The sequence below is a fragment of the Brevibacillus panacihumi genome (genome assembly GCF_003710985.1).
In the GTDB taxonomy this organism is placed as follows: domain Bacteria; phylum Bacillota; class Bacilli; order Brevibacillales; family Brevibacillaceae; genus Brevibacillus; species Brevibacillus panacihumi.
On the sequence record NZ_RHHT01000002.1, the window covers coordinates 402,685 to 516,398 of the forward strand.

Annotated in this window: 114 protein-coding genes, 7 tRNA genes and 1 other RNA gene (2 of these 122 only partly in view); 93 read left to right on the forward strand and 29 right to left on the reverse strand. The window is 52.3% G+C overall.

Annotation, left to right across the window (positions count from 1 at the left end):
• From dnaK to EDM58_RS02000, 9 genes are all read left to right on the forward strand, one after another.
• On the forward strand, positions 1 to 80 hold the end of the coding sequence (gene dnaK / locus EDM58_RS01960; protein ID WP_122911826.1) for a molecular chaperone DnaK. The gene continues 1,756 nt to the left of window position 1, outside the view; 80 of the gene's 1,836 nt are visible here — the last part of the coding sequence; the start codon falls outside the window, past its left edge; the stop codon is at positions 78 to 80.
• A gap of 127 nt (positions 81 to 207) precedes the next feature.
• The gene (gene dnaJ, locus EDM58_RS01965; protein ID WP_122911827.1) at positions 208 to 1,341 is read left to right on the forward strand and encodes a molecular chaperone DnaJ; all 1,134 of its coding nucleotides are present in this window, start codon (positions 208 to 210) and stop codon (positions 1,339 to 1,341) included.
• 68 nt (positions 1,342 to 1,409) lie between these two features.
• The gene (gene prmA, locus EDM58_RS01970) at positions 1,410 to 2,351 is read left to right on the forward strand and encodes a 50S ribosomal protein L11 methyltransferase (protein ID WP_122911828.1); all 942 of its coding nucleotides are present in this window, start codon (positions 1,410 to 1,412) and stop codon (positions 2,349 to 2,351) included.
• A gap of 18 nt (positions 2,352 to 2,369) precedes the next feature.
• A complete protein-coding gene (locus EDM58_RS01975; RefSeq protein WP_122911829.1) occupies positions 2,370 to 3,122 on the forward strand; it encodes a 16S rRNA (uracil(1498)-N(3))-methyltransferase in 753 nt (250 codons plus the stop codon).
• A gap of 33 nt (positions 3,123 to 3,155) precedes the next feature.
• On the forward strand, positions 3,156 to 4,514 hold the full coding sequence (gene mtaB / locus EDM58_RS01980) for a tRNA (N(6)-L-threonylcarbamoyladenosine(37)-C(2))-methylthiotransferase MtaB (RefSeq protein ID WP_122911830.1): 1,359 nt from the start codon (positions 3,156 to 3,158) through the stop codon (positions 4,512 to 4,514).
• The gene (locus EDM58_RS01985) at positions 4,511 to 4,939 is read left to right on the forward strand and encodes an NUDIX hydrolase (protein WP_122911831.1); all 429 of its coding nucleotides are present in this window, start codon (positions 4,511 to 4,513) and stop codon (positions 4,937 to 4,939) included. Before mtaB ends, EDM58_RS01985 begins: the two co-directional genes overlap by 4 nt.
• A 3-nt stretch (positions 4,940 to 4,942) precedes the next feature.
• The gene (gene deoC, locus EDM58_RS01990; RefSeq protein ID WP_122911832.1) at positions 4,943 to 5,617 is read left to right on the forward strand and encodes a deoxyribose-phosphate aldolase; all 675 of its coding nucleotides are present in this window, start codon (positions 4,943 to 4,945) and stop codon (positions 5,615 to 5,617) included.
• A 103-nt stretch (positions 5,618 to 5,720) separates the two neighbouring features.
• Positions 5,721 to 6,116: a CidA/LrgA family protein gene (locus tag EDM58_RS01995; RefSeq protein ID WP_122911833.1), complete on the forward strand. Its 396-nt coding sequence runs from the start codon at positions 5,721 to 5,723 to the stop codon at positions 6,114 to 6,116.
• Complete coding sequence (locus EDM58_RS02000) at positions 6,109 to 6,774, forward strand: LrgB family protein (protein WP_122911834.1); 666 nt, start codon at positions 6,109 to 6,111, stop codon at positions 6,772 to 6,774. The genes EDM58_RS01995 and EDM58_RS02000 overlap by 8 nt, the downstream gene beginning before the upstream one ends.
• Before the next feature lie 16 nt (positions 6,775 to 6,790).
• On the opposite strand, the gene EDM58_RS02005 is transcribed toward EDM58_RS02000, so the two are convergent.
• A complete protein-coding gene (locus EDM58_RS02005; RefSeq protein WP_122911835.1) occupies positions 6,791 to 7,726 on the reverse strand; it encodes a Na/Pi cotransporter family protein in 936 nt (311 codons plus the stop codon).
• A 100-nt stretch (positions 7,727 to 7,826) separates the two neighbouring features.
• Here EDM58_RS02005 and EDM58_RS02010 point away from each other — a divergent pair, with 100 nt between their 5' ends.
• On the forward strand, positions 7,827 to 9,122 hold the full coding sequence (locus EDM58_RS02010) for a class I SAM-dependent rRNA methyltransferase (protein ID WP_122911836.1): 1,296 nt from the start codon (positions 7,827 to 7,829) through the stop codon (positions 9,120 to 9,122).
• A gap of 177 nt (positions 9,123 to 9,299) precedes the next feature.
• Positions 9,300 to 10,424, forward strand: coding sequence for a D-alanine--D-alanine ligase (locus EDM58_RS02015; RefSeq protein WP_122911837.1), 1,125 nt, complete (start codon positions 9,300 to 9,302; stop codon positions 10,422 to 10,424).
• 126 nt (positions 10,425 to 10,550) lie between these two features.
• Here EDM58_RS02015 and EDM58_RS02020 read toward each other — a convergent pair whose 3' ends face one another.
• Complete coding sequence (locus EDM58_RS02020; protein WP_122911977.1) at positions 10,551 to 11,933, reverse strand: UDP-N-acetylmuramoyl-tripeptide--D-alanyl-D-alanine ligase; 1,383 nt, start codon at positions 11,931 to 11,933, stop codon at positions 10,551 to 10,553.
• Positions 11,934 to 12,129: 196 nt separating this feature from the next.
• Between EDM58_RS02020 and EDM58_RS02025 the strand changes: the two genes are divergently transcribed.
• The 31 genes from EDM58_RS02025 to EDM58_RS02165 all read left to right on the forward strand — a co-directional run bounded on the left by EDM58_RS02025 (position 12,130) and on the right by EDM58_RS02165 (position 40,512).
• Positions 12,130 to 12,453, forward strand: a complete 324-nt coding sequence (locus EDM58_RS02025) for a histidine triad nucleotide-binding protein (protein ID WP_122911838.1) — start codon at positions 12,130 to 12,132, stop codon at positions 12,451 to 12,453.
• A gap of 117 nt (positions 12,454 to 12,570) precedes the next feature.
• Positions 12,571 to 12,744, forward strand: coding sequence for a 30S ribosomal protein S21 (gene rpsU / locus EDM58_RS02030; protein ID WP_003390641.1), 174 nt, complete (start codon positions 12,571 to 12,573; stop codon positions 12,742 to 12,744).
• A gap of 17 nt (positions 12,745 to 12,761) precedes the next feature.
• Complete coding sequence (locus EDM58_RS02035; RefSeq protein ID WP_023554783.1) at positions 12,762 to 13,208, forward strand: GatB/YqeY domain-containing protein; 447 nt, start codon at positions 12,762 to 12,764, stop codon at positions 13,206 to 13,208.
• 154 nt (positions 13,209 to 13,362) lie between these two features.
• Positions 13,363 to 14,721, forward strand: coding sequence for an NfeD family protein (locus EDM58_RS02040; protein ID WP_122911839.1), 1,359 nt, complete (start codon positions 13,363 to 13,365; stop codon positions 14,719 to 14,721).
• Between the two features lie 68 nt (positions 14,722 to 14,789).
• Complete coding sequence (gene floA / locus EDM58_RS02045; protein ID WP_122911840.1) at positions 14,790 to 15,794, forward strand: flotillin-like protein FloA; 1,005 nt, start codon at positions 14,790 to 14,792, stop codon at positions 15,792 to 15,794.
• An 11-nt stretch (positions 15,795 to 15,805) separates the two neighbouring features.
• Complete coding sequence (locus EDM58_RS02050) at positions 15,806 to 16,291, forward strand: hypothetical protein (protein ID WP_122911841.1); 486 nt, start codon at positions 15,806 to 15,808, stop codon at positions 16,289 to 16,291.
• Positions 16,292 to 16,472: 181 nt separating this feature from the next.
• On the forward strand, positions 16,473 to 16,670 hold the full coding sequence (locus tag EDM58_RS02055) for a sigma-70 family RNA polymerase sigma factor (RefSeq protein ID WP_122911842.1): 198 nt from the start codon (positions 16,473 to 16,475) through the stop codon (positions 16,668 to 16,670).
• Between the two features lie 223 nt (positions 16,671 to 16,893).
• Positions 16,894 to 17,169: a sporulation protein YqfC gene (gene yqfC, locus EDM58_RS02060; protein WP_023554778.1), complete on the forward strand. Its 276-nt coding sequence runs from the start codon at positions 16,894 to 16,896 to the stop codon at positions 17,167 to 17,169.
• Between the two features lie 27 nt (positions 17,170 to 17,196).
• Positions 17,197 to 18,411 (forward strand): sporulation protein YqfD, encoded by a 1,215-nt coding sequence (gene yqfD, locus EDM58_RS02065; RefSeq protein ID WP_122911843.1) that lies wholly within the window; start codon positions 17,197 to 17,199, stop codon positions 18,409 to 18,411.
• 27 nt (positions 18,412 to 18,438) lie between these two features.
• Entirely contained in the window at positions 18,439 to 19,413 is a 975-nt protein-coding gene (locus EDM58_RS02070) for a PhoH family protein (protein WP_122911844.1), read from the forward strand.
• Position 19,414: 1 nt separating this feature from the next.
• Positions 19,415 to 19,921: an rRNA maturation RNase YbeY gene (ybeY, locus tag EDM58_RS02075; RefSeq protein ID WP_425455594.1), complete on the forward strand. Its 507-nt coding sequence runs from the start codon at positions 19,415 to 19,417 to the stop codon at positions 19,919 to 19,921.
• Positions 19,922 to 19,930: 9 nt separating this feature from the next.
• Complete coding sequence (locus EDM58_RS02080; protein WP_122911845.1) at positions 19,931 to 20,302, forward strand: diacylglycerol kinase family protein; 372 nt, start codon at positions 19,931 to 19,933, stop codon at positions 20,300 to 20,302.
• Between the two features lie 108 nt (positions 20,303 to 20,410).
• Positions 20,411 to 20,809, forward strand: coding sequence for a cytidine deaminase (locus tag EDM58_RS02085; RefSeq protein WP_122911846.1), 399 nt, complete (start codon positions 20,411 to 20,413; stop codon positions 20,807 to 20,809).
• Positions 20,802 to 21,719 (forward strand): GTPase Era, encoded by a 918-nt coding sequence (era, locus tag EDM58_RS02090; RefSeq protein WP_122911847.1) that lies wholly within the window; start codon positions 20,802 to 20,804, stop codon positions 21,717 to 21,719. Before EDM58_RS02085 ends, era begins: the two co-directional genes overlap by 8 nt.
• A 95-nt stretch (positions 21,720 to 21,814) precedes the next feature.
• Positions 21,815 to 21,970, forward strand: a complete 156-nt coding sequence (locus EDM58_RS02095) for a YqzL family protein (protein WP_122911848.1) — start codon at positions 21,815 to 21,817, stop codon at positions 21,968 to 21,970.
• The gene (recO, locus tag EDM58_RS02100; RefSeq protein ID WP_122911849.1) at positions 21,961 to 22,725 is read left to right on the forward strand and encodes a DNA repair protein RecO; all 765 of its coding nucleotides are present in this window, start codon (positions 21,961 to 21,963) and stop codon (positions 22,723 to 22,725) included. The genes EDM58_RS02095 and recO overlap by 10 nt, the downstream gene beginning before the upstream one ends.
• A 58-nt stretch (positions 22,726 to 22,783) precedes the next feature.
• Positions 22,784 to 22,918 carry a hypothetical protein gene (locus tag EDM58_RS26360; RefSeq protein WP_281275076.1) on the forward strand — a complete coding sequence of 45 codons (135 nt, stop codon included), beginning with the start codon at positions 22,784 to 22,786 and terminating at the stop codon, positions 22,916 to 22,918.
• 92 nt (positions 22,919 to 23,010) lie between these two features.
• Positions 23,011 to 23,931 (forward strand): glycine--tRNA ligase subunit alpha, encoded by a 921-nt coding sequence (gene glyQ / locus EDM58_RS02105; protein WP_122911850.1) that lies wholly within the window; start codon positions 23,011 to 23,013, stop codon positions 23,929 to 23,931.
• A complete protein-coding gene (glyS, locus tag EDM58_RS02110; RefSeq protein ID WP_122911851.1) occupies positions 23,924 to 25,993 on the forward strand; it encodes a glycine--tRNA ligase subunit beta in 2,070 nt (689 codons plus the stop codon). Before glyQ ends, glyS begins: the two co-directional genes overlap by 8 nt.
• A 166-nt stretch (positions 25,994 to 26,159) precedes the next feature.
• Entirely contained in the window at positions 26,160 to 26,798 is a 639-nt protein-coding gene (ccpN, locus tag EDM58_RS02115) for a transcriptional regulator CcpN (RefSeq protein WP_031305375.1), read from the forward strand.
• 11 nt (positions 26,799 to 26,809) lie between these two features.
• Positions 26,810 to 27,646: a pyruvate, water dikinase regulatory protein gene (locus tag EDM58_RS02120; RefSeq protein ID WP_122911852.1), complete on the forward strand. Its 837-nt coding sequence runs from the start codon at positions 26,810 to 26,812 to the stop codon at positions 27,644 to 27,646.
• A 196-nt stretch (positions 27,647 to 27,842) separates the two neighbouring features.
• A complete protein-coding gene (gene dnaG / locus EDM58_RS02125; protein ID WP_122911853.1) occupies positions 27,843 to 29,711 on the forward strand; it encodes a DNA primase in 1,869 nt (622 codons plus the stop codon).
• Positions 29,712 to 29,745: 34 nt separating this feature from the next.
• Positions 29,746 to 30,870: an RNA polymerase sigma factor RpoD gene (gene rpoD, locus EDM58_RS02130; RefSeq protein WP_122911854.1), complete on the forward strand. Its 1,125-nt coding sequence runs from the start codon at positions 29,746 to 29,748 to the stop codon at positions 30,868 to 30,870.
• Between the two features lie 93 nt (positions 30,871 to 30,963).
• Complete coding sequence (locus EDM58_RS02135; RefSeq protein WP_122911855.1) at positions 30,964 to 31,890, forward strand: hypothetical protein; 927 nt, start codon at positions 30,964 to 30,966, stop codon at positions 31,888 to 31,890.
• A 26-nt stretch (positions 31,891 to 31,916) separates the two neighbouring features.
• Positions 31,917 to 32,081, forward strand: coding sequence for a hypothetical protein (locus EDM58_RS25600; RefSeq protein ID WP_183187380.1), 165 nt, complete (start codon positions 31,917 to 31,919; stop codon positions 32,079 to 32,081).
• 143 nt (positions 32,082 to 32,224) lie between these two features.
• Positions 32,225 to 33,367: an acyl-CoA dehydrogenase gene (locus tag EDM58_RS02140; RefSeq protein ID WP_122911856.1), complete on the forward strand. Its 1,143-nt coding sequence runs from the start codon at positions 32,225 to 32,227 to the stop codon at positions 33,365 to 33,367.
• A 135-nt stretch (positions 33,368 to 33,502) separates the two neighbouring features.
• Positions 33,503 to 34,237 (forward strand): tRNA (adenine(22)-N(1))-methyltransferase, encoded by a 735-nt coding sequence (locus EDM58_RS02145; RefSeq protein WP_122911857.1) that lies wholly within the window; start codon positions 33,503 to 33,505, stop codon positions 34,235 to 34,237.
• The gene (locus EDM58_RS02150; protein WP_122911858.1) at positions 34,213 to 35,328 is read left to right on the forward strand and encodes a Nif3-like dinuclear metal center hexameric protein; all 1,116 of its coding nucleotides are present in this window, start codon (positions 34,213 to 34,215) and stop codon (positions 35,326 to 35,328) included. The genes EDM58_RS02145 and EDM58_RS02150 overlap by 25 nt, the downstream gene beginning before the upstream one ends.
• Before the next feature lie 55 nt (positions 35,329 to 35,383).
• Positions 35,384 to 37,393 carry an S-layer homology domain-containing protein gene (locus EDM58_RS02155; protein WP_122911859.1) on the forward strand — a complete coding sequence of 670 codons (2,010 nt, stop codon included), beginning with the start codon at positions 35,384 to 35,386 and terminating at the stop codon, positions 37,391 to 37,393.
• Positions 37,390 to 38,889, forward strand: coding sequence for a S41 family peptidase (locus EDM58_RS02160; RefSeq protein ID WP_122911860.1), 1,500 nt, complete (start codon positions 37,390 to 37,392; stop codon positions 38,887 to 38,889). Before EDM58_RS02155 ends, EDM58_RS02160 begins: the two co-directional genes overlap by 4 nt.
• 138 nt (positions 38,890 to 39,027) lie before the next feature.
• Positions 39,028 to 40,512, forward strand: coding sequence for an alkaline phosphatase family protein (locus tag EDM58_RS02165; RefSeq protein WP_246000505.1), 1,485 nt, complete (start codon positions 39,028 to 39,030; stop codon positions 40,510 to 40,512).
• Here the strand turns inward: EDM58_RS02165 and EDM58_RS02170 are convergent.
• Positions 40,460 to 41,149 (reverse strand): endonuclease/exonuclease/phosphatase family protein, encoded by a 690-nt coding sequence (locus EDM58_RS02170; protein ID WP_342768957.1) that lies wholly within the window; start codon positions 41,147 to 41,149, stop codon positions 40,460 to 40,462. The two genes, EDM58_RS02165 and EDM58_RS02170, sit on opposite strands and share 53 nt — an antisense overlap.
• A 159-nt stretch (positions 41,150 to 41,308) precedes the next feature.
• On the opposite strand from EDM58_RS02170, the gene EDM58_RS02175 reads away from it, so the two are divergent.
• The 9 genes from EDM58_RS02175 (at position 41,309) to mnmL (ending at position 45,084) form a co-directional block, all read left to right on the forward strand.
• Positions 41,309 to 41,399 (forward strand) — tRNA-Ser (locus tag EDM58_RS02175).
• Between the two features lie 44 nt (positions 41,400 to 41,443).
• Positions 41,444 to 41,520 (forward strand) — tRNA-Met (locus tag EDM58_RS02180).
• 1 nt (position 41,521) lies between these two features.
• A tRNA-Trp gene (locus tag EDM58_RS02185) sits at positions 41,522 to 41,595 on the forward strand.
• A gap of 24 nt (positions 41,596 to 41,619) precedes the next feature.
• Positions 41,620 to 41,695: transfer RNA gene (locus tag EDM58_RS02190), tRNA-His, on the forward strand.
• Between the two features lie 6 nt (positions 41,696 to 41,701).
• A tRNA-Cys gene (locus EDM58_RS02195) sits at positions 41,702 to 41,775 on the forward strand.
• Positions 41,776 to 41,779: 4 nt separating this feature from the next.
• Positions 41,780 to 41,856, forward strand: a tRNA-Arg gene (locus tag EDM58_RS02200).
• Positions 41,857 to 42,052: 196 nt separating this feature from the next.
• Positions 42,053 to 42,796 carry a hypothetical protein gene (locus tag EDM58_RS02205; RefSeq protein ID WP_122911862.1) on the forward strand — a complete coding sequence of 248 codons (744 nt, stop codon included), beginning with the start codon at positions 42,053 to 42,055 and terminating at the stop codon, positions 42,794 to 42,796.
• Between the two features lie 257 nt (positions 42,797 to 43,053).
• The gene (locus EDM58_RS02210) at positions 43,054 to 43,821 is read left to right on the forward strand and encodes a tetratricopeptide repeat protein (protein WP_122911863.1); all 768 of its coding nucleotides are present in this window, start codon (positions 43,054 to 43,056) and stop codon (positions 43,819 to 43,821) included.
• Positions 43,822 to 44,112: 291 nt separating this feature from the next.
• Positions 44,113 to 45,084, forward strand: a complete 972-nt coding sequence (gene mnmL, locus EDM58_RS02215) for a tRNA modification radical SAM protein MnmL/YtqA (protein ID WP_122911864.1) — start codon at positions 44,113 to 44,115, stop codon at positions 45,082 to 45,084.
• Positions 45,085 to 45,131: 47 nt separating this feature from the next.
• Here the strand turns inward: mnmL and EDM58_RS02220 are convergent, their stop codons facing one another.
• Both EDM58_RS02220 and yjcZ read right to left on the reverse strand, forming a co-directional pair.
• Complete coding sequence (locus tag EDM58_RS02220; protein ID WP_122911865.1) at positions 45,132 to 45,875, reverse strand: glycerophosphodiester phosphodiesterase; 744 nt, start codon at positions 45,873 to 45,875, stop codon at positions 45,132 to 45,134.
• Between the two features lie 94 nt (positions 45,876 to 45,969).
• Complete coding sequence (gene yjcZ / locus EDM58_RS26510) at positions 45,970 to 46,053, reverse strand: sporulation protein YjcZ (protein WP_122911866.1); 84 nt, start codon at positions 46,051 to 46,053, stop codon at positions 45,970 to 45,972.
• Positions 46,054 to 46,230: 177 nt separating this feature from the next.
• On the opposite strand from yjcZ, the gene ablB reads away from it, so the two are divergent.
• Entirely contained in the window at positions 46,231 to 47,079 is an 849-nt protein-coding gene (gene ablB, locus EDM58_RS02230; protein WP_246000484.1) for a putative beta-lysine N-acetyltransferase, read from the forward strand.
• 16 nt (positions 47,080 to 47,095) lie between these two features.
• Here the strand turns inward: ablB and EDM58_RS02235 are convergent, their stop codons facing one another.
• Complete coding sequence (locus EDM58_RS02235) at positions 47,096 to 48,637, reverse strand: PucR family transcriptional regulator (RefSeq protein ID WP_122911867.1); 1,542 nt, start codon at positions 48,635 to 48,637, stop codon at positions 47,096 to 47,098.
• 139 nt (positions 48,638 to 48,776) lie between these two features.
• Here EDM58_RS02235 and EDM58_RS02240 point away from each other — a divergent pair, with 139 nt between their 5' ends.
• The 7 genes from EDM58_RS02240 (at position 48,777) to EDM58_RS02270 (ending at position 56,365) form a co-directional block, all read left to right on the forward strand.
• Positions 48,777 to 50,129, forward strand: coding sequence for an aspartate aminotransferase family protein (locus tag EDM58_RS02240; RefSeq protein WP_122911868.1), 1,353 nt, complete (start codon positions 48,777 to 48,779; stop codon positions 50,127 to 50,129).
• Between the two features lie 11 nt (positions 50,130 to 50,140).
• Entirely contained in the window at positions 50,141 to 50,833 is a 693-nt protein-coding gene (locus tag EDM58_RS02245; protein ID WP_122911869.1) for a 3-oxoacid CoA-transferase subunit A, read from the forward strand.
• Positions 50,815 to 51,492, forward strand: coding sequence for a 3-oxoacid CoA-transferase subunit B (locus EDM58_RS02250; RefSeq protein ID WP_122911870.1), 678 nt, complete (start codon positions 50,815 to 50,817; stop codon positions 51,490 to 51,492). The genes EDM58_RS02245 and EDM58_RS02250 overlap by 19 nt, the downstream gene beginning before the upstream one ends.
• Positions 51,493 to 51,535: 43 nt before the next feature.
• Positions 51,536 to 52,807 (forward strand): peptidase, encoded by a 1,272-nt coding sequence (locus EDM58_RS02255; protein WP_122911871.1) that lies wholly within the window; start codon positions 51,536 to 51,538, stop codon positions 52,805 to 52,807.
• Positions 52,808 to 52,824: 17 nt separating this feature from the next.
• Entirely contained in the window at positions 52,825 to 54,243 is a 1,419-nt protein-coding gene (locus tag EDM58_RS02260; protein ID WP_246000486.1) for an aldehyde dehydrogenase family protein, read from the forward strand.
• An 86-nt stretch (positions 54,244 to 54,329) separates the two neighbouring features.
• A tRNA-Ser gene (locus EDM58_RS02265) sits at positions 54,330 to 54,418 on the forward strand.
• A gap of 378 nt (positions 54,419 to 54,796) precedes the next feature.
• Positions 54,797 to 56,365: an acyl-CoA synthetase gene (locus tag EDM58_RS02270; protein ID WP_122911873.1), complete on the forward strand. Its 1,569-nt coding sequence runs from the start codon at positions 54,797 to 54,799 to the stop codon at positions 56,363 to 56,365.
• Between the two features lie 80 nt (positions 56,366 to 56,445).
• Here the strand turns inward: EDM58_RS02270 and EDM58_RS02275 are convergent, their stop codons facing one another.
• Positions 56,446 to 58,497 (reverse strand): exo-beta-N-acetylmuramidase NamZ domain-containing protein, encoded by a 2,052-nt coding sequence (locus EDM58_RS02275; RefSeq protein ID WP_122911874.1) that lies wholly within the window; start codon positions 58,495 to 58,497, stop codon positions 56,446 to 56,448.
• A gap of 222 nt (positions 58,498 to 58,719) precedes the next feature.
• Here EDM58_RS02275 and EDM58_RS02280 point away from each other — a divergent pair, with 222 nt between their 5' ends.
• The 7 genes from EDM58_RS02280 to EDM58_RS02310 all read left to right on the forward strand — a co-directional run bounded on the left by EDM58_RS02280 (position 58,720) and on the right by EDM58_RS02310 (position 67,310).
• A complete protein-coding gene (locus EDM58_RS02280) occupies positions 58,720 to 59,529 on the forward strand; it encodes a copper amine oxidase N-terminal domain-containing protein (RefSeq protein WP_183187381.1) in 810 nt (269 codons plus the stop codon).
• A 72-nt stretch (positions 59,530 to 59,601) separates the two neighbouring features.
• On the forward strand, positions 59,602 to 60,228 hold the full coding sequence (locus EDM58_RS02285; RefSeq protein WP_246000488.1) for a YhcN/YlaJ family sporulation lipoprotein: 627 nt from the start codon (positions 59,602 to 59,604) through the stop codon (positions 60,226 to 60,228).
• A gap of 121 nt (positions 60,229 to 60,349) precedes the next feature.
• Positions 60,350 to 63,550, forward strand: a complete 3,201-nt coding sequence (locus tag EDM58_RS02290) for an AfsR/SARP family transcriptional regulator (RefSeq protein ID WP_122911876.1) — start codon at positions 60,350 to 60,352, stop codon at positions 63,548 to 63,550.
• Between the two features lie 154 nt (positions 63,551 to 63,704).
• Positions 63,705 to 64,280: a TetR/AcrR family transcriptional regulator gene (locus EDM58_RS02295; protein WP_122911877.1), complete on the forward strand. Its 576-nt coding sequence runs from the start codon at positions 63,705 to 63,707 to the stop codon at positions 64,278 to 64,280.
• 66 nt (positions 64,281 to 64,346) lie between these two features.
• On the forward strand, positions 64,347 to 65,540 hold the full coding sequence (locus tag EDM58_RS02300) for an HlyD family secretion protein (protein WP_122911878.1): 1,194 nt from the start codon (positions 64,347 to 64,349) through the stop codon (positions 65,538 to 65,540).
• On the forward strand, positions 65,533 to 66,708 hold the full coding sequence (locus EDM58_RS02305) for an ABC transporter permease (protein ID WP_122911879.1): 1,176 nt from the start codon (positions 65,533 to 65,535) through the stop codon (positions 66,706 to 66,708). The genes EDM58_RS02300 and EDM58_RS02305 overlap by 8 nt, the downstream gene beginning before the upstream one ends.
• Before the next feature lie 95 nt (positions 66,709 to 66,803).
• Complete coding sequence (locus tag EDM58_RS02310) at positions 66,804 to 67,310, forward strand: DUF3907 family protein (RefSeq protein WP_122911880.1); 507 nt, start codon at positions 66,804 to 66,806, stop codon at positions 67,308 to 67,310.
• 29 nt (positions 67,311 to 67,339) lie between these two features.
• Here EDM58_RS02310 and EDM58_RS02315 read toward each other — a convergent pair whose 3' ends face one another.
• From EDM58_RS02315 to EDM58_RS02345, 7 genes are all read right to left on the reverse strand, one after another.
• Positions 67,340 to 67,933: an NAD(P)H-dependent oxidoreductase gene (locus EDM58_RS02315; RefSeq protein WP_122911881.1), complete on the reverse strand. Its 594-nt coding sequence runs from the start codon at positions 67,931 to 67,933 to the stop codon at positions 67,340 to 67,342.
• A gap of 33 nt (positions 67,934 to 67,966) precedes the next feature.
• Complete coding sequence (locus EDM58_RS02320) at positions 67,967 to 69,355, reverse strand: S8 family peptidase (RefSeq protein WP_122911982.1); 1,389 nt, start codon at positions 69,353 to 69,355, stop codon at positions 67,967 to 67,969.
• Between the two features lie 68 nt (positions 69,356 to 69,423).
• On the reverse strand, positions 69,424 to 70,056 hold the full coding sequence (locus EDM58_RS02325; protein ID WP_122911882.1) for a trimeric intracellular cation channel family protein: 633 nt from the start codon (positions 70,054 to 70,056) through the stop codon (positions 69,424 to 69,426).
• Positions 70,057 to 70,083: 27 nt separating this feature from the next.
• Positions 70,084 to 70,857 carry a Cof-type HAD-IIB family hydrolase gene (locus EDM58_RS02330; RefSeq protein ID WP_122911883.1) on the reverse strand — a complete coding sequence of 258 codons (774 nt, stop codon included), beginning with the start codon at positions 70,855 to 70,857 and terminating at the stop codon, positions 70,084 to 70,086.
• A gap of 99 nt (positions 70,858 to 70,956) precedes the next feature.
• Positions 70,957 to 72,072 carry an ABC transporter ATP-binding protein gene (locus EDM58_RS02335; protein ID WP_122911884.1) on the reverse strand — a complete coding sequence of 372 codons (1,116 nt, stop codon included), beginning with the start codon at positions 72,070 to 72,072 and terminating at the stop codon, positions 70,957 to 70,959.
• Positions 72,073 to 72,187: 115 nt separating this feature from the next.
• Positions 72,188 to 73,198 (reverse strand): PucR family transcriptional regulator, encoded by a 1,011-nt coding sequence (locus EDM58_RS02340; RefSeq protein WP_122911885.1) that lies wholly within the window; start codon positions 73,196 to 73,198, stop codon positions 72,188 to 72,190.
• Positions 73,199 to 73,295: 97 nt separating this feature from the next.
• Complete coding sequence (locus EDM58_RS02345) at positions 73,296 to 74,201, reverse strand: metallophosphoesterase (RefSeq protein WP_122911886.1); 906 nt, start codon at positions 74,199 to 74,201, stop codon at positions 73,296 to 73,298.
• A gap of 162 nt (positions 74,202 to 74,363) precedes the next feature.
• On the opposite strand from EDM58_RS02345, the gene acsA reads away from it, so the two are divergent.
• The 4 genes from acsA (at position 74,364) to EDM58_RS02365 (ending at position 80,550) form a co-directional block, all read left to right on the forward strand.
• The gene (gene acsA, locus EDM58_RS02350; protein WP_122911887.1) at positions 74,364 to 76,079 is read left to right on the forward strand and encodes an acetate--CoA ligase; all 1,716 of its coding nucleotides are present in this window, start codon (positions 74,364 to 74,366) and stop codon (positions 76,077 to 76,079) included.
• 81 nt (positions 76,080 to 76,160) lie between these two features.
• Positions 76,161 to 77,561, forward strand: a complete 1,401-nt coding sequence (locus EDM58_RS02355) for a sigma-54 interaction domain-containing protein (protein ID WP_122911888.1) — start codon at positions 76,161 to 76,163, stop codon at positions 77,559 to 77,561.
• 190 nt (positions 77,562 to 77,751) lie between these two features.
• Positions 77,752 to 79,101: a 4-aminobutyrate--2-oxoglutarate transaminase gene (gene gabT / locus EDM58_RS02360; protein ID WP_122911889.1), complete on the forward strand. Its 1,350-nt coding sequence runs from the start codon at positions 77,752 to 77,754 to the stop codon at positions 79,099 to 79,101.
• A 24-nt stretch (positions 79,102 to 79,125) separates the two neighbouring features.
• Positions 79,126 to 80,550, forward strand: a complete 1,425-nt coding sequence (locus EDM58_RS02365; protein WP_122911890.1) for an aldehyde dehydrogenase family protein — start codon at positions 79,126 to 79,128, stop codon at positions 80,548 to 80,550.
• 79 nt (positions 80,551 to 80,629) lie between these two features.
• Here EDM58_RS02365 and EDM58_RS02370 read toward each other — a convergent pair whose 3' ends face one another.
• The gene (locus EDM58_RS02370) at positions 80,630 to 81,679 is read right to left on the reverse strand and encodes a flavin-containing monooxygenase (protein WP_122911891.1); all 1,050 of its coding nucleotides are present in this window, start codon (positions 81,677 to 81,679) and stop codon (positions 80,630 to 80,632) included.
• Positions 81,680 to 81,951: 272 nt separating this feature from the next.
• Here EDM58_RS02370 and EDM58_RS02375 point away from each other — a divergent pair, with 272 nt between their 5' ends.
• Complete coding sequence (locus EDM58_RS02375) at positions 81,952 to 82,845, forward strand: permease (RefSeq protein WP_425455595.1); 894 nt, start codon at positions 81,952 to 81,954, stop codon at positions 82,843 to 82,845.
• Positions 82,846 to 82,858: 13 nt separating this feature from the next.
• On the forward strand, positions 82,859 to 83,872 hold the full coding sequence (locus tag EDM58_RS02380; RefSeq protein ID WP_122911893.1) for a TIGR03943 family putative permease subunit: 1,014 nt from the start codon (positions 82,859 to 82,861) through the stop codon (positions 83,870 to 83,872).
• A 28-nt stretch (positions 83,873 to 83,900) separates the two neighbouring features.
• On the opposite strand, the gene EDM58_RS02385 is transcribed toward EDM58_RS02380, so the two are convergent.
• Complete coding sequence (locus EDM58_RS02385; protein WP_122911894.1) at positions 83,901 to 84,548, reverse strand: response regulator; 648 nt, start codon at positions 84,546 to 84,548, stop codon at positions 83,901 to 83,903.
• Positions 84,545 to 85,351 carry a sensor histidine kinase gene (locus EDM58_RS02390; RefSeq protein WP_122911895.1) on the reverse strand — a complete coding sequence of 269 codons (807 nt, stop codon included), beginning with the start codon at positions 85,349 to 85,351 and terminating at the stop codon, positions 84,545 to 84,547. Before EDM58_RS02390 ends, EDM58_RS02385 begins: the two co-directional genes overlap by 4 nt.
• A 112-nt stretch (positions 85,352 to 85,463) precedes the next feature.
• Between EDM58_RS02390 and thiD the strand changes: the two genes are divergently transcribed.
• Positions 85,464 to 86,258 (forward strand): bifunctional hydroxymethylpyrimidine kinase/phosphomethylpyrimidine kinase, encoded by a 795-nt coding sequence (gene thiD, locus EDM58_RS02395; RefSeq protein ID WP_122911896.1) that lies wholly within the window; start codon positions 85,464 to 85,466, stop codon positions 86,256 to 86,258.
• A gap of 40 nt (positions 86,259 to 86,298) precedes the next feature.
• Here the strand turns inward: thiD and EDM58_RS02400 are convergent, their stop codons facing one another.
• Together EDM58_RS02400 and EDM58_RS02405 are read right to left on the reverse strand one after the other, a co-directional pair.
• Positions 86,299 to 87,657, reverse strand: a complete 1,359-nt coding sequence (locus EDM58_RS02400) for a DUF4179 domain-containing protein (RefSeq protein WP_246000490.1) — start codon at positions 87,655 to 87,657, stop codon at positions 86,299 to 86,301.
• Between the two features lie 6 nt (positions 87,658 to 87,663).
• Complete coding sequence (locus tag EDM58_RS02405) at positions 87,664 to 88,176, reverse strand: sigma-70 family RNA polymerase sigma factor (protein WP_122911897.1); 513 nt, start codon at positions 88,174 to 88,176, stop codon at positions 87,664 to 87,666.
• 116 nt (positions 88,177 to 88,292) lie between these two features.
• Here EDM58_RS02405 and EDM58_RS02410 point away from each other — a divergent pair, with 116 nt between their 5' ends.
• The 10 genes from EDM58_RS02410 (at position 88,293) to EDM58_RS02455 (ending at position 95,111) form a co-directional block, all read left to right on the forward strand.
• Entirely contained in the window at positions 88,293 to 88,502 is a 210-nt protein-coding gene (locus EDM58_RS02410; RefSeq protein WP_122911898.1) for a hypothetical protein, read from the forward strand.
• Between the two features lie 74 nt (positions 88,503 to 88,576).
• Positions 88,577 to 89,641: a spore photoproduct lyase gene (gene splB, locus EDM58_RS02415; RefSeq protein WP_122911899.1), complete on the forward strand. Its 1,065-nt coding sequence runs from the start codon at positions 88,577 to 88,579 to the stop codon at positions 89,639 to 89,641.
• Between the two features lie 139 nt (positions 89,642 to 89,780).
• Entirely contained in the window at positions 89,781 to 90,416 is a 636-nt protein-coding gene (locus EDM58_RS02420) for a deoxynucleoside kinase (RefSeq protein ID WP_122911900.1), read from the forward strand.
• A gap of 31 nt (positions 90,417 to 90,447) precedes the next feature.
• Positions 90,448 to 91,143, forward strand: a complete 696-nt coding sequence (locus EDM58_RS02425) for a deoxynucleoside kinase (protein WP_122911901.1) — start codon at positions 90,448 to 90,450, stop codon at positions 91,141 to 91,143.
• Between the two features lie 104 nt (positions 91,144 to 91,247).
• Positions 91,248 to 91,985, forward strand: coding sequence for a class I SAM-dependent methyltransferase (locus EDM58_RS02430; RefSeq protein ID WP_122911902.1), 738 nt, complete (start codon positions 91,248 to 91,250; stop codon positions 91,983 to 91,985).
• A gap of 90 nt (positions 91,986 to 92,075) precedes the next feature.
• The gene (locus EDM58_RS02435) at positions 92,076 to 92,360 is read left to right on the forward strand and encodes a 4a-hydroxytetrahydrobiopterin dehydratase (protein WP_122911903.1); all 285 of its coding nucleotides are present in this window, start codon (positions 92,076 to 92,078) and stop codon (positions 92,358 to 92,360) included.
• 148 nt (positions 92,361 to 92,508) lie between these two features.
• A complete protein-coding gene (locus EDM58_RS02440) occupies positions 92,509 to 92,829 on the forward strand; it encodes a hypothetical protein (protein ID WP_122911904.1) in 321 nt (106 codons plus the stop codon).
• Positions 92,826 to 93,599 (forward strand): DUF3109 family protein, encoded by a 774-nt coding sequence (locus tag EDM58_RS02445; protein ID WP_122911905.1) that lies wholly within the window; start codon positions 92,826 to 92,828, stop codon positions 93,597 to 93,599. The genes EDM58_RS02440 and EDM58_RS02445 overlap by 4 nt, the downstream gene beginning before the upstream one ends.
• Before the next feature lie 39 nt (positions 93,600 to 93,638).
• Positions 93,639 to 94,148: an acyl-CoA thioesterase gene (locus tag EDM58_RS02450; protein ID WP_023554708.1), complete on the forward strand. Its 510-nt coding sequence runs from the start codon at positions 93,639 to 93,641 to the stop codon at positions 94,146 to 94,148.
• Between the two features lie 42 nt (positions 94,149 to 94,190).
• A complete protein-coding gene (locus tag EDM58_RS02455) occupies positions 94,191 to 95,111 on the forward strand; it encodes an aldo/keto reductase (RefSeq protein ID WP_122911906.1) in 921 nt (306 codons plus the stop codon).
• Positions 95,112 to 95,117: 6 nt separating this feature from the next.
• Here the strand turns inward: EDM58_RS02455 and EDM58_RS02460 are convergent, their stop codons facing one another.
• The 4 genes from EDM58_RS02460 to uvsE form a co-directional block, all read right to left on the reverse strand.
• Complete coding sequence (locus tag EDM58_RS02460) at positions 95,118 to 95,528, reverse strand: thiol-disulfide oxidoreductase DCC family protein (protein WP_183187382.1); 411 nt, start codon at positions 95,526 to 95,528, stop codon at positions 95,118 to 95,120.
• Positions 95,529 to 95,597: 69 nt separating this feature from the next.
• Positions 95,598 to 97,118: a histidine ammonia-lyase gene (hutH, locus tag EDM58_RS02465; protein WP_122911908.1), complete on the reverse strand. Its 1,521-nt coding sequence runs from the start codon at positions 97,116 to 97,118 to the stop codon at positions 95,598 to 95,600.
• 326 nt (positions 97,119 to 97,444) lie between these two features.
• The gene (locus EDM58_RS26110; protein WP_246000491.1) at positions 97,445 to 97,942 is read right to left on the reverse strand and encodes a hypothetical protein; all 498 of its coding nucleotides are present in this window, start codon (positions 97,940 to 97,942) and stop codon (positions 97,445 to 97,447) included.
• A gap of 394 nt (positions 97,943 to 98,336) precedes the next feature.
• The gene (gene uvsE / locus EDM58_RS02490; RefSeq protein ID WP_122911911.1) at positions 98,337 to 99,257 is read right to left on the reverse strand and encodes a UV DNA damage repair endonuclease UvsE; all 921 of its coding nucleotides are present in this window, start codon (positions 99,255 to 99,257) and stop codon (positions 98,337 to 98,339) included.
• 148 nt (positions 99,258 to 99,405) lie between these two features.
• Here uvsE and EDM58_RS02495 point away from each other — a divergent pair, with 148 nt between their 5' ends.
• The 3 genes from EDM58_RS02495 (at position 99,406) to EDM58_RS02505 (ending at position 101,515) form a co-directional block, all read left to right on the forward strand.
• Complete coding sequence (locus EDM58_RS02495) at positions 99,406 to 99,750, forward strand: carboxymuconolactone decarboxylase family protein (RefSeq protein ID WP_122911912.1); 345 nt, start codon at positions 99,406 to 99,408, stop codon at positions 99,748 to 99,750.
• Positions 99,751 to 99,945: 195 nt separating this feature from the next.
• Positions 99,946 to 100,737 (forward strand): ABC transporter ATP-binding protein, encoded by a 792-nt coding sequence (locus EDM58_RS02500; protein ID WP_122911913.1) that lies wholly within the window; start codon positions 99,946 to 99,948, stop codon positions 100,735 to 100,737.
• A gap of 85 nt (positions 100,738 to 100,822) precedes the next feature.
• Positions 100,823 to 101,515, forward strand: a complete 693-nt coding sequence (locus EDM58_RS02505; protein WP_122911914.1) for an MBL fold metallo-hydrolase — start codon at positions 100,823 to 100,825, stop codon at positions 101,513 to 101,515.
• A 78-nt stretch (positions 101,516 to 101,593) separates the two neighbouring features.
• Here the strand turns inward: EDM58_RS02505 and EDM58_RS02510 are convergent, their stop codons facing one another.
• Together EDM58_RS02510 and EDM58_RS02515 are read right to left on the reverse strand one after the other, a co-directional pair.
• The gene (locus EDM58_RS02510) at positions 101,594 to 102,280 is read right to left on the reverse strand and encodes a tetratricopeptide repeat protein (RefSeq protein WP_122911915.1); all 687 of its coding nucleotides are present in this window, start codon (positions 102,278 to 102,280) and stop codon (positions 101,594 to 101,596) included.
• An 80-nt stretch (positions 102,281 to 102,360) separates the two neighbouring features.
• A complete protein-coding gene (locus EDM58_RS02515; RefSeq protein WP_122911916.1) occupies positions 102,361 to 104,373 on the reverse strand; it encodes a beta-propeller domain-containing protein in 2,013 nt (670 codons plus the stop codon).
• Between the two features lie 183 nt (positions 104,374 to 104,556).
• On the opposite strand from EDM58_RS02515, the gene EDM58_RS02520 reads away from it, so the two are divergent.
• The 4 genes from EDM58_RS02520 (at position 104,557) to EDM58_RS02535 (ending at position 107,901) form a co-directional block, all read left to right on the forward strand.
• Entirely contained in the window at positions 104,557 to 106,095 is a 1,539-nt protein-coding gene (locus EDM58_RS02520; protein WP_122911917.1) for a fumarate hydratase, read from the forward strand.
• Positions 106,096 to 106,285: 190 nt separating this feature from the next.
• Positions 106,286 to 106,672 carry a LysM peptidoglycan-binding domain-containing protein gene (locus EDM58_RS02525; protein WP_122911918.1) on the forward strand — a complete coding sequence of 129 codons (387 nt, stop codon included), beginning with the start codon at positions 106,286 to 106,288 and terminating at the stop codon, positions 106,670 to 106,672.
• Positions 106,673 to 106,815: 143 nt separating this feature from the next.
• Positions 106,816 to 107,607, forward strand: coding sequence for a carbon-nitrogen family hydrolase (locus EDM58_RS02530; protein ID WP_122911919.1), 792 nt, complete (start codon positions 106,816 to 106,818; stop codon positions 107,605 to 107,607).
• 105 nt (positions 107,608 to 107,712) lie between these two features.
• A complete protein-coding gene (locus EDM58_RS02535; RefSeq protein ID WP_122911920.1) occupies positions 107,713 to 107,901 on the forward strand; it encodes a hypothetical protein in 189 nt (62 codons plus the stop codon).
• A gap of 65 nt (positions 107,902 to 107,966) precedes the next feature.
• On the opposite strand, the gene EDM58_RS02540 is transcribed toward EDM58_RS02535, so the two are convergent.
• Entirely contained in the window at positions 107,967 to 108,227 is a 261-nt protein-coding gene (locus EDM58_RS02540; protein ID WP_122911921.1) for an alpha/beta-type small acid-soluble spore protein, read from the reverse strand.
• A 32-nt stretch (positions 108,228 to 108,259) separates the two neighbouring features.
• The gene (yfkAB, locus tag EDM58_RS02545; RefSeq protein WP_122911922.1) at positions 108,260 to 109,375 is read right to left on the reverse strand and encodes a radical SAM/CxCxxxxC motif protein YfkAB; all 1,116 of its coding nucleotides are present in this window, start codon (positions 109,373 to 109,375) and stop codon (positions 108,260 to 108,262) included.
• Positions 109,376 to 109,451: 76 nt separating this feature from the next.
• Between yfkAB and EDM58_RS02550 the strand changes: the two genes are divergently transcribed.
• The gene (locus tag EDM58_RS02550) at positions 109,452 to 110,132 is read left to right on the forward strand and encodes a DUF1385 domain-containing protein (protein WP_122911923.1); all 681 of its coding nucleotides are present in this window, start codon (positions 109,452 to 109,454) and stop codon (positions 110,130 to 110,132) included.
• A gap of 73 nt (positions 110,133 to 110,205) precedes the next feature.
• On the opposite strand, the gene EDM58_RS02555 is transcribed toward EDM58_RS02550, so the two are convergent.
• Positions 110,206 to 110,739: a gamma carbonic anhydrase gene (locus EDM58_RS02555; protein ID WP_122911924.1), complete on the reverse strand. Its 534-nt coding sequence runs from the start codon at positions 110,737 to 110,739 to the stop codon at positions 110,206 to 110,208.
• Positions 110,740 to 110,751: 12 nt separating this feature from the next.
• Positions 110,752 to 111,057: an iron-sulfur cluster biosynthesis family protein gene (locus tag EDM58_RS02560; RefSeq protein WP_122911925.1), complete on the reverse strand. Its 306-nt coding sequence runs from the start codon at positions 111,055 to 111,057 to the stop codon at positions 110,752 to 110,754.
• Between the two features lie 140 nt (positions 111,058 to 111,197).
• On the opposite strand from EDM58_RS02560, the gene rnpB reads away from it, so the two are divergent.
• Together rnpB and EDM58_RS02570 are read left to right on the forward strand one after the other, a co-directional pair.
• Positions 111,198 to 111,585: RNase P RNA component class B (gene rnpB / locus EDM58_RS02565), an RNA gene on the forward strand.
• Positions 111,586 to 111,791: 206 nt separating this feature from the next.
• Positions 111,792 to 113,714, forward strand: the 5' portion of a protein-coding gene (locus EDM58_RS02570) for an S-layer homology domain-containing protein (protein ID WP_246000492.1). The gene runs 423 nt beyond the window's last position; only the first 1,923 of its 2,346 coding nucleotides appear in the window; the start codon lies at positions 111,792 to 111,794; its stop codon lies off the right edge, out of view.

A 113,714-nucleotide genomic window follows, 5' to 3' on the forward strand; every position in this document is an offset into this window, starting at 1 on the left:
CTGGAGCAGGTGCAGAAGGGGAAACGAAGAAAGACAACGTGGTTGATGCCGACTACGAAGTGGTAGACGACAAAAAATAGTCACGTTGGCACATTCTTCACCATGTGACCCACTTAGAAGTCAAAGTCACGCGTTGTGACTTTGACTTTTTTTCAAGTCTGTCACATGCTATGATAACAGTTGACTGTCATGGGAGTGATGTAGGAGATGAAGCGTGATTACTACGAGGTGTTGGGCGTAGCCAAGGATGCGAGCGCGGACGAGATCAAGAAAGCGTATCGTCGGTTGGCACGCCAGTATCACCCGGATGTGAATAAAGAGGCGAATGCCGAAGAGAAGTTTAAAGAAGTAAAGGAAGCCTATGATGTGCTCTCCGAACCGCAAAAGCGGGCGCAATATGACCGTTTTGGCCATCAGGATCCGAATCAGGGCTTTGGCGGCGGCGGATTTGACGCATCGGGAATGGGCGGCTTTGGCGATATTTTTGATATGTTTTTCGGCGGCGGTGCGAGAAGGGCGAATCCGAATGCGCCACGGAAAGGTGCCGATTTACAATTTGGCTTGAGCATCGAATTTACAGATGCGGTGTTCGGCAAGGAAACAGACGTGGAAATCCCGAAAGAGGCGGAGTGCGATACTTGTCACGGCTCGGGTGCCAAGCCTGGCACGGGAGTAGAGACATGTAAGACATGTAGCGGTACAGGACAACAGGAAGTCGCTGCAAACACGCCGTTTGGCCGGATTGTAAATCGACGCGTTTGTACCACATGTGAAGGAAAAGGGAAGGTCTTCAAGGAAAAGTGCTCCTCCTGCCGCGGCAGCGGTCGGGTCAAGGTGCGCCGCAAAATTCACCTCAACATTCCTGCCGGTGTGGACGATGGCGCTCAGCTTCGCGTCTCAGGCGAGGGAGAGCCGGGAGCAAACGGCGGACCGCCGGGCGACCTGTATGTGGTTTTGCGCGTAAAGCAGCATGAGTTCTTTGAGCGTGAGGGCAATGACATCTACTGTGAAGTTCCCCTGACTTACGCACAGGCAGCTCTCGGCGACGAGATCGAGGTTCCGACAGTAGACGGACGCGTGAAGCTGAAGATCCCAGCAGGGACGCAGACCGAGACATTTTTCCGCCTGCGCGGCAAAGGAGTTCCGCATTTGCGCGGCAGCGGCCGTGGCGACCAGCATGTCAAGGTGCGGGTGATTACGCCAACCAGACTGAGCGACAGGCAAAAAGAGCTCTTGCGCGAACTGGCTGAATTGTCGGGGGAGAAGCCGGGCCAACATGGCGGCGGGGTAGAGGATGAGAGCTTTTTTGAAAAAATGAAACGGGCGTTCCGCGGCGAATAAGGCCGCGGATACGTCTACATGCAAACATCTAAGGCAGGCAATAGGAACACACGGGGAGTGGTAGATTCATGAATTGGTCGGAAATTAGTATCCATACTACAGCAGAAGCTACAGAGGCGGTGTCCAGTCTTTTGTATGAATTGGGTGCCAACGGCGTCGTGATTGAAGATCCGGAGGTTCTGTATCGCGAATGGGATACGCCATTTGGTGAGATCTACCAGCTCTCCCCGGATGATTTTCCGGCCGAGGGCGTATTCGTCAAGGCGTATCTGCCGGTTGAAAGCCGCGATCTCCTCGAAGTGGTCGAAACATTGAGAGGACAGTTGGCAGAGCTGATCGAGTACGGTTTGGATATCGGCAAGGCAACGATCGCTGTCAACGATGTTCACGAGGACGAGTGGGCCCACGCCTGGAAAAAGTACTACAAGCCGATTCACGTGACGGATCGGATGACGATCAAGCCTGTATGGGAAGAGTACGAGCTGAAGTCGCCAGATGAAATCATCATCGAGATGGACCCCGGGATGGCATTCGGAACCGGGACACACCCGACGACGATTCTTTGCCTGCGTGCTATTGAGAAGTACATGTCCCCGGGCGATCGCATCTACGATGTCGGGACAGGCACTGCCATTCTCAGTATCGCAGCGGTCAAGCTCGGTGCAGAACACGTCCTCGCGATGGATCTAGACGAGGTGGCCGTTCGTTCTGCGCAAGCCAATACGGAACTGAACGGTGTGCATGAAAGTATTACGGTAAGGCAAAACAATTTGCTTGACGGCATCGAGGAGCAGGTAGAGATGGTAATCGCCAACATTTTGGCGGAAGTGATCGTCCGTTTTACTGACGATGTGTACCGGGTGTTGAAGCCGGGAGGAACCTTCATCGCATCAGGGATTATTGAAGCGCGGGAGGCAGATGTGAAACAAGCACTGACCGCGTCAGGACTCACCATCGTGGAAACCATTTTCATCGATGACTGGGTAGCAATTGTTTCAAAAAAACGATAGAATAGTGAGGTTGGCGAGATGCAACGATATTTTGTCGAGCCAGATCTCTTTTCCGAGAATGAGATTACCATTGTCGGCGACGACGTTCACCATATCGTAAATGTGATGCGGGCCAAGGAAGGCGACGAGATTTATGTCTCAGATGGTGAAGGGCGCTCTGCCAGGGCTGCGCTCGTCGTCTTGTCTGCCAAAGAAGTGAAGGCGCGTGTGCTTGAATGGCTGGATGAGCGGTCTGAGCTTCCGATCCGCATCACGATTGGACAAGGGCTGCCAAAAGGCGAGAAGATGGAGTGGATCTTGCAAAAGGGGACGGAACTGGGAGCGTACTCCTTTTTGCCGTTTTCTTCCGAGCGCACCATCGTCAAGCTGGACGCCAAAAAAGAAGCAAAAAAATTAGAACGCTGGCGCAAAATCGTGAAAGAGGCTGCTGAACAGTCGCATCGCGCAGTTTTGCCGCAATTGCTGCCACCTTCCTCGTTTCGCGAGGTCCTGAAGACAGCAGGGAATTACACTCGCTGTGCCATTGCTTATGAAAAAGAGGGCACAACGACACTGCATGAGGTATTTGGCGAGATGAAAGCAGAAGATACGCTGCTCGTTCTCATTGGACCAGAAGGAGGTTTTTCTCCCGAAGAAGTAGCGCTGGCAGAAGCGAATGGCTTTTTGCCGATCTCGCTTGGCTCACGCATCCTGCGGACAGAGACGGCAAGTCAGTATGTGCTGGCTTGCGCATCCTACCAGTTTGAGCGAATGAATGACACCGATGAGTGAAGGTGGAGGAGCAGGAAAAAAGGAGGTATAGCCATGTCTACTGTTGCTTTTCATACATTGGGTTGCAAAGTGAACAGCTATGAAACAGAGGCGATCTGGCAACTGTTCAAGGCAGACGGCTACGAACGGGTTGACTTTGAGCAAGATGAAGCCGATGTCTATGTGATCAATACATGTACCGTTACCAATACAGGGGACAAAAAAAGCCGGCAGGTGATCCGCCGCGCGATTCGTCGCAATCCGGAAGCAATCGTCGCTGTGACGGGATGCTATGCGCAGACGTCACCGAGTGAAATTGCCCAAATCCCGGGTGTGGATATTGTCGTCGGGACACAGGGCCGCGAGAAGCTGCTTGAATACGTGGAGCAGATTCGCCGCGAGCGTACCCCGATCAATGCCGTTGGAAATATTATGAAAGCACGCGAGTTCGAGGAGCTGGACGTGCCCAATTTCACAGACCGTACACGAGCCTCCCTCAAAATTCAGGAGGGCTGCAATAATTTCTGCACCTTCTGCATCATCCCCTGGGCACGCGGCCTGATGCGCTCCCGCCAGCCAGAGAGCGTCGTAGAGCAAGCCAAAAAGCTGGTGGAAGCAGGCTATCTGGAGATTGTCCTGACCGGGATTCATACCGGGGGCTACGGCGAGGATCTGGAGGATTACAACCTGGCCAAGCTGTTGGTCGACCTGCATCAGGTGGAAGGGTTGAAGCGCATCCGCATCAGCTCGATTGAGGCAAGCCAAATCACGGACGAAGTGATTCAGGTCATCAATGATTCGGATCGCGTCGTGCGCCATTTGCATGTTCCCTTGCAGGCAGGCGATGATGATGTGTTGAAACGGATGCGCCGCAAGTACACAACGGCTGAATTCTACGAAAAAATGGTCAAAGTTCGCCAGGCGTTGCCAGGTGTGGCGTTGACGACGGATGTGATCGTCGGCTTCCCGGGAGAGACAGAAGAACAATTCCAGAATGGCTACGATTATATTCGCAAGATCGGATTTGCTGAGCTGCACGTATTCCCGTACTCGATGCGTACAGGGACGCCTGCTGCCCGCATGACCGACCAGATCCCGGAGGAAGTGAAGCATGAGCGCGTCACCAAGCTTCTGGAGCTGAACCGCGAACTGCAGCTGGCGTATTCGCAGCAATTCGTCGGGGATGTCCTGGAAGTGATTCCTGAACGCCCGTACAAGGAGGCGCCGGACAGCGGCCTTCTGATGGGCTACTCCGACAACTACCTGAATGTCGTTTTCGCCGGGGATGAAAGCATGATTGGAAAAATCTGCAAGGTTCGTCTTGATGCTCCTGGTACGGAATACTGCAAAGGAACCTTTGTCCGCGTGCTGGAAGACGAACAGCTACCACTGTTGAAGGAGCGAGCCATATGAAGGAGATCTCGGCAGGAGGCGTTGTTTACCGTCAGCAGGACGGAGAGTACATGCTGCTTCTGATCGAAGACCGCTATGGCAAGGTGACGTTGGCAAAAGGCAAGCAGGAGCTGGGAGAAACCATTCAGGAGACAGCCTTGCGCGAAGTGCTGGAAGAGACCGGAGTTGCCGGACGTTTGGGTGAAAAGCTGGATACGATCAGTTACGAGTACACCCATCCCGCAACGGGAGATGTGGTGGACAAGGAAGTCCATTACTATTTGGTAGAGGCGTACAACACCGAGATTACCGTTCAGCTGGAGGAGATCAATGACGTGCATTGGCATCCGGCTGGTGAAGCGTGGGCCTTGCAGTTGGAGCGCGGATACCGCAATAATGATCAGATCTTTCGTTTGGCTTTTCAACATTTAGGGATTGAGGTGTAACCGATGACGGTTCATTTGAATGCTTATATTGACCATACCTTGCTGAAGCCTGAAGCGACTCAAGCCATGATTGACAAGCTGTGTGAAGAAGCGAAAACCCATTCGTTTGCTTCCGTGTGCGTGAATCCGTATTGGGTTGCACGGGCTGCGGAATTGTTGAAAGGCACGTCGGTCAAGGTTTGTACCGTGATCGGTTTTCCTCTGGGAGCGTCGACCTCAGCAGTAAAAGCAGCCGAGACGCGTGACGCGATTGCCAATGGAGCGACAGAAGTCGATATGGTGCTGAATGTAGGCGCACTCAAATCGGGTGATCTGGAGCAGGTTCGCTCCGATGTGGCGGCTGTCAAGCAAGCAGCTGGAGACATTTTGCTCAAGGTGATCCTCGAGACAGGTCTGTTGACAGACGAAGAAAAAGAGATTGCTTGCAAGCTGTGCGTGGAAGCAGGGGCTGATTATGTCAAAACCTCTACAGGCTTTGGTCCGGGTGGAGCGACTGTTGCTGACATCGCGCTGATGCGGCGGGCGGTTGGCAAAGATGTCGGAGTGAAAGCTTCCGGCGGTGTTCGAGACCGTGAAACCGCATTGGCGATGGTAGAGGCAGGGGCTACCCGAATCGGCACCAGCTCGGGCATTTCCATTGTTTCCGGAGACGCACAGGCAACAAATGGAGGATACTAGTCGAATCGTGAAGGAGCCTGGCCGGTTGTAGGTCGGGCTTCTTCCGTTTCCGTTTGCAAAAAGAAAAAAGAGAGAGCAGAGACAAGGAAGAGGGGTAAGAGAAATGAAAATCGTCAATGGCATACTGATCCTGCTCGTTTTTTATGGAGTCGGAACGTTGGCGAGCAAATGGCTTCACATTCCATTGCCGGGCAATTTGATTGGCATGCTGCTTCTGACCCTGGCCCTGTACAAGGGGTGGATTCGCATGGACTGGGTGGAGCAGGCAAGCAATCTCTTGATCCGCCACATGCTGTTGTTTTTTGTACCCATCATTGCGGGTGTCGCTTCGTATCTCGGATTTTTTGCGGATGATCCGTTGCCGATTTTGCTTGCGCTCATTTCCGGCCCGTTCCTGGTTATGATCGTGACAGGAAAAGTCGTGCAATGGTACGTAAATAGGCAGCAGAACACAAAAAAACCAGTCCTGCCGCAAGAGGGGAGATCACTCGATGCTTAAGGAACTGTTGGCGATCCTGCTGATTGTGGCAGGCTATAAAGTGGCGATGATGATTGCAGCACGCAAGCCGATCTTTCAACCATTGATCGTATCCGTGGTACTTGTCTGGGTAAGCTGGTGGCTTCTGAGCAATGACTGGGAAGCCTTCTCGGCTGGAGGTGCTTGGATCTCCTACTGGCTCGGTCCCGCGACAGTAGCACTGGCCGTCCCGTTGGCGAAACAAATCAAGGAATTCGCCCATATCTGGCGCGGCCTCTTTCTGGGAATAGCAGCAGGATGCGGGGTGTCGATTCTTTCCGTCCTGCTGATTCACGCCTGCTTTGGCTTTGACAACTCCGTGATGTACAGCATGCTTAGCAAATCTGTCACCACCCCGATCGCCCTGGAATTAGCGCATTCCGTAGGAGGAATTCCAGCGCTGGCTGCTTTGTTTACAGCCTTGACGGGCTTCATCGGCACCATGTTTGCCCAGCCTCTCCTTGCCTGGGCTGGAGTGACCGACGATCGGGCCATCGGAGTGGCTGTGGGAACGAGCACTCATGCCATCGGTACAGCAAGTTTGAACCGCATCTCCCAAGCACAGATGGCTGCCTCTTCCGTAGCGATGATCGTCGCCGGGGTCATGACGTCGCTGTATCTGATTCCGTTTTCCCTATGAGCTTGCCTTTGGCGATTCAGCGCTTCTTGTCGGGGATCAGCCATTGAATGAAGCCAGCTATCTGTGCAGTGAATGGCAGCGCCACCAGCGAGCAGATCAGGTTGAAGATCGTTTGGGAATGCGCAATCTGCATGGAGACATTATCCGTTAAGAAGGCGCTGACGAGGGCAAGCTGAGATAAGAAAGGCAAAAAGATCAAGGCCCCTGCTACGTTGAACAAGGTATGGCACCAGGCTACCTGTTTGGATGCCGTATTGGTGCCGATACTGGCGATCACGGCGGTAAAACAGGTGCCGATGTTGGCTCCCAGCACGATCGCCAAGGCAGTCTCCATCGTAAGAATCTGGTTGCTCATCAGTCCCATCGTGATCACGGTCGTAGCCGTACCGCTGTGAATCAAGGCAGTGAAAATGATCCCGGTGACGAGGCCGATCCAGATCGAATGTCGACTTTCCAGAAAAAGGGAACGAAAGGTGTCCGATTGTTCCAAAGGGGCAGCCATGACTTTCATGGTGTCAATCCCGAGGAAAATCAAGCCGAATCCTGCGACCACAAGCCCGATGCAGCGAATGCTTTTTTTAGGCATCAGCCACAGAGCGGCGCCGATCAATAGCATCGGTACTGCGAACGACTCCAGCTTGAGCGCCACCAGCTCTGTGGTGACGGTGGTGCCCAGATTGGTCCCGAGAATAATGCCTACGGTCTGGGTAAACGGAATCATTCCGGCATTCGTCAAACCAATTGTCAAGACCGTAACCGCACTGGAGCTTTGCAGGATAAAGGTCGTGATCAAGCCCATCCAGAAGCTGTGGGCAGGTGTACGGGTGACCTTGTACATCCACTGCTCCATTTTTTTGCCGGCCAGGTTTTGAAATCCCGAACGCATGGCATACAGGCCAAATAGAAAAAAACTTAATCCGATCGAAAACGGTGCGAGAACAGAGAGAAACACGAAACGATCCTCCTTCCAGCGATTCTTTGAGCTGGGGGTGGGAATGACGCATAATATACGCTATGCTTGTACGCAGACAGGCATGACTAGGAGGACATACATGGCACGAATTCACTTGCATCAGCATCGGAAAAAAAGACTGGAAGCAGGACATCCATGGATTTACCAGTCGGAGGTTGCGCAAATCGAAGGGGAAGTGATTCCTGGCGAGATCGTCGAGGTCGTCAACCACAAAGGGCATTTTCTCGCGAAGGGATATATCAATCCAGCCTCACAGATTTTGGTCCGCATCCTCAGCTACGATCCAGAGGAAAAGATCGACTACACCTTCTTTTTACGCAAAATTCGCGAGGCGTCCGAGTTCCGGACCCGATTTGTCGACAATCCTCGGGCATGCAGGGTGCTTTACGGCGAGGCTGATTTCTTGCCGGGCTTGATCGTAGACCGGTATGAGGATGTGCTGGTTGCCCAAGTGCTGTCGCTCGGCATGGAGATGCGCCTGGATTGGATCCGGGACGCTTTGGTAGAGGTCTACCAGCCGCAGGGGATCTATCTGCGCAACGATGTGCCTGTGCGCGAGCGAGAGGGATTGGAGCAGGGCAAAGGGGTTCTGTATGGGGAATGCCCGCGAGAAGTGACGATTGAGGAAAACGGCTTGAAGTACATCGTCGACATCATGGAAGGCCAAAAGACAGGCTTTTTTTACGATCAGCGGGAGAATCGCGCTGCCATCCAGCCCTTGATGAAAGGCTGGGGAGAAAAGCACGGAATTACCTTGCAGCAGGTCGAATCCATGCCGGAACAAAAGCTGGTCCCTGTAGACAAGCGCGGCAAGGTGATCAAAAACCCGTTCTGGGACGGTGCAGAGGTCCTGGAATGCTTTACGCATACGGGATCATTTACGCTGAATGCCTGCAAACACGGCGCAAAAAAAGTAACGGCACTGGATATTTCCGAGCATGCAATCGAGACGGCGAAGCGAAATATTACTCTGAATGGTTACTTGCATCGGGTTGATTTTGTCGTTGCCAATGCATTTGACTATTTGCGCCAGCAGGTGGAAGCGGAAAGCTCCTGGGACGTCGTCATTCTCGATCCGCCTGCCTTCGCCAAATCGCGCTCAGCAGTGAAAGGAGCGATCCGCGGCTACAAGGACATCAACCTCAACGGCATGAAGCTCGTCAGACCCGGTGGTTATCTGGTGACCGCTTCCTGCTCGTACCACATGTCGCCTGAACTGTTCCTGGAGACGATCCAGGAGGCGGCAATGGATGCGAAAAAAATCCTGCGCCTGATCGAATGGCGCGGGGCCGGGAAGGATCACCCGCAAATCAGCGGAGCTGACGAAGGACACTACCTGAAATTCGCTATCTTTGAAGTGCGAAACCGCCGTTAGGACCAACACCAGACATACCTGATCCGTCCGTCGTACCTTGTTTTTGCAAAAGGGTTTGTTGTATCCTGTAGGATGGATTCTGCCGGGATAGAGCAGTTGCCCTTCTTTTGCATAGGATAGAAGGGATGATACGGGTTAGGCTCTCTGTCAGCCAGAGAGGAAAGGAGCATGACAATCATGAGTAGGGAGAAAATTCGTCTCGGTATCATTTATGGAGGGAAATCCTCAGAGCATGAGGTTTCATTGCGTACAGCCCTGTCCATCATGAAAGCGGTGGATGCAAATAAATACGAGATCACGCCGATCTATGTCTCACTGGACGGCACTTGGACGATGGGGGACGCTGTAACCGGCCAACTACCTGACAAGATTGCTTCCTTGCGTTTGCAAGACCAAGATGCTGCAGGAATTGCAGAACGCAAGGATTCCCAGCTCGTCAGTACGACCCGGAAAGCATCCCCTTTTGCCATTGGAGAACAAGTAGATGTCATTTTTCCAGTCGTGCACGGTCCCAACGGGGAGGACGGTACCATACAAGGTCTGCTGGAGCTGGCCAATCTCCCCTACGTGGGGGCTGGCGTGATGGCATCTGCTGTCGGGATGGACAAATGGATGATGAAGACCGTCTTCGCCCAAGTCGGATTGCCGCAAGTGAAATATGTAGGTCTTCTGCGCTCGCAATGGGAGCGGAATCGGGAAGGCAGCATGGATCGGATCGAGGAGGAGCTCGGTTTTCCTTGCTTCGTGAAGCCTGCCAACATGGGCTCCAGCGTCGGGGTCAATAAAGCGAAAAACAGGGATGAACTGGCGCGCGCTCTCGATATTGCCGCAAAATTTGACCGTCGCCTAATTGTCGAAGAATACGTAAATGCCCGTGAACTGGAAATCGGCGTGCTGGGAAATGAAGAGTTGATCACCTCGGTGGTCGGAGAAGTGATCGCCTCGAAGGAATTTTACGATTACGAAGCCAAGTACAAGGGCGCGGGGACTGAATTGTCCATTCCTGCCATCGTTCCTGAGCATGTCACGGAGCAGATCGCAGAGATCGCCAAGACCGCTTTTCTGGCTTTGGACGCCTCCGGTCTGTCACGTGTCGATTTCTTCTGGGACGAGAAGAACGACAAGCTCTACATCAATGAGGTCAACACCATGCCGGGCTTTACGCCGTTCAGCATGTATCCGATGCTGTTTCAGGCAGCGGGAATCAGCTACAGCGAGTTAATCGACAGGCTCGTCCAATTGGGGCTCGAGCGCCACGAAGACAAGCAGCGCAATATCGTGGACGCGGAAGAATTGGAATAAGAACAAACGTGCAACAAAATCCATAGAAGATAAAGAAGGATGCCCATGACAGGCATCCTTCTTTGCATTCTCCCGGCATTCAGCATCCCGCCGGAAGTTGTATTGCGTGGGCATTGCGGAGTCGATTTACTTCCGTTGTTCCAGATCAGAGATGACTGTCCACAGCTCCATGCCTCGGGATGCTTTGAACAAAAAGGCATGATCGCTGTCGCGCATGGGAAGCAGTGCGGCAACCGCCTCCTCTTTGGTGGCAACGTGGAGCTTGGTGCCTTCATAGGCATCGCTGATGTGGCGGGAGTGTTGACCCACGGTCACGAGCATGGAAAAGCGGTCGCGCAACGTGTTGGCGTATGCTCCCACTTGCCTGTGCAGAGCATCGCTTTCCATCCCCAGTTCATACATGTCGCCGAGGACGAGCACCTTTTTGCGCTCGGGAAAAAGTTCGGCAAAGGTTCCAATCGCGCCTTGCATCGAGGTCGGGCTAGCGTTGTATGCATCGCTGACATAGACAGGGCCATGGGGGGAGTCGATTTGCTCAAAGCGCATGGCGGAGAGCTGTACAGTGGCCAAAGCTGCGGCGATCTCGTCATGCGACATTCCCATCCGCTTGGCAATCGCGATCGCAGGCAAGGCGTTCAGGACGCTATGCTTGCCGTAGAGTGGGAGGAATGCCTTCATGCGATCTCCGCTGGCAAAGCATGCGGTGAAGCGCATGCCGCCTTCTGTGGTCTCTATGTCTTCCGCCCACAAATCTGCTTTGCCATTGATCGAATAATAGAGGATTTCTCCCGGGTACAGATGGGCGATCTGGCGCAGATATTCGGAATCTCCATTCAGAATTGCCAGCCCATCTGCAGCGGTGTGGGGCAGGAGCTCCGCTTTCGCCAGGGCAATTTTTTCCTTGGAGCCGAAATGCTCGATATGTGATTCTCCTATGTAGGTGATCACGCTGATTTCAGGCCGGACCAGCGAAGCGAGCAGATCGATCTCCCCGGCATGATTCATCCCCAGCTCAAGGACGACAGCTTGATGCGCTGGCTCCACCTGCAGCAAGGAGTAAGGGACTCCGAGGTGGTTGTTGAAGTTCTTGTACGTCTTATAAAGGGGAAAACGGCTTTCCAGGACATGGGACACGATATCCTTGGTCGTGGTCTTGCCGATGCTTCCGGTAATTGCGATGTAGGGAATGGTAAAATCTCTACGATAGCCTGCAGCCAGTTTTTGAAAAGCTCGCAAGGTGTCGTTGACCAGGATCAGGCCAAATCCATCAGGCAATTGCGCCGGAATTTTCGTCTGGTCGCTGACGATGGCGGCAGCGGCTCCTTTTTCAGCAGCCTGCAGAAGGAATTCATGTCCATCTCTTGCGCCGCTTGTGATCGCGACGAACAATGCGCCTTCGGTTAATTGACGGGTGTCGAAGTGGACGGAGGTTACTTGCGCTTCAGGAACTCCTGTGAGCAATATACCTTCCGCCAGCAAGGCTGCCTGTTTCAGGGCGACTGGTTTCATATGGAAAAACTCCTTTGTCATGATATCCTCCAAACCTCGAGGTCATGCTAACACGCGATCCTGCTGGCCGCAAGGGAAAATTCCTGTGAAGCCGGGATTGATTCGCTTCCCTGGCTTCGCTATCATGGTAGGTATCATTACATACATACGAAGCAATCCTCTCAGGGATGTATAGGCGAAAGGAGTTTCCCCCATCATGGAAAAGAGCATATTTACACGCATCATGGAAAATGAGATCCCGGCGCGCATCGAGTACGAGGACGACAAGGTCATCGTCATTCACGATATCGCACCGAAAGCGAAGGTGCATCTGTTGATCATTCCGCGCAAGCCGATCCCTACTTTAATGGACGTCACGGAAGAAGACCTTCCGCTGATTGGCCATATCCATCAGGTTGCCCAAAAGCTGGCACAAAAATTGGAATTAAAAGGGTTCCGCTTGATCAATAACTGTGGTAAAGAGGGCGGTCAGGAAGTCTTTCATATCCATTTCCATCTGCTCTCCGGATTTCATGAATAAAAGTGAACTAAAGGTTGACCTCCTTTAGTCGAATATCCTATAATGAAGTGTGACAGTCTGTTCGTATGAAAAGTCGATTCAGGCGTCCCACGGTTTTAGCGGAGGGAGGGAAGACAAATGGCAGAAATTCGAGTCAAGAAAAACGAGTCTTTGGATAGCGCACTTCGCCGCTTCAAGCGTGAAAGCGCAAAATCTGGGGTGATGGCAGAACTGCGTAAACGTCGTCACTTTGAGAAGCCTAGCATTAAACGGAAGAAAAAATCCGAAGCTGCTCGCAAGCGCAAGTACTAATTGACGGAGGGCTCATCATGAGTGTAATGGAGCGACTCGATCAAGATATGAAGCAGGCAATGAGAGACAGAGCTGCTCTAAAACTCTCTGTTATCCGCATGGTGAAAGCCGCGTTAAAGAACGAAGAGATAAATAAAGGCAGACTTTTGTCTGACGATGAAGTGCTGACCATCTTGACTCGTGAGTTAAAACAACGCCGTGAATCCCTCCACGAATTTGAGAAGGCAGGCCGTGAGGAACTTGCCTCGAAAGCGCGCGAAGAGATCGACGTGCTGTCCGCTTACTTACCCGCTCAGCTTAGCGAAGATGAGATTCGTGAAATCGTTCGGGAAGCAATTGCCTCCACCAATGCCACCTCCAAAAAGGAGATGGGCAAGGTGATGGGCGCGATCATGCCGAAAGTAAAAGGGAAAGCAGACGGAAACCTCGTGCAGAAGATTGTATCTGAGGAATTACCGATGTGATGAGTAACCCCCTCATAATAGATACGACAGAAAAACTCAACCGCATGCCGGTTGGGTTTTTCTTTATATATGAAAAAAATGAAACGATTGTCGAATTCCTCCGTATACCATAGTAACCATTCGTGAAATGATTCTTGGAAAGGAGGTAGAAACGATGAGTGGAACCCGAACGGTTTGGGGACGCACGCGATTACTCCTGTCGATGTTTTGTATACTGGCTTCTATGATCCTTTCGCTCATACCTGCGCAGTCTCACGCACAAACCTATCAAAAAGCAGTCTGGATTCCCGTGGAAAAAGAAATTGAACGCGGTCTGGAAAGCTTTTTGCGCAGAGCGTTTGCAGAAGCCGAGGCACAGCAGGCTGATTTGGTTATCCTGGAGATAAACACACCAGGTGGCAGAATCGATTCGGCCGGGGCAATCGGGCAACTGATACGTCAATCTCCGCTCCATGTCGTCGCCTACATTGACAATCAGGCATTCTCGGCAGGGACGTACATCGCATTGAACGCGAATGAGATCGTAATGACGCCCGGTAGCAGCATGGGAGCAGCCACTCCGATTGATTTGGCGGGGAATGCAGCGGAGGTCAAATTAATCTCAGGCTGGTCCAACCAGATGAAGGCAGCCGCCGACCTGAATAACCGCAATCCTGATGTCGCCAGGGCGATGGTGGAGATCGACACCGAATTCCCTGGACTGAAGCCAAAAGGAACCGTTCTCTCGCTTGATTCGAAACGGGCAAAAGATCTTGGCTATGCCGACCGCATCGTGAACAACAAGAATGAATTGCTTAGTCTGTACGGTATTTCAGCAGACACGATGCAGACCATCGAGCCGACGGTTGGAGAAAACGTGGCGCGCTGGGTGACGAGTCCCGTCGTGATGAGCATGCTCTTGGTCATCGGTCTGGTGGGGATCGTGGTCGAGCTGTTTGCCCCGGGATTTGGCGTCGCCGGAACCATTTCTCTCTGCGCATTCAGTCTCTATTTCTTCGGCCATTACGTAGCTGGATTTGCCAACTGGCTGCACATCGGACTATTTCTACTCGGTATCTTGCTCATGATCCTGGAGATATTTCTGCCAGGAGGTATTGTCGGAGCGATCGGCTTTATCAGTATCGTCAGCGGGCTGGTAATGGCAGCCTACGATACAGAGCAAGGACTTGCCTCGCTGGGAATCGCAGTGCTGATCACCGCAATTGTTGCCTTCCTGCTAATCAAGAAGTATGGATTGAAAGGGCTGCTCAACCGATTTATCTTGGGGGATGAGCAGAGCAATGAACGCGGGTATGTCGCGCCGAAGGATCAGCGCGATCTGGTAGGCAAGAAAGGGATCGCTCTGACACCGTTCCGTCCAGCAGGAGTAGCCAAAATCGAGGGTACGCGCGTCGATGCAGTCTCTGCCGGCGGATTTATCCAGGCAGGTATGCCCGTCGTAGTCGTACTGGTAGAAGGCACCCGTGTCGTCGTGCAAGAAGAAGAACCAAACAGTCAGGGCCGATCTGTTTGACCGCAAGTTGCCCCATCACTTTCTGAAAAGCGTCGAGACGTTTTTCACAGTAAAGGAGTAGGATATTCATGCTAGAAGGCGGATTGATTCCTCTTATTTTCATGGTCGCAGTCGCGATCGTCGTTCTCTCCATTTTCTTTTCGTTCGTTCCGGTCATGCTCTGGATTTCTGCGCTCGCTTCCGGCGTGCGCATCGGAATTATTACCCTGGTAGCGATGCGTTTGCGTCGTGTCATTCCATCCCGGATCGTGAATCCGCTGATCAAAGCGCGCAAAGCCGGTTTGGAGCTGGATACAAACCAATTGGAGAGCCACTATCTTGCAGGCGGTAATGTAGACCGCGTCGTCGATGCTCTCGTAGCAGCACAGCGCGCAGACATTCCACTCGGATTCGAGCGTGCCGCAGCGATTGACTTGGCTGGCCGTGACGTACTGGAAGCGGTACAAATGAGTGTAAACCCGAAAGTAATCGAGACTCCGTTGGTAGCCGCGATGGCGAAAGACGGGATCGAGCTGCGGACGAAAGCCAAGGTTACGGTTCGCGCCAATATTGACAGACTGGTCGGGGGTGCCGGTGAAGAAACGATCATCGCCCGCGTCGGGGAAGGGATCGTCTCGACCATCGGTTCGTCCAACAGCCACAAGGACGTGTTGGAAAACCCCGATATGATCTCGAAGACTGTACTGAACAAAGGGCTGGATGCTGGAACTGCTTTTGAAATTCTCTCGATTGATATTGCCGACGTCGATGTGGGTAAAAACATCGGTGCAGAGCTCCAGACTGATCAAGCCGAAGCGGATAAGCGCATCGCACAGGCGAAAGCCGAGGAGCGCCGCGCAATGGCGGTAGCGACCGAGCAAGAGATGAAAGCGCGCGTCCAAGAGATGAAGGCAAAGGTCGTCGAAGCCGAGGCGCAAGTCCCGCTGGCTCTCTCCGAAGCGCTGAAATCCGGAAAGCTCGGCGTCATGGACTACTACAACATGCAAAATATAGCGGCAGATACACAGATGCGTCAATCGTTTGGATTGCCGGGTGACAAGCAGAAACCAGCCGAAACAGATCAGAAGGAATAAGGGAAACCAACATGGATGACCTGTTTGATCTGCTTTTCGACCTCTTCGGATGGGTCCTGCCGCTGATCGGCAAGTTCTGGTTCCTGATCCTCGGATACCTGGGCTATAAATTGTTCGGTCAGGCTGCAAAGAAGTCTGCCCAGGATCAAAGGAGACGAACGCTCACTCCTGTAGAAAGCGGAGGATTTCCGTCCCCCTCCCAGAAGGTGGAAAGGAAAACCGTACGCGCCTCCTCCCGTTATGAACCTGTACAGGTAGAGCAACGCGATGATGAGGAATGGGATCGTCCGTATGAGCCAGAGGCAGAGCCTGAGAAGAGAAGTCTCGAGGGCATTGACCGAACTCCCGACAAGGGATTGCCAGACAGGCCAGAGGCAGAGGCAAAGCCTGCGATAAACCTGGACCCTCGAGAAGGGATGAAATGGGCGCTGATTTTTGGCGAACCCCGCTCCAAACGGCCGTATGCTTCTCCTACCACCCGGGGGAGAAGCGAGTAGCCGAATACAAGCATTGCCAATAGGCAGATTCCGCATGCAGAGATTTCGCTTGCGGGATCTGCCTTTTTGTTGTATTTGTCGAATTTGCTCGAAATTCCAGGCTTGTCTTGTCGGAAAAGGTTCACTACTATTTATTCATAGAAATATTTTCCATATCTGGTCCTGGGAGTTGGTCTAAATCATGGAGCCAAAAGAAATGGTACAGATGGGACGTTTTCGCCAAAAAGTGATTCAACTCGCCATCGTTGAAAAAAAGTCAATTTACGAAACGGCGATTGCGTGTGGATGCACGGCAGAAAAGGTAAAGCGCGTGATTAAAAAGTGGAAAGCTCTTTCCCGCAATCAAGTCTTAAGCAACCCTTCTCCAAAAAAAGAATAGTACGTGATGTAACGGCTGACCTAAGGGTAGATGTACTGCTCGAGGGTCAGCTTTTTTTCGGAAAACTCCTCCGCACTGCTGTATTCCGACGAATCACTTCCCGTCTCGGCGCATAAAGATGGGTAAGAATGGTTTCGCAAGCCCGATGGAAGCCAGGGAAGGTGTGGCGAAGCAACAGAAACGGAATCGGCGTTGGAGCGCCAGTAGGAGAGGGGGCTTTTCCATGAGGCGTTGGAGCCGCCGTCTGCGTCATCTGGCCGGAGGGGTTTTGGACCTGCCGCAAGATGTAGTTCTGGAAGTCCCGCGGATCACGATGATCGGCCATTTGCAGATGTACATAGAAAATCACCGCGGAGTTCTGCACTTCAGTGAAAAAGAGCTCCGCTTATTGTTAACCAATGGGCAGTTGATTGTCTCGGGAGAACAGCTCGTCATTCGCGCGATCCTGCCAGAGGAAGTATTGCTGGAGGGCAGAATCGGCGGAGTGAAGTTCGTGTAAATTCACAAAAAGGTGGGAAGATCTCTTATGCGTTATGGGCTGAAGGAATGGGCAGAAGGATACGTCACCATCACCGTCCGAGGAAAGCGTTTTGAACGCTTCCTCAACATGGTGGTGCGGGAAGGGCTGCGGGTCTGGAATATCCGGCGGGTGGGAGCGGAGACATGCCGTTGCGATATCCTGATCGCAGATTATTTTCGTCTTCGTCCATTCTTGCGGGAGACAGGCTGTCGAAGCCATGTGGAGCAGCGGGAGGGCTTGCCATTTTGGATGGTTCGACTGCGCCGTCGATCGGGCTTAGGGATAGGGGCTGTTTTATTTTTTGTCGGATTGTACATGCTCTCCTCGTTTGTGTGGACAGTAGAGGTGACCGGGACCAAGCAGATGAGTCCCCAAAAAGTACTGCAGGCCGCTGAGCAAATCGGGATTAAAGAAGGGGCCTGGAAGGTCAAACTAAAAGAACCCCTATTGCTGCGGAAGGAATTAATGACTCTATTGCCGGAAGCAAGTTGGATCGGGGTTACGATACAAGGCACAAAGGTAACGCTGAACGTAGTGGAAAAAGACGATCCCGTCAAGCCGATCGTCTTGGGACCGCGCCATCTTGTCGCAAAAAAACGCGCAGTGATCCATACGATACTCCCCGAAGCCGGGCGCAGCCAGGTGAAGGTGAATCAATTCGTGGAGAAGGGACAAGTGCTCGTCTCCGGCATCATTGGCAGCGAGGAGCGCCAACGGGCAGTCGCCGCACGCGGCACAGTTAAGGGAGAGGTCTGGTATACCAGCGATGCTTCCGTTCCGCTCAAGCAAACCCAATACCGTCTGACCGGAGAAAAGCTGGGGCAGCAGTACCTCATTGTGGGGCCGTATGCTGTGCAAGTCTGGCCCTGGAACAAGCAAAGCTTCGCCCTGTACGAGAGCAAGGAGGCGCGGTTTATGCCGAGCTATGCGGGATACACCTCGCCGGTCGGCTGGAAGCAGGTGGAGCAGTCGGAGGTTGTGGAAAGCCAGGTGGAACTGAGCACGGAGGAGGCCGTCGCGTATGCCAAACGCTTTGCCCGCGAGGATATTTTGCGCAAGGCGGGAAAGGATGCCGTCATCCGGGAGGAAAAAGTTTTGCACGCCACCACAGAGAATGGTAAAGTTTACGTAAGCATTCATTTTTCAGTCATCGAAGACATCGCTGTTGAACAGCCGATTGTGGGAATTCCCCAATCTCCTGAGCCCGACAGCACCCCATGATAACCGTTCCGAGGAGATGGAAGCCTGTTGCACGTACAAGAAGAGGTAAAAATCCCATTTTCAGACGCATCAGAGGCCTTGCTGCTGTTTGGACCGCATGACGCGTATCTCAAATTGATCGAGGCAAAAAGCAACGCCAAGATCGTGACCAGAGAAGGAGAACTGGCGATTAGCGGTGATAAGGCAGAAGTGGATAAGCTGGCAGAACTGATTGACATCCTGCTGCAATTGATTCGCCGCGGCATTGCCCTATCCGAGAGAGATATTTCCTATGCGATGATGTTGATCGAACGCGGAGAAGGAGCGGATTTGCTGGACGTGTATGACGAAGAAGTCGCACGTACCCAACGAGGCAAGCCGATCCGGGCCAAAACTTTGGGGCAGCGGCATTATCTGTCTGCCATCAAACGACATGATATTGCCTTTGGGATTGGACCTGCGGGTACAGGGAAGACCTATTTGGCTGTCGTCATGGCAGTCAGTGCCTTAAAAATGGGACGAGTCAAGCGCATCGTACTGACACGCCCTGCAGTGGAAGCCGGAGAGAGTCTCGGCTTTTTGCCAGGTGATCTGCAGGAAAAGGTCGATCCATACCTGCGGCCGCTCTACGATGCACTGTATGATATGCTCGGGACCGAACAGGTAGCCAAGATGATGGAAAGAGGCTTGATCGAAGTGGCACCGCTCGCATACATGCGCGGACGGACTTTGGAAGACTCCTTTGTCATTTTGGACGAAGCACAAAATACCACGCCCGAACAGATGAAAATGTTCCTGACCCGCCTTGGCTTCGGCTCCAAGATGGTGATTACCGGCGACGTGACCCAGGTCGACCTGCCAAAAGGCAAGAAATCGGGTCTGCGCGAGGCAGAGCGCATTTTAAGTCCGATCTCTGATGTTGCGTTCATTCGCTTCCAAGAAGGAGACGTCGTCCGTCACAGACTGGTGCAAAAAATCATTGAAGCCTACGCCAAGGAAGAGGCAGATCAGAATAGCCGTTAAAATGCTGGAAGCTAAAGGAGATCACATCGTGCTAGCGGTAGAGATTTTGCATGAAGAAGTAGAGCCTATTGCAGAAAGTCTGCAAGACCTGATTATCCGCTGCCTGCAAAAAGCCGCAGCCAAGGAAGAGGTCAGCGGCGAGGTAGTTGTAACACTGGTCAACAACGAGCGCATTCACGAGCTGAACCGCGATTACCGCGGAGTGGACCGTCCCACAGATGTCCTTTCCTTTGCCATGAATGAAGAAGGCGAAGGAGAGATGGAGATTTTCATCGACGAAAGTGAAATCGATGAGTATCCCAATATGTTAGGAGACATCATCATCTCCTTGCCGAAAACACGCGAGCAGGCCGAAGAATACGGTCACTCCTTTGAACGGGAGCTTGGTTTTCTCGCTGTTCATGGATTTTTGCACCTGCTTGGCTACGACCATGGCACGGAGGCAGAGGAGAAGGAGATGTTTTCCCGTCAAGAAGAGGTTCTGCAGGAAATCGGCTTGACGAGGTAGGAGATCGCTTTGAAGGAATGGAGACGTTTGGGGCGCAGCTTTGCCTGCGCGATGGAAGGAATCGTCCATACCGTCAAGACACAGCGAAATATGCAAATCCATCTGGTCGCCGCCGTCCTTGCATTGGCGGCTGCCTGGTGGCTGGAGATTGATCGTACCGAAGTGATCTGGGTCCTGATCGCCATCACACTGGTGCTGGTATTGGAACTGGTCAATACCGCAATCGAATCAGTCGTGGATCTCGTCACCTCCGATTGGCATGCCAAGGCAAAAGTCGCCAAGGATGCTGCGGCGGGGGCAGTGCTGGTCGGAGCGATTTTGTCCGTTGCGATCGGGATGGCGGTGTTCGGCCCTCCTTTGTACGAGAAATTTCTGGGATAAGCCAATCTAAGAGGTACCAGACGAACTGGCGGGAGGCCAGATGTCTGGTTTCTTGGTGTCTGCGAAGAAAAGGCGTCATCGATACGCGACCGAGGAGGAAGGAAGAGTATGGATCAACAAGCTTTGCTGGCGCAAGCGCTGGAAGCTAGAAAAAGGGCGTACGTCCCTTATTCCCGCTTTGCGGTGGGAGCGGCCCTGCTGACAGAAGACGGAAAGGTCTATCTGGGCGGCAATATCGAAAACGCTGCTTATTCCTTGTGCAATTGTGCCGAGCGCACGACGATTTTCAAGGCGTATTCCGAGGGTGACCGCCGATATGCGGCGTTGGCTGTAGCTGCTGACACGCCGGGCCCTGTCTCCCCATGCGGTGCTTGCCGGCAGGTAATGGCTGAGCTGTGCCCGCCGGACATGCCAGTCTATTTGACGAATCTGAAGGGAGAAGTTCTGGAGACGACTGTATCAGCCCTGTTGCCAGGGGCTTTCACCAAGGAGGATTTACGTGGATAACCGCAAGACCAAACAATCATTCAAATCTGGCTTCGTCACCATCGTCGGAAGACCCAATGTGGGCAAGTCTACGCTGATCAATCACATGGTCGGACAAAAGATCGCGATCATGTCAAACAAGCCGCAAACAACCCGCAACAAGATCACGGCTGTCCATACAACGGAGAATGGTCAGATCGTCTTCATCGATACGCCGGGCATTCACAAGCCCAAGTCCAAGCTGGGAGACTATATGGTCTCAGTAGCCGAGAATACCTTGAATGAGGTGGACCTGGTGCTGTTCGTGGTGGATGCGACCGAAAAGCGGGGAGCCGGTGATGAGTATATCATCGAGCGGCTCAAGCAGGTCAAAACCCCTGTCTTTTTGGTCATCAACAAAATCGACAAGGTCCATCCCGAGGCGCTGCTGCCCATCATCGACGACTATCGCCAGCTATATGATTTCAAGCAAATCATTCCGATCTCGGCTCTCGAGGGAAACAATACGGGTTCCTTGTCCGAAGCGATATTTGGCGAGATGGAAGAAGGACCGATGTATTACCCGGCCGACCAGGTGACGGATCATCCGGAGCGCTTCGTCGTCGCCGAGCTGATCCGGGAAAAGGTCTTGCATTTGACCCGGGAAGAGGTGCCTCACTCCATCGCTGTCGTCGTGGAAGAGATGAAGCGCGGCGATAATGGGAAAACCCTGTACATCTACGCCGCGATCTACGTGGAGCGGGATTCGCAAAAAGGAATTCTGATCGGCGAGAAGGGGCAGATGCTCAAAGAAATCGGCCGCCGCGCCCGCCAGGATATCGAACGTCTGCTGGGGGACAAGGTCTTTTTGGAGATCTGGATCAAGGTGAAAAAAGACTGGCGCAATCAGGAACGGATGCTGCGCAACTTCGGTTTTTACGACGAAGAGTAGAGGTCAGGTGAAATTTTTCCAAGGGATAGAAATACGGGCATAGGTGATTCTAAGAAAGAAGTGGATCCAGCCGAAACAGGAAAGGATGATGCTCCATGCTTCGTGACTTTTCTTGGAGAGTTTTCGCTTCAACCGGTGACATCCAGGCATACCTTCTTTACTGTGATCACCATCAAACCGCCGTGCCGGATGAGGAGGACGCGTTTGATCTCGCCCATGACGAATTGGGTGACTCGCAGGCATGCTTGTAAAGTGGGAAGGGATTGTGATCCGTAGCGTAGACTACGGAGAGTCCAGCAAGGTAGTAACGTTGTTTACCCGGGAGCACGGCAAGCTGGCCATCATGGTGCGCGGGGCCAAAAAGGCTAAGAGCCGTCTGGCCGCCGTCTCCCAGCTATTCACGCACGGATATTATCTGTGCAAGGCAGGGCCCGGTACGGGCATGCCTGATCTTTCCCAAGGGGATATCGTGAACTCGTTTCGCGAGTTGCGCCAAAGCCTGAATGAGACGGCTTATGCCGCATACATAGCGGAACTATTGGACCGGTTGACGCACGAACGTGAAGCAAATCCCTTTTTATTCCAGTTTTTGCTTCATACCTTTCGTTATCTGGACGAGGGGCGGGATGCAGAGATTCTCTGCCGGATTTTCGAGACGAAAATGCTGCAGGTAGCAGGGATATCTCCGCAGCTTTCCTGCTGCACGAACTGTGGCGAACAAAGAGAGCCTTACGCGATCAGCATTACGCAGGGAGGACTGCTGTGTCCGGTGTGCCTCCCTTCCGACCCCTATGCGGTTGCTGTGACACCCTCTACCTGGAAGCTTTTGCGGCTGTTCCAGGTATTTGATTTGGAGCGGCTTGGCGAGATTGAAGTAAAGCCCGCGACGCGCAGTCAACTCAAGCACGTTCTGCGAGGCTTCATGGACGAACATCTCGACCTTCGCTTGAAAAGCCGCTCGTTTTTGGAACAGCTGGAACGCATGCAGATGCCGCGACAGGACTGATTGACATCTTTTTTTCTTTCCGTTATCATATATATCTAATTGGATATTTGATATTGCCATGAAGGAAAAGAGTAGTCGGCCGCTGGTCGTTGTAGCGAATCGGGGAGAGTGGAAGCCCGGTCGCCATGCTGATGAAGGGCGTTCCGGAGCAATGGATACGAAAGTGGGCGGAGCTTTCAGCTTCGTCAAGTAGGGTGGAACCGCGAGAATCCTCTCGTCCCTACACGGTCTAGTACAGACGGTGTAGGAGACGGGAGGTTTTTTTACTTTGAGGAGGACGAAAGCATGAAGATGACGTTTCAAGACATCATTTTGACGCTGCAAAATTTTTGGGCCAAGCAAAACTGTTTGATCGTGCAGCCGTACGACGTAGAAAAGGGAGCGGGGACCTTGAACCCGATGACGTTTCTGCGTTCGATCGGCCCAGAGCCGTGGAATGTGGCCTATGTAGAGCCTTCCCGTCGACCGGCGGACGGCCGTTACGGGGAAAACCCCAACCGCCTGTACCAGCATCACCAATTCCAGGTAATCATGAAGCCTTCGCCTGACAATATCCAGGAGCTGTATCTGGACAGCTTGCGCGAGCTGGGCATCGACCCGCTCGAGCATGACATCCGCTTCGTAGAGGACAACTGGGAGCATCCGGGACTCGGTGCTTGGGGACTCGGCTGGGAGGTTTGGCTGGATGGCATGGAGATCACCCAGTTTACCTACTTCCAGCAGGTCGGTGGGCTGGAGTGCAAGCCTGTGGCGGTCGAGCTGACCTATGGACTGGAGCGGCTGGCTTCCTACATTCAGGAGAAAGAAAATGTATTCGAGCTGGAGTGGGTGAACGGCTATACCTATGGCGATGTTTTCCTCCAGCCGGAGTACGAGCATTCCAAGTACACCTTCGAGCTGTCCGACGTGGACATGCTGTTCAATCTGTACAACACCTATGAGGCGGAAGCGAAGCGCCTGATGAAAGAGCGTCTCGTTTACCCCGCTTACGATTATGTGCTGAAATGCTCCCATACCTTCAACCTGCTGGATGCTCGCGGAGCGATCAGCGTGACGGAGCGCACCGGCTATATCGCCCGTGTCCGCAATCTGTCCCGCGAAATAGCGCAAACCTATTATGCAGAGCGTGAGCGGCTTGGGTTCCCGCTTTTGGAAAAAGGAAAAGCAAGCCAGGCTGTGGCGAAAGGAGAGGGTACGCATGAGTAAGCGTGATTTGCTGTTGGAGATTGGTTTGGAAGAGATGCCTGCCCGGTTCGTCGCCGGGGCAGCCGAGCAGTTCAAGGAGAAAGTAGAGAAATGGCTGGCGCAGGAGCGGCTGCCTTATGAGCAGATTACTTCCTACGAGACGCCTCGCCGTTTTGCTGTACTGGTCAGCGGACTCGCAGAAAAGCAGCCGGACCGCAATGAGGAGGCGAAAGGGCCGGCGCGCAAAATCGCCCAGGACGAAGCAGGCAACTGGTCCAAGGCTGCACAAGGCTTCGCGCGCAGCAACGGAGTTGCAGTAGAAGAGCTTTACTATAAAGAGGTAAACGGCGTCGAATACGTCCATGCACGCAAATCAGAGGCAGGGAAAGCAACACAGGAGCTTTTGCCACAACTGAGCGACACTATCGCCGGAATGACCTTCCCGAAAAACATGCGCTGGGGGGCAAATGACCTGAAGTACCTCCGTCCGATTCGCTGGATGGTGGCCTTGTTTGGGGAAGAGCTGATCGATCTGGAGATCGCGGGTGTGTACAGCGGCCGCGTCACACGGGGACATCGATTTTTGGGTAAAGAAGTGGAGCTTGCCCATCCAGGCGAATATGTGAGCAAGCTGGCTCAGCAGTACGTCGTCGTCAATCCTGATGAGCGCCGCGCCACCATTGTTGAGCAGATTCGCCGCATGGAAGAGGAGCAGGGCTGGAAGATTCCGATGGACGAAGGACTCCTGGATGAGGTTGTGCATCTCGTCGAGTACCCGACTGCCTTGTACGGGACTTTCGAAGAAGAATTCCTGTCGATTCCGCGTGAAGTTCTGGTTACCTCCATGCGCGAGCACCAACGCTACTTTCCTGTGGAAGACTCGAGCGGGCAACTACTCAATCATTTTGTGACCGTTCGCAACGGTGACAGCCGTGCGCTGGAAAATGTGGCAAAAGGGAATGAGAAAGTGCTTCGCGCCCGTCTCTCCGATGCCCGCTTCTTCTATGAAGAAGACCAGAAGCTGACGATTGAAAGCTGCCTGAAACGGCTGGAGTCCATCGTCTTCCATGAAGAGCTGGGAACCATCGGGGACAAGGTGCGCCGCGTCCGCAAGACTGCCTCACAGATCGGGGCGAAGCTGCAGATCAGCCCGGCGGAAGCACAGCAGGTCGACCGGATCGCCGAGATCGCGAAGTTTGACCTCGTGACCAACATGGTCGGAGAATTTCCTGAGCTGCAAGGGATCATGGGAGAGGATTATGCCCGCAAAGCCAATGAGAGTGAAGTTGTGGCACGGGGTGTATTCGAGCATTATCTGCCGCGTTTTGCCGGCGACCAGAGTCCTAAGTCTGCGCAAGGCGCCATCGTAAGCATTTCCGACAAGCTCGACACCATCGTGGGCTGCTTCGCAATCGGAATCGTGCCGACAGGCTCTCAGGACCCGTACGGACTGCGCCGCATGGCAGCAGGCATTGTCTCTATCCTGATCGAGCGCGATTGGGCTTTGTCCCTCGATCAGCTCTGGGATGCTGCTCTGGCGACCTATGCCGAGCAGGGAGTCAACAAGCGCACAGCAGATGAAGTGAAAAAAGATCTGGTCGACTTCTTCGCCTTGCGCCTGAAGAACGTCTTGCAGGAAAACGAGGTTCGCTATGACGTGGTGGATGCCGTTCTTTCCGCCGATCTGACGCTGGTTCCTGTCGTGCTGGCAAAAGCGAAGGCTTTGATGGCCGCTGTCGCTGCGGAGGATTTCAAGCTGATCGTCGAACAATTCAATCGCGTCAACAATCTGGCGCAAAAAGCGACTGCCGACGAAGTGAAGGAAGATCTGTTTGCCGAGCAGGTAGAACGCGATTTGTTCCAGGCGTACCGCGCTGTTCTGCAGGAAACGGAAGGCCTGGATGATCAGGAGAAAGTGCTGGTGGCTCTGGGCACACTGCGCGAGCCGATCAAGAATTTCTTTGACCAAGTGATGGTAATGGCGGAGGATCAGGCTGTTCGCGCCAACCGCTTGGGCTTGCTGCTTCGCCTCTCCAGACTGATCTTTGGCTACGCGGATTTTGCCAAACTTGTTTTTGCTTAATAACAAAGGATCTCAAATTCCACGGTCAAGTGGAAGGCGAGGTCCTTTTTGCAGGCATCTAAAAAAGTATGTCGAAATCAAGTTTTCTAACAGCGAAAGAAGGAAAACCTGCACGAATAGAGTAATACTAGGAGAAGGTAACAGGACAGAACCGGGGTGATTAACCATCGAGCTTACCAAGCGACAAGAGCATATCTTACAGATCGTAAAGGATGACGGACCGATCACCGGAGAGCAAATTGCGGATCGGCTCAACCTGACCCGAGCCACCCTGCGTCCTGATCTTTCTATCCTGACGATGTCCGGGTATTTGGAAGCCAGGCCGCGGGTCGGGTATTTTTATGCCGGCAGACCTGCAAGCTCGATCATTAGTGAACGGCTTCACAAGCTTTACGTCAAGGACTATAAAGCGGTGCCGATCGTGGTTTCCGAATCGGCTTCCGCTTATGATGCCATCGTCACTCTTTTTCTCGAGGATGTTGGCACATTGTTTGTAGTCAACCAGAAGGGGTATCTCGCGGGAGTAGTCTCGCGCAAGGATTTGCTTCGAGCCTCGCTCGGAAACAAGACGCTGGAGGATGTGCCAGTCAGCATCATCATGTCGCGAATGCCTAATATCATTACCTGTGGACCGGAGGAAACATTGTTCGCTGCTGCCAAGAAGCTGATCGATTTTCAGATTGACTCCTTGCCGGTCGTCAATCCCAGCGCGGAGGACCCGCGAATGATGGAATTGACGGGACGGGTGACGAAAACCACGATAGCCAAAGCATTCGTGGAATTGGGCAGCGAACCGAAAGTGTAGGAGGAGAAGCGATGCAAGAAAATCAACAGGGACAACTCATCTATGTGGTCTCGGACTCCATCGGCGAGACAGCCGAACTCGTTGTTCGCGCAGGTGCCAGTCAGTTTGACCGATTCGTGATCGACATACAGAAGTATCCGTACATTGAAGATAAAGAATCCATCGACGAGATTATCGCGTCAGCCAAAGAGTCCAAGGCAATGATTGTCTTCACGATCGTCGTACCGGAACTCAACTCCTACATTATCGAACAGGCTGCCCGTTACGGGATTCCGGCCATCGATGTCATGGGACCGGTCATGCAGACGTTGCAGAACATGCTGCAAGAACCTCCGACGGGGAAACCGGGATTGGTCCGCAGGCTGGACGAAGAGTATTTTCGCAAGGTGGACGCGATTGAGTTCGCTGTCAAATACGATGATGGGCGCGATCCGCGGGGACTGCTGCGGGCTGATGTTGTGCTGATCGGCGTCTCGCGCACCTCCAAGACACCGCTGTCCATGTATTTGGCAAACAAAAGGCTGAAAGTGGCCAATGTACCCCTCGTACCCGAGGTGGAGCCGCCCGAGGAGTTGTTCGCGCTGCCTCCGGAACGATGTATCGGACTGACGATCAATCCGGAGCAGTTGAATGGAATTCGCACAGAGAGACTAAAAGCCCTAGGACTTACCGCTCAGGCGAACTATGCGAATCTGGAGCGCATCGAGGAAGAATTGGCCTACTCCAAGCGGATTATCGAGCGACTCGGCTGCCCGGTCATTGACGTTTCCAACAAGGCAGTGGAGGAGACGGCCAATATCATTCTGGAGATCATACGGAAAAATAAACTGCGCAAAGATCGAAAATAGGTCAAAGGAAGGAATTTGACGTTTTTTGTAGAAAATGAGTATGAGCATACGCGAAATGGGGATGGCGGCAAGCGTTTACCGTTCGCAGAAATGTGGCAAAGTAGAAATGTAAAAAGAAGTGTGCGCCTAAGAAGGAAATTGACGAATTTTGACGAATAACTTATTCTGCGATTCTCCTTTAAGAGGTGAATGAAAGATGGCTGGTCACACTTCGGATGAATGGATCAATCAAGTGCGTACCGCTGTCGACATCATTGACGTCGTAGGAGAGTACGTGCAACTGAAAAAAAGCGGACGTGCCTATTTAGGCTTGTGCCCGTTTCACTCAGAAAAGAGCCCTTCCTTCAACGTCAATGCTGAAAGACAGTTTTATCATTGCTTTGGTTGTGGAGCAGGTGGGGATGTCTTTTCCTTTTTAATGAATATCGAGCAGCTGACGTTCCCCGAAGCCCTGCACAAGCTGGCGGAGCGTGCAGGCATCGAGGTGCCAAGGCTCCAAAGTCATGAAGGAGAGGATTCACCGGAGAAAAGACTGAGACAGGTCATGCTGGAGGCGCATCAATTCGCCGCCAATCTGTATCAGTACGTCTTGAAGGAGACCCCCTACGGGGCAGAGGCGTTGAAGTATCTCACCCGACGCGGAATGTCTGCTGAGACCTTGGCTGAATTTCAAATTGGCTTCGCTCCGGACTCCTGGGATTTCCTTACCCAATTCCTGTCCAAGAGAGATTTTTCGCTGGATGTGATGGTAGAAGCGGGACTGTTGGCCAAAAGCGATTCAGGCAAGATCTTTGATCGCTTCCGCGGCCGTGTCATGTTCCCCATCCATGATACCCAGGGAAATGTCATTGGATTCGGCGGAAGGCTGCTGGATACCTCGCAAGCCAAATCACAACCGAAGTATCTGAACAGCCCGGAAAGTCCACTGTTCAACAAAAGCGCCACCCTTTTCAATTTGCACCGTGCCCGCCCAAACATAAGAAAAAAAAAGCAGGCATTGTTGTTTGAAGGATATGTAGACGTGGTGTCTGCTTGGCAGGCGGGTTTTCCTCTGGGAATTGCCACATTGGGGACAGCATTGACCGAACAGCAGGCCCGGATCATCCGGCGCAATGTGGATTCCATCGTTCTGTGTTACGACGGTGATGCAGCAGGTCAGGAAGCGACCAGCAAGGCAATTCACATCTTGCAAAAAGTCGGTCTGAAAGTGCGGGTAGCCCCCTTGCCACAAGGGACGGACCCGGACGACTACATCCGGCAGCATGGAGCGGAGGCCTTCTCCCAGCAGGTTTTGCTGCAGGCGATGCCGATTACCGCGTTTCGACTGAAACATTTGCGAAGCCAGTACGTAATACACGATGAGACAGACAAGGCCGGTTTGATTGCCAAGGCGCTGGAGATCATCAACGAGCTGGACAGCCCGGTCGAACGGGATTTGTATCAACGCCAATTGGCGGAAGAGTACTCTCTCTCCCTGAATGATTTGAAATGGGAGTCCAAACGGGTTTACAGGCAACAAAAAAGTGAACAGCAAAGGGATAAAGTAGCGTCAGCATGGAATAATAGTATAAATAATGGCAAAGTTACGCTCGCGAAAACATTGCAGCCTGCATACATCACAGCGGAGCGCATGCTGCTTTACTACATGATGCGCAACGAAGAGATCGCTACTCGCGTCCAACAAGAGTGTAACGCCCATTTTCAGGTGGACGAACACGATGCGTTGGCCGCGTACTTGTACGCCTATTACGCAGAGGGAAACCCTGAGGACCCCGGAAAGTTTATACATTATGTGCAGGACGATTCATTAAAGCAATTAGCCTCGGGATTGGCCATGATGGAGTGCAAGGAAGACGTATCTGATCAGGAGATCGGCGACTACATCAAACAAGTGAATAACTACCCGAAGCGTGCCGAGTTGGAACGATTGCGCGAAGAGCAGCGGAGCTTACACCTCCAAGCAACCGCAGCGGACAGCGAGGATGCGCGCAAACAACTGGAAATTCAAGCAGCCGTTACAGGGATGAAGATTCTTGCATTGGAAAATGCTTTAAAAGAAGGGTAGCTTCCGATCATTCCCGGGGAAGGAGGGATAGTAGATGAACAAGCAAAACATCACTTCTGACATGGAAGCAATGTCCATCGAACAAGTGAAGGAACAATTGGTCGAATTAGGCAAGAAAAGAGGCGCGTTGTCGTACAAGGAAATTACTGATCGCCTAGCAGGATTTGAACAAGATTCAGATCAGATGGATGAGTTTTTTGAATATCTGGGCGACCAGGGGATTGAGATAAGCAACGAAAGCGATGACGATGATGAACCGCATGAAATGCAGATGAAAGACGAAGACAACGAAGAATTCGACTTCGATGATCTCTCCGTTCCACCCGGAATCAAGATCAATGACCCTGTACGCATGTATCTGAAGGAAATTGGTCGCGTTCCTCTGCTTTCCGCTGAAGAAGAGATTAAATTGGCACTGCGTATTGAGCAGGGTGACGAGGAAGCGAAACGCCGACTGGCAGAAGCCAACCTGCGTCTCGTCGTCTCCATCGCCAAGCGTTATGTCGGCCGCGGCATGCTGTTCCTGGATCTCATTCAGGAAGGGAACATGGGCTTGATCAAGGCGGTCGAGAAATTCGATTATCGAAAAGGCTTCAAATTCAGTACGTACGCCACATGGTGGATTCGTCAGGCAATCACGCGTGCTATTGCCGATCAGGCACGGACGATCCGCATTCCGGTGCATATGGTGGAAACGATCAACAAGCTCATTCGGGTATCACGACAGCTTTTGCAGGAATTGGGCAGAGAACCGATGCCGGAAGAGATTGCGGAAAAAATGGATTTAACGCCGGAAAAAGTTCGCGAAATCATGAAAATCGCGCAGGAGCCTGTCTCGTTGGAAACACCGATCGGAGAAGAAGACGATTCCCATCTGGGAGACTTTATCGAAGATCAGGATGCATTGGAGCCATCCGATGCGGCAGCCTATGAGTTGTTGAAAGAGCAACTGGAAGATGTGCTGGATACGTTGACAGATCGAGAAGAGAATGTTCTGCGCTTGCGTTTTGGTCTGGATGACGGTCGTACACGAACGCTGGAAGAAGTGGGGAAAGTGTTTGGCGTAACCCGTGAGCGGATTCGTCAAATTGAAGCGAAAGCCCTGCGAAAACTTCGTCATCCAAGTAGAAGCAAACGCTTAAAAGATTTCCTCGAATAACCGATATATGTTATGTGGCCTACGTATAGCCGACGTAGGCTTTACTTTTTTCTTGACCCGGATGAAAGCGGGTCATAAAAAGGAGGGGCAGCGTTGGACGACCAGCGCAAGCGAACCATTATAGCCGAGATCGAAAATTGGCGGCGAAATCACCTGCTGCCTGAACATTACTGCATTTTCCTCTTGAATCTCTATACGGAAGGGGAACGACCTGCCTCTCCCTCATCTCCCGTAAAGCAAGGGAAAAGTGGAAAAGAAGCGGTGATGACGCAGTCAGGATCAGCATGGGGCAAAGGAAACGCTGCAGATACGGGATATGCCTATGTAAGGCGGGAGGTATCGCCTGTCACCGGAAAAATGGTGATGGCCTGGCTTCTCGGTGCCCTCGTCATCGCTGGTTTGATCTTGCTTGCTTTTCATTTTAACCGTTTTCAAACCCCAATGCAAATTGCCATCTTTGCCTGTTTCGCACTGGTTTTCTATATATTGGCATTCGCTCTTCGCCGTTCTGCGCCGCCACTGACGCACCTTTTCCTGGGTTTATGTTTTGTGATTCTCGTCGCAGGCGGAATCTATATCATCCAGAAACTGGATGGTTCTGTTGCCTTGATCCTCATGTACCTGGGATTGCTTTGCGTGCTGTTATGCGCCAGCGCGTTTGTTTTTGGATTTACGTACCTGCTGTATTGCGGTATGCTTGGATTGGCTCTGATATACGGAGTTGCAACGACAGAGCGGGTAGGCGAAGCGTATAGCTGGTGGAAAGCCGAGCTGTACTGGGTGCCTATGGCTTGCATGCTGACAGGGGTCGGCTTTATGATGCATCAGGCAAATCCGAAATGGGCGGGCGTTTTTGCGATGTGCGGTCTGCTCTGCTTTTTTGGAGCGGAAATCCAGTCTCTTTACATACCGGAGGCACAGCGGGATTTGATTCAGCTTTTGCTGTTCATCAAGGTGTTTTTGGCATCCGCGTTCTTTTTCCTCACCCGGGGATACTGGTATGCCTGGCTGAGATTGTAACGAGAATGATACTAGAGGTGACAGAAGTGGATAGCAAGTGGTGGGTATTGCTCGGGGTTGTCCTTACCGGTATTCTGCTGGCAGCAGAAACGGTGTTGAAGGTCTTGTCGGTCCCGACCTACAATGCAGGATATATATTGGCAGCGGTCTCCTTTTTGGGAGCGATGATTATCGGAACACGTCGAAAATAAAGACGTGTTTTTTCTTTTGGAAAATACAACACATCTGGCAAACGATGGTGTATAATGGTTTTTAGAATTCTGAACAAACGCTCAGTCGAAATGACCAACATCATGTCCAGCAAGCTGTAAAGCGTTTACATGGAGGGGTGAAGATGAACTTCGATTTGACATCCGAACAACAAATGTTGAAAAAGGTCATGCGAGAGTTCGCCGACGAAGTCGTGGCACCGGGAGCGGATGAGCGGGACAAAACCAAGCAGTTCCCTGTCGAAATTTTTCGTCAACTGGCGGACTTGAATGTGATGGGCCTTCCTTTTCCTGAGGAATACGGGGGTGCTGGCGCTGATGCGATCAGCTTTGCCATTGTGGTGGAGGAATTAAGCCGGGCGTGCGGCTCGACTGGCATTACCTATTCAGCCCACATTTCGCTTGGAGGCGCGCCGATTCACCTGTTTGGGACAGAGGAGCAAAAGCGAAAATACTTGACGAAAATCTGCAGCGGGGAGAGCATGGGAGCGTTTGGATTGACGGAGCCCAATGCAGGGTCGGATGCAGGAGGAACGAAAACAACGGCTGTACGCCATGATCAGGAATGGGTGATCAACGGTTCCAAATGCTTTATTACCAACGCCTCGTATGCTTCCTTCCTGGCCTTGACGGCGGTGACAGAAAAAGAAAAAGGGTCGCGCGGCATCACAGCGTTTATCGTGCCGACTGACGCCCCTGGCTTTACGGTACTGGCGAATTACGAGAAGCTGGGCCTGCACAGCTCCAACACAACGGAGCTTGTCCTGGAAAATGTGCGGGTACCGGAGGAAAATATCCTCGGCGTTCAGGGAGAGGGTTTCAAGCAGTTCCTGATCACGCTGGATGGAGGCAGGATCGGGATTGGGGCGATGGCTGTCGGAATTGCTCAGGCAGCTTACGAGAAAGCGCTGCAATACGCCAAGCAACGGACTGCTTTTGGCAATACGCTAAGCCACTTCCAGGCGATACAGCACAAGCTTGCCGACATGGCGATGCAAATCGAGCTTGCCCGCAGCATGGTCTACAAGGCGGCATGGCTGAAAGAGCAGGGCAGGAGCTTTACGAAGGAGGCGGCAATGGCCAAGCTATACGCTTCCGAGGTTGCGATGTCGGCGACGCACCAGGCCATTCAGATCCATGGGGGTTACGGGTATATGCGCGAATACCAGGTAGAGCGCTTTTTCCGTGACGCCAGGCTGCTGGAAATCGGCGAGGGTACGTCCGAGATCCTGCGCAATGTGATTGCGAGAGAAATCGGCTGTTCCTAAAAGACACACAAACAAGTCCCTGCCATGAATTGGCGGGGATTTTGTCGTATGTTGATGATGAAAAGAGGGGATTTAGCGTTGGGCAATTTCGGGCAAATAGAGTAAAATAGTGGCTATGGAAGGTGGAAATTGAAGATGACATTTACAGCCATTTCAGAGCGTTTGAAAACGATAGCCAGCTATTGTCCGAGAGGAGCCCGCGTGGCCGACATCGGGTCGGATCATGCGTTGTTGGCTTCTTATTTGCTTGTGGAGGACATTGCGAGCTATGTGATTGCCAGTGAATTAAACGAGGGGCCTTATCAGGCGGCCTTGAAGCAAATACATACCCTGCAGGCGCGGGACCGGGCTACAGTCAGAAAAGGAGACGGACTTTCGGTTGTCCAACCCGGCGAGGTCGATGCCGTTTGTATCGCCGGCATGGGGGGACAGTTGATCGTTTCGATTTTGGAAAACGGCAAAGAGCGGCTACAAGGTGTAAAAAGGCTCATCCTTCAGCCCAACGTCGGAGAGGAGCTGGTCCGCCGCTGGTTTGTAGAGAACGGCTGGGAGCTGGTTGCCGAGTCGATATTGAAGGAAGACGGCATCCTTTACGAAATCCTCGTAGCCGAACCCGGCGAGACACACGCGCCGTATGCGAACAAGGACAGATCGATGGAGGAGCTGCTGAGAATCGGACCGCTCCTCTGGGAGCGAAAAGAGCCTCTATTACGCGAGAAATGGGGGCAAGAGCGGGAAAAATGGCAGAAGGTGCGCACACAGCTGGAGCGCTCCGACAAGCCGCAGGCCCAGGAGCGGATCAAGCAGATTGAAAGTGAAATCGATTGGATAGATGGGGTGTTGACATGCTTGCACATGGACAAACAGTAATTCAATACGTTGAAGGTTTGGCTCCGAAAGCCATGGCGATGGAAGGAGACAAGATCGGCTTGCACGTAGGGACGCTGCAAAAAAAGGTTAAAAAAGTCATGGTAGCGCTCGATGTGCTGGAATCGGTAGTAGATGAAGCGATTGCCGAGGGCGTCGACTTGATCGTAGCTCACCATGCTGTGATTTATCGCCCTTTGAAAAACATCCGGACGGATCTTGCCGCTGGACGTGTTTTTGAAAAGCTGCTCAAGCATGATATCGCGGTATACACGGCGCACACCAATCTGGATGTAGCGGTCGGCGGGATGAACGATTGGCTGGCAGAAGCGATCGGGCTCGTCGATGTGGAAGTGCTGGATGTGCTTTATCGCGATGCGTGGAAAAAGTTGGTTGTCTATGTCCCGAAAAGCCATCGCGAGTCTGTCTTTCAGGCGGTATGCCAAGCTGGAGCAGGCTCCGTAGGCAATTATGGACATTGTTCATTTCAGGTAGAAGGAATCGGCACCTTTATGCCTGGCGAAGGGACACAGCCCTTTATCGGCGCCGAGGGCAAGCTGGAGCGAGTCGAGGAGGTTCGCATGGAGCTGGTCCTGCCCGCATCGCGTCAATCTGCGGTTGTAAAGGCGATGATGGCTGCTCACCCCTACGAGGAAGTGGCATATGACCTGATTCCACTCGATCTGCCGGGTACAGGCTACGGAATCGGGCGGATCGGCCATCTGCCGCAGCCGCTGACTTTGCGAGAATTGGCAGAGCTGGTCAAGGAACGTTTTTCGCTGCAAGGCGTTCGCGTAGTGGGAGACCTGGATGGCACGATCAAAAAAGTGGCAGTTGTCGGCGGCGATGGGAGTTCCTTTGCTTCCAAGGCGATCTTCCGCGGAGCTGATGCCTATCTGACGGGTGATATCGGCTACCATACCGCCCACGATGCCCAGGCAGAGGGATTGTCCATCATCGATGCCGGTCACAACATCGAAAAAGTCATGAAGGAAAAGCTCGCTGCTTACCTGCTGGAACGATTGAAAGAGAACGGCTATGAGACTGAAGTCATCGCCTCCCGTGTTCACACAGATCCATTCCAATTTGTCTAAGGATCGGGAAGGCGGTAGAAATTTTTGTCTCCACCTGAAAGTAGGAGGATTGCAAGTGCGAAAACAAATCAAGAGGTCCCTATGCGGCTTACTGGTGACAAGCATGCTGATGATCACCCCCGGCTTCGCTTCGGCTGCTGGGGGCTTTCTTCCCTACGATGATATCAGCAAGCACTGGGCTCGCGGTTCGATTGTTCGCGGCGTTGAGGCAGGCCTGTTTGCCGCTGGAACCAATGTCCCGCATTTTTATCCCAATCGGGAAATGACGCGTGCCGAATTTTTGGCCATGCTTGATCGGCTGTACAACAATGGCGGGCAGTATACGATCTATCCCCTGACCTTCCTGTCCGAACACGCGCAGCTATCCAAAGGAGAAGGCTTTGACGAGCCTTATCTGCCATACAAGGATGTGGATCGCCTGACATGGTGGTACCGTCCGATTTTGCGCGTGTCCTATCTGTTGGACCGATTGTACGGGCCTGGCGCGATTCAGGAGGTTTTTCCAGGGGAGAAGATGAACCCGACTCAAGCGATCAGCCAGGAAGAGGCCGCTAAGCTGTTGGCCCTTTACACGGCGGCAACAGACAGCGCCAAGGCATGGGACGAAGTCAAGGCATGGGGCTGGCTGGAGGGAGAGAAGAACGACAAGCTGAAGCGCGGTGAAGCTGCTGCGGCAGCGGACCGCCTGATCGACTTTTTGCTCCAGGACCAGATCTTGCCCTTGTTGGATTACGACAGCCAGAAGTTTCCGATGGTTCCAGAGATTCAGGATATCTTTCCGTTATTTGCCCACTACACCGAGCAGAAGACGCCTGACGAACAAGCTTACTTCGACGCTGTGAACGCGATTGTCAACCAGATGGACGGAGAGGAAACCTATCAGGTCTTGCGGAAATTGGGCAGCACTTCTTTCCCAAATCAGATCGGGGTTCACTATTATCTGAGCTGGGACCCGACCCAAGAATTTGCCGGCAATCTAGACGAGGCATTTCTGGCAATTGACGCCTACTTCGCCGACAAAATGATCTTGCCGGATACCTTGCGCCTTTTGTGTGCCAACGTCTACGATATCTCTTTGCAGATGGGCAGCAAGAAACCAAAGGTGTATGGCGAGGTCCAAGAACGCTTGGCTCGTTATCTGGAGAAGGTGAAAAAAGGCTCTGAGGAATGGGAAGCCTTGACACTCTATCTCGCTGCTTTGGATGTGAAGGGAGAGAAGATCGAGGACGCTTTGGCGAGCTATCGTTCTTTTGCAGCAGAGAACCACGAAGCGCTGATCAACGCTGTGTACTATCTGACGCGGCAAGACCGACTGGATGAAGCGCAGGAGCTGGTCGCATCGATCAAGCCGTACCATAAAGACACACGCATGATCCAACTGGTGAAGCTGCTGCGGCAGGATCTCGATTCGCTGAAAGAGCAGTCCAAGATCGCTCTCGACCTGGCCTACAGCCTGCGCAAGATGGAGTCAGCATCTACCGTTCAGGTAAAAGGGGAATCGGTGTTGAGCGGGTACCTCTTCAAGTATACGCAAGACATCGACCGGGAACGAAAAGCCAGCCGAACCACTGGTTATTACCAATCACCCTACAAACCGATTTTGGACAAAATGGAGTCCTACACCGATGAGAAGGCTGAACGTCATTACACCTATGATTCGGAGTCCGAGAAGTGGGTAAGCGGTCGTACGAAAAAAAGGGACTTTCTGCATGAATGGGTGGCGACGATCAGCATCAAGGAACGCTTGAGTGATTGGAATGCCCGGTACTACAAGCAAACGTTTGGACGCTACGACGTCATCACCGAATGGATTCCGCGCACAGCCCTGGAAGAAAAATCGCGAGGGGCTTCGCTGGGAAAAGGGAAAATCAAGGCCGCACCGCTGTATATCAACAAGTACTACATAGACCGCGAAAGCAAAAATTTGGTTCAGCATATATGGCGGTATGAGGAACTGTATGAGAACCAGGAATATGTGGCCTACTCGGGTACTGATTTTTACGACTATACTGCCAAGGTAAAGGTAACGATTCCGGAGAAGGTAAAAAATGAGGTGGGTCGATGAAAAGAATCACGCAAATTTTCCTGACGGTCGTTTTGTTTCTAAGCGCTGCCCTTCCTGTCTTTGCGAATCAGCCTACATTTGTCGAGACGGAGGAAGTGTTCCATCATGTCATGGAGAGCCATCTCAGCAAGCCTAACGAGAATCAGTTGGTGCAGGGAGCTTTGAAGTATGCAAGCACGCTTGCAGATGAAGAGAAACAGGTAAAGCTGCTCTATTCCACCAGTGATAGCACCATTGGGGATTTGAAGAGAAGGCTGGAAGAATGGGAGCGCAAGCCAGGACTGGATGCGACGACACTGAATCGCTGGGCAATTGAGGGGATGCTGGAAAGCCTCGACGATCCACATAGCGTGTTTTTCACTGTAGATGAGCTTCGGCTTTTTCAATCCAGTGTGGAAAACGAGTTTGTCGGATTTGGTTTTCGTTTGCGGTTGCAAAACGGGGCCTTTATCATTCGCGATATCATACCAGAGTCGCCCGCTGCCGCTTCCGAATTGCAAAGAGGGGACCAAATCATCGGAGTAGACGATATTTCCCTGCAAGAAAAAAGCTTCGAGGAAGCGTATGCGTATCTGCGGGGTGAGGAAGGCAGCGAGGCGCTGCTGACGATCTATCGCGCCTCGGAAAAAAGAGAGCTGCAAGTTCGTTTGAAGCGTGCGATGCTCACCTTGCCGGAAGCGGAAGGAAAGCTGTTTGACGAGGAGCCGATTGGTTACATCCGTCTGGAGACATTTGGATCGGACGGTGCCTATCAAATGCGCGATCAGTTAGCTGCCTTTGCACGTACGGGCAAACCGTTGAAAGGACTTATTCTTGATCTTCGGGACAATGGCGGAGGCTATTTGACGGCAGCAAGAGATATTGCCAGTCTCTTCATGGAGGAAGGCCTGCTCATGTACACCACCAATCGCAATGGCGTAGAAGTGGAGACATGGGTTCGCAACGGCAATTCAATCGGCATTCCGGTACGAATTCTGGTAAATGGAGGGTCGGCTTCCGCTTCGGAACTGCTGGCAGGATCCTTGCGAGACCACGAGATCGCCAAATTGGTGGGAACCAAGACGTACGGCAAGGGGAGCGCGCAGCAGGTCATTCCGCTATCCGAAGGGGATGCGCTCAAACTGACCTTGAATGAATATTTCACACCGAAGCACACAGTTGTCAATCATGTGGGACTTACGCCGGATATGTTGGTGGAAGACGATGCGGCCCAAGTCGTCGAAGCTCTACAATCGTTGGGTGTAAAAAGATGGAAATTAGGCGATCAAGATGGAGATACAGTCGTAAATGGCGTCTCTTTCCCAACTGTCCATCCGCTGTTCAAAGAGGATGAAAAAGGATTGCAGATTCGCTCCGCCGTTTTGACTCATTTGCTCGACCTAGAGGCAAGCCAAGAGGAGTATGTGTTGCTCGCGCCCTACCTTGAAGCACACAAAAATCTCTCGCTGGCTAAAGAAGCGGATGGAACATTCACGCTTTTGTATACACAAAACTAAAAATCAATAGAAATCAGCCCTCCTTCCGACCGGGAACGGGGGCTTCTTCGTGATGTTTGTGAATAGCATGCAGTCCACAATCAAACCCTATCTGCAGGATAACGATTACGGATGAAGGGTGGCAGAAGGTTGAAAAAGGTGATTTTATTCCTCATTGACTCCATGATGCCAGATGTGCTAGAGCGCTGCATCGCTGCCAACCAAGCGCCGGGAATGCAGTTTTTGGTGGGCGAAGGACAATACATACCGGATTGTGTAACCGTCTTCCCAACCATGACCGCATCCATCGACTGTTCGTTGATCACAGGCGCCTATCCGGATCGGCACAAGGTCCCAGGACTGGTCTGGTACGATCCGCGGGAAAAGAAAATGATCAATTACATCAACGGGTCCATGCCCGTACAAAGAATCGGAATCGCACACTGTGCCCGCAATGTCTTGTTTGATCTCAATGAGCGGCATCTCAGCCGGGAAGTGAAGACGATTCATGAAGTATTGGAAGAGAACAAACTCGTATCGGGCTCGATCAATGTCATTGCCCATCGGGGACATAAGCAGCACAAAATCGATTTGCCTCCTGTTCTGGAAGCTCTGACAGGCTTTCAACTGAAGGAGAAGTCGGTGAGCGGACCTGCGATTATGAGCTTGGGAACGCTGGTCCGCCCAGGGATCTTTCGGCCGATTGTCTGGAATTTTGCCCAAACGGCACTGGACAGTTACGGAATCAATGACCAGCATGCGATCGATGTTCTGATCGAGGTAATCAAAAGCGGAAAACAGCCTCATTTCACCTTGGTGTATATGCCGAATAATGATCACAAGCTGCACAAGACGCCGCAGGATGCCATCCAGCATCTGGCAGACGTCGACAGGGAGCTGGTTCGCTTTCTCGATAGCTACGACTCTTGGGAGCAGGTTCTGGAGCGCAATGTCATCATGCTCATCAGTGACCACGGGCAAACCCTGATCGGGGAGAGTGAAGACCACAATATTCACCTCGAACCACTTCTGTCCGGACTGGGCATTCACCGTCTGGGAACTGAAATTACAGATGCGGAAGACGTGGTGATCTGCAATAACGAGCGCATGTCTTTTTTGTACCCCGTTGGCAAGTGCACCGCGCAAAAGATCGTTGAAAAGGTCAGCGTCGATTCCCGCATCGATCTCATCGCCTGGAAGGACGGGGATCGGGTGGCCGTGCGGCGAGGAGGCAGCGAGCAGGAGCTTCGCTTTTGGCGCGAGGGAGAGTATACCGATATCTATCAAGTCTCCTGGGGTATGCAAGGGGAGCATCGCATCCTGGATGTGGTCGTACGAGCTGGGCAAATCCATTTTGACACCTATCCGGATGCGTTTTCACGTTTGTACGGTGCTCTTTTTTCCCAGGAAGCATCTGTTGTAGCGGTAACGGCAGCTCCCGGTTATCAATTTATTTCAGAAGTGTCCCCATCGCATCTCGGAGGTGGAAGCCACGGTTCCTTGCACAAGCAGGATTCCCTGATCCCGTTGGTCATCGCGGGGGCATCGCAGCCCTTTGCAGTACCGGCACGGCTAGTCGATGTGAAGGCCTTTATTTTGCAGGAGCTGCAGGTCTTCCAGGACGCAGATCTAGTTCCACTATGACGGGGAGATGGTCGGACCAGGCCACAGGGGAGAGTGTATAGCGCAGCACCTGCCAATGCGGGGAAGCGAAAATATAATCCAGGCGTCGGCGGAAGGCAGGCAGGGTAGGTACTCCCTCCTTGCCCATCTCCCGCGCGCAGTCTATGAGGAATGGAGCGAAGCTTACATTCGTCGTGTTGAAGTCCCCGAACAAAAGGAGGGGAGTCTCGGGATGGTCTGCTGCCATCGACCTCAACTGCTGCACTTGCATGGCACGGCTCCCTGCTTGCAGGCTGCAATGGGTATTCCAGACGCGTATTTCGTGCTCCTGCCAGAGGAGTGTAGCGGAAAGCAGCGTCCTTTGTTCGCGTTTCGCCGGCAAGAAAATGCTTCCGGATTCCTTGATGGGCAGGCGCGTGAGCAGGGCATTGCCGTAAAAGCCACCCGCCAGAGCAATAGAGGGGGAGAATGCCAGCGCATACGAAAGCTGTTCGGACAAATATTGCGCCTGATAGCCGTATTTGCTGTTTTCGTGGACCTCCTGCAGACAGATGATGTCGGCATCCAGGGCGAGGAGCGTCCTGGCCATTTGGACCAGGCGATTGCGCCAGAATAGGTCGCGGCCGCTATGGATATTGTAGCTGATTACACGTATCATCTTGTATCCTTGAATAGTGTGACATGGATCATGGCAAATGGTAAGAACCACTAATTATTTAGCATTTCCTGTTGCTTTTCGTTTTAGCCTATGCTATATTAAAAATCGTCGCCTCTGCGTGAAGCGACAGCATTATTGAATAAAAAATCCTTTTCATTCGGAGAGTTACCCAAGAGGCCGAAGGGGACGGTTTGCTAAACCGTTAGTATGCGCAAGCGTAGCGAGGGTTCGAATCCCTCACTCTCCGCCATTTCTTATTTGCACATGAGAAGAGAATGGTTTTTTCTTTGTTATGGCGGCGTAGCTCAGCTGGCTAGAGCGTTCGGTTCATACCCGAAAGGTCGGGGGTTCGAGCCCCTCCACCGCTACCACAGGGGCATAGTTTAACGGTAGAACAAAGGTCTCCAAAACCTTTGGCGTGGGTTCGATTCCTACTGCCCCTGCCAACGAACATTTATATCTGATGCATGGCGGTCGTGGCGAAGGGGTTAACGCACCGGATTGTGGCTCCGGCACTCGTGGGTTCAAGTCCCATCGATCGCCCCATATTGCGGGAGTATAGCCAAGTGGTAAGGCACGGGTCTGCAAAACCTTCACCCCCGGTTCAAATCCGGGTACTCCCTCCAACTTGTCCCAGTAGCTCAGCTGGATAGAGCAACGGCCTTCTAAGCCGTCGGTCGGGAGTTCGAATCTCTCCTGGGACGCCATTGCAAACAATAGTTCAACGGGATCCCCCTTGTACTCGATGAAATTCATTGAGTGCGAGCCGGGATTTTTTATGGAATGATGACCGACTAAAACGCCCCAGTAACGTGAGCAAACCCGTTACTGGGGCGTTTCTCTTTATCTTTTCAATTGGAAATTTTATGATAATATAGAGAATAAAAGGAAGAGGAGGCTGTCATGAGACAATTATTTATCCTCATGCTTGTTTTCGTTACTCTCTTTCATTTTGCTCCCGCAACTCTGGCAGAATCAGATACATCTCAGAAGAAAGATGAAGAGGTCACTCCATTGCCAGAGGTTATTAATGACCTGGCTGAAACCACTCTCAAGTTTAACAAAGAGGAGTATTCCCCTGGAGAAATCATTGAGTTTACGGCCGAAACAAAGAGAGTTGGATCATATGTAAAGGGTTCAGTTGAAGCTGATATTGATTTTGAAAATGTGCGATTGAGATATGTTCTTACGTCAACGAAAAAGGCATACAAAGTGAAAGGAAAAATTACAGCACCAGACACCGAAGGTACCATTCTAGTCAGTTATATAATTAAACTGCAAGATGATTCAGGAAAGTTATGGATCGGATATCAATCAAAAAGAGTAACGATAAAATCTACAAAAACACTTTCTCTAAGCCCATCAGAAGCGACCATCAAAGTCGGGGAAGAATTGTTGTTGATCGGGAAGCACTCGAAAGGGCGAAAAGCCGAAACAGGCTGGAATGCGGACGGGGATACAGGGTATTATACATTGACTAAAAACGTAGTACATTTACCGGACGAGGACGGGTATCGCAAGGAAGTGTCTTCATTTGTAGCAGGAAAGCCGGGGATATACAAGATTTATTACGGAATCGACTATGAGGAAGACGGCAAGAGTGAACACGTCTATCTTTCTGCCAAAATAACGGTCGTGGAGCAATAGAAAATAGGGGGATGAATGGCCCGCTTATCGGAGAATTTCCGGGAGGCGGGTTTTTTGTCTCATACAGGTCCGATCGAGAAGCCTTGATGCCCCGTTAAAAATTTGACTGACAGCGGAAGAGAACGTATACTAAAAAGCGATGTAAAGGGATGTGCGATTTCAACATAGAAGGAATATGGAACTTCCTACGTACTCGATGAAAGGATGGAGTGCAAAGGATGTTATTTTTTTTCAAGTAAAAAAAGAAGGGGTGCGCTATGAGACGAGTCACACTAACATTTTTAATACTTGCAATAATCGCCACAATCGTCGGATGCTCTCCGAAGGGCGATCCGAAAGAGACGCTTGAAAAATACTATACACGTATCATCAATGAGGAATATAATTTCGCATACGCATATCTTTCGGAAGCTGACAAGAAGGTTACGAAAAGAGACGACTTTATCCTGTTCATGGAACTAGACGCAGATATTACTCGATTAAACAAGGTGGAAATCACGCAAGTCGAAAAGAAAGGCGATACTGTCGTGTTCGATGTCGTAGAGAATCGGCATGACTACATGGATGAAAAGGATAAAGACACCACCGTCAAACGCACTGTCGTCGCAGAAGATGGCGAGTGGAAGGTAAAGGCTGAAGGAGATTACGCCGCCTTGATCGTGGATCGGCAGGCCAAGATCGGAGCCATGTATTTGAACGGAAGCGCAGGCAAGGCACTTGACCCTGCAAAAGCAGCGGCCCGGTTCGAGGATGTTCTCAAACGAGATCCCTCTTTTTATCCTGCGAATTACGGACTAGCCGCTTCCTATGTAAAAATGAAGCGATATGAAGACGCGATCCCGCTTGCAACAAAATACGTGGAGTCCGCTGCCGACAATAAAGAAAAGTCAAATGGGATGAACCTGATCGGTATCTGCTATGAGGCTACCGGCAACAAAGAGAAGGCAAAAGAGGCTTTCCAAAAAGCCGTCGAGCTCAACCCAGAGAATCAGTTAGCACAAAAAAACTTGAGCCGATTCAAATAAAAACCATTTTGGAATGAATCACCCAATCTGCAAGCCTCCTGCAATGCTTCGTATGCAGGGGGTTTTCATTTGCAATTCCGCCGGCTGCACGGCTGTGCAATGCCATTCCTTGCCCATCTTTCCTCCGATTTTAACTGGATTACAGGATCGTTGGTTTGGTATAATGACTTGATGGTCAAACATGAATGAATACCCGGGTGCCAAGGGACTGCCCCTGAATCACCCGAAGCGGCTGGAAGCAGATCTCGTGAGATGCGACAGACAGGACAGCCGCGAGGAGGGAGTAAACGAATGAATACAGCAACCAACCAAACAAGCTGCGATACTCCACTCATGTGGGGAGACAAACGATACCATACATGGAACTACCATCTTCGTGAGACGTTTCAGGAGAAAATCTTCAAGGTTCCGCTGGACGGCGGGTTTAGCTGCCCCAACCGGGATGGCAAGGTAGCGACAGGAGGCTGCACCTTCTGCAGTGCCAGAGGCTCAGGAGATTTCGCCGGCGATCGCCGCATGGATTTGGAGCGGCAGTTTCACGACGTGAAGAACCGGATGCACGAAAAATGGCCGAATGCCAAGTACCTTGGCTTTTTTCAAGCGTATACCAACACCTACGCGCCGGTCGATGAATTGCGCGAGATGTATGAAGTGATCTTGAAACAGGAAGGCGTTGTCGGTCTTTCCATCGCGACCCGCCCCGATTGTCTGCCTGACGATGTCGTCGAGTACCTGGCAGAGTTGAATGAGCGCACGTATCTGTGGGTAGAGCTGGGACTGCAAACGATCCATGAGCACACCGCTCAATTGATCAATCGGGCGCATGATTACCAATGCTATGTGGATGCGGTGGAAAAGCTGCGCAAGCACAATATCCGCATCTGCTCCCATATTATTTACGGGCTGCCGCAAGAAAGCCGCGAAGAGATGATGCAGACAGCGAATGCAGTGGCGCATCTCGACGTGCAAGGGATCAAGATTCACCTGCTCCATCTCTTGCGCAAGACGCCGATGGTTAAGCAATACGAGGCGGGCCTGCTCGAATTTCTCTCCCAAGAGGAGTATACCAGCCTGGTCGCCGACACCCTGGAGATTCTGCCGCCGGAGATGATTGTACATCGGGTCACCGGTGACGGCCCTCCGGATTTGCTGATCGGACCCATGTGGAGCCGTAAAAAATGGGAGGTGCTCAACGGCATCGACGCCGAGTTGAAGCGCCGCAATACATGGCAAGGCAAGTTTTATGTCCCTGACGCCAAGTAAACCAGCCGATAGCCTTTCTGCTTACCTGTAGCGGGTAAGCGGAAAGGCTATTTTTCATTCAGGCGCAGGCTTTTCCATACTTTTCGGGCCCTGCCGGGATAGTTGGTTATGATCCCGTCTACCCCCATTGCGAGTGATTCCCGGATTTCGCCCTCGCTGTTGACGGTCCAGACGATAACCGGGTAATCATGCGCGTGGGCTTGTGCGACCAACTCCGGTGACAGTTGATCGTACGGCACGTGAAGCTCATCGGCCTGATAGCGGGTCGCGATCTCCCATGGAGACTTGAGCGCACCCACGTACAGTAGCGCCGTTGACTGAAATGGATCGAGCTCTTTGATTCTGGACAGGCTGTCGAAGTTGAACGAGGAAATCACCGTTCGTTCCGTCAGCTGGAATCGCCGTATCATTTCGATCAATTTTTCCTCCAGTTGCGGTTGGGGAAACAGCAGGTTTTTCATTTCGATGCTGAAGCGGATCGGACTTTGTGCGAAGCGCTGGAAAACCTCCCGCAGCGCAGGAATTCTCGCTCTCGGGAGATGCAGGGAGGAATCTTTATCAGCACGGTATTTTCTCAGTTCTTCCATCGTATGATTCCGTACGAATCCGCTGCCGCTTGTGGTCCGATCCAGAATATGATCGTGAATGACGGCTAGTTTGTCATCCTTGGTCAATTGGACGTCCAGTTCAATGCCGTGTGCTCGTTTCTTCACGGCGGCTTGGAAAGCTTCCATGGTGTTTTCCGGATATTGGCCGGAAGCGCCGCGATGGGCATAGATAATGGGCGGCATGCGAGGCTTCCTCCTTTCATGCAAGTTTGCCTCTTTACATGCATATGTAAAAAGCCCCTCTTTACGACTACAGCAGAGGGGCTGTGCCAATCCGTCAGTTATTACACGCAACGAGAACAATCACCAGAAGGACAAACAGGACCAATATCAGAGTAAAATCGTTGTTGCTGCTGCTCATAACAAACCCCCTCCTTCCCGAATCAACCTCTCCCTTTCCTTATTCTATGATTAAAATGAAGAATGGCACTCGGCTTCTACCTAATATGAAGAAGCCGTTCATTGTACAGATTGGCGGATGACGAAAACGGCTGTTGCGCTACAATAAAAGAAAGAGAAGTCGGGAGGGGAGCTTGAGATGAATATCGAAATCCAAAATATGGTAAATAATGGAGATTTGATACTCGATCAGCAGAATAGACGAGTAAAGCTTCACGTATACGATCCGCTGCAGATTAACGAACTGGACGTGATGCTGCGCGAGCAAGCAGTCCAGATGGATGCGACCAAAGTAATCGTGTACGGGAAAAAGGCAGACATAGAGAAGTGGCAAGCGCTCGGATATCGACTGGAAGGGACCATTGAGGGCTTTTTTCATGGAGAACATGCCCATATGCTCACTCGCTACTTGAGCGAGGAGCGGGCGAACTCAGCTGCTCCCGAGCTTGCAGATGAATACTTGACTCTTAGCTTGTCCAAGGCTGGGGATGGCGAAAAGAAGGAATTGCCCGCAGCGTACAGCATGCGCGAGGCGACCGAGGCTGATGCGGAGGAACTGGCAAGGCTGTACAAGCTGGTATTTGCCACGTATCCGACCCCGATGGACGACCCCGTCTACATTCGCGAGACGATGAAGGAGGGTACCCGCTATGTAGTCGTGGAGCATGAGGGGAAGATCGCTTGTGCAGCCTCCGCGGAGGTATCCAAGCGTTTCGGATCAGCCGAGCTGACAGATTGTGCCACCCATCCAGACCATGCTGGAAAAGGCCTGCTCCAACCCCTTTTTGCTGAGTTGGAGCAGATGATGGAGCAGCAGGGAATCTACTATTTGTACACGTTGACCCGTGCCCAATCTGCAGGCATGAATGTGACAGCTGCCAAAATGGGGTATCAATACCGCGGAAGGCTGATTAACAACTGTACGATTTACTCAGGCTTTGAAGACATGAATATTTGGGTGAAAGCGCTTCGGCCTACAAAAGAATAACAATCGGGACCTCGGGCTACAGGGATGGGGGATACAGATGCTGCTGGAGACGTCGCGCCATCAACGCGAGATGAAGCTGCCAGCGCTGATGGGCATCTTCCAGACTGCAGCCCGTTTTCTCTTCAATCTGGGTTATCCGGTATTTGAGCGTATGCCGATGAATGTACAAAGCCTGAGATGTCTGCAGCCCGTTGCCATTGTGGCGTAGATAGGCGTCCAGTGTCTCCAGCAGCTGCATGTTGTGTTTGGTGTCGTAGCGGATCAACGGGTCGAGCAGAGGGCGCCACAATGCCATCAGACTCTCCTGGCTGCGATGGTAAGGAAAGAGAAACTGATAGCCTCGCATTTCGCTGTATCGCAGGAAGGCTGGGGGAGCAGCGAGAACCGGGTACGCCTGGAGCGCGAACAAGGCTTCTTCTGCCGCTCGGTCTACGCGGGGAAGCGGATCGCAGGGATTGCTCACCCCGATATGCATCACCTGGTCTGGATAGAGCTGTTCCCAGCGGGAAGCCAATTGCTGCAAAAGCAGCAGGCTTGTCCGCTCGTCCGGCAGGACAAAAAACAGGCAATGGGGACGCTCGCGCAAAAGATAAGAACGCTTCTGCCGGTCGCAGAGACGCCGCATGAGCGTGATAGCGTTCTGATGCAGCTCGCTCGAATCCCTATCATTCCCGTTTACCCGGACAGCCGCCACCAAATGTCTGCCTTGCAGGGGATAGCCCAGCATGCGGCAACGGCTCTCCAACTCCGCCTCGTTCATTTCCTTGCCGCTCAGCAATTCTTCCACGAAATCTCCCTTTAACCGCCATTCTGTAGCAGAGACGGCGCGTTCTTTTACATACTCCAGCGCACACAGGGTGGCGGCATGCTGCAATGCGACGTCATCCAGCTCCTTCCACAGATGCTTGGGCTTGGACAGTGTCAGGCTGCCGAAATGTTCGCGGCTGGCTCGTATCGATACGGCGTGCGCGCTCTCTTTTTCCTCTCCTGTTCGTTCGCTGCTCCGAGGTCCATGCTGCACGACTTCAAACCCCAAGGCATCCACGAGGGTCACAGCCCCGCCAGTCAGCTTTGCCAGCTCTTCGATGATGGCGGACAATCCGCCTTTGGACAACGCTGCTTCGATCATCTGGTTGTGAATCGCCTGTGAGTAGGCGAGTGTTTCAAATTGCCGGTTGACGATTGGCTGAAGGATCGCCTTGGTAATCGTGGAAAAATTGATTTCCACTGGGATTTCGATCAAAGGAAGACGGTACAAGTCAGCCTGCCGGATAAATTCCTGCGGGATTTCGCGCAGATAAAATCCGGTATGAATGGCGACTCCGCTCAGCTTTTGACGGGCAAGTGAGGGGATAAAGGAGGCAAGGCGCTTGGGATCGCCGTCCAGACCAAACCCGGTCGTAATCAAAAATTCGCCTTCCTGCAGGCGGCTGGCGTCTTCCAGCACTTCGACAATGGTGACCCAACGGATCGGATGGTCTAATCCGCCTGCTCCGGCGATGAGCTTCGTCTGTACCATATCCGGGAGCTGCAAGGCTTCGCGTATGGTAATCGACATGCACAACTTCCCCCTCCACAATCTCTTTATACAAAATGTACAAAAGATTTCGTCTCTTGACCATGTTTTTTTGCCAGCCAGTCGGATGGCGGAAGAGATCAGGTCGGCTAGGATGAAGAGAGAAGGAGAGGTGGCTTTCATGACAAGAAGTTATGTAATCAAACCTGAATTGGGGAAGACATATCCGTATATCTCTCATGGAAAAGGCATTTATCTCTACGATCAGGAGGGAAAACGCTACATCGACGGCTGCGGCGGAGCTGTTACCGCCAGTATCGGCCATGGAGTGGAAGAAGTGGCGGAAGCCATGTACGCCCAAGCCCAAAAAGTGAGCTTTGCGTACCGCTCGCATTTTAGCAGCGACGCGGTGGAGGCATTGGGAGCGAAGCTGGCGGAATGGGCCCCCGGCTCGCTGAACTGGACCTTTTTTGTCAGCAGTGGATCGGAAGCGACGGAAACCGCGCAAAAAATCGCAATCCAGTATTGGCAGGAAAAAGGCAGACCGACGAAAAACCGCATCATCTCCCGCTGGATGAGCTATCATGGCATCACAATGGGAGCGCTCTCGATGTCTGGTCACGTATTGCGCCGCAAGCGCTTTGTTCCCTTGTTGGAAGACTATCCGACGATTTCCCCGCCGTATCCGTACCGCCGTCCCGAGGGGATGCCGCTGTCCGAGTACGCCCTGCAATGCGCCAACGAGCTGGAGGCGGCTATATTGCGCGTCGGAGCAGATCAGGTCGCAGCTTTTATTGCCGAGCCGGTGATCGGTGCATCCGGTGGAGCCGTCGTGCCGCCTGATGGTTATTTTCAGAGAATTCGAGAAATATGCGATCAATACGAAGTGCTGTTTATAGCCGATGAGGTGATGACGGGTGTCGGACGTACCGGAAAAGCATTCGGCATGGATCATTGGGGTGTTGTGCCGGATCTGATGACGCTCGGGAAGGGAATGAGCGCGGGCTATACGCCGATGGCAGCCACTATCGTCACCGACGAGATCATCGAGACCATCACTAAGGGAAGCGGCTTGATCATGGCCGGCCACACCTACAGCGCCAACCCGCAATCAGCTGCCGTATCGCTGGCTGTGCTGCAATACGTGGAGAAGCATCAATTAATCGAAAAATCTGCCGAGCAAGGCGCCTACCTGCTGCAGCGCCTGGAATCGCTGGCTGAAGAACTGCCGCTGATTGGAGAAGCGCGCGGACTCGGCATGCTCTGCGGGCTGGAGTTTGTCCGCAATAAAGCGACCAAAGAAGCATTTCCGCTATCCGCAGGGGTCGCTTCCAAGGTGATTGCCAAGTCCTTTGAAAAAGGGCTGATCATCTATCCGGCAATCGGAGGGCTGGATGGTGTAGCGGGGGATGCGATTATCGTAGCTCCGCCATTGACCATTACAAAAAGCGAGATCGATGAGCTGATCGCGATTCTGCGGGAGGCGATTCTCGCTGTGCAACAGGACGTGCAAGACAAAGCGATGTTCGGATAGGAGGAACATTCATGACCAACCGGTTTGAGAAAGTGATTTCACTAGAAGAAGCGACCGAGTTTTTCCGCGATGGGATGACCTTGCTGGCTGGCGGGTTCGGCGGGGTAGGGAATCCTCCCACGCTGGTACAGGCGATTTTGGACAAAGGGGTCAAAGACATCACCCTGATCAGCAATGACACGGCCTTTCCCTGGATCGGAATCGGCAAGCTGATTACAGAAAAACGCGTTAAAAAAGTGATTGCCTCCCATATCGGCTCCAATCCCAATGCAGGTGCGCAAATGACGGCTGGTGAACTGGAAGTGGAGTTTTGTCCGCAGGGAATCCTGGCAGAGCGGGTTCGTGCAGGGGGTGTCGGACTGGGCGGGATTTTATCAGACGTCGGAATCGGCACGATTGCAGAAAAAGGCAAGCAAAAGCTGACTTTGGACGGCAAGGAATACCTGCTGGAGACGCCTTTGACGGCAGAAGTGGCAATCGTCCACGCAAAAAAGGCAGATCGTTTCGGCAATCTCGTCTACGACACCAGCGCGCGCAATTTCAATCCATTGGTTGCGATGGCAGGGGATATCACGATTGTTGAGGCGGATGAGATCGTAGAGGTCGGGGAACTGCCTCCGGAGGAAATCGTAACACCGGGTGTCTTCGTCAACTTTATCGTGCAAAGCAAAGGGGTGAACTGGCAATGGGCGTGGGAGAAGTAAGGGAAAATGAAGGGTATCGCGAGCGAATCGCCCGCCGTGCTGCGCAGGAAGTCGAAGATGGAATGATCATCAATTTGGGGATCGGCATCCCCACCCTGGTAGCCGATTTTATTCCTGCAAACAAGCGAGTCATGTTTCATGCGGAAAACGGTATTTTGGGCACAGGACCAAGCCCCGTCAAAGGGGAGGAGAATCCCATGCTGTGCAATGCAGGAGGATTTCCAGTCACACTCGCGCAGGGAGCATCCTTTTTTGACAGCGCTGTCGCCTTTGCCATCATCCGCAGGGGCTTGCTGGACATGACGATCCTCGGAGTCTTGGAGGTTAGTCAAAGCGGTGATATCGCCAACTGGATCGTTCCCGGAAAACGTGTTCCGGGAATGGGCGGAGCTATGGAGCTGGCGCAGAAGGCAAAAAAAGTGCTGGTCGTCACGACTCATCTGGACAAGAACGGACGTTCCAAGATCGTACGCGAATGTTCGTTGCCGCTGACAGCCCGGAATGCCGCCAATCTGATTATCACGGACATGGCAGTCATGGAAGTGATGCCGGATGGGCTTTATCTGCGAGAGGTCATGTATCCGTATAGTGTAGCTGATGTGATCGGCGCGACCGAAGCAGTCTTGAAAATCGAAGGAGATGTCGAGGTCTTTCGCTAGGCAGGTCCAGCATAAATTGGTGGTATGAAGGAGGCTATAAGCAATGGCGAATTGGCAATCGCTCGTACATGAACAGGTGCAAAAAGAGCGGGAAGCGGCTACCGCGCTTCTGCAAGAGTGGGTGCGGCATCCGAGTGTATCCGGGGCGGAGTATTCGATTCAGGAGAGCATAGCGAAGCGCTTGGACTCGATGGGGCTGGATGTGGACCTCTGGGTGATGGGCGGCGATGAGCTGATCAAGCATCCGTATTTTGTCTCCCCTCGTCAACAGTTTGAGGGAAGCCCCAATGTTGTCGGTGTCTGGAAGGGGACAGGCGGGGGACGCTCCATCATTTTGAATGGACACGTGGATGTGGTTCCAGCGGGGGATGAAGCCCAGTGGGTGCAGCCGCCATTCAGCGGTGAGGTGCAAGACGGCAAGCTCTACGGCCGCGGGGCTACGGATATGAAAGGCGGCAATCTCTCCTCCCTGCTGGCGATTCAGGTCCTGCAAGCATTGGGTGTCAAGCTCAAGGGAGACGTCATTTTTCAAAGTGTAGTGGAGGAGGAGAGCGGAGGAGCAGGCACGTTGTCTACCATCCTTCGTGGCTACAAGGCCGATGCGGCATTGATTCCGGAGCCGACCAATATGAAAATCTTCCCCAAGCAGCAAGGCTCCATGTGGTTCCGGCTATTGGTGAAGGGGCGCTCTGCTCATGGCGGGACTCGTTACGAGGGAATCAGCGCCATTGAGAAAAGCCTTCTGGTCGTGCAAGCGATCGGACAATTGGAGAAAGTTCGCAATGAGCGAATGACGGATCCATTGTACGCGAAGCTGCCGATTCCGATACCCATCAATATCGGTGTAATCGAAGGCGGGAAATGGCCGTCTTCTGTTGCCGATCTGGTCAAGCTGGAGGGGCGGATGGGAGTCGCGCCTGGTGAGCGGATGGAGGATGCCAAGGCAGAAATGCAGGCTGCCCTCTCCGCTTTGGCCCAGATCGATCCGTGGTTTGCCGAACATCCGGTCGAGCTCGAGTGGTATGGCGCACGCTGGGTGCCGGGTGCTGTCGAGGAAGACCATCCGTTGATGGAAATTCTCCACAATCAGTTTGTCGCCATTACAGGTGAGAGAGCCGTGGTGGAGGCATCGCCGTGGGGAACGGACGGCGGCTTGCTGACGGCACTGGCGGACACTCCTGCGATTGTGGTAGGTCCGGGTGTGACACAGGTGGCGCATTATCCCAACGAGTACATCGAGCTGGACGATGTGTTTCGCTGTGCAGAGATTTTTGCTTTGACCCTGATTGAATGGTGCGGCGTCAGCGATTCGTAGCACGGGAGGTTGATCTGGTGAAGAAACCTTGTTACATCGGCGGAAAATGGATGCAGAGCGCAGAGCATGTCCCGCTTTATTCTCCGTACAGCGGAGAGGAGATAGCCTTGATCTCTTCGGCGGATGAAGGAATGGTCGACCAAGCCATTGCAGCTGCACAGGCAGCGTCCCCGCTCATGAGGAAAATGCCTGCCTACCGACGCGCTGCGATATTGGAGAACATTTCCTTGTTGCTGAATGAGCGCATGGAGGAAGCGGCGAGAATCATCGCCTTGGAGGCGGGCAAGCCGATCAAGACGGCCAGGGGCGAAATCATCCGCACGATCCAAACGTACAAGTTCGCGGCAGAGGAAGCAAAGCGGATACATGGTGAGACGATTCCCATGGACGCTGCCATCGGGGGAGAAGGACGGCTGGCGTATACGGTCAGGGAGCCCTTGGGCGTGATCGGAGCGATTACTCCCTTCAATTTTCCCTTCAATCTGGTCGCCCATAAAGTGGGACCGGCCTTGGCGGCAGGCAATACAGTTGTGCTGAAGCCCGCTTCACAGACCCCGCTGTCTGCGTTGTTTCTCGCTGAAATCGCTGAGCAGGCAGGGGTGCCTCCAGGAGCCTTGAACGTAGTGACGGGAAGCGGCGCTGTCGTAGGCGACAGGTTGGTTCGTGATCCCCGGGTTAAGGCGATCACCTTTACGGGGAGCCCAGCAGTCGGGATTGATATTCGCAACCGGGCAGGCTTAAAGCGCGTCACTTTGGAGCTTGGCTCCAATTCTGCGGTCATCGTCGATCGAGATGTCGAGCTGGACGAAGTGATTCCCCGCTGTATTTTTGGCGCCTTCGCGTACTCTGGACAGGTATGTATATCCGTACAGCGAATCTACGTGGTTCGCGAGCGCTATGACGAATTTGTCCGCCAATTCGTCATGGAGACCGGGAAGCTGCGGGGAGGCGACTCGCTTGCCGAGGAAGCCGATTATTCTGCGATGATCCACCCCAAAGAGACGCAGCGCGCCCTATCCTGGATCCAGGAAGCGGTAGAACAAGGAGCCAAGGTTGCTTGCGGTGGAGAGCTGGAGGGGCGTGTTCTCCAACCGACTGTTTTGACAGAGGTTCCTGCTGATTGCAAGGTTTCTTGCCAGGAGGTATTTGGTCCCGTTGTGCTTATTCACCCCATCGATTCGGTCCAGCAGGGGATAGACTTGGTCAATGACTCGCGCTACGGCTTGCAGGCAGGTGTCTATACCAATCATCTGGCCACGGCGATGCAAGCAGCGGAAGACCTGCAGGTGGGTGGTGTGATGATCAACGATATTCCGACCTTCCGTGTGGATCATATGCCATATGGCGGCGTAAAAGAGAGCGGAATGGGACGCGAGGGGGTCAAATACGCGGTCGAAGAATTATCGGAGATGAAGCTGGTCGTCATGAAGAGATAGCGGGTGCTGCGGCCTCGCTTTTCTTTTTTTCTTTCTCTTGCGCAAATCGGATTTCCTGTGCTATAGTATATCTTGTGTTTCATGTTGGAGGGATACCGAAGTGGTCATAACGGGGCGGTCTTGAAAACCGTTAGGCGGCAACGTCACGGGGGTTCGAATCCCTCTCCCTCCGCCATATTTCGCAAGAACAGCGGGTAGACAAGCTCTGCCTGCTTTTTTGTTTTTTTTGAACTGCATACCAACTTTTACCTCTGGAACCAGATGTTCGCTTGGTGCATAATGGAGTTGTAAGCAAATTCATCTAGTGCAACAAATGGGGATTGGACGACTCGATACAGAGTTGTCTTTTTTTTCCTCAAAAACCAGCAGATTCAATGTCGAAGCAAAGTCGCAAATAGGCTATCCTTTATCTAGGTACTGATTCTTGGGGCCTGCGGCAGCTTCAAACCTAGCAGAGGAGGCTGCCGCTTTTTTTGCTTGAAAATATCAGAATATACACATTAGAAAGATAATTGATTATAATAGAAGCAAATTCAGGTTGGGAGGCGTGTACATGACTGCAATCCAGCGAGCAAGGAGAAATACGTTAGGGGATGTTCTCCGCAGAAGTCGCGGGCGATTTCCAGAGAAGGTCGCGTTGCAATTTGAGGAAGAAGTGCTTACATACCGTGAATTGGACCAGCTCGTCAACCAGACTGCACATGCTGTTCGCAATAAAGGCTTGAAAAAGGGAGACCGGGCGGCGGTCCTCTCTCGCAACTCCATGGATTTTGCCATCCTCAACTTTGCCCTTGCGAAAGCCGGAGTCATTATGGTGCCGATCAACTACATGCTGAATGCGGAAGATGTGGCTTTCATTCTTGGACACGCTGAGGTGAATGCATGCTTCGTCTCGCCTGAGTTTCGTGACTTGTCGCAGGAAGCGATGCGTCTGTCAGGGATTTCCCCCGTCCTGCTTTCCCTTATTTCACGGCCTGCTGCACCGCAAGGCGATTGGCTGCCGTTTCGCGAGCTGATCGCAGATGGGGAGATTACAGAGCCGGAGGTCGAGCTGGAAGACGACGATATCGCTCATATCCTGTATACGAGCGGTACCGAATCACGCCCCAAAGGCGTCATGCTGACTCATAAGAGCATCATCTCCGAGTACGTCAGCACAATCATCGACGGGGGCATGACGGAGGACGACGTAGCGATTCACGCGCTGCCGTTATTTCACAGCGCCCAGCTTCACTGTTTCTTGGGCCCGTACGTATACCTGGGAGGAAGCGGGATTATTTTGGAGCAGGCGACGCCCAGCCTGATGCTTGAGTCGGTGGAAAGGTGGAAGGCGACGCAGCTTTTTTGTCCTCCGACCGTCTGGATCGCGCTGCTTCGCTCGCCTGAGTTCGCATCCCGCAATCTCAGCTCCTTGAAGAAATGCTATTACGGTGCTGCTATCATGCCTGTAGAAGTGCTGAAGGAATTGAATGAACGGCTGCCCGGTGCCCAATTCTACAACTTCTACGGACAGACGGAGGTTGCGCCGCTGGCGACTGTCTTGAAGCCTTCCGAACAGATCCGCAAGGCGGGTTCAGCCGGAAAACCCTCACTGAATGTAGAAACGAAAATCATCGATGACGCTGGAAACGAGGTACCTCGAGGGAGCATCGGCGAGATTGTCCACAGGACCAGTCACGCCATGCTTGGCTATTACCGCGATCCCGAGAAGACACAGGCCGCCTTCGAAGGCGGTTGGTTCCACAGCGGGGACTTGGGGATCATGGATGAGGAAGGCTTTATTACGGTAGTAGACCGCAAGAAGGATATGATCAACTCGGGCGGTGAAAATGTCGCCAGCCGCGAAGTAGAGGAAATGATCTACCAGCATCCCAAGGTGTCTGAGGTGGCGGTGATCGGTGTCCCTCATCCCTTCTGGATCGAGGCTGTAACGGCTGTCGTGGTCCCGAAGGCAGGGGAAAGCCTGACGGCCGAAGAAATGCTTGCGTTCTGCAAAGACCGGCTTTCATCCTTCAAAGCGCCGAAATACGTGGTGATCGCAGAAAATCTGCCTCGCAATCCCAGCGGCAAAATTCTCAAGCGGGAACTGCGGCTGCGCTACGAGGCATTAGCCGCGAACTGAGGCTAAGACACCAGCTTGCATAGGAATGATAACAAAAACCCGCTCCGGCGAGTCAGCAGCCGAGAGCGGGTTCTTCGTCTTTATTTGACGGTAGAAATAATATGTCGGTCGGTCGGGATGGATGCAAAGCGGTAGCCTTTTTCCTTCAAAAACTCGATCACATGCGGCAAAGACTGTGCCGTCGCAGCTTTGGTGGAGGAATCGTGCATCAACACGACGATTTCCTTTTGTTGTTTCACTTGTTGCTTGATCTGGGAAAATGCGTCGGCAGCCGTGTATTTATTGCTCCTCGCATCGCCATTGGTGACGTTCCAGTCGATAAAGACGTATCCGCGCTTGTTGGCTTCTTCCTTGATGGCGGACATGACGTTTTGCTGCTTGTTGTACAGCTTGGGGTCCTGATAATTCAGGCTTACCGTGTTCGTACTGCCGCCCGGATACCGGAAAAGAGTCGGCTTGATCCCGGTTGCTTGTTCGATGAGTGCATTTCCTTTCTCCAAATCAGCGAAAAAGGCATCTTTGCTCTTGTACAGCGACCGATAATCGTGGGAATAGGTGTGCCCTCCCAGGGCATGCCCTTCTTCGATAATGCGCTTCAAGATCTCCTCGTGGCCCGGCACATTGCGGCCGACGATAAAGAAGGTAGCTTTGGCGTCGTACTTTTTCAGCGTCTCCAGAATCTGTGGCGTCACTTGAGATGGACCGTCGTCAAAGGTGAGATAGGCCACTTTCTCCGACGCAGCGGGAACAGTCTGTTGCTCAGCTGGAGCAGGCACGGCCGGCGGAGTCTTGGGTTGATTCGGATTTGCTGGCTCTTCTTTCGGTTTTCCCTGCGGCGGTTGGACAGCCGGCGGTTCAGGATTTTTCGATTCTTCCACCGTTGGGGCAGGCGGTACAGCCGGCAGATGGATGGAAATGGGAATCGTCGGGAAAAAGGGCTGTTCGTTGTAAATCAGATATGGACTGCGCAAAGATAAAAACTGGGCAAGCTGCGGGGCATACTCTGCCTCGATCTCTTGCGGACTTTTTTCGCTTTCCAATAGGGTGCTGATTTTGTCTGTCCCCATGCGCTGATCGAAATCGCTTGTCTTCCCGTCGCTTCCTTTTTTCGGGATGGGAAAATGGCTCAGTTGTTGCGCATACGCCAATACATAGATCCCGGTTTTCGCTGGGTTAAACAGGCGGGGATCCATGATCTGCAGACGTACGCCGCCGTCCGTATCCCGGTCTTCCGGAAAGAATACAACACCGGGCAACAGACTGCCGTTCAGCAAATCTGCATACTGGACAGAGTCGATACCTGGGCCTCCGATCCAGCTGTAGTGGTCGGCATGGCGGATATTGGTTCCCTCCCCCAAGCTTGCAGCCAGATAGCGCATGGTGCTGCCCAGGTCAGGGAACTGCGGTGCTGGCTTGATCCAGCTTAGCCTTGTTTCCTGGTAGGACATGCTGCGGGTATAGCCCGCCATCGGGATAACGGAGACATCGGCACCGATCTGGCGATTGAAAAAGAGGGCAAGCTCGCCAATCGTCATGCCGTGTGTCAACGGGATGGTATCAACGCCTGCGGGAGACAGGAAGCCTTCCTCCAGAACAGGGCCATCGACATTGATGCCGCCGAGTGGATTCGGATGATCCAGCACCAGGAGCGGCTTGTGGTGTTCTTTAGCCAGCAAAATCGCTTGCTTTAGAGTCGATAAAATGGAATCATGGCGGTTTCCTGTGTGTTGCACATCGACGAGCAGCAAATCGAGTGAGTCGATCACTGAGTTGGGAAGCTGCGGCGAAGGGGCAGCCAGGCTGTATACCGGAACGCCGTATACAGGGTGCAGGTAGGACGGATTGGCGTCTTCAGCCAAGGTTCTGCCGTCCAAACCGTATTCAGGAGTAAACAATGCTGTCAGTGAAACGGAGCGATCGCGTCGAATCATGTCGATCGTGCTGATGCCGCTGCCGTTGACACCGGTTTGGTTGGTGAGGAGTCCCACTTTTTTGTCTTCAATCATTTGGTGAAATTGTGTAAACAAAACATCGCTTCCCAATTGAATGACAGCCGTGTTCGCGGAGCTTCCACCAGGGGGAATAATCGTTAAAATAAGAACGAGGATGAGGAAAGGAAGAATTTTTTTCATGAATCGCCGCCTCTTTCGGGGTGAAAATGTCGTCGGTGTATGTCTATTGTAACGGTTTTTTGTAGCAAGATGGTTTCATTTTTGTAACAAATTGAAAATAGTCCAAACGTACGGGGTACTAAGCATCAGAAGGTCATGAACGAGCCTTCAAACGGCAGGAATTTCTTGAATCGGCGCACGGGCTGTAGTAGATTATTAAACGAGCTATACGAGGGAAACGGAGTGAAGAGGGTAATGATGAAGAAAAAGGCAACAGCACTCATTCTAGGGTTGTCACTTGTTCCGATGGCTGCTTCCTTTTCTATGAGCGCCAGCGCGGCATCTGCCATCCAGGTTGAGTACAACCAGACGAAAATCGTTTTCCCGGATCAAAAGCCTATTTTGCAAAAAAATCGCACGCTGGTTCCGATCCGCCCGATAGCAGAGAGCCTTGGCTTCGAGGTGGACTGGAATGAGGCGAATCGCACTGTAATCATCAAAAAAGGGAGCGATCAGGTCAGACTGGTCGTCTCGCAAAAATTAGCCCGCAAAAACGGGGAGACGATCCAGCTGGACGTTCCGACCCAGATCGTCAACCGGCGAACAATGGTACCTCTCCGCTTTATCGCTGAAGCTTTGCAATACGATGTCAATTGGGACCAGGAGGCGCAAACGGTTCTCATTGCCGATGCATCATCTGCAGCAACGCCTCCGGAAAACATGGCGGCAACAGCGCAAACAACACAGCCCGAACAACCCGGGGCTGCGATCGAGCAGCCGAAGGAAGAAGTTATGTTTATCGATCCTGAGGAAATTACGGCGAACAGTGCCAACTTGATGGGGCTAGGCATCTATATCATCAAAGGAAAAGCCGAACCAGGTCTGGAGATGAGTGTCCAACTTGCAGACAAGACCTACGATGTAAAAGTCGCTTCAGACGGGACTTACAAATTTGAATTGATGGACAAGATTTTTGCCGATGAATACACCTTGACTGTAAGCAATGGGGATCAGGAGCAAATCATCGAAGGCGAGTTTACCAAACGGAACTGACCAGCAACTGGAAGTCGAGAATAGAGTAAGAACACCTCCTGTACACCACACTATGGTCAAGGAGGTGTATTTTTGTTGAAGCGAAATCTCTTGGGGCTCTGCGCATGTCTGATGCTGGCAGCAGCCTTCTCAGGTTGTACCCCCAACAAGCAGCAGGGTACGGAGGATCGGGGTGGCAATCAGGCAAAGTACGATACGTTCGGCGTCAATATTCGCAATGACAACGCAGGTACGGACAAAGGGCCGGCGTCGATGCTCGGACAAAGAATCATGCACAATCGCGAGCCGCAGCTGGTTGCAAAACTGGAGAGATTTGCCGAGGACCTGCCCGGAGTTGCGGATATCAAGGTTTTGGCTTACAAAGATACGATTCTGGCCGGGGTTTTGCCAGTCGGGACACTCAATCCGGGAATGGTCAATACGACTCCTTCCACCCGGTATACGCCTGGCGCTATCGTGAGGAATGCCAACGGCCATACAGACCATTTGCAGACAAAAGTTGTCGATCGGATGAGAACGCAACTGACCAGCTATTCGCGCTTCAATCTGTTATATGTAAGCACGGATCGGGCCATCTATGACAGGATCCTCGATTTGCACACCCGAATTGAACGAGGCGAGCCGGTGAGTGACGACGTCTTTCAAACCCTGATTAATGATATCGGCTACACTGTAAAAGGATACAATCTGACCGATTGAGCGCCACCTGTTGCCCGGGTGGGCTTTTTTGGCTATTACGCCTTCACGGGCATGGCAGGGATTAGGCAGACCGATGAGGAATAAAAGGGATAGGAAAGGTGAACGGTGAGGAGTGCAGCGTATGAATACGACACAAGTCTCTCTGATGAAAATAACCCCTCCCATACCAAAAACGGTAGTTCTGCGGCGCCCTGCCTTGGCCAAAAAATTGCGTTTGCTCACTCACGCGACACTTTGTCTGATCCACGCGGAGATGGGGTACGGCAAATCCACTGCTGTCTCGACATACCTCCATGATGCCGGGATCAAGGCGAGTTGGTACCGCTGCGGCGAAGAGGATGTGGAGCTGTCCTTGTTTTTGCTGGGATTATTGGAGAGTATTCGGAGGAATCAACCGGAGTTTGGGCAAAACCTGAGGGAACGGATTACGAGTGCTCGCGAGCAGTCGGAAAGACTGGACGGGTGGCAGGTGGCCGAGCTTTTTTTGCAGGAGTGCATCACTTGCACCCAGCTTCCCACCGTTGTCCTGGATGATTACCATCTCATCCGCGAGGGCTCGGAAGCAGATCGTTTTGTAGAAAAGATCGCCATGCACCTCCCTTTGCGCGGAAAGCTGCTGATCCTCACCCGGACTCGTCCGGCATGGACAGGGCTTGATTTGATGGCGGCGCGTGGGGACTGCATGGAGCTAACTACTCCGGATCTGGCTTTTACCCGCGAGGAAAGCGAAACCTTCTACCAGGACGAATACGAGGTCATCTTGCATGCAGAGGAGTGGGATCGCGTCGATCAGGTAGCAAAGGGATGGATCATGGCCTTGCGTTCCTTCGGCGAGCGGGTAGCGCGGGGCAATACGGTTGCGGACAGCCTGCGCGAGCTGTCGCGGCTGATGTATTTGCTGGAAGCAGAGGTTTGGGCGAAGCTGGACGCCAATATGCAGAAGTTTTTGATAGAGTCCGCAGTATTTACGGATTTCGATGCGCATGACTGCTCTCAAGTCCTGGGGGAGAAGAGCGTAGAGCTGCTTCACGAAGCCAAGCGAAGCCACTTGTTTCTTTCGGAAGACGCAGATGGGAGGTACTCTTTTCATCCGCTTTTCCGCAGGCTGATGGCGAGCAAGCTGGCTTCCGATACCGCAGCTTACCTGCGGGTCAACCGACTGGCGGCGCATTGGTACCATCGCAAGGGAGAGGCAGGCAAGGCCTACGAATGCCTCATGCTGGCAGAAGAGTGGGGGCTGTTGAGCGAGTGGCTGGCACAAGCCGCTGAGAGTCTGTTGATGGACGGAAAGCTGGATATGCTGTATCACTGGGCCAGCTTGCTGCCGATTCAGGCCAAGGACGATCAGCATTGGCTTTGGTTTTACCAAGCGGAGGTAGAGCGGTATCGCTGCATTTATCGACAGGCTTTCGATTCCTATCAAGTGTTTATCGGTTTGTGTGAACAAAAAAATGATCGGCACGGTCTTTGCCGCGGGCTGGAGGGCTTGGCGCGGGTTCACCTGGACAGCGTGCAGAATGTTCGGGCAGAGGAGCTGCTGAAGAGGGCGATCCAATTGCTGCCGGTAGACGTGCCGGAGCGGGAGCTGGCATCACGCCTGTACCGACTGTTGGCGGAAATCTACACAAATCGCGGCGATGCCAAGCAGGCGGCGGATTGGTACCAGCGAAGCCAGGAGCTGGAGCACCAGACAGAGGTGGAGCTTGAATCGCGGTTATTGTTTCGTACGGGACGCTTGCAGGAGGCTATTTCGCTTTTGGAGGAGAAGTGGAACCTGGAGCAGACCAGGCATCCAAGGCTGACCCGTTCTTATCGGGAGACGTCTTTGCTGCTGTCGTTTGTCTTCGCCTTGAATGGAGAATGGGAGCGGGGCTGGGCTGCCGCAGAGACGGCGATTGAGTTGGGACAGGCGGCACACTCGCCCTTTGTCGAAGCGAACGGCTATGTCCGCAAGGCGCACGCGGCGCTGATCAGTCAAGAGCTGCCCTTTGACGAAATCCGCAAGCTGTACGAAAAAGGCTTGCGGATGATGGAGGAGCTGCAGTCTACCCGAGGGAAATCGGAGACGCTGCTGGGGCTCACGCTGCTCTACGGCAAGGAAAAGGCGTTGGAGCAGGCGCTTTTCTGGGGCAGGCGCGGCATGGAGGAAACGGAAGCCATGCGGGATGATTGGTTGAACAGCCTCGTCCGGCTGGCTGTCGGGATCGCCTATGCGAAAAGCGGCAAAGACGAAGATGCCGTGGCAGTGATCCAGGATTGCAGCGAACGGCTGCGTCTTTGCAAAGACAGCTATGGAGTTGTAATTTGCCAATTGTGGCTGGGGTTGCTGGCGTATCGCAACAAAGAGTGGGAGTTGTTTCACCAAGCCATGACCCAGGCATTGTCACTGATGCAAACTGGCGAATACGAGTTTCTTTTGCAGCGTTCGACGATGCTCACCCCGCATGACGTCCAGGCATTCATGCCGGTCTTGCTCGAAGCCGGCCGCAGGCAGATTGTCCCGGATTACGTCACATCACTGTTGGGAGAGCTGGGCCTGCAGCAGGTCAGCTTCCACCCTGGCTATACATTGCGAATCCAGACGATGGGACAGTTTCGCGTCTGGCTGGGCGAACAGGAGCTGCAGGACAAGGCATGGCAGCGGGGCAACGCCAAGCTGTTGTTTCAGCTGCTGATAACCAAACGCCATCAGATGCTCACGCGCGAGGAGATCATCAACCTGTTGTGGGAAGGGCGCGACGACGAATCAGCAACAAGAGACTTCAAGGTCGCTCTCAACGCCGTCCACAAAGCCCTGGAGCCTGACCGGGCGGCGCGCACAGACGCCTTTTTCATCCAACGGCACGGCTCTTCCTACGGGTTTAACCTGGCTTCGGGCTACCAGATCGACGTGGAGGAGTTCGAGAGATGGGTCTCGCAGGGGTTGGAAGAGCGTGATCTCATACAGGCTGCCAAGATGCTGGAAAAAGGGCTTGGGTATTATCAAGGGCCTTACCTGCCTGAATGTCGGTACGAAGAGTGGTGTTCCGCGGAGCGTGACCAGATGCAGGAGCTGTTTTTGCGCGGAGCGGAACGATTGGCGCGGATTGGGCTGCAAAGGCAGGATTGGGAAAAGACGATCCGCTGGTGCGAAGCCATCCTTCGTGTGGACGATTGCTGGGAAGAGGCGTATCGCCTGCTGATGCATGCCTACTATCAGCAAAACAATCGCACACAGGCCATTCGTTGGTACGAAAAATGCGTCAACAAGCTAAAAGAGCAGCTGGGGGTAGAGCCGATGCCTGCGACCATCGCTACATATCAGCAGATTATCGGAGATTGAGAGCAAAGTTTTAGGGCTGTCCTACGGGTCATGTAATGACGCGATGGGCGGCTCTTTTTTTCTTGCTTCCGCCTCTTGACGAATCTTGGAAAAAACAATACACTAATTTTTGTACTGACCAGTCAGTTCAAAATGATAGAGGAGTGTGGGAGTGATGTCGACTTCAAAAAAAGACCAGATTGCCCAAGGGGCATTAACGGCTTTTTCCCAATACGGGTACAGCGAAACGACGATGGATTCGATTGCTGAAATCGCCCAGGTCGCGAAAGGCACCTTGTATTATCATTTTGCTACGAAAGAAGAGTTATTCTGGTACGTAGTCGAAAGAGGCGTGAAGATGCTGATCTACTCTGTGGACAGCGTGATTTCCGACGAGACCTTGTCTCTGGAAGACCGCATGAAGAGCATACTGGATGGTCATCTTCACTTCTTTTCCGAGAACCGGGAGCTGTGCTTTTTGCTCCTCAGCATTTTTACGACAGATGAACAGCGCAATCAGTTTGCCGGAAAGCTGTTGACCAACTATTTCACCCTGATGGAAGGGTACATGCACGACCTGAAGGAGCAAGGATTTATTCGCCAGGATGCGGATATCCAGACGCTTGCTTCTGCCCTTTTTGGCATGGTGGGATTCACGGCTTTGCGCAAACAGTTTCGCAATGAACCGGTCGACATCGAAGCGAGCAGGAAGACATTGCTGCTGATGCTGGACGGGGCATTGCTGGAATAGACCGAATGCCCATTGCTGGGGCTGGTCACAACCGAGTTTAGATAGACGTTGGAGGGAAGCACCGAGATGAACAAGAAACGAGCATGGATCGGGATCGCTGGCTTTGTCGCCGGCATCGCCGTTTTAGGTACTTTTTTATTGGGGCCGGGTATCGGCAATGTAGCAGGACACTCCGCCCAAGCCCTGACAGGGGTAGTGGAAGGAACGGAAGTGGACCTCTCGTTTAAAATGGGCGGTTCCATCGAGCAAATCAGCGTGGTAGAAGGGGACGAAGTGAAGACGGGGCAATTGATCGCGACATTGAGCAGCGAAGAGCTTCTCGCGAAAAAAGAACAGGCGCAGGGAGCTTATCGACTGGCACAGGTCAAGCTGGAACAGGCAAAAAAGGGTGTTGCTTTGACTGACAGCTCCAGCAGCGCGCAGGTCGATCAGGCACAGGCAGTAGTAGCCTCCGCGAAAGCGCAGCTGGAAGCCAATAAAAACGGAGCCCGCCAAGAAGAGATCGCCCAGCTCAAAGCGAAGCTGCAAGCGGCACAAACGGCCAAGGATATCGCAGCTACCAATCTGGAGCGGATGAACAAGCTGCTGGCAGAAGGCGCCATTCCACAGGTAAAAGTGGAAGAGGCCCAAATGCAAATGGACAAAGCGGAAGCAGAGCTGAAAGCGGCCGACGAACAATTGAAGATGGCCCAATCGGGTGCTCGTCGTGAACAAGTCGACGCGGCGCAGGCGCAGCTTGATCAGGCAAAAGCAGCATATGATCAAGCAGTGGCAGGACGTGGTCAGGTCGGACTGAAGCAGCTGGATGTCCAATCCGCAGAAGCGGGAGTCCAGCAGGCAAAAGGCGCTTTGGAAGAGATCGAAGCGTATCTGAACAATACCAAGCTGACCTCTCCCGTAGACGGCGTCATCAAATCAATCGCCGTGCAAAAAGGGGAGCTCGTGTCGCAAGGATTTACAGTTGTGACGATTCAGGCCAAGGCTGACCATTACGTCAAGTTTTATGTCAATGAATTCGCGCTGGGAAATGTAAAAGCCAATGACACGGTAAAGCTGTATGTACCTGCCCTTAATCAAGAAGTCGAGGGAAAAGTGGCGACCATCGCGCCAGCTGCTGACTTCGCCGTGAAAAAAGCGACACAGGAGCTGGGGGATCGAGACATCCGCGCCTTCGCTGTCAAAGTGGTTCTGGCAGATGCCAACATTCGTCCGGGGATCACGGTGGAGTGGGGGTTAGAAGGAGCTGGTATCGGTGAGTAACTTCTCCCGCCTGTTCTGGATAGAATGGAAAAAATTATTTACCAATAAAACAATTCGGCTCGTGGTCTTTATTGTGCCGATCATGTATTTGACGCTTTTCGGGTTCTTGTACAGCGAGAAAAAAGTCATGCAAATCCCGACTGTAATGGTCGATGCGGACCAAACCGAGCTAAGCCGTGAACTGTATCGCGGCTTTGAAGCGGACCAGACCTTCGGGATGATCGGACTCGTTGATACAGAGACGGAAGCCATGCGCATGGTAGATCAGGGTAAGGCGCAGATCGCCCTGATCATCCCGCCTGATCTGGAGCGAAACGTCAAGGCGGGGAGAGCGGCAGAAGTGCTGACGGTGATCGACGGAAGCAATATGATGATCTCCAACACGGCTGTTCGCGCCGCCAACAGCGTCATCAAGACAGTCTCGGCCGGTGCGACGCTCAAGAAGCTGGAAGCAGCTGGACGCTGGGGAGAAGAAGGCAAAACGCTCTACACGGGGATTGATTTCCGCTATCGGGTTCTGTACAATCCGACATTCAGCTACCTCAGCTTCATGGTGTTCGGGCTGGCTGGAACCGTGCTGCAACAGGTCCTTTTCCTTGGGGTGGCGCTATCTGTCACTCAGCAGAAGGAGGAAGGCACATGGCATTCGACCATCGCCACGTACAGCTTCTGGGAGATTACGTTAGCCAAGCTGCTGCCGTATTTTCTCGCCGGAACCTTGAATATGGTATTGGGCTTCAGTCTTTTGCTCAAGGGGTTCGGCATTCCGTATTACGGCAGCACGCTGGATCTGATGGTGATCGCTTCGCTGTTCAATATCGCGGTCCTGGCGATCGGCTACATGATCTCATTCCTTTTCAAGGATCAACTGCAATCCACGCAAATCGCAATGTTGATCGCGGTTCCGTCGTTCATGCTGTCGGGCTACACCTGGCCGTTTCTGTCGATGCCAAGCTATATCGCGGCGATCGGAAAATCCCTGCCGCTGACGTATTTCCTGGACGGCGTGCGCGAAATCCTGTCCAAAGGTCACGGGCTCTCCGCCCTATCGCAGGATATGATCGTGCTGGGATTCATGACTTTGGTTAGCTTGTTTGTTTCCTACCTGATCTATCTGTACCAAAACAGGAAAATATCTCATCCTGCTAGCGAATCAATGGCGGGATAGACAACATTTGCTGAAAAGAAAACCTTGTGCTACAAAGAATCTATCCTATATACTTACTTGTAAAAAGGCAGATTCTTCAACGCAAGGGGGACATTATGTCAGCAACTCATCTGAAGCAATTGTGCGAAGAGACGTATACGAAGTTGAAAAAGGTCAGCATGGAATTGGAGCGCTACTTGAACCAGGTTACCTTGAACAGCCTCGTAGCTCAGTCCGGTGATCCGGAAGAGTATGAGTCTTACTACCGTAACTACCTTTCTGACCTGCGGCATTTGCTGGTATATTGTGAAAATGCTTATGAAAGGCTGGGAGTTTCCCTGCGCCGTGCACGATTCAACGAGGAGTTTGCAGAAGAAGTCTTGTATCAGGTGTATCATAGCTGTATCAACAACTTCTACTATCCAAAAGGCGAAGTGTACGATGAGGACGGCAGATATGCGTATACTGATCAGGACTCCATCATTTTCCGGAAAAAGGTAACGCCGGAATTGGAAAATCTGACATTGTCTTTATCCAAGGTATTCGAGCAATTGCGTGACGAACTTCAATACTACGAGACCGACTACATTACCAAAAAACGGATGCAAAAAGCACAGGCGTAAAAGCCTGTGCTTTTCTAATGGAAAAAAGGTTAGACGCCGGCAGGGATGCGCAAGGCTGCCATTTTTTCCGGAATCGAGTTGAGCATGCCTTCTCTTGTTGCATCGTCGACGTAGGGCACAGCCGCAAAATTTTCGTACGTTACTTCATAGCCGATCATTTCCAGCGTGCCTTCCACAATTTGCTTGCGTACGACTTCATCCAGCCCCTTGGCTGCCATTTCCTCGGCAGATTCCCGAGTTGTCGTGAAGACCAGAGCCTGTTTGCCGTTCAAAAGCCCGACAGGTCCGTTCGCTTCGTAACGAAAAGCAAATCCGTCCGTAAACACCCGGTCGATGTATCCTTTCAGAATTGCAGGAGCGGACCACCACCAAACCGGGTAAATCATGACCAGAAGATCGCAATCTGTGATCAGGGTCTGTTCTTCCTCGATGTCGCTGCTGAGATTCCCTCGCTCGACACGCTTCATGTCCAGTGCCGAAAAGACGGGCTGAAAGTTCATCTGGTACAGGTCTCGTACGGTATACTCGATGCCTGCTTTCTCCAGCTCGTCGCTGACGCGTTGCAAGATCTCGTGATTGAAGCTGCTGCTGCCTTCATGGGCAAATACGATGCATGCTTTCATGGAAGTCCCTCCTAGAGTATGACGGGTAGGATGCTATTGAAAACTGTTCCGCAGACGCAGCAGGAATTTATTGAGGATGCCTCCGACCTTTTCAGGTTTTTTGGGCTCAACCGGACGTACTTGACGCAGGGTTTCAGCGCTGTCGATCATCCCGTATCCATAGAGCTGGTCATGACCGGGCGGCCCCAGATCGACTGCTGCCTTGCGGATATACTCCATGACATCTCTGTTTGTCATACCTGGATGGACCGAGCGAACCAGTGAAGCCAGAGCGGCAACATGCGGACAGGCCATTGATGTACCTGACAAGGAAGCGTAATCGCTGTAGATATACGTGCTGGGAATATCGACGCCGGGGGCAGCCACATCGATGTAATCGCCGAAATTGGAGAAATCTGCCCGTTCCTTGCGGTGATCGACGGCAGCGACAGAGAGGACTTCCTTGTACGCAGCCGGGTAGCTGGGCTGGTCTGTGGCATCATTTCCGGATGCAGCGACCAAAACGACGTTATGGTCGTACGCGTAGCGGCAGGCCTCCTTCAAAGTGGCGGAAGAGGTATAGTTCCCTACGCTTAAATTGATGACATCGGCACCGTTGTCTGTAGCCCAGTAGATGCCATGGGCAATATCGACGGCAGAACCGGAACCGTCCGCACCGATGGCTTTGACTGGCATGATTTTGCTGTTCCATGACATCCCGGCGATCCCGTCCTGGTTGTTGGTCTTCGCTGCGATGATCCCGGAGACGTGCGTCCCATGTCCATTGTCGTCTTCGGGCATGTTGTTGTCCTCGAGTACGTTGTAGCCTTCGACCAGCTTACCTTGGAATTCGGGATGCTCCATATCCACCCCAGTATCCACTACAGCCACGATCACATCCTTGCTCCCTTTGCTCACATTCCAGGTCTCCTCCATCCCGATCAGGGAGAGATTCCACTGGTATTCGGTGTAGTAGGGATCGTTCGGCTTGCGATTCGGCAGGAGCAGGTAATTGGGTTCCGCGTAGACGGAATGCGGATGCTCAGCCAAGGCTTTCATCATTTCCTTCGTGGTCTTGCTTTTTGATTTGAGAATGAGAAATTTCTCGAAATCCCGCTTCACCCAAGCGTCGAGAGAAGAAGCCAGTTCTTTGATTTCTTTTTGGGAAGGACGCGGCGAGAAGCGGACGACAATCTCATGCTCCACGTAATGGCTGCGGTCCCGCGGATTGTGGTGCAGCGTTTGGATGTGTGATTTGCTTTCCAGATTGCGGCGAATATCTTTTACTTGCTCGATGTAGTTGATTCGCGGTATGGTCGCGTTTACAGAGGTGACTTTGGGATGTGGTTCACGCATCTCCTGCTGGACGTACTGATTACGCATAGGGATCACGACCAATCCGAGTAACGCGACGGCAACGACGATCGGGGGCAAGATGCGCAAAAAAAACACTCCCTCCATGCTATCTGTCTTTAGCGTGTGCATGAAGAGAGTGTTTATGAAGGTAAAAGTTACATCTGCTTGTCCACAGTCGGGACTGCTGTGGTACGAAGAGTTCTGCGAGGAAGTTTCCAGCCGCGGTAAACAGAAAACATACGGAATGCAATAATGGCGGAGAATAAGGTGTACAAACCGGGGATGGAATTGGTCCAATTTAATCCAACTGCCACGCCGGCGACCATTGCCCATACGGCATAGATTTCTTCCTGAAATACGAGCGGCTTGCGGCCCGCCAGGACATCCCGGATGATACCGCCCCCAATGCCGGTGAGTACAGCAGCTACGATCGTAGCGCTGAGCGGATAGTTCATTTTTGTCGCGTACAAAGCACCCTGGATCGCGAAGGCGGACAGGCCTACGGCATCGAAAAAAAGTCCCCAGCGATTCCAGTACCCAATAATTTTTCGCGGTAAAACAAACACGATCAACAACGTGACAAGGGCGATTGTAAACAGATTCCCCTGATTCCAAAAGGAGGCGAGCGGGATATCCAATAATATGTTCCGCAGGATCCCTCCGCCAAACGCTGTGGCGAGGCCAAGGACAATCACGCCGAGGAGATCGTATTCCTCCTCCATGGCAATGATCGCGCCACTGATGACAAAAGCAACAGTTCCAATCAGATTAAACCAGTCCCAAGGCATGGATGTTTCCCCTCATTCATTTTCGCACTAGATCAAACCGAGCTTCTTCAAGCCGTAGGAAATACCGTCATCGTCTACGTGACGCGTGAGCATGTCTGCGTACGGCTTCAATTCATCGTGAGCATTGCCCATTGCTACTCCCATCCCGACGAAGGACAGCATCTCCTTGTCGTTCAATCCGTCCCCAAACGCGATTGCCGCTTCAGGACGCAATCCGAGGTGGCGAAGCAAGGCTTCGATCCCGCGGGCTTTGGAGCCGTTCGCTGGAAGGACGTCCAGTACCTGAGGATGCCAGCGGACATAGGAGACCTCCTGGAAGTTTTCAATATAGGGAAGCTCTTCGGATTCGTTGCAGTAGAGAAAAGCCTGGTAGATCGGTTTCTCTTTCCAGTACTGCTGGCGTACAGCGGGACTGGGCAGTTGCAGGAAGTCAAAGGATTCCAATACATGGGGATGGTCTTCGGTATTCGCATAGCAGGATTCGGCGCTTAAAAAGACCATGGGGTGGCTGTTTTCTCCAGCGATTCTTTCCAGGTTGTTCAAGGTTTGCATATCCAAGGGAGTATGATGGATCACTTGTCCCTGGTGTACGTTGTAGGAACCGTTGAAGCTGACGAACGTGTCGATCTCAAGCTGACGTGCGATTTCTGCCAAGTGATAGGGGGAACGGCCCGTAGCAATCGCGACATGAACGCCGTTTCGCTTCAATTGGCGTATTGCCTCTACAGTGGTTGGCGGAATGATGTGGTCTGTATTCAGTAAAGTCCCGTCGATGTCAAAAAAGACGATTTGATAAGACATGGTTTTTCCTCTCCACTTCTTTTTTCTCTAGTACAAATTTTCTTGCAAAATAAGGAAAAGGAATGCCGGGATACAAGACATTCCTTCTCACTTCGACTATTAGAATACCGCCACTTGCGTCTCCCTGTCAAATACATGGCATTTGGAGAGATCCAGGCCGAGTTGGATGGACATGCGCGGTTTCAGCGCATCCCGTGCATCGACGCGAGCGACCATCTGCGTGCCTCCGATGTTGTGGAAGTATATGTAAAGCTCGGAGCCCATATTTTCGACGACATCGATTTCGGCGACAAGGGTACTTTGGAACGGATTGGCCTCCAAAAAGGACGGCTCGCTGTACATATCCTCCGGTCGAATGCCAAACACAATCGGCTTGTTTACGTATCCGCGATCGCGCAGGACCTTTGCCTTGTCTTCGGGAAAGCGGATCTCAACACCATCGGTCTGGAAGACGACGTGGCCCTCCTTTTCGAGCAGGTTCCCTTCCAGAAAGTTCATGGAGGGAGAACCGATAAAACTGGCGACAAATTGATTGACGGGATGGTTGTATATATCGCTCGGGGTTGCGACCTGCTGAATCAGCCCGTCCTTCATGACTACGATTCTGTCTCCCATCGTCATCGCTTCTGTCTGGTCGTGGGTAACATAGATGACGGTCGTGTTGAGTCGTTGATGCAGCTTGAGAATCTCGGTACGCATCTGAACGCGCAGTTTCGCATCCAGGTTGGAGAGAGGTTCATCCATAAGGAAGACCTGCGGTTCGCGTACGATGGCCCGCCCCAGAGCCACCCGCTGTCTTTGTCCGCCTGAGAGAGCCTTTGGCTTGCGATCCAGCAGGTGGGCGATGTCGAGAATGCGAGCGGCTTCCTGAATCCGCTGCTCAATCTCGCTTTTGGAGAACTTGCGCAGCTTGAGTCCAAATGCCATATTCTCATAGACGTTCATGTGAGGGTAGAGGGCGTAGCTCTGAAAGACCATTGCGATGTCCCGGTCCTTGGGAGCGACATCGTTGACCAGGCGATCTCCGATGTAAAGCTCCCCCTCGGAGATTTCCTCCAGACCGGCGATCATCCGCAGTGTCGTGGATTTGCCGCAGCCAGACGGACCGACCAGTACCAGGAACTCCTGATCGTGAATTTCCAGGTGGAAGTCATCGACGGCGACGACTTGATTGGAAAAGCGTTTGTAGACGTGATTCAGAATGACTTTAGCCAAGGACAGGCCCTCCTCTACGAAAATCATCAAGGCAGGTATCGTGCTCATTGTTGTCGCTTTTAGCTTACAAAAGAGGCGAGCATCGGGCTATGTATAGAGTGTACAAAATATTTTGTTAATTCCGACCGAAAAGCAAATGCAGCTGCAACAGGACTGCATCGGGAAAATGCCTGGGATCAAGGCCAGTCGCTTCGGTGATTTTGTCCAGACGATACAGCAGCGTATTGCGGTGGATATAGAGCTGCCTCGCTGTCTCGCTGACATTCAGCTGGCGAGCGAACAGGGTTTCCAACGTTTCTTTTTGCTCCGGGGTCAAAGCGGGATGGGCTCGAACAGAAGACATGGCTTGCAGCAACTCGGCAGCGACAGCGTCCGGGAGCATGGCAGCCCATCGTTCAAGCGGGTATTGCCAACTGGCAGCGACCATTTCGCTTGGACGATAACGCTGCATCGCGAGCGACAACTGATAAAGTTCAATGAAGCTTCTCCCTGCGTCAGTCAGCGTGCTGAGCGGCGGGCTGACCAGCACGCGAAAGCTGTCCAGCGCTTCGCAGGCGAGCAATTCCTGCAGCCCGTAGGCCCATTCCAAATTGTCCTCCCTGCTGTCGGACCCAATCACAGAAAGAGGGACGACGAGCAAGAGCTGGATGGGATTCAAGGGAATAATGAGAGGCGTGGGCTGGATGCCGGGAATGTAGTCCCGCAATAATGGCTCTACTGTTTCCCATGTCCAATTGCTTTCGTTTCGGCATCGTTCCAGCAGGAAGACGACCCGCTTCTCCCGCCACGTGAGCTCCTGAACCGAGCGGGGGGGCGGTGTTTCGGGATGGTCCGGCAGACTCCGGAACCACGAGGCGAGCTGCTCCGTTAGGGATTGCACAATCTGTGGTGTGGCGGCCGGGGTCAGATAAAGCTTCAGCAGTGCGCGGGCAGCTGGATCCCAGTACTCTGGTTGAATCAAATACAGGAAGGCGCGATCCTCGTTTTGCACCAAATAGATCAGTTCCCACCCGTTGCGCTCCTGTTCCAGGCGGAGCTGCTCCCATTCGGCGTTTGAGCATTCCACTCCGCGTATCGGCAGACCGGTTGCTTGGGTGATTGTTTCCGCCTTTTTTTTCCAATCCATATTCCGCCTCCATTCCAAAATGCTCTGCGGCTACCTTCTTCCAGCCGGATATGCGAAGGCCAGCCAACATAAAAAAATCGAGTAAGTCCATTATAGCTTACTCGATTGCCAGTGTGGGCGCAGCTTCTTGTGCAGCTGCGGGAAAAGCAGACGAAGCTTCTCCTGCAGACGCTGGGCGGCCTGTCAAGGTATGCAGGGTGATTTCCGGACGAGAGCGAAGGCGGATATTCAGCCCTGTCTGACCGAGTCCTTCACTGATGTAGAACGGGCGTCCGTCTACATAGTGCAGCCCCTTGACCATATTCAGTTTTGGCAATTTGCCCATCTTCGCCAGGTGATACGGTTTTGGCCAGTGGATCTGGCCGCCGTGAAAATGGCCTGACAGCAAATAATCGTAGTGATAATCTTTCATTTTCAGCACGAGGTTGGGATCATGGGTCAATACCAGCCGCGCTCCTGTTTCGGGCACTCCGTCGAAGGAACGGGCAAGATGACTGCGACGTGTGGCAAAATCATCTACGCCGATGATAGTAAGAGGCTGGCCATGGTGATGGATGGTTGTATGCTGATTGATCAGGACATGGCATCCGAGCCGCTCCAGTTCGCTTTTCAGTTGGTTCAGCTTGGACGGAGACAAGACGTAATCATGGTTGCCGAACACCACGAAAGTCCCGTGCAGGGGGTTCAGTTTCATGACGGTTTCCACGTAGGCGACTGCCTTGGGAATATTTTTATGACGATCCAGCAAATCGCCGGTAATCGCGATCAAATCCGGTTTCTTTTCGGAAAAATCATCAACAATTTGTTTCGCGTCAATCGACAAATTTTCCATATGCAAGTCAGACAAATGCAAAATGGAGAGCGGTTTATAATCGTCAGGATTCGGCAAGCTATCAGAGGACGAAAGCGGTACAGTGACATAGCGGGTGTGTACATCGTAGGTATTTCGATTCGCTCGCAAATAGATAACGGCGACAGCTGCAAGCAAGAAAATCCAAGTCATGATGGTCTGCCACCTCCTATTCATTTCAATACGTTTCATTATACTAGGTTTTTACTTCTTTGAATGAGGTGGATTTTGGAAGAAGGAATTTTGCCAGAAGGAAAGAAATATTATGAAAGTTGAGGTAAAATGTTTCCAAGTGGAGTGAAGGAGAGTGGGCTCATGAAGGTAGAAAAAATTCCAGTAATGCAAACCCAGTCCAATTTGCAGAATTATGACGAGGCATACGCGAATTTTGACTGGGCAGAAGTCGAAAAGGAGTTTTCCTGGTATGAAACCGGGAAGGTCAACATGGCCTATGAAGCGATCGACCGCCATCTTTTGACACCGCGTAAAGATAAAATCGCCTTGCAGTACGTCAATGATACGAGAGAAGAAAGCTACACCTACGCGCAATTAAGTGAATTGTCGAACAAGTTCGGGAATGTGCTGCGCAAGCTGGGAATCGCAAAAGGTGACCGCGTGTTTGTATTCATGCCGCGTACGCCGGAGCTTTATGTAAGCGTTTTAGGCACTCTCAAGGTAGGCGCGATTGTCGGCCCTCTGTTTGAAGCCTTCATGGAAGCGGCAGTCCGCGACCGTCTGGAAGACAGCGAAGCCGTTGCCATTGTGACGACAGCAGCACTGCTGCCGCGTGTTCCTGTGAATGAATTGCCCGCCCTCAAGCATGTGATTGTCTTCGGCTCCGAGGACGAGCTGGCTGAAGGATTGATCAGCTACGAAAAAGAGATGGCTGAAGCATCCTCAGATCTGGAGATCCAGTGGGTAGATCGCGAAGACGGCTTGATTCTTCACTACACTTCCGGTTCTACAGGGAAACCAAAAGGGGTGCTGCATGTCCACAACGCCATGATTCAGCACCTGCAAACAGGAAAGTGGATCCTCGATTTTCAGGAAGACGATGTTTTCTGGTGCACGGCTGACCCTGGCTGGGTGACGGGGACTTCTTATGGAATCTTCTCTCCTTGGCTGAACGGCGTCACGATGGTTGTACGAGGAGGGCGCTTCTCCCCGGAAAACTGGTATAGTACTATTGAAAAATATAAAGTGACCATTTGGTACAGCGCACCGACTTCCTTCCGCATGCTGATGGGGGCAGGCGAAGAAGTGATCAAGCAATTTGATCTCTCCAGCCTGCGCCACGTCCTGAGCGTGGGCGAGCCTCTGAACCCCGAAGTTGTCTACTGGGGACTGCGCGCTCTGAACCAGCGCATCCACGACAACTGGTGGATGACCGAGACGGGTGGACAGCTTATTTCCAACTATCGCTGCATGGAGATCAAGCCGGGCTCGATGGGCAAACCATTCCCTGGCATCCAAGCTACCATCATCGACGACCAAGGAAACGAATTGCCTCCTAACCGCATGGGGAATTTGGCAATTCGTACTGGTTGGCCGGCGATGATGCGGCAGATCTGGAACAATCCGGCCAAGTATCAGGAGTACTTCAGATTTCCCGGCTGGTATGTGTCGGGAGACTCGGCGTACATGGACGAGGAAGGCTACTTCTGGTTCCAGGGCCGGATCGATGATGTCATCAATACCTCCGGTGAACGGGTAGGTCCATTTGAAGTGGAAAGCAAGCTGGTCGAGCATCCCGCGGTTGCGGAAGCAGGTGTCATTGGCAAGCCTGATCCCGTTCGCGGTGAAATCGTCAAAGCATTCATTTCCCTGCGTGCAGGCTATGAGCCAAGCGACCAGCTGATGGATGAGATCCGCAAGTTCGTAAGAGAAGGACTCGCAGCCCATGCGGCTCCTCGCGAGATCGAGTTCCGCGACAAGCTTCCAAAAACCCGTTCCGGCAAAATCATGCGCCGTGTATTGAAGGCGTGGGAGCTGGGATTGCCGACTGGTGACCTGTCTACCATGGAAGACTAATGGAATAGAAGAAGACAAAGCCATCTCTCAGCTAAGGGAGATGGCTTTTACAGCATCGATCACGGAAACGGTGGTGTCATCATGGGTAAACACCAGCATCATGCGCAAGAAGAATGGCTTCTTCAAGTCTTGGAAGGAATCGTGGAAACTTCGCGGGATCATCTGATCATAACGGATGGAGAAGGATTTATCCGCATGATCGGCGATTCTTGCGAGGAGATGTACGGCAGAAGCAAGGACCAGCTTCTCGGCCGCAACGTCATTGAACTGGAACAGGAAAAGGTGTTTTATCCCTCCGTCACCCATATGGTGATGCAAAAGAACATTCCTCAGACGATATTGCAGGAGACGAAAAAGGGCCAGCAGTTGATGGTCAGCGCGTATCCGATTTTCTCCGACGAAGGAAAGCTGACGGCAGTCGTCAACTATTCGCATGACTTGACGGAAATTCTGGAATTAAAGCAGCGTTATGAGAGTATGAATCAGCAGTTGAAACAATTTGAGAGTGAAATAGAAGAGCTGCGGGAGAAAAATCAGGATGGGGTAGTGGCCGTCAGCGAGGCGATGCTGGCGATTAACAGGCTGATCAAAAAAGTGGCCGTCGTCGATTCTACGGTACTGATACTGGGAGAGTCCGGCGTAGGGAAGAACGTGATCGCCAAGGAAATTCACCGCAACAGCCGCAGATCGGGCGGTGATTTCGTCGAGATCAACTGCGGGTCGATTCCCGAAGGGCTCCTCGAATCCGAGTTGTTCGGCTATGAGGCAGGTTCGTTCACCGGAGCAGCCAAGACGGGAAAGAAAGGCATCATCGAGATGGCAAATGGGGGGACGCTTTTGCTAGACGAGCTGGGAGAGCTTCCCCTCCCGTTGCAAGCCAAGCTGCTCAAGGTGATCCAGGAAAAAAAGCTGCAGCGAATTGGCAGCACGCAAGATCGCGAGGTGGATTTTCGTCTGATTGCGGCAACGAACCGCAATCTCGAAGCCATGGTTAAGGAAGGGAAGTTTCGCCAGGACCTCTACTTTCGCCTGAACGTGGTGCCGATCCACGTTCCTCCTTTGCGCGAGCGCCCGGAGGATATTGCCGCCCTGATTCGGGTGGTGCTGCGCAATCTAAATGAGCGCTACGGCTTAGAGAAACGGCTCGATAGCGCTACAATCGCCGCTCTGATGCAGTATGATTGGCCGGGCAATGTGCGCGAACTGGAAAACGTTCTGGAGCGCATGGTCGTGACGACAGATGAAGAAGTGATCGAACCCATCCATCTGCCGGCAGAGGTAGCCGCGAGCTACGTCGAGCAGGAAGAGAACGTCCCGCTCATGCCCCGCTTTTCGCTCAAAGAGGCACTGGATCAAGTAGAGGAGAAATGGATGCGGTATGCCTCTGAGCGCTGCCGCACGACAGCTGAGATGGCGGACTTCCTGGGCATCAGCCAGCCCTCGGTCGTGCGGAAGCTGCAGAAATACCGTATTCGCAGTTGATTCATTTTTGAATTATATAATTCATTTTTGAATCGGATTTTGCAGCAAATAATTCAATTGTGAATAAATGCAGATAAAATAGGCGAGCTTTCCGCTTTTATTGAGTTTGGCATGCTTTTTGCTAAGTATAAGGAGCAGGTCGGGTATTACCGAATCTTACTCAAATAATCTCCTAAAGGGGTTGGGTCATATGTCCAAACAACGTACATTTGTCAATGTTTCTGCAGGGGTGCCAGGTCCCAAAGGCGCCGCGATCATCGCCAGAAGGGAGCAGGCTGTACCCAGTGGTGTGGGCAATAACACGCCGGTTGTCGTAGAACGCGCATCCGGTGCATTGCTGACAGACGTAGACGGCAACACATACCTGGATTTTGCCGGAGCGATCGGTACAATCAACGCAGGCCACTGTCCGCCAGAAGTCGTCCAGGTATTGAAGGAGCAGCTCGACAAATACATCCATACCTGCTTCCACGTTGCCATGTATGAGCCATATGTCCAATTGGCGGAAAAACTGGCTGAAATCACGCCCGGCGATTTTGCCAAGAAAACCATGTTCGCCAACAGCGGTGCGGAAGCCGTAGAAAATGCGGTCAAAATTGCCCGCAAATACACAGGACGCCAAGGGATTGTCTCGTTTACCCGAGGCTTCCACGGACGTACGCTTTTGGGCATGTCCCTGACTAGCAAAGTAAAGCCGTATAAATTCAAAATGGGTCCCTTTGCACCCATGACGTATAAAGCCCAGTTCCCGTACCCGATGAACAAGCCGGCAGGGCTGACGGATGCCGAGTACGCCCAGTACTGTGTCGATCAGTTTGAAGATTTCCTTTTGACAGAGGTATCCCCTGAAGAGCTGGCAGCGGTCATCATGGAGCCTGTTCAGGGTGAAGGAGGCTTTGTCATACCGCCTGTCGAGTTCGTTCAAGGAATTTACAATATTTGCAAAAAGAACAATATCCTCTTTATCGCAGACGAAATCCAAACCGGCTTTTGCCGTACAGGCTCGATGTTTGCCTCCACTCATTTCGGCATCGAACCCGACATCATCACAATGTCCAAGTCGATTGCGGCTGGTCTGCCGATCAGTGCTGTCACGGGGCGGGCAGAGATTATGGATGCGCCGACAGCCGGTGAAATCGGCGGCACCTACGGAGGAAGTCCTCTCGGCTGCGTAGCGGCTCTGGCTGTCATTGAAAAGATGGAAAAAGAGAATCTGGCCAAGCGGGCGCAAGAGATCGGCGATGCCATCCAGAAGCATTTCCTGGCTTTGCAAAAGGAACTGCCTGTCATCGCGGATGTCCGCGGGCTTGGCGCGATGTGCGCAGTGGAATTCGTAGATCCGCAGACAGGGGAGCCGGCGAAGGAGCTGATCGGAAAGCTGACCAAAGGATGCTGCGAGAACGGAGTCGTCGTGCTGTCTGCAGGCGTTCACAGCAATATTCTGCGCTTCCTCACACCGCTGGTCATCACGGATGAGCAATTGCAGGAAGGCTTGGATATCATGACCGATGTATTGAAAGGGATCTACGTAACCAACTAATCGAGCGAAGAGGAGGGGATCGCGATGAAAAAGCATTTGTACATCCAGGGGAAATGGAAGGAAGCGAAGGAATACGTCCCGCTCTATTCTCCCTTCTCCGGAGAGTTGATCGCCGAGATCGGGCAGGCGGACGATGCAGATGTAGACGAAGCTATCGAAGCTGCGAGACAGGCGAGCAAGACGATGGCGAAACTTCCGGCAAGCAAGCGCGCCGCCATTCTGGAAAAGGCGGTCTCGATTATGGAAGAGAGGCAGGAGGAGCTGGCTAGGATTCTGGCGTCGGAAGCAGCCAAGCCAATTCGTACCGCCAGAACAGAGATCGGGCGAACGATCCAGACGTACAAATTTGCCGCAGAGGAAGCAAAACGAATCCATGGCGAAACCATCCCGCTAGACGCTGCACCGGGCGGAGAGGGGCGGTTGGCTTTCACCGTCCGCAAGCCGATCGGTGTCGTGGGAGCCATCACACCGTTCAACTTCCCATTTAATCTCGTAGCACACAAGCTGGGCCCTGCCTTTGCTGCCGGAAACACAGTGGTGCTCAAGCCAGCCAGCCAAACTCCCTTGAGCGCCTTGGTATTGGCCGAGATTTTTGCCGAAGCGGGGCTGCCCGACGGAGCCTTGAATATTCTCCCGGGAAAAGGCGCCATCGTGGGCGAAAAGCTGGTGCGTGATCCGCGAATTGCCGCGATCACGTTCACTGGCAGTCCGGAAGTCGGAATCGCGATGAAAAACAAGGCTGGCCTCAAGCGGGTTACGCTGGAGCTGGGCTCCAATTCGGCTCTGATCATTGACGATAACGTGGAGATCGACCAGGCATTGATCGATCGCTGCGTGATAGGCGGGTTCTCGTTCAGCGGTCAGGTATGCATCTCGCTGCAGCGCGTCTATGTGCATGAAAGCAAGTACGAAGAATTCCTCTCCTCCTTCCAGGCGGCGACGGAAAAGCTGGTGCTCGGCGATCCTCTGGAGGAGGCGACCGACATGTCGTCGCTCATCTCGGCTAAAGACCATCAACGCATGACAGACTGGGTGGAGGAAGCCGTCTCCAGAGGGGCGAACGTGGTTACAGGCGGCAAGCCCGTGAACGAGCGGCTTTTTGCCCCGACCATTCTGACCAATGTAGCGAGTGACATGAAATGCTCCTGCCAGGAGGTTTTCGGTCCGATCGTAGTCGTTACGCCTTTCCAGAAGCTCGATGAGGCGATTGAAGCAGTCAATGACTCCCGCTACGGGCTGCAGGCGGGAATTTACACCCGCGACATTCAGAAAGCGCTCAAAGCCGCCGACGAATTGGAAGTAGGCGGTGTCATGATCAACGACATCCCGACATTCCGGGTGGATCACATGCCGTATGGCGGAGTGAAGGAGAGCGGCTTTGGCCGTGAGGGTATCAAATATGCGGTCGAGGAAATGACAGAATTGAAGCTGATCACCATCAAGCTGTAGCTGTAGCCAGCAGGATCGGTCAAATAAGCAGAAGCAAGCGAGCCACTACAGGCTCGCTTGTTTCATTGATTTCGATCGATTAGCGATTTTCCATTCTGTCCACGATATATCTCGCGTCATCTCCCACCCCGCCGAGAAGGGCGGAGCCGCGGGTGTACTGCCAAGGCAGCCCGATGAAATAGAGATCCTGCACGGGAGAAATGCCCCTTTCATGGATTGGCTGTCCATCTGCCGCCAATACTCCGGGTATCTGAAGCCATTCATAATTCGAGCGAAAACCAGTAGCCCAGATGATGGCGGAAATATCGGCTTTTGCTCCATCGTCAAAAGTCGCCGTACGATTCTGAATGGAGCGAGTACGCTGCGTTACTTGCAGCTGTCCATTTTTCGTTAGCTCACGCACCTGCTTGCGGTATCCAAAGATCGGGTCTGGCTTGGCGCGCCACTTTTTCCCCAGCCAGGATGTCCCAGGAGATTCAAGCAATCCGAATGCGTATAGATACGAGAAGATCGATCTGCCGAAGATCGTCGCGGGAAGAAAGGTGCGATCCTGCCCCATGGACAGGTAGACTGGACGCGAGGCGGCAAGCTCGACAGCGATCTGTACACCCGAATTTCCCCCGCCGACGATCAGGACGGGACCGGGTGGCAATTGCGTTTCATTCCGATAAGAGGCGGTATGCAGGGAGAAGACATCTGATGATTCCTGCTGCCCCAACGCAGGGATGAACGGTGTTTGAAAAGGACCAGTGGCAACGACGAGGCTACGGGTATGCAATACTTCATCTGCCGTCTCGACTGTATATCCTCCGGCCGTTTTTTCCACCCGGAGCACCGTTGTTTGATGCTGGATGGGAAGGTCAAAATGGCGGGCGTACATTTCAAGGTAATCTGCAGTCTCCTCCTTGGTTGGCAGCTGCATTTGCTCCCCGGGGAAATCCAGCCCGGGCAACGCACTGTAGCGACGGGGTGTAAACAAGACCAGGGTGTCGTATCGCTGGCGCCAGCTATCGCCGGTCCGTTTTTGTGAATCCAGTATCAGAAAGCGGCGATTTGTCTGGCGTAAATAATAGCCCATAGCCAGCCCTGCCTGCCCCCCGCCAACCACAATGACATCGTACTCGTTCATGGCAATCCCTTCTTTTCTCTGCTAGTAAGGAAAAGACTACCAAAGAACGAACAAACATTCAAGTGTATATTTGAATAATAATAAGAATTTGGCATCATTGGACAGGTTCGCATATAATAGAAAAGATATACAAATCGCTAGATCGATAGGAGGTTAGCATCTTGCCGGTAAACTTCCGTAGCCTGCTTCGCGACAGCCTGGGAGCGGTCATACTGGGGCTTGCTGTTGTCTGGCTGACAACAGGGGGCACGAGCAACCCTCTTTATGCGAATTTGATCACTTGGTCGCCGAAATGGCTGGATGTCAGAACTTTTTTCTTAAGTATCGTCCTAGAAGCGATTCCATTTGTATTGTTGGGAGTCTTTTTTTCCGCCTTTATTCAGACGTTTGTGACAGAAGAACAAGTTCGCCGCTGGACGCCCAAGAATCCCTTCATTGCTTTGCCCTTTGCCGGACTCTTGGGAGTGCTGTTCCCCGTGTGCGAATGCGCCATTATTCCTGTGGTTCGCCGCCTGATCCAGAAGGGGATGCCGCTTCATGTGGGAATCGTCTTCCTGTTGGCGGGTCCAATCGTCAATCCAATCGTGCTGACTTCTACCTACACGGCTTTTACCCGGCAGCCTGACATGGCGATGTATCGTGCCATATCGGCACTGATTGTGGCCTTCGTGATCGGGATTCTGGTGTTGGTATTCGTCAAGAAAAATCCCCTGCGCTTGGGGATGGAGACAGAGATCAGACACGAAGCGAGACATCTGGAAGCCTCTCGTGGCAAGCTATCGGCTACTTTTTCTCATGCAGTCGATGAATTTTTCGATATGGGAAAATTTCTGCTTTTCGGTGCATTGATCAGTGCGCTGCTGCAAGTTTTCGTAAGTCGGGAAACCATGCTGGGGATCGGACAGACGCCACTCTCTTCCCATTTGGTCATGATGGGCATGGCGTACATTCTCTCGCTCTGTTCAGAGGCAGACGCGTTTATTGCAGCTTCTTTTGCCAATACCTTCCAGAGCAGTTCGCTATTGGCCTTCCTCGTCTTCGGTCCCATGATGGACTTGAAAACGACCTTGCTGTTGTTCCATTCATTCCGTTTTGGCTTTGTGGTCAAGCTGATCCTGGCGGTGACGATTACGGTACTGGTCGTCACATTATGGATGCCGGTGTGAGAGGAGAAGAAAAATGGACCAAAATCAGAAAAAATGGAAACGTCATTATATATTGCGGACGTTGATCTTGAGCGGTTTTGTGCTCTTGCTGGCGGAGATGATTTTTACAGGGAGGCTGAGCCAGTATCTGGCTCCTCGGCTGCACATGCTGATCTATGTTACGCTGGGCATCCTGATCATCTTGACGATCGCGAGCATCCGCCAGGTCATCATCGGCCAAAGCGATTATGATTGTGACTGCGACGCTCATAAAATCCCCCGGTCCCCCTGGACTTCGCTGATCGTATACGGGCTTTTCTGTCTCCCTTTGGCGATGGGCATATTCATGCCGGACAAAACGCTCGGAAGTGCAATGGCAGAAAATCTAGGTGTGAACCTGTTGAGCAATGACGTCCGAAAACTGGCACAAGTGAATGCTTCGGTGCCTAAGGTAGAGTCACAGGGGGAGGATGTCAAGCAAAATGCAAGCCCGGAAGGCGGGGAACAGCTAGAGGAAGAAGCCAGGAAGCAAGAAGAGCCGTCAGATACAACCGAAGAGCCTGCGAAGTCCGTTCCACTCGAAGATGCGCAAATCAGGCAACTTTTTGCTGAAAGCGATTTTGGTGATTTTTACACAGACATTGCGGTATTTTTGTATAAGCAGCCTGTGATCAAGCTGGATGACAAGGTATTTTTGGACGGTCTGACAACAATGGAGCTGTATGCCAAGGAATTTGCGGGCAAGGAAATCGAGACCATGGGCTTTGTCTACCACCAATCCGATTTTTCGGAAGAACAGTTCGTCGTGGCCCGTTTTTCAGTCTCCTGCTGTACAGCAGACGCCAGTGTGTTCGGAATTCTGGTGGAAGACAAACAAGCCAAAAACTATCCCATCGACAGCTGGGTCAAGGTTCGCGGGAAGCTGGAGCTGAGGAATGCAAACGGCTACGATATGCTGGTGCTGAAGGCAACGCAGGTAGAGCCTGTAGATGCACCGAAGGATCCGTACGTGTACTACAGCTTCGAGGCGCCGCAAGGGAGCGAATAGAAAAAAGAGCGTCCGAGGGCGCTCTTTTTTATTTTTTCAACAAGTGATGGCGTACGGCGTATGCAGCCAGTTGCACCCGGTTCGCCAATTGCAGCTTGTCCAAAATGTTTTTGATGTGATTTTTTACCGTGTTCTCGGCAATCACGAGTGCATCGCTGATCTCCCGGTTCGTCCTGCCAGCACCGACGTACATGACGATCTCGCGTTCACGCGGTGTCAGCACATCTGGCTTCAGCTCATCTCCCAGCTCTTCCTGGCGAAAATGATGAAACAATCGGGTCGCCATCTCGCGCGAGGGGAGACTGTCTTCGCACAATAATGCATGCAGATAGTTGATCCAGTCGTCAGGCTCGAGGTTTTTCAGGAGGTAGCCCTGGGCGCCGAACTGGATCGCCGTGATCAAGTCGCCGACATCATCGGAGACGCTGAGAATCACCACTTTGATATGGGGGTACGCTTTTTTGACCTCGCGTGTCGCTTCCAGCCCGCTCCATTTCGGCATATTGATATCCATCAGGACGAGATCGGGCTGCAGCTCGCCGCAAAGCTGAAAAGCATCTTCACCGTTGACAGCTTCGCCTACGACCTCGAACGAAGGGTCCGGGTCGAGCAAACTGCGAATCGCCAACCGCGCCATGGGGTGATCGTCAGCGATAATGACTCGATAGGGGTTCATCTGTTTTCGCCTCCTTTTTGGGAGATCAGGCTAATCACCGTTCCGCCGCCCTCCCGCTGTTTGATTTCCAAAATGGCGTCCAGTTGACGGGCGCGTTCACGCATCATGGACAGTCCGTATTTTTTGGACCTTTTTGAATCAGCGGAGATCCCGATGCCGTCATCTTCGATCGTCAGCAGCCAGCTGCGCGAATCTTGCGTAACAAGCGAAATCCGGGTGTGACGGGCCTGTGCGTGCTTGCGAATGTTGGCAAATGCCTCCTGGATGACGCCAAACACCTGGACCTCCTGGGCAGGTGAGAAAAAATTGTCGCTGACCTCTATCTCATGTACGATATCTACGCCCGAGAGCGCACTCCACTGGGCCAGCCAGTTTTCCAGACGCTGCTCCAGACTGCCTTCCTCCGGGAGCGAGCGCAGATTGAAAATGGCTTGTCTGACGTGATTGTCAATCGCCGACACGGCTATGCGCGCATCGTCCAAATGTCCTTGCTTCAGTTTGACGTTGAGAAAAAAGAGAGACTGCGCGATGCCGTCATGCAGCTCGCGGGCCAGCCGCTCCCGTTCCTCGTAGACAGCGCGACGCGCCTGCTCCTCGACAAGCCGAGCATTCATCCTCTCAATCGTTCGGAACATCCAGTTGGCGAACAAAAAAGAGAGAACCAACGTGAGGATCGTGATGTATACATTGCCGTCCTCCATGGAGAGATAGGGCAGCAGGAAGTCATGGCGGATGAATTCAAAACCTCCGATGATGATCGCAGGGAGAAGAGCGGTCAACCAGTAAAGCGTGCGGTAAGTCATTGCTTTCTTCCTTCCTTGTCCAATGGCAATCAAGACTAGTATACCGAACTGTACCTTTCGATGATATACTCAGATAAGATCAGAGAATAGCGAGATGGTGGTGGAGGATAACATGAAACAGGTAGCCAGGGCTTTAACGATAGCAGGCTCAGATAGTGGAGGCGGCGCCGGGATTCAGGCGGATCTGAAAACCTTTCATCAGTTCGGCGCATACGGAATGAGTGCGATCACCGCGATTACGGTTCAAAGCACCCTTGGGGTGTTTGGGGTATACCCGATGACGGCAGAAGCTGTTGCCCAACAGATCCATGAGGTGCTTCGCGATATTGGGGCGGATGCGGCCAAGACGGGAATGCTCTTTGATGCAGCAATCATCAGGGCTGTGGCGGATGAACTGCGTCCGTACGACAAGCTCAAATTGGTTGTGGACCCTGTCATGATCGCAAAAGGCGGGGCAAAGCTGCTCCAGGATGATGCGATTGAAGCGCTGACCACAGGATTGCTGCCTCTCGCGGAGGTCGTTACCCCGAATGTACCGGAAGCGGAGTGCTTGACGGGTATGCAGATTCGCAATGCGGAGCAGATGCGCGAAGCGGCCAAGGCGATTCACGCGTTGGGCGTGCGCAACGTCATGATGAAGGGCGGGCATCTGGAAGGCGACGAAGTACGGGACATCCTGTACGATGGACAAGCTTTTCACGAAATCGTCCACGAGCGCATCCATACCCGGCACACGCATGGGACGGGTTGTACGTTCTCGGCTGCGTTGACGGCAGAACTGGCCAAAGGCACGCCGCTGATTGAGGCGGTGGAGAAGGCGAACCGCTTTATTTTCGAAGCGATTAAGACAGCACCTGAACTGGGCGGGGGCCACGGTCCAACCAACCACTGGGCTGTTATCGAATAAAGGAAGAATATGAAAAGCCCGGCGCGAAGCCGGGCATTTTCTATTTGATCTTGATGCGAAAACCTTCTGTCAGCCGAGTTGGATAGCTGTAAAGCGTGAAGCTGTATTCCGAAGGCATGCCATAAGAAGTAAGCCGTTTAAACAGATGACCGTAAAGCTGTATGTTTTTTGATGAATAGTCACTGGAAGAGGTGCTTTGCAGCAGGTCATATTCATTTCCCAGATCATCTGTCAGCTCGCTGAGCAAAGACACATATCGCGAGTGGTCGATCTCATCTACCATTAGCGAAAGGTCCATTCCCACGACATCGTCCCGTTGGCGCAAGGCGTCCAGGCGAAGGCGTTCATCCGGTATCTTCGTGAATTCACCTGTCCGGGCATCTATCGTCACAGTCAGCTTGTCCTTATCCAGCGCGCGGATCCCTTTCGCCTGCAGCATCAGTTGTTCGAATTTGGTAAAGTAGATGCTCTCCAGATGGTAAATGACCACATCGTCGCCTTCGCGGGAATAAGGCAAGCCATTTCCCCAAAAGGCGTAGGTAGCTCCCTTTTCATCTGCCAGCTCCAATTGGTCGAATTCAAAAATATGCTTCGTATTGGTGGGATCAAAGCGGATCCTTACCTCTGTTTGCGTCGGATAGGCGGTGATGCTTTCAACCGTGAAGCGTTGGCTGTCGACATGCACCTCTTGGTTTACCTCATAGGAGAAAGGCTGATGTACAGCAAACTTCGCCTTGTCGATGGCAAACACCACGTTTACCGGAGTATCTTGTTCTTCGCCATCGATGGATATCGTGGCGCGAAGCTGCAGGAAGTCCGGCACTTCCCCTCTTTCTTCGAACGTAAAATCGATCCGATTTTTGGTGGTCTGTCCCGGTTCCAAATTGTGACTCCACGATGCGCCGCCTAGTCCCCACGGATTCCCCGCAGTGTCCAGCAGCTCCACTTTATGCAAGGAGAGGACCTGGTCGGAGCGATCCTGCGAGAGCGTATAAAAAATCAGCATGCGCCGTTCATCCATCAGCACTTCGTCCACACTGAAGCGGATGGCTCCTTGCTGGACGCTTTCTCCGATGTTTTGCACCATACTATGCTCTGCTGCACGCTGCAGTCCTTTGTCCTCGCGAATCAGCTCCACCAGCTTTTCCATCCCCGGAATATGACTCACATAGGCAGCGACAACGGGAGACAAGCGGATGGAAAAAAACAGTCCCACGACCAATAAACAAGCAGCCAAGCTGGTCCCGTAGCGCTGCCAGCGCTTCCGTCTCGCCTGCAATCGCTTTGCTTTGTCTACTCCTTTTCGGATGTAATGGTCCAGTTCAGCAGGCAGTACAACCGCTTGCATGCGTTCTTTTTCCTCATTCAATGACTGTTCGATCTTATCTTCATGTTGCATGAGCGTTCACCAGCCCCTCCCCAAGTCGTGACGCAATGCGCCGAGTGCTTTATGCAGCCAGGTTTTGATCGTCCCTTCCGGATGGCCGAGCAGGGAAGCAATTTCGCGTATCGTCAGATCTTCAAAATACTTCAGAATGATGACATGCCGCTGAATCGGGGAGAGCCGCTCCATGGCAGCCTGCAGCAAGATTCGTTCATCTGTATGCTCTGCCTGCGGGTCTATGCGCTCCCGGTCGGTCTCTTCCAAAATCCAGCGCTTTCTTCGTTTTTGCTCATCTATGCACAAGTGGATCAAAAGCCGTGTCAGCCAAGTTGAAAAATAGGCCGGCTCCTTTACCGCAGACAGTTTGAGATAAGCGCGACAAGTCGCTTCCTGTATGGCTTCCAATGCATCTGTTTCCGTGCGCAAAAAGGCATACGCCACGCGATACATCCGCTCCTTGTGCATGAGGATAAGCTGGTAAAAAGCCTGATCGTCCCCCTTTTGGGCCTCACGGACAAGCTGTTCCAGATTCACGTTCACCCCTCCTACAATCATTAGACTCCCGAAGAGCCAAAACGGTTTTGCCGAACCTTCTCCTTCTTTTTTGCTTACTGTATAACAACGAAAGAAAAAAGGATGGAATGAACGGTATGTGGACGAGATGGGTTACGATTCACCAATCCTACGGTCTGCCTCGGGTCGCACAGGATTGTCGGCAATTTTTGGAATTGAAGGGCATTCACGTCAAGGTGGTCGCCAAACGAACCAAAAGAAACGGGCACGTCTATTCGCTTCGCGTCCCGTCCTCCCAGCTAGACCAGGCCAAGAAATGGCTTCACCTTTTTAAGCAAACAATGTAGGAAAAGCCCATGCCATCTACACACCAGCGCTGACTAGAAGCTAGCGGGACATACTAGAGCAAAGGGGGGAGAGTATGGCGACTACAGTGCAGGAAGCGCCAGGCAGAAGCAAATCCGGTCTTTTTATCCCTGACTATGTCTTTGTCGAGCCCCACGCTCTTGATTATCCGCTGGGGGAAGAACTGTACCAGCGTTTTCAGCGGGAAGGAATCCCGATTCAGATGACAACCAGCCACAACCAGGTCCGGGGGATCCCGGGAGAGACGGATGCGGAGAAATACCGCAATGCCAAGCGCACGCTGGTGATCGGGGTACGCAAAACCTTGAAGTTCGAGACCTCAAAGCCTTCTGCTGAATATGCCATTCCGCTTGCTACTGGATGTGTGGGCCACTGCCACTACTGTTATCTGAATACAAACGTCGGCTCCAAGCCGTATATCCGAATCTACGTCAACACCGATGAGATCTTCGCGCAGGCGAAAACCTACATCGAGGAGCGGGCGGGAGAAATCACCCGTTTTGAGGCTGCTTGTACATCGGACCCGGTCAGCATCGAGCATATCACCGGGAATTTGAAGCGGGCGATTGAGTTTATGGGGGAGCAGGAGTGGGGCAGGCTGCGCTTTGTCACCAAATTCCACCATGTAGACTCCCTTCTCGACGCCAGGCACAACGGGCATACGCGCTTTCGTTTCAGCATGAACGCAGATTATGTGATCAAGAACTTCGAGCCGGGAACCTCGAGTTTCAGCGAAAGACTGGAGGCTGCGGGAAAAGTGGCGAAAGCCGGCTATCCGCTTGGGTTCATTTTGGCCCCGTTGTATTGGTTTGAGGGCTGGGAAGCAGGGTATACGGATCTATTGGAGAGGCTGCGCGAACAGCTTGTCCCGGAGGCGATGGAAGACTTGACTTTTGAACTGATTCAGCACCGTTTCACCAAGATCGCAAAAAGCTTGATTTTGCAGCGGTATCCCAAGACAAAGCTGGAAATGAACGAAGAAGAGCGAAAATACAAATGGGGAAAGTACGGAAAAGGAAAATACGTCTATCCCGACGTGAAGGCAAAAGCGCTGCAGGCTCATTTGGAAAAGGAAATCTCCAGATTGTTTCCACAGGCGCGCATCGAATATTTTACGTAAACAATAAAGCGCTTACAAGCTGCTCGAGGCATCGGGCAGTTTTTGCCGTTCCCAAGAACCGATTCGTTTCGACAAACCCGCGGCGGACATGCTACAATATGATTTGCTCTCATTTTCGTGAAAGGAAGACCCAACCCCTATGAAGTCGATTTTGATTACCGTGGAGGGACCAATTGGAATTGGAAAAACCTCTCTCGCACGGGAACTGAACCGGGCCTACGAATTGCAGCTTCTGGAAGAAATTGTGTACGAAAATCCATTTTTAGGAAAATTCTACGAGAATATTTCCGAGTGGAGCTTCCAGTTGGAAATGTTTTTTCTTTGCAATCGGTACAAGCAGTTGCAGGATATTCATACCAAGTATTTGCAGCAGGGCATTTCGGTCGTTTCCGACTACAATATTTTTAAAAATACGATTTTTTCCAAACGAACGCTTGATCGCGACAATCTGAACAAGTATCTGAAGATCTACGATATTTTGACGGAGGATCTGCCGCAAGCTCATCTAGTCATTTATTTGACAGCATCGATCGATACGGTGATGAAGCGAATCGCCTTGCGCGACCGCGATATCGAACGCAATATGGACATCACGTACATGGAAAATCTGATTGCTGACTACGAAGAATTCATGCAGGAATTCGAAAAGCAGCACCCCAATACTCCTGTGATCAAATTGAATTGCGATCATTTGGATTTCGTACATAGCCCGGGAGATTTGCAGCATGTCTTGGACACGGTAGATCCCATCCTCCAAAAGCTGCTGGCAAAATAAAAGGAAGAAAGAAAACTAAGGAGTTGCGTACATGTCAAGGTTTCATAGCAGTCCACTTCGCGAAAAATACGGAATCCCTGCCAACGCGGTGATTACCATCGGCGGAACAGTCGGTGTGGGGAAATCCACGTTTACACATGCATTGGCAGAACAGCTGGGGTTTCGCGTCTCGATTGAAAAAGTGGACAATAACCCGTATTTGGGACGATATTACGAAGATTTGGCTCGCTGGGGCTTTCATTTGCAGATCTTCTTTTTAGCGGAACGCTTCAAAGAGCAGAAGCGGATGTTTGAATACGGAGGCGGTTTTGTACAGGATCGCTCCATCTATGAGGATACTGGCATTTTCGCACGCATGCTGTACGAGCAGGGAAACATGACCGAGGAGGATTACCGCACTTATACCGAGCTGTTCGAGGCGATGGTGATGACCCCGTACTTCCCGCATCCGGACATCCTGATCTATCTGGAAGGCAGCTTTGACGACATAGTGGAGCGCGTGAAGGAACGAGGACGCCCGATGGAGCAGCAGACACCGATCGAGTACTGGAAGGATTTGTATGAGCGCTACGAGAAGTGGATCAGTTCTTTTGCCGCTTGCCCGATCTTGCGCATCAACATCAACGAGTACGATGCCGTGCATGAGCCGAACTCGATGGAGAGCATCATTGAGCGTGTCGCACAGAAAATCCAGATCGGCCGTTCCACCAGATTGGAAAAGCGGTAAAAATTCGGCGTGTCTACTGACACTTTTCGGCAGGTAAGAGCCCAACGAACAAACCCCTCTATGGTATAATAGGAACATCTTGGTATCAAAAAAGGAGCTCAGACATGGCAGAAGAATGGTTTGAACGCAGCTTTCGCGAAGATTATGTGCTGGTGTACCGGCACCGTGATGATTCGGCAGCAGATGAGGAAATCGCCAATTTGCTCGAACGACTGCCGATCAAGGCGACAGGAAAAGTGCTTGATCTTTGCTGTGGAAGCGGCCGACATTCGCGTGCACTGGCTCGTCGGGGATACGAAGTCGTTGGAGTCGATTTATCGCCTGTCCTATTGAAGCTGGCGGAAGAGCAAAATCACTATCCAAAGCTCCGTTTTGCCCGCTGTGACATGCGAGAAATCCCGTTTCGCGAGGAATTTGACATCGTCGTCAATCTCTTCACCAGCTTTGGTTACTTCACTTCGGATGAGGAGAATGCGAAAGTCGTCCAAAACATGGCCCAAGCGTTAAAACAGGGCGGTGAATTAATCCTGGATTACCTCAATCCCGCTTTTGTCAAAGATCATCTGGTCCCGCATTCCACCAAGGAAGTAGAGGACTTGCTCATCGAGGAGAAACGCTGGATTGAGGATGGATTTGTGAAAAAGCGGATTTCAATCAAAGACGATTCGTCTCATGAGCCGCGGGAGTATATGGAGCAGGTTCGCCTGTTCAGCGTGGAGCAGATGATGGCGATGCTGGAACAGGCAGGATTTGGACAGATTCAGGTATTTGGCAATTATGTCTTCGAGCCCTATGTCGCTCCTGACTCCCCGCGCATGATCTTCTATGCAGTGAAGATGTAAATGGGTTGCGGATAAGCGTGACTAACAGCAGTCTCCCCTGAATATGATGGTGTTACTACCGTTCATCGGGTCTACGAGGGGGAGTTTGTGATGAGCAGACTGTCGGTCGAGCAGGTTAAGCTGTATCTCGGGAAGGTGCCAGGCTGGAGGTTGGTGGAAGATCGGATGGCGTTGTCCCGGACGTATGAATGTTCTGATTTTGCTTCTGCCATGCGGCTTGTCAATCGGGTTGCCGAAATGTTGGAACATGACAGTCAGCATGTGGAGATTCGCATCAACGCCAACCTGGTCACCTTTGTCCTTGCGACGAGGGAAGCGAGGGGTCTGACAGGCAAGGATTTTGCCCTGGCACAGACCATCACCAAAGTCGGTTGACAAAAACGCAGGGCATATTGCTGGAAAGCCGCATTCGCGAGACGAGGCGGCTTTTCGCATTCCGGGCGTAGCATCTGGAAAAGCCATCTGCTATGATTGGCTGTAAGTGTACAGCTTTGATGGCTGTAGTCAATTCGGAGGGATTATCATGGACATCCAGCAGCATGAGCAATTGCTCAAAATCTTGACAGAGGAATACGCGAATAAAGTGCTTACAGTCTCCTACACTCAGTGGGATGCGGAGGGGGAGGATGAGGAAGAGACCCAGTTCCGTGCAACTCTGGCTTCGGCTACGCTTACGAACAACGAGTTTACAGAAAAAGATCTGCTGCTGGTCTTCGCCGCTGAAGACGGGGAGCATATCGAGATCCTGATGGAAATTCCCAGCGAGGAAGCAGACCTGGCAGCAAACGAAGCAGGCCGCCTCTCCATCTTCGGGACGGAAGCCGAGCTCGTGCTCGAATCATGAGATCCGCTCGCACTTCCCGTTACATCGGCACTCCGGAGCCGATGATGCATCATGAAAGGTATCATTGTGAAAAGTATATAAAACGAAACAAAGCCTCGCTGATCCGGGCGGGTCGTTATCTGGTAGATACAAAAGCATTGCTCGCCCTGTTTCATCTGGACTGCGGCCATTGCCGGCAGGTGCACCGGGAAACCTGCTGCGAAGGGGGGCAGCCTTACGCAGTGGATGATTGGCAGGTCACGCTGCTGGAACAGGAATTGCCTGCGATCGCAAGCTATGCGCAGGATGCCCGAGTGCGACAGAGAATGACAGCAAAAGACGTCTGGGACCAGAACGCCGGTACCATCCGCATGCAGCACGGAAACTGCCTGTTCTATCAGGAATTGGCCGCCGGAAGCTACGGATGCGCCATCCATGCGTATGCGGAGCAGACGGGACGAGAGCTGGAACCATTGAAGCCCTTTAGCTGTCAGCTATACCCGCTCGATTTAATCGAGACGGATCAAGGAATCCTGGTGACAGCAGTGACCCCGGAGACATCCTCTTTTTCGCGCTGGGGCACGGATTATTTGGACCATTTTTATTGCGCTAGCCCGGAACGCAGAAAACAGGCTGTCCACCTCGATGAACAGCTTTTTTCTCTGAGCGGCTATCGCCCAGCTTACCTGTGGAATTTGGCCTTGCTTCGGTATGTGCTGCAAGACGAAGCAGATAGGATCGAGGCACTTTTGCAGGAGATGGCACAACAGCGTGCGGCAAGCACGTGCTAACAACATACAGCTTGATCTAGGAAAGAAGGAGTCACTGTGATGAAAGGGAAAACAACACAAGAATCGCGCACGATCCAGGCTTCCCTGGTGCAGCCCTCAGATACCAATTACCACGGCACCATCTTCGGCGGAACGATGATGGCCTATGTTGATGAAGTAGCCGCTATCGCCGCGATGCGCCATTCACGGCGTCCAGTCGTGACGGCGTCGATCGATTCCATCGATTTTCTCGCCCCGGTAAAGATGGGGCAGTCGATCTGCCTGGAGGCATATGTATCGTCAACTGGCAAAACGTCTATGGAAATATTTGTAAAAGTGGTAGCTGAAAATTTGCGGACGGGTGAGCGGGTGCTGACGGCGACGTCGTTCCTTACATTCGTCGCTCTGGATGAAGACGGGAATCCCACCGAGGTTCCGCCGTTGATTCCGGAAACTGAAACGGAAAAATACCTGTTGGATACCGCAGAAGAACGCAAAAAAATGCGCAAGGAGCGCAAGCAGAACACGCAAGCCTTCATCGATAAGCTGACGATTAAAAAAACGATTTGAGCAAACAGCTCCAACAAGTGATGGTAAAAGGGGGAGAGGCGTATGAAGTACCGCCGTCTTGGAAAAACCGAAATGAATGTTTCCGTCGTAGGAGTCGGGACATGGCAGTTTGGCGGCGAATGGGGAATGGATTTTACGCAGGCCGAAGTAGATCAGATTTTACATAAGGCGAAGGAGCTGGGAATTAATCTGATCGATACGGCGGAATGCTACGGCGATCATCTGTCGGAGCGCCTGATCGGTGATTACCTGAAGCGAGACCGGCGAGAAGACTGGATCGTCGCGACGAAATTCGGACATCATTTCCACGACCGCTTTACAAGAACCAATGAGTACGGAGCGGATGAGGTTTTGGCGCAGCTCGACCGATCCTTGAAAGCACTGCAAACGGATTATATCGACCTGTATCAATTCCATTCCGGTCCTGATGAAGCGTTTGACAACGACGCGCTGTGGACGATGCTGGACAAACAGGTGAGCGCAGGGAAAATTCGACATCTTGGCCTGTCCATTGCGAAGAACGACAACCTGCACCAAACGTCCTCCGCTTCGCAAGTAAATGCCAAAACCATTCAGGTCGTGTACAATCGATTGGATCGCAAGCCGGAAGAAGCGGTATTTGCTTCTTGCGAGGAGCAGGATCTCGGTGTATTGGCGCGCGTACCGTTGGCGAGCGGATATTTGAGCGGAAAGTACAAGCCGGGTGCTGTATTTGCGGGTAACGACGTCCGCCATCGCCACGATCCCGAGCATGTCAAGAACCTCCTGCAGCAGGTGGAGGAGATCCAGCGGACAGAAGTTCCGGAAGGCGTAGACATGGCGCAATGGGCCCTGGCTTGGTGCCTCAACCATCCGGCAGTGACGGCGGTAATCCCGGGCAGCAAGAGCCCGGCGCAGGTCGAAGCCAATGCAAAAGCGGCCCTGCTCGTGCGTGATGATCATCCGCAGGCAAGACCGCTGTAGGCAGAACTAATCGAGAAAACGCGCTCGCATCGCAGGGGTGGGCAAAAAGCATTGTTCGCTTTTGCCGAACCAGCGGTAGCGATTGCGGGCAATCCATAGATAGACCGGATCGCGAAGAAAACGGGGGATGGCTAGCCCAAGCAAACTGAGGGCGCGCCATCCCCCGCCCAGTTTTTTTCCGACCTGCAAGGCAGCATCAGATTTGGTATAGAGTGTATTTCCATCAAAAAAGACGACGGATTGCAGACGATTTTCCGCATAACCGTGAGCGGCAAGCAATTGCTTGGCTATATCGGATTGCAGGGATGCAAAGAAGATGTCCTGATCGCGATTATGCCGCAGCACAAACTGCACGGCAGAGTGGCACATGTGACAAACGCCGTCAAATAACAGGATCGAGTCGGGTTGATGTGGCATGTCGAACCCTCCACATGGAATAGGAATCAATGCTCTTTTGCTTATCATATCAAAGCGGGGAGCTTTTTCCTATGCCTCGTCTATGATCCGGGCCAATTTCCCCTGCCAGATCAGGCGTTCAGCCATGACCAGGTCAGGATGCATTTCGCGGTCTTGGTGTAGCCGCGGGATGCTGCTTCGAATGTGCGCATAGGCTTTGGCAGTGCCTTGCCCAAGTTTGCCAGTCCCGAATTCGAGGGCTTGCGCTGCAGCCAAATATTCGATCGCGAGAACTTTGGCCGTGTTGGCTACGATGGTCCGCAGCTTGCGCGCTGCAGTCGTTCCCATGCTGACGTGATCCTCCTGATTGGCGGAAGAGGGGATCGAGTCGACGGAAGCAGGATGGCAGAGCACTTTGTTTTCGGAGACGATGGAGGCGGCGACGTATTGGGTGATCATGAAGCCAGAGTGCAAACCGCCATTTTCCGTCAAAAAGCCGGGCAATCCACTTAATTGCGGATTAACCAATCGCTCTGTACGCCGTTCCGAGATATTAGCCAGCTCCGCTATCGCGATTGCCAGAAAATCAGCTGCCAAGGCCATCGGCTGACCGTGAAAATTGCCCCCGGAAATGACATCTCCCGTATCGGGGAACAGGATCGGATTGTCTGTCACGCTGTTGCATTCGCGCTCGACGGTCTTCCATACGTATTCCAGGGTGTCTCTGGTGGCACCGTGCACTTGTGGAACGCACCGCAGGCTGTAGGCGTCCTGGACACGCAGCTCTCCCGGCTCGGTGGTCCGTTCGCTGCCCTGGAGATGGAGCAGCAGCCGACGTGCGGACTCCTGTTGGCCGGGATGAGGACGAACAGCGTGCAATTGCGGATCATACGCTTTGGGAATCCCGTGCAAAGCTTCCACCGTCATCGCGGCGATTACCTCTGCGCTCTCCATCACGATGCGGGCTTCATGCAAAGAAAGGCAGAGCAGGGCGGTCATCGCCTGCGTTCCATTGATCAGGGCAATCCCTTCCTTGGCCTGCAAGCGTATTGGCAAAAGACCTGCTGCACGCAAGGCTTCATGGCCGGGAAGGCGTTGGCCGTTTACTTCCGCTTCCCCCTTGCCGAGCATGACGAGGACCATATGAGCCAAAGGTGCCAGGTCGCCGCTTGCACCCAACGATCCCTGCTGGGGAATGACCGGATGAACGCCGCGATTGCACATTTCCATGAGCAGAAGAAGCGTTTCCTCGCGAATTCCGGAGTAGCCTTTTACCAACGCGTTGATTCGCAGAGCCATCATGGCACGGACCACTTCGACCGGGTATGGCTCTCCCATGCCGCATGCGTGACTCATGATGAGATTTTCCTGGAGCTGGCTTACTTCCTCACCTGTGACCATCACATCGGAAAACTTGCCAAAGCCCGTCGTAATGCCGTAGACGATTTGGTTTTTCTTCACCATCTCATCCACCATCTTGCGTGATTTGCGGACATTGGAGAGCGCGGCTTCCGGGATTGCAATCAGACTCTTCCCATAAGCGACGGAGACTACCTGTTCGAGGAACAGGCTATTCCCATCCAGATTCACAACGGTTTTATCAGACTTCATGATTTTCCTCCTTTAGCAGAGCAGAGGACGAAAAAAGGAAGAGGGGCAGGATCATTGTGATCCTGGCCCCTCTTCCTTGGGTTGTATAGGCATATGACAAAACGAGATAGGCAGTTTGCCCCGCATTCGTATTTCCCCGCTTTCGTCCTCTATTCACATGTTTGGAAATGTTTGCGCTTTCCATTATTCTACCTGATTCATGCGTTCAGTCAAGAGGGGGGTGGCACGGCACCTGCACCTGTTTGCGAAAAACGGGCTTAGTCAAATTGGCGAATATGGGCAAGTGTCGTTTCTTGAGCGGGATAAACGTCATACCATGTACTGTGTCAGTTCTCCCGAAAGGACGTGTGAGTATCTTTGGAAAAACGACGTAAAGTGCCACCCGCGCCACCCCGGCGTCCAAAAGAAATGCCCATGCCCAAACCGCCTTCGTCGAGTATGCCGTTTCCATCTCCCAACAGACCGTCACCGTCGATGCCTTCGCCTAATGTGTCTCCAAAAGAATCGCCGATGCGTCCGTCTCCGAACATGCCATCCCCCAATATTCCAAGGCATAAGGCGCCACATATGCCTACCCGTCCGATGCCGCAAAGACCGATTATTCCGGCACCGAATCGCCCTATGCCGAAGCCAATGAATCCAATGCCTCCAAATCGGATGCCTGTAAGGCCGATGCCTCCGAATCTGCGGCCATCCAATCCAATGCCCCCGAATCGGATGCCTGCGAATCCAATGCCTCCGAATCGGATGCCGGCGAACCCCATGCTGCCGAATCGCAGGCCGTCCAGTCCCAACATGCCGAACCGGATGCCATCCAGCCCCAATTCACCTCACTATATGTCGCCAAATGCTTCACCCAACAAAAGAGCGCCCGAATCACATGGAAGACGCGGTGGAGATTACGAGCTTTACTTCTTCAAATTGCATTTTCACAAGGACCGGATGGACTACTATCACCGAAAATGCGAGGAGCACCGCGAGAATCGGCGCAAGTACGGGGAATACCGCAAGCTCTACAAGCACCACAAGCGCAGAATGAGTCATTATCACGAGCGTTGTCAGATGTATGAAGGAAGCAGCTCTTCCATGGATCGCAGGCATTCTTCTTCGGGTCACTCATCCGGACATAGCTGCGAATGTGGCTGCCGCTGCTAATCAAGGAAAAAAGGCGTGCGTAAACGGTCGACCCGTTCACACGCCTTTTTCCATTCACTTCCTTCACAACGCTTCGCCCTTGAATCCACGCTTTTCCAGATTTCGCCGCAGCGTCAGCAATGCGTCATCCTTATTTTTGCATTCCAGCATGACATCGAGATCGTAATCGGACAAAGCCGTCATGTAGGAGAGAAATTCTTCTGGATCAATATTGTCGGCGTGAGCCCGAAAATCATCCTCTGATTTGGGGGAGGAGACATGAATTTTCGGGGTCCTGTTCCCCCAGGTAGCGATGATTCGCGGCAGATATTCCACCCAATCCTCGCCATTGGACAGGCACTTGTGGTGATGAATATCGAGCACCATGGGAACACCGATTCTTTCACAAAGCTCCAGCACTTCGACCATGGTAAAAGACACATCATCATTTTCCACGACCAACCGCCTCTTTACTTCTGTGGGGAGTTGCTCAAAATTTGCTGCGAAGCGATCAAGTGCAGCGCTTCGATCCTCATACACACCACCGACATGTGTCACCAATACTGAGTTGTCATCGAGCCCCAACAGATCGAATACCCGCGCATGATAACGGAAATCGTCGATTGTAGATTGGAGTACGGAGGGCTTGTCCGTATTCAGGATGCTGTAGTGTCCGGAATGTGCCGTGACACGAATCTTGTGCTTGCGAATATACTCGCCAGCCTTTCGAAAATCCCAGGCAAACTCTTCAGCCCAGTTCCAATCTGCCGTGACAGGATGGGTCGCCAAGGGAACGAATTCAGAAGGCAAGCGATATAAGAAAATCTGATGCTCGACATTGTACGCCAACAAGTCCATCAGGTTGAAAAAGTTGGTCTGCATCACTTGCCGCAGCTTTTTGAGCCGGGCGGCAGGTTCCAGCTTGTTTATCTGCGCGACGGTTGTTTTTTTGTTGGGGTTGTTCTTGTTCTTTACGCTGATGCAGGCATAGCCCAGTCGAATCATGGTGCCCACTCCTTTGCAACATCGTAGTCCTAGTATTCCCAAAACCGTAGTTCGACCCCGTATGAAAAGTTCCCAGCGTAGAGATACTATCAGGGATTTATTTCTGTCAGTACAAGAACCAAGGGTAAGTCCTCAGGAGGTATTGAACATGGAGCATGTATTAGCGCAACAGTATCGGGATGGACTGATAGCGTTCGGCGAGATGCTGCCAGAGGCTCTGCAAGCCTACAATCAATTTACAAGCCAGTGCTTTGCTTCGGGGGTATTGTCGGTCAAGGAAAAGCATTTGCAGGCTCTGGCCATTTCCTTGTTTGCTGGCAACGAACACTGCATCGTCTATCACCTGGAGGCTGCACTGGGAGAAGGCATTACCGAGAAGGAGATTGCAGAAACAGTGGCAGTCGCAGGGGCTTTCGGCGGCGGTACGACACTCGCTCACGGTGTGGTTTTGATTCAGGAAGTCCTGCGCGAAAAGCAGGACAACATGCAGTAGCATCATGAAACAAAGCTCTGGGACCAGCAGGAGCTTTGTATTTATTTTGCCGAGAAAAAATGAAGGAATATTCAAATTGACGACACTTGACACTTGTTCAAGGCAGATAATAGAATTGCTTGCTGCCAAAATGACAGGTATACTCATAATTATTAGATATTATGGACGAATCGATAAATAGAGTGGGGGTACATGATGGTCATTGATGTGAAGAACGTCGAATGGAAGCGGGATGAGACGACCATCTTGCGCGATGTCACCTGGCGGGTCGAGGAATCGCAGCACTGGTGTATAGTCGGGTTGAACGGTTCGGGGAAAACCAGCCTGCTCCAGATCCTCTGCGGATACACCTGGCCAACACGGGGGGAGGTACATGTCCTGGGAAACCGGTACGGTGAAGTGGATGTGCGGGAAGTGCGAAAATCGATCGGCTGGGTAAGTACGGCTCTGATCGCACAGATGCATGACCACGAGACGGCTTTTCGGGTAGTTCTGAGCGGCAGGGAAGCGACAATTGGGCTCTATACGACACCGAGTGATGAGGATCTTGCCAAAGCATCGGAGCTGTTGGATACCTTCGGCTGCTCCAAGCTGAAAAATCGCCCGTTTCGCGCGCTGTCCCAAGGCGAGCGGCAAAAGGTCCTGATCGCACGAGCATTGATGGCTTCGCCGCGCCTGCTGATTCTGGACGAGCCGTGTACGGGCCTCGACTTGTTGTCCCGTGAGCAATTGCTGGCGATGATCGAGCAGATCGCAAGCCAGCCTGACGGACCAACGCTGTTGTACGTGACGCATCATATTGAAGAAATACTTCCCTGCTTTACGCACACGCTTCTGATCAAGGATGGGGCCGTAGCAGCGGCGGCCAAGACGACAGAGGTTTTGACCCCTGATGTCCTGACGACCTTTTTCGGCGTGCCGGTGGATATTCGCCAATCCCAGGGGCGCTCCTGGATCAGCATCGGAGAAGAAGCCGTCATCCGCTAATACGTGTCACAACATCACGAAACCAAATGTTTGTGTATACTATCAGTAAGCAACTTTTATCTGGGAGGAGAGGAGAGATGGAGGCATGACGAATGTGACTGCACCTATAGCTGACTCCACCTGGGCGATTATTACCTACGAGGAGGCCTGGCAGGGTTACATTAACAGTTATGTAGTCAAACAAGGTGATTCTTTTGTGCTGATCGATTCCCAACTTCGCAAGCATCGGAAGTATTTTCAGCAAGCGCTGGAGGGGATCGGGGCGATACCCGGAAAAATCGAGAATGTCTATTTTACACATCGAAGTGCGGACCATATCGGGAATGCCGATCTGTTTCCTTCCCGCAACAACTGGATTCATCTGGATGATTATTATGAGCTGGACGATTTTTCCCAGACCTTGTTCGGTCACACGTTTACTGGGAGCGGGGGAGAGCTTTCGTCCTTGAAGTTTCGGCAACTCTCTTTTTATACGGAGGGCTCAGTGGCGTTTTATGATCCGAAGACAAAAGTGTGTTTTGTCGGCGATCATCTGAGCTTCAGAGAGGCACCTTTGGGAGATATTGTGGGAAAAGAACCGGAAGTCCGCACGGCTTATCACAAGCAGATTCAGATATGGGCACAGCAGGAACCTGAGCGCGCGCGCGAATATGCAGAAGGGCTGGAGATCCTGCTGGAATGGCCAATCGATTATCTGGCTACGGGTCACGGTCCGATCCTCAGTGGGGAGATCACACCGTTCTTGCAAAGCTTGATCGAGGCTGCCAGGCAGTCGTAACGATATCCGAATGAATCAAAAAACACCGCAAAGCCTCTGTAATCGGCTTTTGCGGTGTTTTCCTTTTTGTGGAAAGAACTAGCTTGCCTGGGTAGACGCCTTCTGCCATTCCTCCAGCCGTTTTTCCAGCTCAGCCCGGTTCAGGTGCAAGAGATGGGACGATTTGCCCATTAACTGACGCAAATGTGCAAGCGCGTGCTCGTAATTTCCTTTCGCGGCCTCGATCTCGGCGAGACAGAACAGCCGCCAATCTCGTGCCGAGCGCTTCCCGGAGATCAATTTAAACGCTTCCTGCGCGCTTTCCACTTCGCCAAGTCTTGCGTGGGCGCAAGCGATAACGGCCAGCGAATCGGTCATGCCCTGGTCGCGCTGGTAGACGCGGAAGGCCACTTCCAACGCTTCGCTATAGCGTCCGGACGAATAGTACACGATCGCCAGGTTGTAAAACAGATAGTGAATCATCGCCTGGTTAAAGAGAGAGGGACGTTCCTTGCAGACGTTCAATCCCTGTACAATATATTTTTCTGCCAGCTCGTAATTGCCGATCAGGATTTCATAGGTCGATTTATCCAGCATCGCTACGGAGCGGGCGCGATTCTTGCGGTAAGAGACATCCAGCCAACGCAATCGCTGCTCGGTGCGGCTCTTGAACAGATGGGAGATATATTGATAGCGGAAGGGCCAGTGAAGTCGCGCAAACATGACCAATAGGACGACCGCCAATCCCGCGATTGTTGAAGTCAGATTCAGGTTTAAATATTCCATGTGCGGTGACACCCTTTCTTCCTGCTACGTTTACCTGTTCATCTTAGCACAGAACCCGGTTGCGCGACAGAGAATTACCGCTATTTTGTCAGGCTCAGTGTGCCGATCGGTCGATGGTCTTCAAGCCTCTGCGACTTGATGAGGCTGTTCGATACGGTGTAAAGCGTATCGCCGATGGTCAGAATGCGTCTGATGTTTTTTTCGCTGTCATACCAGTCATGGCCGGCTTTTAGGGAATCTTCGGCTGTCAGGTGGGTAATGGTGCTGTCCAGGACGAAGCCTTCCTGCAAATTGAGACGGTATACATAGGCGCCTTGGAAGGAGAAGCGGCCGTAATCTTGTATCCTGCGATTTGCCTTTTCCTCGCTGCTAAGAGAATAAACGGTTACGGGAAAAGCGAGAAGTTCCTTCTCCTTGGAGAAAAGCAAGGCTTTGTGGTTGCTCAACAGCTCCGAATCGGTTCCGCGATCGCCAATGACCGTCTTGAACTTCTCGATTGGATTGGCTACATCTGTCACGTCAAACAAAGCGATTTTCATGCCTTGATAATAGGCGATGTCTTTTTCTGCCTCCGCTTCCTTGCCAAAGCCGATCAGGTGATTTTCGTCATACGGATGGAGATAATCGCTGTAGCCTGGAATTTTCAAAGCCCCCAGAACACGTGGTGCATCCGGTTTTTTGACATCGATTACGAACAGGGGATCGACAGTCTTGAATGTTACCATGTACGCGCGGTCTCCGATGAAGCGGGCCGAGTAGATTTTTTCCCCTGGAGCGATTCCTTCCAGTTTTCCGTGGATTTTCAGGTCCTTGTCGAGAACGTACAGATTGTTTTTAGAGGTTCCTTCATCTGTGCGCCAGATGCTGCCGCTCGTCGTTGCGATGCGCAAATAACCGTCATGTTCGTCGATGGAAAACTGATTCAGAACATTACCAGGAACAGAGCCCTTTCCTGTAAATTTCAATGAGCCGTCTTTTAACTTGAAACGGTACAAGGTCGTATTCACGGATTCGTCTAGGGGAACCGGACTGGACTCTATAGATGGCATATTCCGCTTCGGAGCCTCGTTTTTGTATTCGGTTACGGCGACATAGAGATTTTCTGGAGAGGCGTACATATTTTCACCGCCGCCCAGATAGGAGTGTACGGTCATCTTCTGGTTGGGATTATCCAAATCGACTCCTGCCACCATCAGATAATTGGGTGCCAGGCTTTCCGGGAAATAATGAATGTCACTATACGGAAGCTTTTGGGGTTCTGCTTGTTTGTCGGGAGCTTGATCGCGGTACATCGGAGCAGGATCGCCTTGGTCCTCCATGATCTGGAAGGTATTGATGCGATGATTGGCGACGAGATACAGATTGCTTCCGATTTTGCGGGATGACAAATAGCTTCCTTCCATCTCTAGCTCGCGTGTCAGCTTTGGTTTTTGTTTATCTGTAATGTCATAGACCTGGGCTTTTAGCATTTCTACATGCAGATTGTGATAGCCAGGAGCGATTTTTACCTTTTTGGCGGAATCGTTTTTCTTTATGGCAAGCGTCTCAAAAGACTGTCCGATTACGACCAGCCTGTTTTCATCCACGTACAATTCCAATGGTTCAAACGTTCCCTCCGTATAGCTCAAGCGGCTTGCCAGCTGCATCTTGCCGGCCGGATCAGCTTGCACAATCCGGATCTCGTTTGAAGTGGCTTGATAGATGTACTTTCCGTCCGTCTTGACCACATCAGCTTCGTCAACGCCTTGGACCTGGACATTGGTTGTCGAGTAGTCAGCGGCAGCAGATTCTGCGACATTGGCAACTGCCGGAGCTGACTGCGGTTCGGCGCTGCCGGCTACCGGCGCGGACTCCATTGCGACGGTGGTTTTGTACATCAGCTTTTGCTGCTGGAGATCCTTTTCCAACAGCTTTTTCAAGTTTTCATACGAGCCGACGACAGGCAATCCATCCTTTTCGATGTAGGCTGCCTCCACCTCTCTGTCGGCGCTGTCAGAGCTATCCGCGCTGTCCGCACTTCCCGCTACCGCAAAGGCTGTTGTCGTCAGAACAAGGGCTGATGCAATGAACCAGACCCAACTTCTTTTTTTCATGCTGATCCCCCTTTTTCTCTATCTGCTAAGAATTTCCTTATACTTATCACATAAGACGGCAGCCGCGATCAAATGTTTCACACTCGGAGGACCATAATCTACGGACACGGGGGATGGCATGTGCTATAATTATAGGCGGTTTATGATACCAATCACACCACTTCGTCTAAAGGGGCGTCATAGATGGAAAACTTGAAGCAAAGCATTCTGGAGCTGATCACGGATACCTCCACGAACTTGCCGCCTGACGTGCGTCGTGCCGTCAATGCAGCAAAATTAAATGAAGATTTGGGCACTCGTGCAGCACTTTCTCTGGCCACGATCGCACAGAACATCGTGATGGCAGAAGAAAATGTATCGCCAATCTGCCAGGATACAGGCATGCCGACTTTTGAAGTGAAAACGCCAGTCGGAGTCAACCAGCTCATCATTAAAAAAGCGATCAAAGAAGCTATTGCAGAAGCAACCAAAACAGGGAAGCTGCGTTCCAACTCTGTCGATTCCTTGACTGGGCACAACACAGGAGACAACCTGGGACCTGGTACCCCGGTCATTCACTTCGAGCAATGGGAAGAGGATGAGATCGAGATCAAGCTGATCCTCAAAGGCGGCGGCTGTGAAAACAAGAACATCCAGTATTCGCTGCCCTGTGAGCTGGAAGGCTTGGGGAAAGTGGGACGCAATCTGGACGGCATCCGCAAGTGCATCCTGCACGCCGTCTATCAGGCGCAAGGACAAGGCTGCAGCGCGGGCTTTATCGGAGTCGGAATCGGCGGCGACCGCACCTCTGGCTATGCGTTGGCCAAGCATCAGCTGTTCCGCCGCGTTGATGACGTGAACCCGAATCCAGACCTGGCCAAACTGGAAGACTACATCATGGAAACCGCGAACCAACTGGGTATCGGAACGATGGGCTTCGGCGGAAACGCGACCTTGCTCGGTTGCAAAATCGGCGTAGAAAACCGTCTGCCAGCCAGCTTCTTCGTTTCCGTGGCTTACAACTGCTGGGCGTTCCGCCGTCAAGGTGTACGCCTCAACGCAGAGACAGGCGAAATCCTCCGCTACCTGTACAAAGATGAAGAAGTAGCGATGGATCTGACTCCAGCGGCAGCGGCAAGCGAAGCTGCACAGCCTGAGCGTCGCGAGGTTGTCCTGCAAGCACCGATTTCCGAGGAGCAGATTCGCAGCCTGAGAGTGGGCGATGTGGTCATCATCAACGGAGAGATGCACACAGGACGCGACGCTTTGCACAGCTATCTGATGGAAAACGATTGTCCAGTAGATCTGAATGGCGGCATCATTTATCACTGCGGTCCCGTCATGCTCAAGGACGAAGCAGGAGAATGGCATGTCAAGGCAGCAGGTCCTACCACCTCCATCCGTGAGGAACCTTACCAAGGCGAGATCATCAAGAAGTTCGGCATTCGCGCTGTCATTGGAAAAGGCGGAATGGGAGCCAAAACCTTGAAAGCACTGCAAGAACATGGCGCTGTTTACCTCAACGCTATCGGAGGGGCAGCTCAGTATTATGCTGAGTGCCTGGAGAAAGTGGAAGGTGTAGATTTCCTGGAATTCGGTATTCCGGAAGCAATGTGGCATTTGCGCGTAAAAGGCTTTGCCGCGATCGTCACTATGGATGCGCACGGCAACAGCTTGCATGCTGATGTGGAAAAATCCTCGCTCGAAAAATTGGCAGAATTTGCTGCACCGGTATTCAAATAAGAATCACAAAAACACTCTGGCACTAATTGTCGTGCCAGAGTGTTTTTTTAGCCTTGACAAGGTACCGCCCGCAACGGCTGCAATCATAGGCATTTGACTATTTGAGAAAAAATGGGTATTGGTTTATCTCCGGATCGGGCGGGTGGGCATAGGTTAGTAGCGAAAGATAAACCTGGAGGAGGGGCTATTCGTGAACTATGTCGTCCGTGCCGGCGATACGCTGAACAGTATCGCTGCTCGTTTCGGTGTTCCTGTACAAGAGTTGATCCGCGTCAACAATATCGCATATCCGTATTATATCTATGTAGGACAGAATATCTACATCCCTGTTACTTCACCTGAATCTCCCACTAGTGATGTCGAGCGTCGATTGAGAAGAGTGGAAAATCGTGTGGATGCCCTGCGCTCCGATTTTACCAGAGTGGACGACCGGGTAGATGATTTGACCAGGCGTGTGGATCGTCTGGAAGCAAGGGTTACACGTCTGGAGCGCGGCATGCCCGGTCCTGCGCCAACACCTCGTCCTCGTCCGACCACCACACCGTCACCGCGTCCGACCACGACGCCCCGCACGTAGAAGTTTTCTTCTATAGCCAAAATACCTGAAGACATCATGTCTTTGGGTGTTTTTATTTTTCATACTATTCTATCTAGTTTTCACTTGATCTCTATTCGGGGTAAGGCTACGATGGAGGAAATAGAGGATCAGGGGGGAACGTTATGAAGTGGAAGGTGGCGATGCTCCAGATGGACATCGCTTTTGGTCAGCCTGAGCAAAACGTAGAAAGCGTAAGACGCCTCGCCGATGTGTTGGCGCGAGGGGAAAGTGTAGATGCTGTCATTTTGCCGGAATTATGGGACACCGGGTATGATCTCGAGAAGTTGGGAGAGATCGCTGATTCACAAGGAAAGCGGGCCCATAGCGTGCTGAAGGAAGTGGCACAAAAGCTCAACTGTCACTTCATTGGCGGTTCGATCGCTGAAAAACGAGCGGGACAAGTCTACAATACGACTTATACATATGATCGGCATGGGCAACTGGCCGGAACCTACTCCAAAGTTCACCTGTTCCGCTTGATGAAGGAAGATCAATACATGTCAGCCGGGGATCAGCCGGGGATCCTTCACCTCGACGATCAATGCGTTGCTTCTTTGATCTGCTACGACATCCGCTTCCCCGAATGGATTCGGCTGCACGCCCTGAGAGGCGCAAAAGTTCTATTCGTATCGGCTCAGTGGCCGCATCCCAGACTGGACCATTGGAGGCAGCTTCTGATCGCTCGGGCGATCGAAAACCAGATGTACGTCGTCGCCTGCAACCGCGTAGGGGAAGGGGGCGGCAACATGTTCTGCGGCCATTCCCTGGTTGTCAATCCCTGGGGGGAAATCGTAGCGGAAGGCATGCAGCAGGAGGAAATCGTCAGGGCTGAGCTGGACTTGTCCCTGGTAGATGAGGTGCGGAGCCGCATCCCAGTCTATGATGACCGGCGTCCCCGCTTATATACCTTCTAACGATTTGGAAAAGAAAAAATGGGCGCATGGCACTGCACTCCCCCATTTCCACTTCCGCTCTATCCGCATAAGGTAGCAGTAGAAGATGGAGGAGGAGGTGCGGACTTGTTCGGGCTGAATGGAAAAAATGTGCGGCATCATTTTTTAGGTGTTTATGGAAAAGTCGTGCAAATACGCGAGCTTGTGGAGGTGCTAGATCAGGTATTTGATTCTTTTCAAAAGGTAAACACTATCAGTCGCACCATGCTTGGACCGCGTAAGCCAAGCGCCAAAAAATTGGACCGTATGCGTTGATCATGCATAAAAGCACCCCGTGTTTGAAAAAACAGCGGGGTGCTTTCTGTTGATCTCCCAGATCCCTACAGACGATCCTTTTGACTCGCGGCTTCGAGCGCCATGCGAACCATTTCCTTGACCATTTTTCCGCCGAGCTGTCCTCCGACACGCCCTGCATCATGAGCGCTTAGCTGGCCATTGTAGCCCTGCTGCAAAGGAACGCTCAACTCTTCGGCCACCTCGAATTTCGCCTGGTCGGGGTCGCTCACATTTGCGACTCGTGCTTTCAAGGCATCCAATCCTGCACGAGCATGGGGAACAAGCGGTCTTCTGCGTCTGCTCATCGTGCCTCACCTCTGGGCATAGTCTGCCCGACTTAGAGGATTGCCTTGCGCTTGGTAAAGTCCGTTCCCTGGTAGTAAGTATTGGCGACAAGAAGATTGGGGCCGGCACAGGCGACACTTGGGCAATAGCAATTAATCGTCTGGTTCAGCGGATGGTTCTGCCAGCGGTCGAACATCGACTGCAATGGCTCATGCTGGATGTTGCCAAGCGGCTCTACGTCACCGAAATCAGTTACGATCACGTCGCCTGTGAAGACATTCACATTTAAGCGATTGCGACCATCCGGATCATTGCGAACCGTCACATTTTTGCTGTGACGCAAGCGATGAACCAGTTCTCTGTCTGCTTCCAAAGGGCTGCAAGCGAAAAAGGGGAGCGTCCCGAACAGCATCCACAGCTCCTCGTTGCGAATATCAAGCAAGCGATGAATACTGTCGCGAAGTTCATCCAGGGAGAGGACGGAAAGATCCCGGGCAAAGTCGCTTGCGTACATCGGATGGATCTCATGGCGTTTGCTTCCCATTTCCTGAATCTGGCGGTGCAGAATATCCAGCTTCGGTGCAGTCCGGTGGTTCAACATGGTTTCTGCGGATACAAAAACTCCCGCTTCAGCCAGCTTTTGCGCATTTTCCATGATCTGAACAAACAGGTTTTCTGCCTGTTTGCTTGAAACCTCCCGAGGTGCTTTTGCGTAAACAATAGAATGGAACTCCTCAGGAGTCGTCCAGTTCCAGGAGATATGCATGACATCTATGTAAGGGAGAATCAGCTCGTAACGGGAAAAGGGCATCGTCAAATTGGAGTTGATCTGTGTACGCAAGCCTCGCTCGGTCGCGTATTTCAAGAGCGGCAGAATCTCTTCCTTGACGGTCCGTTCGCTGTACATCGGCTCGCCGCCTGTTATACTGAGAGTACGCAGATCTTTGGCCTCATCCAGACGACGCAGGATCAAGTCAATGGGCAAAAAAGGATCATCCTTGTATCGAAGCGTTTCTCCGACTGCGCAATGCTCGCAGCGAAGATTACATAGATTGGTGACGGTAAATTCGACGCTCGTCAAGCGATAAGCGGGCGGAGTTGCTGCTTGCAACGGCTCCCACGGATCTTGAGCGGGTGTCAGAGGAGTATTTGGAACCATGCGAATCACTGGGTGGACCTCCTTCAATTACGTAAACATACTTTCTTATTATAGCGACTTGGGGACGGGAGGAGAATAGCTCATCATGATTATGGGAATATCATTTGGCCGCGGAGTGCTTTTTCATGATCGCAACGTTCTCGCTTGTGCCGAAGTAAAAGACGGCGTGATCCACCTGTGGGCGGAAAAAATGACATTGCGAACGATCGGCAAGCTCTGGTACCGGATCTTTTTCTCTTTCCCCTGGTATTACCAGGTTTTCCATCTGTTCCTTGCCTGTTATGCGATGGCGGCTTTTCTCAAGCCTTCCTGGGCAATTGTAAATCCAGCATGGATTGCCATCTACCTGGCAGGATTTCACTTCGTATTTCCTCGCAGATTAAAAAAATTCCATGGAGCTGAGCATAAAGTGTTCAGCTATCAGGGAAGGAAGTCTATGGAGGCGCTTGGCGAGATTGCCCGGGCCAATATCATCAACGACGGCTGCTCCACGAATTTGGTCATCTGGTTTTTTACCGGATTTTTGCTGGCCGTATCTTTTCTCCCGCTGGAATGGAGCGTTGTAAGCGGGGGAGCGCTGATGCTGGCCGGAATGTTCGGGGATCGCTACCTGCGCAAGCCGTTCCGTTTCATATACCAGCTTTCCGCCTTTTCCCAAAAGCATTTTACCACCAAAGAACCGGATCGACTGCACCTTGAAACCGCGATTCGCTCTTATCTCTTGTATGAACATATTCGCGATACAACTGCAAAAGAAGCAGCATGATCAGCAAGGAAAACGAAGAAGCCGTCTGCATATCCTGAGCAGAACGGCTTTTCTTTCGCGGTCCGGCGAAGCGTTATTTGCGGACGAGCGGATTTTCTTCCAATTTGCGGTATGTTTTTCCCTTGTCCACATAGGATTGGCGGATGCGTCGCAATTCTTTGAAGTCCTCTTCGGTCAGCTCGCGTTTTACCTTGGCAGGCGATCCGACGACGAGCGTGCGCGACGGAACCTTCATACCTGGTGGGACGAGCGCGCCTGCGGCGACCATGGCATCTTCGCCGATTTCGGCTCTGTCGAGGACGATTGCTCCCATCCCGATCAAGGCCCCGCGGCGCACGATGCAGCTGTGCAGGACAGCGTTGTGGCCGACGGTGACTTCATCCTCGAGGATCAGGGGGTTGTTCGGGCTTTGGTGCAGGGTGCTGTTGTCCTGCACACTGACGCGGCGGCCGATTACGGTCGGGGCAATATCGCCGCGGATGACGCAATTGTACCAGATCGAGGAATCCTCGCCGATCTCGACGTCACCTGAGACGACAACGCCTTTGGCGAGAAAAACAGATGAATGGATACGAGGTTCGATGTTTTCAAATGGTAGCAGTAGCATGGTAGCCTCCTGTCAGTTGATGTGCGGACAATCTGTTTGCAGCGGCAAGCTATGGCTGATGGAAAAGCGGTTGGTCGCCGCGTCGCAGTCAATCAAGATGCCCGCAAGCTGATCTTCTTCTGTATGTTTATAAAACAGGCGAATGCCGCTCACATCCAGCTCGCGATCGCTCTCGTCCTTTTCGGTAATGGCGATGCTGTAGGTGTAGCTGCCGCATCCCGTCGTGGTCATGATGAGCCTGATCCCGAGCTCGTCTGCATCGGGCTCTTCGGCGATCATCCATGAGAGGCGAGCCGCAGCATAAGGTGTAATGATCATTTCATATCCCTCCTCATTGCCCGATACCTATTGTACTACAGTGAAGTGAGGGGAACAATTTGGCAGTGCAGCCAAGAGTCGCTTGTTGACCTGCGAACAGGTGTGTGGTAGAGTAAGAATACAAATTCGAGATGTGCAGGAAATGCGGGTAGTCGCTGCCGCAACCGGTTTTCCGGTTGGCGGTAGAGGAAAGTCCAGGCTCGCCCAGGCTGAGATGCTTGGAGTGTTCGTACCTGGTGCAAACCAGGGCAGTGAGGCTCGCGCTTCGCTGACGGCGTGGAAAGGGCTCTCTCTGAGGCCCAAGTACGCTGAAAGTGCCACAGAAACGTAGCTTTCCTGGCGACAGGAAAGATGGAACGCGGTAAACCCTGCGAGCGAGAAACCCAAATTTGGTAGGGGAACCGTCCCAAAGGAATCAAACGGAGGGACGGATGGTGTCTGAGGCACCATAGATAGATGACTACCGCTCTTAGTGCGAGGGACTTGTCCCGCTTGCAGCACGGGAGAGACAGAACCTGGCTTACAGCATTTCCTGCTGGATATGAACGCAAAACCGTCTGATGATCAGGCGGTTTTTTTACGTTTGTACATCATATTTTCCACCTCCAAAACTCCTCAGAAATATTTTCCAAAAGAAAACCGCAACCTTTCGAGAAAGAACGACGTCAAATAGAGCGCTTAACCAAATTTAGTCTTAGCGTTCTTTATCCATCGATTATTCGGAGGGGTTAATTGTGAAAACATGGAAAGCACTATCTGCGAAAACCTGTAAGACCGGGATGGCCGTTGCTGTCCTGATGGGGATGCTGGCACTGCCCAACATGGGATTGGCTGCTACGTCTCTGCCATTGTCCGACATCGCTCAAAACGCCAACAAGGATTCGATTCTCAAGCTGAATTACGCCGGAGTCCTGAAAGGCTATACGGACGGAACATTCCGGCCGAAAAAGGAAGTAACCCGTGCCGAGTTTGCGAAAATTGCTGTACTGGCAATGGGATATACCGACGAGCAAGCACGGCTGCTCCAAGGTTCGACAGTTTTCAAAGATTTGCCTGCGGATCACTGGGCAACAGGATACATCAATCTCGCAGTCTCCCAAGGGATCATCAAAGGATACCCGGACGGGACTTTCAAACCAAACAACAACGTGAAAATTGCAGAAGCACTGACAGTATTTGTACAAGGGCTCAAAATCAACGTGAGTACGCCTACGGTTGGCGAATGGTATTATCCGTACCTTCTGGAAGCCAATAAGACCGGAATCTACGAGTCGGCCGAAACTCCGACTGCTGCCGCCCAGCGTGACACCGTAGCGAAGTATACCAGCCGTTTCATGGAGACGCCGGTGTATGCCAATGGCGCCTACTACGACCGCAACGGCAATGCGGATGGCACCAATCAAAAGCTGCCAGTGGTAAAAGGGATCGTCTCCGCGTACAACAAAACGACCAAAAAGCTGAAGATTACGGGTCAGAAGGATGAAATCACCATTGACGACAAAGCCCAGGTGTACGGCAATATCGTAGTGGGAGCGCAGGTTGAATACCTGCTGAAAAAAGGGAACATTGATTTTCTCATCGTTTCGACTGCAGATTCTCAAATCGTCGAAGGAGTAGTCAAAACAGGACTCAACGCAAGCACGAAGGTCGGGGATGAGAAACAGTTCAAGGCGATTGTGAATGGCAAAGAGGTTGTCCTGGAGGTCGTCAACGGAGTAAACGTGACGCGCTCCCAGATTGGACAAAAATTCGTAGCTGTATTGGGAGATGACGGAAGAGTCGAGTCCATTACATTCTCCAAAAATACGACGTCCGGCCTGATCGAGAAAATCTCGGCGGTCAGCGGGACCAATGCCAAAAAAGAGCTGAAGGTGGGCTCCGAGACATACGTACTTGCCAGCGGCGCGACCGTGAAAGGAAAAGCGCATCCTCAAGCCAAAGAGGTAGCCGGTTCTTTTACGGATATGGAAAAAGGTGACCTGGTAGAACTGACGCTCGATGTGGATGGCAAAGTAAGTACTGTCGTCTACACCAAGTTGAGCGCAACAGAGACAATCAAAGTCGACACGGATGAAAATCTCATCCTGATCGGAAATGCAGAGTACGAAGTAACCAGAGACACAGAGCTGATCGTGGACGATGAGGAAGTAGACGAACTCGACGAATTGCAGGACGGCAAAATCGCCATTCTGACCTTTGACGAGGATGGCCAATTGAAGAAAGTCGAGCAGGGCACAAAAGTGGCGGGCAATAAAGTGATTGGAAGCACAACCGCTTATCAGGCTGGTCCGCCTGTGAAGTTGGCGACGATCAAGGTCGACAAGAAAACGTACAACCTGCTCGCTACAGCCAAGCTGACCATCGATGGCAAACGTGTTTCCGCCACTGCGATCAAGGCGAATCAGCTCGATGACTACCGTATCGTCTCCTGGAAATACAATGTGGGAACCAACGATATTGTGGAGCTGGAAGTAGAGAGCCAGACAGTCAAAGGCTATGTGACGAAAAAATCCGGAAATAAAATCACGGTAGACGGCAAAGTGTACGAATTGCTCTCTGGAGTCAGCATTGACAACAACGCTGCAACCAACGACAAGGAATACACACTGACGCTCGACAGCGACGGCAAGGTTAAAGCGATTTCCGGCGCGCTGAAA

Excerpts from the sequence above, each read along its gene's own strand:
- dnaJ (WP_122911827.1), top strand. The coding sequence starts at position 208 with ATGAAGCGTGATTACTACGAGGTGTTGGGCGTAGCCAAGGATGCGAGC.
- prmA (WP_122911828.1), top strand. The coding sequence starts at position 1,410 with ATGAATTGGTCGGAAATTAGTATCCATACTACAGCAGAAGCTACAGAG.
- EDM58_RS01975 (WP_122911829.1), top strand. The coding sequence starts at position 2,370 with ATGCAACGATATTTTGTCGAGCCAGATCTCTTTTCCGAGAATGAGATT.
- mtaB (WP_122911830.1), top strand. The coding sequence starts at position 3,156 with ATGTCTACTGTTGCTTTTCATACATTGGGTTGCAAAGTGAACAGCTAT.
- EDM58_RS01985 (WP_122911831.1), top strand. The coding sequence starts at position 4,511 with ATGAAGGAGATCTCGGCAGGAGGCGTTGTTTACCGTCAGCAGGACGGA.
- deoC (WP_122911832.1), top strand. The coding sequence starts at position 4,943 with ATGACGGTTCATTTGAATGCTTATATTGACCATACCTTGCTGAAGCCT.
- EDM58_RS01995 (WP_122911833.1), top strand. The coding sequence starts at position 5,721 with ATGAAAATCGTCAATGGCATACTGATCCTGCTCGTTTTTTATGGAGTC.
- EDM58_RS02000 (WP_122911834.1), top strand. The coding sequence starts at position 6,109 with ATGCTTAAGGAACTGTTGGCGATCCTGCTGATTGTGGCAGGCTATAAA.
- EDM58_RS02010 (WP_122911836.1), top strand. The coding sequence starts at position 7,827 with ATGGCACGAATTCACTTGCATCAGCATCGGAAAAAAAGACTGGAAGCA.
- EDM58_RS02015 (WP_122911837.1), top strand. The coding sequence starts at position 9,300 with ATGAGTAGGGAGAAAATTCGTCTCGGTATCATTTATGGAGGGAAATCC.
- EDM58_RS02020 (WP_122911977.1), bottom strand. The coding sequence starts at position 11,933 with ATGAAACCAGTCGCCCTGAAACAGGCAGCCTTGCTGGCGGAAGGTATA.
- EDM58_RS02025 (WP_122911838.1), top strand. The coding sequence starts at position 12,130 with ATGGAAAAGAGCATATTTACACGCATCATGGAAAATGAGATCCCGGCG.
- rpsU (WP_003390641.1), top strand. The coding sequence starts at position 12,571 with ATGGCAGAAATTCGAGTCAAGAAAAACGAGTCTTTGGATAGCGCACTT.
- EDM58_RS02035 (WP_023554783.1), top strand. The coding sequence starts at position 12,762 with ATGAGTGTAATGGAGCGACTCGATCAAGATATGAAGCAGGCAATGAGA.
- EDM58_RS02040 (WP_122911839.1), top strand. The coding sequence starts at position 13,363 with ATGAGTGGAACCCGAACGGTTTGGGGACGCACGCGATTACTCCTGTCG.
- floA (WP_122911840.1), top strand. The coding sequence starts at position 14,790 with ATGCTAGAAGGCGGATTGATTCCTCTTATTTTCATGGTCGCAGTCGCG.
- EDM58_RS02050 (WP_122911841.1), top strand. The coding sequence starts at position 15,806 with ATGGATGACCTGTTTGATCTGCTTTTCGACCTCTTCGGATGGGTCCTG.
- EDM58_RS02055 (WP_122911842.1), top strand. The coding sequence starts at position 16,473 with ATGGAGCCAAAAGAAATGGTACAGATGGGACGTTTTCGCCAAAAAGTG.
- yqfC (WP_023554778.1), top strand. The coding sequence starts at position 16,894 with ATGAGGCGTTGGAGCCGCCGTCTGCGTCATCTGGCCGGAGGGGTTTTG.
- yqfD (WP_122911843.1), top strand. The coding sequence starts at position 17,197 with ATGCGTTATGGGCTGAAGGAATGGGCAGAAGGATACGTCACCATCACC.
- ybeY (WP_425455594.1), top strand. The coding sequence starts at position 19,415 with ATGCTGGAAGCTAAAGGAGATCACATCGTGCTAGCGGTAGAGATTTTG.
- EDM58_RS02085 (WP_122911846.1), top strand. The coding sequence starts at position 20,411 with ATGGATCAACAAGCTTTGCTGGCGCAAGCGCTGGAAGCTAGAAAAAGG.
- EDM58_RS02095 (WP_122911848.1), top strand. The coding sequence starts at position 21,815 with ATGCTTCGTGACTTTTCTTGGAGAGTTTTCGCTTCAACCGGTGACATC.
- recO (WP_122911849.1), top strand. The coding sequence starts at position 21,961 with ATGCTTGTAAAGTGGGAAGGGATTGTGATCCGTAGCGTAGACTACGGA.
- EDM58_RS26360 (WP_281275076.1), top strand. The coding sequence starts at position 22,784 with ATGAAGGAAAAGAGTAGTCGGCCGCTGGTCGTTGTAGCGAATCGGGGA.
- glyQ (WP_122911850.1), top strand. The coding sequence starts at position 23,011 with ATGAAGATGACGTTTCAAGACATCATTTTGACGCTGCAAAATTTTTGG.
- glyS (WP_122911851.1), top strand. The coding sequence starts at position 23,924 with ATGAGTAAGCGTGATTTGCTGTTGGAGATTGGTTTGGAAGAGATGCCT.
- EDM58_RS02120 (WP_122911852.1), top strand. The coding sequence starts at position 26,810 with ATGCAAGAAAATCAACAGGGACAACTCATCTATGTGGTCTCGGACTCC.
- dnaG (WP_122911853.1), top strand. The coding sequence starts at position 27,843 with ATGGCTGGTCACACTTCGGATGAATGGATCAATCAAGTGCGTACCGCT.
- rpoD (WP_122911854.1), top strand. The coding sequence starts at position 29,746 with ATGAACAAGCAAAACATCACTTCTGACATGGAAGCAATGTCCATCGAA.
- EDM58_RS02140 (WP_122911856.1), top strand. The coding sequence starts at position 32,225 with ATGAACTTCGATTTGACATCCGAACAACAAATGTTGAAAAAGGTCATG.
- EDM58_RS02145 (WP_122911857.1), top strand. The coding sequence starts at position 33,503 with ATGACATTTACAGCCATTTCAGAGCGTTTGAAAACGATAGCCAGCTAT.
- EDM58_RS02150 (WP_122911858.1), top strand. The coding sequence starts at position 34,213 with ATGCTTGCACATGGACAAACAGTAATTCAATACGTTGAAGGTTTGGCT.
- EDM58_RS02160 (WP_122911860.1), top strand. The coding sequence starts at position 37,390 with ATGAAAAGAATCACGCAAATTTTCCTGACGGTCGTTTTGTTTCTAAGC.
- EDM58_RS02170 (WP_342768957.1), bottom strand. The coding sequence starts at position 41,149 with ATGATACGTGTAATCAGCTACAATATCCATAGCGGCCGCGACCTATTC.
- EDM58_RS02205 (WP_122911862.1), top strand. The coding sequence starts at position 42,053 with ATGAGACAATTATTTATCCTCATGCTTGTTTTCGTTACTCTCTTTCAT.
- EDM58_RS02210 (WP_122911863.1), top strand. The coding sequence starts at position 43,054 with ATGAGACGAGTCACACTAACATTTTTAATACTTGCAATAATCGCCACA.
- mnmL (WP_122911864.1), top strand. The coding sequence starts at position 44,113 with ATGAATACAGCAACCAACCAAACAAGCTGCGATACTCCACTCATGTGG.
- EDM58_RS02220 (WP_122911865.1), bottom strand. The coding sequence starts at position 45,875 with ATGCCGCCCATTATCTATGCCCATCGCGGCGCTTCCGGCCAATATCCG.
- yjcZ (WP_122911866.1), bottom strand. The coding sequence starts at position 46,053 with ATGAGCAGCAGCAACAACGATTTTACTCTGATATTGGTCCTGTTTGTC.
- ablB (WP_246000484.1), top strand. The coding sequence starts at position 46,231 with ATGAATATCGAAATCCAAAATATGGTAAATAATGGAGATTTGATACTC.
- EDM58_RS02235 (WP_122911867.1), bottom strand. The coding sequence starts at position 48,637 with ATGTCGATTACCATACGCGAAGCCTTGCAGCTCCCGGATATGGTACAG.
- EDM58_RS02240 (WP_122911868.1), top strand. The coding sequence starts at position 48,777 with ATGACAAGAAGTTATGTAATCAAACCTGAATTGGGGAAGACATATCCG.
- EDM58_RS02245 (WP_122911869.1), top strand. The coding sequence starts at position 50,141 with ATGACCAACCGGTTTGAGAAAGTGATTTCACTAGAAGAAGCGACCGAG.
- EDM58_RS02250 (WP_122911870.1), top strand. The coding sequence starts at position 50,815 with ATGGGCGTGGGAGAAGTAAGGGAAAATGAAGGGTATCGCGAGCGAATC.
- EDM58_RS02255 (WP_122911871.1), top strand. The coding sequence starts at position 51,536 with ATGGCGAATTGGCAATCGCTCGTACATGAACAGGTGCAAAAAGAGCGG.
- EDM58_RS02270 (WP_122911873.1), top strand. The coding sequence starts at position 54,797 with ATGACTGCAATCCAGCGAGCAAGGAGAAATACGTTAGGGGATGTTCTC.
- EDM58_RS02275 (WP_122911874.1), bottom strand. The coding sequence starts at position 58,497 with ATGAAAAAAATTCTTCCTTTCCTCATCCTCGTTCTTATTTTAACGATT.
- EDM58_RS02290 (WP_122911876.1), top strand. The coding sequence starts at position 60,350 with ATGAATACGACACAAGTCTCTCTGATGAAAATAACCCCTCCCATACCA.
- EDM58_RS02295 (WP_122911877.1), top strand. The coding sequence starts at position 63,705 with ATGTCGACTTCAAAAAAAGACCAGATTGCCCAAGGGGCATTAACGGCT.
- EDM58_RS02300 (WP_122911878.1), top strand. The coding sequence starts at position 64,347 with ATGAACAAGAAACGAGCATGGATCGGGATCGCTGGCTTTGTCGCCGGC.
- EDM58_RS02310 (WP_122911880.1), top strand. The coding sequence starts at position 66,804 with ATGTCAGCAACTCATCTGAAGCAATTGTGCGAAGAGACGTATACGAAG.
- EDM58_RS02315 (WP_122911881.1), bottom strand. The coding sequence starts at position 67,933 with ATGAAAGCATGCATCGTATTTGCCCATGAAGGCAGCAGCAGCTTCAAT.
- EDM58_RS02325 (WP_122911882.1), bottom strand. The coding sequence starts at position 70,056 with ATGCCTTGGGACTGGTTTAATCTGATTGGAACTGTTGCTTTTGTCATC.
- EDM58_RS02330 (WP_122911883.1), bottom strand. The coding sequence starts at position 70,857 with ATGTCTTATCAAATCGTCTTTTTTGACATCGACGGGACTTTACTGAAT.
- EDM58_RS02340 (WP_122911885.1), bottom strand. The coding sequence starts at position 73,198 with ATGGATTGGAAAAAAAAGGCGGAAACAATCACCCAAGCAACCGGTCTG.
- EDM58_RS02345 (WP_122911886.1), bottom strand. The coding sequence starts at position 74,201 with ATGACTTGGATTTTCTTGCTTGCAGCTGTCGCCGTTATCTATTTGCGA.
- acsA (WP_122911887.1), top strand. The coding sequence starts at position 74,364 with ATGAAGGTAGAAAAAATTCCAGTAATGCAAACCCAGTCCAATTTGCAG.
- EDM58_RS02355 (WP_122911888.1), top strand. The coding sequence starts at position 76,161 with ATGGGTAAACACCAGCATCATGCGCAAGAAGAATGGCTTCTTCAAGTC.
- gabT (WP_122911889.1), top strand. The coding sequence starts at position 77,752 with ATGTCCAAACAACGTACATTTGTCAATGTTTCTGCAGGGGTGCCAGGT.
- EDM58_RS02365 (WP_122911890.1), top strand. The coding sequence starts at position 79,126 with ATGAAAAAGCATTTGTACATCCAGGGGAAATGGAAGGAAGCGAAGGAA.
- EDM58_RS02370 (WP_122911891.1), bottom strand. The coding sequence starts at position 81,679 with ATGAACGAGTACGATGTCATTGTGGTTGGCGGGGGGCAGGCAGGGCTG.
- EDM58_RS02380 (WP_122911893.1), top strand. The coding sequence starts at position 82,859 with ATGGACCAAAATCAGAAAAAATGGAAACGTCATTATATATTGCGGACG.
- EDM58_RS02385 (WP_122911894.1), bottom strand. The coding sequence starts at position 84,548 with ATGAACCCCTATCGAGTCATTATCGCTGACGATCACCCCATGGCGCGG.
- EDM58_RS02390 (WP_122911895.1), bottom strand. The coding sequence starts at position 85,351 with ATGACTTACCGCACGCTTTACTGGTTGACCGCTCTTCTCCCTGCGATC.
- thiD (WP_122911896.1), top strand. The coding sequence starts at position 85,464 with ATGAAACAGGTAGCCAGGGCTTTAACGATAGCAGGCTCAGATAGTGGA.
- EDM58_RS02400 (WP_246000490.1), bottom strand. The coding sequence starts at position 87,657 with ATGCAACATGAAGATAAGATCGAACAGTCATTGAATGAGGAAAAAGAA.
- EDM58_RS02410 (WP_122911898.1), top strand. The coding sequence starts at position 88,293 with ATGTGGACGAGATGGGTTACGATTCACCAATCCTACGGTCTGCCTCGG.
- splB (WP_122911899.1), top strand. The coding sequence starts at position 88,577 with ATGGCGACTACAGTGCAGGAAGCGCCAGGCAGAAGCAAATCCGGTCTT.
- EDM58_RS02420 (WP_122911900.1), top strand. The coding sequence starts at position 89,781 with ATGAAGTCGATTTTGATTACCGTGGAGGGACCAATTGGAATTGGAAAA.
- EDM58_RS02425 (WP_122911901.1), top strand. The coding sequence starts at position 90,448 with ATGTCAAGGTTTCATAGCAGTCCACTTCGCGAAAAATACGGAATCCCT.
- EDM58_RS02430 (WP_122911902.1), top strand. The coding sequence starts at position 91,248 with ATGGCAGAAGAATGGTTTGAACGCAGCTTTCGCGAAGATTATGTGCTG.
- EDM58_RS02435 (WP_122911903.1), top strand. The coding sequence starts at position 92,076 with ATGAGCAGACTGTCGGTCGAGCAGGTTAAGCTGTATCTCGGGAAGGTG.
- EDM58_RS02440 (WP_122911904.1), top strand. The coding sequence starts at position 92,509 with ATGGACATCCAGCAGCATGAGCAATTGCTCAAAATCTTGACAGAGGAA.
- EDM58_RS02445 (WP_122911905.1), top strand. The coding sequence starts at position 92,826 with ATGAGATCCGCTCGCACTTCCCGTTACATCGGCACTCCGGAGCCGATG.
- EDM58_RS02450 (WP_023554708.1), top strand. The coding sequence starts at position 93,639 with ATGAAAGGGAAAACAACACAAGAATCGCGCACGATCCAGGCTTCCCTG.
- EDM58_RS02455 (WP_122911906.1), top strand. The coding sequence starts at position 94,191 with ATGAAGTACCGCCGTCTTGGAAAAACCGAAATGAATGTTTCCGTCGTA.
- EDM58_RS02460 (WP_183187382.1), bottom strand. The coding sequence starts at position 95,528 with ATGCCACATCAACCCGACTCGATCCTGTTATTTGACGGCGTTTGTCAC.
- hutH (WP_122911908.1), bottom strand. The coding sequence starts at position 97,118 with ATGAAGTCTGATAAAACCGTTGTGAATCTGGATGGGAATAGCCTGTTC.
- uvsE (WP_122911911.1), bottom strand. The coding sequence starts at position 99,257 with ATGATTCGACTGGGCTATGCCTGCATCAGCGTAAAGAACAAGAACAAC.
- EDM58_RS02495 (WP_122911912.1), top strand. The coding sequence starts at position 99,406 with ATGGAGCATGTATTAGCGCAACAGTATCGGGATGGACTGATAGCGTTC.
- EDM58_RS02500 (WP_122911913.1), top strand. The coding sequence starts at position 99,946 with ATGGTCATTGATGTGAAGAACGTCGAATGGAAGCGGGATGAGACGACC.
- EDM58_RS02505 (WP_122911914.1), top strand. The coding sequence starts at position 100,823 with ATGACGAATGTGACTGCACCTATAGCTGACTCCACCTGGGCGATTATT.
- EDM58_RS02510 (WP_122911915.1), bottom strand. The coding sequence starts at position 102,280 with ATGGAATATTTAAACCTGAATCTGACTTCAACAATCGCGGGATTGGCG.
- EDM58_RS02515 (WP_122911916.1), bottom strand. The coding sequence starts at position 104,373 with ATGAAAAAAAGAAGTTGGGTCTGGTTCATTGCATCAGCCCTTGTTCTG.
- EDM58_RS02520 (WP_122911917.1), top strand. The coding sequence starts at position 104,557 with ATGGAAAACTTGAAGCAAAGCATTCTGGAGCTGATCACGGATACCTCC.
- EDM58_RS02530 (WP_122911919.1), top strand. The coding sequence starts at position 106,816 with ATGAAGTGGAAGGTGGCGATGCTCCAGATGGACATCGCTTTTGGTCAG.
- EDM58_RS02540 (WP_122911921.1), bottom strand. The coding sequence starts at position 108,227 with ATGAGCAGACGCAGAAGACCGCTTGTTCCCCATGCTCGTGCAGGATTG.
- EDM58_RS02550 (WP_122911923.1), top strand. The coding sequence starts at position 109,452 with ATGATTATGGGAATATCATTTGGCCGCGGAGTGCTTTTTCATGATCGC.
- EDM58_RS02555 (WP_122911924.1), bottom strand. The coding sequence starts at position 110,739 with ATGCTACTGCTACCATTTGAAAACATCGAACCTCGTATCCATTCATCT.
- EDM58_RS02560 (WP_122911925.1), bottom strand. The coding sequence starts at position 111,057 with ATGATCATTACACCTTATGCTGCGGCTCGCCTCTCATGGATGATCGCC.